Annotated in this window: 66 protein-coding genes, 3 other RNA genes and 16 pseudogenes (2 of these 85 running past the window's edge); 41 read left to right on the forward strand and 44 right to left on the reverse strand. The window is 63.8% G+C overall.

The annotated features are described in order from the left end of the window. The 8 genes and pseudogenes from hsdR to KWO_RS16165 all read left to right on the forward strand — a co-directional run. Positions 1 to 1052 carry the 3' end of a type I restriction-modification system endonuclease gene (hsdR, locus tag KWO_RS16125; protein ID WP_017113666.1) on the forward strand. It extends 2422 nt beyond the left edge of the window, so the window shows 1052 of its 3474 coding nt (coding positions 2423-3474); its start codon lies beyond the left edge, outside the window; its stop codon occupies positions 1050 to 1052. Between the two features lie 88 nt (positions 1053 to 1140). Continuing rightward, positions 1141 to 2343, forward strand: coding sequence for a Fic family protein (locus tag KWO_RS16130; RefSeq protein WP_010376182.1), 1203 nt, complete (start codon positions 1141 to 1143; stop codon positions 2341 to 2343). Then, entirely contained in the window at positions 2340 to 3884 is a 1545-nt protein-coding gene (locus KWO_RS16135; protein WP_010376180.1) for a class I SAM-dependent DNA methyltransferase, read from the forward strand. Before KWO_RS16130 ends, KWO_RS16135 begins: the two co-directional genes overlap by 4 nt. Beyond that, positions 3865 to 5352, forward strand: a complete 1488-nt coding sequence (locus KWO_RS16140; protein WP_010376176.1) for a restriction endonuclease subunit S — start codon at positions 3865 to 3867, stop codon at positions 5350 to 5352. The genes KWO_RS16135 and KWO_RS16140 overlap by 20 nt, the downstream gene beginning before the upstream one ends. Positions 5353 to 5388: 36 nt before the next feature. After that, positions 5389 to 5592, forward strand: coding sequence for a hypothetical protein (locus KWO_RS16145; RefSeq protein ID WP_227479810.1), 204 nt, complete (start codon positions 5389 to 5391; stop codon positions 5590 to 5592). Beyond that, positions 5586 to 5726 (forward strand): annotated as a pseudogene (locus KWO_RS16150) (SDR family oxidoreductase); the annotation flags it as partial. The gene KWO_RS16145 and the pseudogene KWO_RS16150, both read left to right, overlap by 7 nt. 259 nt (positions 5727 to 5985) lie before the next feature. Further along, complete coding sequence (locus KWO_RS16155; protein WP_017113066.1) at positions 5986 to 6849, forward strand: Smlt3025 familytype IV secretion system inhibitor; 864 nt, start codon at positions 5986 to 5988, stop codon at positions 6847 to 6849. A gap of 25 nt (positions 6850 to 6874) precedes the next feature. Further along, positions 6875 to 8200 (forward strand): annotated as a pseudogene (locus KWO_RS16165) (Smlt3024 family type IV secretion system effector). Positions 8201 to 8458: 258 nt separating this feature from the next. On the opposite strand, the gene KWO_RS16170 reads toward KWO_RS16165, so the two are convergent. From KWO_RS16170 to KWO_RS16200, 7 genes and pseudogenes are all read right to left on the reverse strand, one after another. Continuing rightward, positions 8459 to 11128 (reverse strand): M1 family metallopeptidase, encoded by a 2670-nt coding sequence (locus tag KWO_RS16170; RefSeq protein ID WP_010376169.1) that lies wholly within the window; start codon positions 11126 to 11128, stop codon positions 8459 to 8461. A 432-nt stretch (positions 11129 to 11560) separates the two neighbouring features. Further along, positions 11561 to 12852: pseudogene (locus KWO_RS16175) on the reverse strand (adenylosuccinate synthase). A 511-nt stretch (positions 12853 to 13363) separates the two neighbouring features. Further along, the gene (gene hflC, locus KWO_RS16180) at positions 13364 to 14227 is read right to left on the reverse strand and encodes a protease modulator HflC (RefSeq protein WP_010376167.1); all 864 of its coding nucleotides are present in this window, start codon (positions 14225 to 14227) and stop codon (positions 13364 to 13366) included. Further along, a complete protein-coding gene (gene hflK, locus KWO_RS16185; protein ID WP_010376164.1) occupies positions 14227 to 15354 on the reverse strand; it encodes an FtsH protease activity modulator HflK in 1128 nt (375 codons plus the stop codon). The genes hflC and hflK overlap by 1 nt, the downstream gene beginning before the upstream one ends. Positions 15355 to 16223: 869 nt before the next feature. After that, the gene (gene pilH / locus KWO_RS16190) at positions 16224 to 16610 is read right to left on the reverse strand and encodes a twitching motility response regulator PilH (protein WP_010368445.1); all 387 of its coding nucleotides are present in this window, start codon (positions 16608 to 16610) and stop codon (positions 16224 to 16226) included. A gap of 695 nt (positions 16611 to 17305) precedes the next feature. Further along, positions 17306 to 18202, reverse strand: a complete 897-nt coding sequence (locus KWO_RS16195; RefSeq protein ID WP_017113063.1) for a DnaJ C-terminal domain-containing protein — start codon at positions 18200 to 18202, stop codon at positions 17306 to 17308. A gap of 413 nt (positions 18203 to 18615) precedes the next feature. Next, entirely contained in the window at positions 18616 to 19092 is a 477-nt protein-coding gene (locus tag KWO_RS16200; protein ID WP_010368441.1) for an Hsp20/alpha crystallin family protein, read from the reverse strand. 161 nt (positions 19093 to 19253) lie between these two features. Here KWO_RS16200 and KWO_RS16205 point away from each other — a divergent pair, with 161 nt between their 5' ends. Then, entirely contained in the window at positions 19254 to 19736 is a 483-nt protein-coding gene (locus KWO_RS16205) for a peroxiredoxin (RefSeq protein WP_010368440.1), read from the forward strand. A 42-nt stretch (positions 19737 to 19778) separates the two neighbouring features. After that, the gene (locus tag KWO_RS16210; RefSeq protein WP_010368439.1) at positions 19779 to 20339 is read left to right on the forward strand and encodes a ferritin-like domain-containing protein; all 561 of its coding nucleotides are present in this window, start codon (positions 19779 to 19781) and stop codon (positions 20337 to 20339) included. Positions 20340 to 20718: 379 nt separating this feature from the next. Here KWO_RS16210 and pbpC read toward each other — a convergent pair whose 3' ends face one another. The 5 genes from pbpC to KWO_RS16240 all read right to left on the reverse strand — a co-directional run bounded on the left by pbpC (position 20719) and on the right by KWO_RS16240 (position 34018). Then, complete coding sequence (pbpC, locus tag KWO_RS16215) at positions 20719 to 23109, reverse strand: penicillin-binding protein 1C (RefSeq protein WP_026113349.1); 2391 nt, start codon at positions 23107 to 23109, stop codon at positions 20719 to 20721. A gap of 419 nt (positions 23110 to 23528) precedes the next feature. Then, complete coding sequence (locus KWO_RS16225; protein ID WP_017113061.1) at positions 23529 to 24476, reverse strand: glycerophosphodiester phosphodiesterase family protein; 948 nt, start codon at positions 24474 to 24476, stop codon at positions 23529 to 23531. A gap of 147 nt (positions 24477 to 24623) precedes the next feature. Continuing rightward, positions 24624 to 27611, reverse strand: coding sequence for a TonB-dependent receptor (locus KWO_RS16230; RefSeq protein ID WP_017113060.1), 2988 nt, complete (start codon positions 27609 to 27611; stop codon positions 24624 to 24626). A 348-nt stretch (positions 27612 to 27959) separates the two neighbouring features. Next, positions 27960 to 32861, reverse strand: a complete 4902-nt coding sequence (locus tag KWO_RS16235; protein WP_026113159.1) for an alpha-2-macroglobulin family protein — start codon at positions 32859 to 32861, stop codon at positions 27960 to 27962. Positions 32862 to 32915: 54 nt separating this feature from the next. After that, positions 32916 to 34018 (reverse strand): IS3 family transposase gene (locus tag KWO_RS16240; protein ID WP_100243780.1). Its coding sequence is split into 2 segments (ribosomal slippage): positions 32916 to 33760 and positions 33760 to 34018, totalling 1104 coding nucleotides; the frame shifts between segments, so codons are not numbered across the junction. 63 nt (positions 34019 to 34081) lie between these two features. On the opposite strand from KWO_RS16240, the pseudogene KWO_RS16245 reads away from it, so the two are divergent. The 3 genes and pseudogenes from KWO_RS16245 to KWO_RS16255 all read left to right on the forward strand — a co-directional run. Then, positions 34082 to 34282, forward strand: a pseudogene (locus KWO_RS16245) (transposase); the annotation flags it as partial. Between the two features lie 405 nt (positions 34283 to 34687). Continuing rightward, positions 34688 to 37158 (forward strand): annotated as a pseudogene (locus tag KWO_RS16250) (TonB-dependent receptor domain-containing protein). 229 nt (positions 37159 to 37387) lie between these two features. Continuing rightward, positions 37388 to 39544 carry a phosphocholine-specific phospholipase C gene (locus tag KWO_RS16255; protein WP_017112937.1) on the forward strand — a complete coding sequence of 719 codons (2157 nt, stop codon included), beginning with the start codon at positions 37388 to 37390 and terminating at the stop codon, positions 39542 to 39544. A 264-nt stretch (positions 39545 to 39808) separates the two neighbouring features. Here the strand turns inward: KWO_RS16255 and KWO_RS16260 are convergent, their stop codons facing one another. The 3 genes and pseudogenes from KWO_RS16260 to bla all read right to left on the reverse strand — a co-directional run bounded on the left by KWO_RS16260 (position 39809) and on the right by bla (position 43513). Continuing rightward, a complete protein-coding gene (locus tag KWO_RS16260; protein ID WP_010375577.1) occupies positions 39809 to 41365 on the reverse strand; it encodes an ArnT family glycosyltransferase in 1557 nt (518 codons plus the stop codon). Positions 41366 to 41572: 207 nt separating this feature from the next. Beyond that, a pseudogene (locus KWO_RS16265) lies at positions 41573 to 42504 on the reverse strand (alpha/beta hydrolase). A gap of 115 nt (positions 42505 to 42619) precedes the next feature. Then, positions 42620 to 43513 carry a class A beta-lactamase gene (bla, locus tag KWO_RS16270; protein ID WP_010375574.1) on the reverse strand — a complete coding sequence of 298 codons (894 nt, stop codon included), beginning with the start codon at positions 43511 to 43513 and terminating at the stop codon, positions 42620 to 42622. 100 nt (positions 43514 to 43613) lie between these two features. Between bla and ampR the strand changes: the two genes are divergently transcribed. Then, complete coding sequence (gene ampR / locus KWO_RS16275) at positions 43614 to 44489, forward strand: LysR family transcriptional regulator AmpR (RefSeq protein WP_010375572.1); 876 nt, start codon at positions 43614 to 43616, stop codon at positions 44487 to 44489. 86 nt (positions 44490 to 44575) lie between these two features. Continuing rightward, positions 44576 to 44652: non-coding RNA, sX9 sRNA (locus KWO_RS16280), on the forward strand. Positions 44653 to 44656: 4 nt separating this feature from the next. Here KWO_RS16280 and KWO_RS16285 read toward each other — a convergent pair. Next, positions 44657 to 45158, reverse strand: a pseudogene (locus tag KWO_RS16285) (YcxB family protein). A gap of 177 nt (positions 45159 to 45335) precedes the next feature. Continuing rightward, positions 45336 to 47252 (reverse strand): ABC-F family ATP-binding cassette domain-containing protein, encoded by a 1917-nt coding sequence (locus tag KWO_RS16290; RefSeq protein WP_010375570.1) that lies wholly within the window; start codon positions 47250 to 47252, stop codon positions 45336 to 45338. Between the two features lie 180 nt (positions 47253 to 47432). Between KWO_RS16290 and KWO_RS16295 the strand changes: the two genes are divergently transcribed. The 5 genes and pseudogenes from KWO_RS16295 to KWO_RS16315 all read left to right on the forward strand — a co-directional run bounded on the left by KWO_RS16295 (position 47433) and on the right by KWO_RS16315 (position 56091). After that, positions 47433 to 49820 (forward strand): TonB-dependent receptor plug domain-containing protein, encoded by a 2388-nt coding sequence (locus KWO_RS16295; RefSeq protein WP_017112934.1) that lies wholly within the window; start codon positions 47433 to 47435, stop codon positions 49818 to 49820. A 298-nt stretch (positions 49821 to 50118) separates the two neighbouring features. After that, positions 50119 to 50194, forward strand: a non-coding RNA gene (locus tag KWO_RS16300) — sX9 sRNA. Positions 50195 to 50316: 122 nt separating this feature from the next. Further along, positions 50317 to 50701 (forward strand): annotated as a pseudogene (locus tag KWO_RS16305) (VOC family protein). A 272-nt stretch (positions 50702 to 50973) separates the two neighbouring features. Beyond that, positions 50974 to 53362, forward strand: a pseudogene (locus KWO_RS16310) (TonB-dependent receptor plug domain-containing protein). A 329-nt stretch (positions 53363 to 53691) separates the two neighbouring features. Then, positions 53692 to 56091, forward strand: a complete 2400-nt coding sequence (locus KWO_RS16315; RefSeq protein ID WP_010375562.1) for a TonB-dependent receptor plug domain-containing protein — start codon at positions 53692 to 53694, stop codon at positions 56089 to 56091. 578 nt (positions 56092 to 56669) lie between these two features. Here the strand turns inward: KWO_RS16315 and KWO_RS16325 are convergent. Further along, positions 56670 to 57618: pseudogene (locus tag KWO_RS16325) on the reverse strand (IS481 family transposase). A gap of 519 nt (positions 57619 to 58137) precedes the next feature. On the opposite strand from KWO_RS16325, the gene ybaL reads away from it, so the two are divergent. The 8 genes from ybaL (at position 58138) to KWO_RS16365 (ending at position 70569) form a co-directional block, all read left to right on the forward strand. Next, positions 58138 to 59835, forward strand: coding sequence for a YbaL family putative K(+) efflux transporter (gene ybaL, locus KWO_RS16330; protein WP_010366997.1), 1698 nt, complete (start codon positions 58138 to 58140; stop codon positions 59833 to 59835). A gap of 341 nt (positions 59836 to 60176) precedes the next feature. Then, the gene (locus KWO_RS16335) at positions 60177 to 60938 is read left to right on the forward strand and encodes an HpcH/HpaI aldolase family protein (RefSeq protein ID WP_010366995.1); all 762 of its coding nucleotides are present in this window, start codon (positions 60177 to 60179) and stop codon (positions 60936 to 60938) included. After that, positions 60939 to 63080 (forward strand): TonB-dependent receptor family protein, encoded by a 2142-nt coding sequence (locus tag KWO_RS16340; protein ID WP_010375418.1) that lies wholly within the window; start codon positions 60939 to 60941, stop codon positions 63078 to 63080. It begins immediately after the preceding gene. 237 nt (positions 63081 to 63317) lie between these two features. Then, positions 63318 to 64544, forward strand: a complete 1227-nt coding sequence (locus KWO_RS16345) for a siderophore biosynthesis protein PvsA (RefSeq protein ID WP_010375420.1) — start codon at positions 63318 to 63320, stop codon at positions 64542 to 64544. Beyond that, on the forward strand, positions 64541 to 66337 hold the full coding sequence (locus KWO_RS16350) for an IucA/IucC family protein (protein WP_010375422.1): 1797 nt from the start codon (positions 64541 to 64543) through the stop codon (positions 66335 to 66337). Before KWO_RS16345 ends, KWO_RS16350 begins: the two co-directional genes overlap by 4 nt. A gap of 2 nt (positions 66338 to 66339) precedes the next feature. Next, complete coding sequence (locus KWO_RS16355) at positions 66340 to 67536, forward strand: MFS transporter (RefSeq protein ID WP_010375424.1); 1197 nt, start codon at positions 66340 to 66342, stop codon at positions 67534 to 67536. Further along, positions 67514 to 69283, forward strand: coding sequence for an IucA/IucC family protein (locus KWO_RS16360; RefSeq protein ID WP_010375426.1), 1770 nt, complete (start codon positions 67514 to 67516; stop codon positions 69281 to 69283). The genes KWO_RS16355 and KWO_RS16360 overlap by 23 nt, the downstream gene beginning before the upstream one ends. Then, the gene (locus KWO_RS16365) at positions 69280 to 70569 is read left to right on the forward strand and encodes a type III PLP-dependent enzyme (protein WP_010375429.1); all 1290 of its coding nucleotides are present in this window, start codon (positions 69280 to 69282) and stop codon (positions 70567 to 70569) included. The genes KWO_RS16360 and KWO_RS16365 overlap by 4 nt, the downstream gene beginning before the upstream one ends. On the opposite strand, the gene KWO_RS23405 is transcribed toward KWO_RS16365, so the two are convergent. From KWO_RS23405 to KWO_RS16385, 4 genes and pseudogenes are all read right to left on the reverse strand, one after another. Then, positions 70473 to 70793, reverse strand: coding sequence for a GyrI-like domain-containing protein (locus tag KWO_RS23405; RefSeq protein ID WP_227479831.1), 321 nt, complete (start codon positions 70791 to 70793; stop codon positions 70473 to 70475). The genes KWO_RS16365 and KWO_RS23405 overlap by 97 nt on opposite strands. Beyond that, positions 70737 to 70860 (reverse strand): annotated as a pseudogene (locus tag KWO_RS16375) (adenosylcobinamide kinase); the annotation flags it as partial. The pseudogene KWO_RS16375 and the gene KWO_RS23405, both read right to left, overlap by 57 nt. A gap of 70 nt (positions 70861 to 70930) precedes the next feature. Beyond that, positions 70931 to 71553: pseudogene (gene cobO, locus KWO_RS16380) on the reverse strand (cob(I)yrinic acid a,c-diamide adenosyltransferase). Next, positions 71537 to 71918: pseudogene (locus KWO_RS16385) on the reverse strand (hypothetical protein). The pseudogenes cobO and KWO_RS16385 overlap by 17 nt, the downstream one beginning before the upstream one ends. A gap of 116 nt (positions 71919 to 72034) precedes the next feature. Here KWO_RS16385 and KWO_RS16390 point away from each other — a divergent pair. Next, positions 72035 to 72351, forward strand: a pseudogene (locus KWO_RS16390) (transposase); the annotation flags it as partial. Between the two features lie 34 nt (positions 72352 to 72385). Here KWO_RS16390 and KWO_RS16395 read toward each other — a convergent pair. The 9 genes and pseudogenes from KWO_RS16395 to KWO_RS16435 all read right to left on the reverse strand — a co-directional run bounded on the left by KWO_RS16395 (position 72386) and on the right by KWO_RS16435 (position 84904). After that, positions 72386 to 73488 (reverse strand): IS3 family transposase gene (locus KWO_RS16395; protein ID WP_100243780.1). Its coding sequence is split into 2 segments (ribosomal slippage): positions 72386 to 73230 and positions 73230 to 73488, totalling 1104 coding nucleotides; the frame shifts between segments, so codons are not numbered across the junction. 44 nt (positions 73489 to 73532) lie between these two features. Continuing rightward, positions 73533 to 74418 (reverse strand): annotated as a pseudogene (locus KWO_RS16400) (integrase core domain-containing protein). Between the two features lie 152 nt (positions 74419 to 74570). Continuing rightward, positions 74571 to 77156 carry an ATP-dependent chaperone ClpB gene (gene clpB / locus KWO_RS16405; protein WP_010363370.1) on the reverse strand — a complete coding sequence of 862 codons (2586 nt, stop codon included), beginning with the start codon at positions 77154 to 77156 and terminating at the stop codon, positions 74571 to 74573. 273 nt (positions 77157 to 77429) lie between these two features. Then, on the reverse strand, positions 77430 to 78257 hold the full coding sequence (locus tag KWO_RS16410) for an ATP-binding cassette domain-containing protein (protein WP_010363366.1): 828 nt from the start codon (positions 78255 to 78257) through the stop codon (positions 77430 to 77432). After that, complete coding sequence (ssuC, locus tag KWO_RS16415) at positions 78254 to 79048, reverse strand: aliphatic sulfonate ABC transporter permease SsuC (protein ID WP_010375297.1); 795 nt, start codon at positions 79046 to 79048, stop codon at positions 78254 to 78256. Before ssuC ends, KWO_RS16410 begins: the two co-directional genes overlap by 4 nt. 118 nt (positions 79049 to 79166) lie before the next feature. Further along, a complete protein-coding gene (locus KWO_RS16420; RefSeq protein ID WP_010375294.1) occupies positions 79167 to 80279 on the reverse strand; it encodes a sulfonate ABC transporter substrate-binding protein in 1113 nt (370 codons plus the stop codon). Between the two features lie 11 nt (positions 80280 to 80290). After that, on the reverse strand, positions 80291 to 81331 hold the full coding sequence (gene mgrA, locus KWO_RS16425; RefSeq protein WP_010375291.1) for an L-glyceraldehyde 3-phosphate reductase: 1041 nt from the start codon (positions 81329 to 81331) through the stop codon (positions 80291 to 80293). A 17-nt stretch (positions 81332 to 81348) separates the two neighbouring features. Further along, positions 81349 to 82677, reverse strand: a complete 1329-nt coding sequence (locus KWO_RS16430; protein ID WP_017112398.1) for an LLM class flavin-dependent oxidoreductase — start codon at positions 82675 to 82677, stop codon at positions 81349 to 81351. Between the two features lie 67 nt (positions 82678 to 82744). Continuing rightward, positions 82745 to 84904: a TonB-dependent receptor gene (locus tag KWO_RS16435; RefSeq protein WP_010375285.1), complete on the reverse strand. Its 2160-nt coding sequence runs from the start codon at positions 84902 to 84904 to the stop codon at positions 82745 to 82747. Between the two features lie 367 nt (positions 84905 to 85271). On the opposite strand from KWO_RS16435, the gene KWO_RS16440 reads away from it, so the two are divergent. Together KWO_RS16440 and KWO_RS16445 are read left to right on the forward strand one after the other, a co-directional pair. Further along, a complete protein-coding gene (locus KWO_RS16440; protein ID WP_010363352.1) occupies positions 85272 to 85580 on the forward strand; it encodes a GIY-YIG nuclease family protein in 309 nt (102 codons plus the stop codon). 44 nt (positions 85581 to 85624) lie between these two features. Beyond that, on the forward strand, positions 85625 to 86332 hold the full coding sequence (locus tag KWO_RS16445) for a glutathione S-transferase (protein WP_017113437.1): 708 nt from the start codon (positions 85625 to 85627) through the stop codon (positions 86330 to 86332). A gap of 227 nt (positions 86333 to 86559) precedes the next feature. Here KWO_RS16445 and KWO_RS16450 read toward each other — a convergent pair whose 3' ends face one another. Beyond that, complete coding sequence (locus tag KWO_RS16450; protein WP_010363348.1) at positions 86560 to 87378, reverse strand: DUF3014 domain-containing protein; 819 nt, start codon at positions 87376 to 87378, stop codon at positions 86560 to 86562. Between the two features lie 405 nt (positions 87379 to 87783). Here KWO_RS16450 and KWO_RS16455 point away from each other — a divergent pair. Beyond that, positions 87784 to 87859, forward strand: a non-coding RNA gene (locus KWO_RS16455) — sX9 sRNA. A 4-nt stretch (positions 87860 to 87863) separates the two neighbouring features. On the opposite strand, the gene KWO_RS16460 is transcribed toward KWO_RS16455, so the two are convergent. Continuing rightward, positions 87864 to 89030, reverse strand: a complete 1167-nt coding sequence (locus KWO_RS16460) for a lysozyme inhibitor LprI family protein (RefSeq protein ID WP_010375282.1) — start codon at positions 89028 to 89030, stop codon at positions 87864 to 87866. Beyond that, positions 89027 to 90628, reverse strand: a complete 1602-nt coding sequence (locus KWO_RS16465; RefSeq protein WP_026113136.1) for a hypothetical protein — start codon at positions 90626 to 90628, stop codon at positions 89027 to 89029. Before KWO_RS16465 ends, KWO_RS16460 begins: the two co-directional genes overlap by 4 nt. Positions 90629 to 91073: 445 nt before the next feature. On the opposite strand from KWO_RS16465, the gene KWO_RS16470 reads away from it, so the two are divergent. After that, positions 91074 to 92150, forward strand: coding sequence for an aldose 1-epimerase family protein (locus tag KWO_RS16470; protein WP_010375276.1), 1077 nt, complete (start codon positions 91074 to 91076; stop codon positions 92148 to 92150). Between the two features lie 93 nt (positions 92151 to 92243). On the opposite strand, the gene KWO_RS16475 is transcribed toward KWO_RS16470, so the two are convergent. After that, a complete protein-coding gene (locus tag KWO_RS16475; RefSeq protein ID WP_010363341.1) occupies positions 92244 to 92717 on the reverse strand; it encodes a DUF3574 domain-containing protein in 474 nt (157 codons plus the stop codon). A 240-nt stretch (positions 92718 to 92957) separates the two neighbouring features. Between KWO_RS16475 and KWO_RS16480 the strand changes: the two genes are divergently transcribed. From KWO_RS16480 to KWO_RS16510, 7 genes are all read left to right on the forward strand, one after another. Continuing rightward, positions 92958 to 95393 carry a TonB-dependent receptor plug domain-containing protein gene (locus tag KWO_RS16480; RefSeq protein WP_010375268.1) on the forward strand — a complete coding sequence of 812 codons (2436 nt, stop codon included), beginning with the start codon at positions 92958 to 92960 and terminating at the stop codon, positions 95391 to 95393. Between the two features lie 540 nt (positions 95394 to 95933). Beyond that, on the forward strand, positions 95934 to 96479 hold the full coding sequence (gene xopY / locus KWO_RS16485; protein WP_017112396.1) for a type III secretion system effector XopY: 546 nt from the start codon (positions 95934 to 95936) through the stop codon (positions 96477 to 96479). A gap of 225 nt (positions 96480 to 96704) precedes the next feature. Further along, entirely contained in the window at positions 96705 to 97463 is a 759-nt protein-coding gene (otsB, locus tag KWO_RS16490; RefSeq protein ID WP_010375260.1) for a trehalose-phosphatase, read from the forward strand. A gap of 43 nt (positions 97464 to 97506) precedes the next feature. Then, entirely contained in the window at positions 97507 to 99285 is a 1779-nt protein-coding gene (locus KWO_RS16495) for a glycoside hydrolase family 15 protein (protein ID WP_010375257.1), read from the forward strand. Continuing rightward, positions 99282 to 100649: an alpha,alpha-trehalose-phosphate synthase (UDP-forming) gene (gene otsA, locus KWO_RS16500; RefSeq protein WP_010363332.1), complete on the forward strand. Its 1368-nt coding sequence runs from the start codon at positions 99282 to 99284 to the stop codon at positions 100647 to 100649. The genes KWO_RS16495 and otsA overlap by 4 nt, the downstream gene beginning before the upstream one ends. 619 nt (positions 100650 to 101268) lie before the next feature. Then, entirely contained in the window at positions 101269 to 103707 is a 2439-nt protein-coding gene (locus tag KWO_RS16505; protein WP_010375254.1) for a glucose/quinate/shikimate family membrane-bound PQQ-dependent dehydrogenase, read from the forward strand. 701 nt (positions 103708 to 104408) lie between these two features. Next, on the forward strand, positions 104409 to 106277 hold the full coding sequence (locus tag KWO_RS16510) for a methyl-accepting chemotaxis protein (protein WP_010375250.1): 1869 nt from the start codon (positions 104409 to 104411) through the stop codon (positions 106275 to 106277). 372 nt (positions 106278 to 106649) lie between these two features. On the opposite strand, the gene KWO_RS16515 is transcribed toward KWO_RS16510, so the two are convergent. The 4 genes and pseudogenes from KWO_RS16515 to rluD form a co-directional block, all read right to left on the reverse strand. Then, entirely contained in the window at positions 106650 to 107084 is a 435-nt protein-coding gene (locus KWO_RS16515) for a thiol-disulfide oxidoreductase DCC family protein (protein ID WP_026113342.1), read from the reverse strand. After that, positions 107071 to 107576, reverse strand: a pseudogene (locus KWO_RS16520) (DUF4166 domain-containing protein). Before KWO_RS16520 ends, KWO_RS16515 begins: the two are co-directional and overlap by 14 nt. Before the next feature lie 20 nt (positions 107577 to 107596). After that, positions 107597 to 108409: a peptidoglycan editing factor PgeF gene (gene pgeF, locus KWO_RS16525; protein WP_017112393.1), complete on the reverse strand. Its 813-nt coding sequence runs from the start codon at positions 108407 to 108409 to the stop codon at positions 107597 to 107599. A 1-nt stretch (position 108410) separates the two neighbouring features. Continuing rightward, complete coding sequence (gene rluD, locus KWO_RS16530) at positions 108411 to 109406, reverse strand: 23S rRNA pseudouridine(1911/1915/1917) synthase RluD (RefSeq protein ID WP_010375237.1); 996 nt, start codon at positions 109404 to 109406, stop codon at positions 108411 to 108413. A gap of 120 nt (positions 109407 to 109526) precedes the next feature. Between rluD and KWO_RS16535 the strand changes: the two genes are divergently transcribed. After that, entirely contained in the window at positions 109527 to 110408 is an 882-nt protein-coding gene (locus KWO_RS16535) for an outer membrane protein assembly factor BamD (protein ID WP_010375234.1), read from the forward strand. 421 nt (positions 110409 to 110829) lie between these two features. Here the strand turns inward: KWO_RS16535 and KWO_RS16540 are convergent, their stop codons facing one another. The 5 genes from KWO_RS16540 to sucC form a co-directional block, all read right to left on the reverse strand. After that, positions 110830 to 112485 (reverse strand): NAD+ synthase, encoded by a 1656-nt coding sequence (locus KWO_RS16540; protein ID WP_010375231.1) that lies wholly within the window; start codon positions 112483 to 112485, stop codon positions 110830 to 110832. After that, positions 112485 to 112787, reverse strand: a complete 303-nt coding sequence (locus tag KWO_RS16545; RefSeq protein ID WP_010375228.1) for a type II toxin-antitoxin system RelE/ParE family toxin — start codon at positions 112785 to 112787, stop codon at positions 112485 to 112487. The genes KWO_RS16540 and KWO_RS16545 overlap by 1 nt, the downstream gene beginning before the upstream one ends. Positions 112788 to 112790: 3 nt before the next feature. Further along, positions 112791 to 113201: a CopG family ribbon-helix-helix protein gene (locus KWO_RS16550; RefSeq protein ID WP_010375226.1), complete on the reverse strand. Its 411-nt coding sequence runs from the start codon at positions 113199 to 113201 to the stop codon at positions 112791 to 112793. Between the two features lie 102 nt (positions 113202 to 113303). Beyond that, entirely contained in the window at positions 113304 to 114179 is an 876-nt protein-coding gene (gene sucD / locus KWO_RS16555; protein WP_010366205.1) for a succinate--CoA ligase subunit alpha, read from the reverse strand. Between the two features lie 24 nt (positions 114180 to 114203). Continuing rightward, positions 114204 to 115343 carry the 3' portion of an ADP-forming succinate--CoA ligase subunit beta gene (gene sucC / locus KWO_RS16560; protein ID WP_010366204.1) on the reverse strand. 30 nt of this gene lie beyond the right edge of the window, so only the last 1140 of its 1170 coding nucleotides appear in the window; its start codon lies off the right edge, out of view; the stop codon is at positions 114204 to 114206.

The following is a 115343-nucleotide window of genomic DNA, read 5'->3' on the forward strand; positions in this document are numbered from 1 at the left end:
GCTCGCGCATCCTCTACGAACAGATGAAGGGCCGCGCCACCCGCCGCTGCGACGACATCGGCAAGACCGTGTTCCGCATCTTCGATCCGGTCGATCTGTACGCCGCGCTCGAAGACGTCGACACCATGCGCCCGCTGGTCAAGGACCCCAACATCAGCATCGAGCAGCTGGTTCACGAGCTCGGCCAGCAGCGCAGCTTCGATGCCCCCGGCAGCAACGGCGGCAGCCATGCTGACGACGTGCTCGACCAGTTGAGCCAGCGCATCATGCGCCTGCTACGCAAGGCCCAGCATCGCGCCGAGCAGCGCCCGGATCTGCGCGACAGGCTCAGCGCGCTGGAAACCTCCTGGGGCGTGGCGCCCGCCGTGCTGCACACCCATCTGCACAAGCTCGGCGCGCGCAATGCCGCCAGCTTCCTCCGCGAACACCCGCGCCTGGTGGAGCAACTGGCCGAAGTGGGCGTGCTGCTGGGCACGGACCGCTATCCGGTCATTTCCGAACACGCTGACACCCTGCTAGAACGCGCACAGAACTACGGCATAAACAAAGCCCCGGCCGATTACCTGGACAGTTTCAACGCCTTCATCCGCGAGCAGATCAACCAGTCCGCCGCGCTCAGCGTCATCGTCAATCGCCCCCGCGACCTCACCCGCACCCAGCTGCGCGAGGTGCGCCTGCTGCTCGACCAGCACGGCTACAGCGAGGCCCACCTGCGCGGCGCGTGGCGCGACAGCACCCAGCAGGAGGTGGCTGCCAGCATCATCGGCTACATCCGCCGTGCCGCGCTGGGCGAGGCATTGGTGCCGTTCGAGCAGCGCGTCGACAAGGCCATGCAGGGCATCTATGCCCAGCGCAGCTGGACGCCGGTACAGCGGCGCTGGCTCAAGCGGCTGGCCCAGCAGCTGGTGCACGAGGTGGTGATGGACCGCGACACCGTGCAACGCAACTTCAGCGGCGACGGCGGCGCCCTGCAGTTGGACCGCCTGCTCGATGGCCGGCTGGACCAAATCCTGGGCGATCTGGGCGAACATCTGTGGGATCAGACGGGCTGAGTCGCTAGTTCACACTGGCGTATGAGCCGATTAGCCGCGATAATCGGCTCATAAAAAGAGCCAATTAACCCAACCAATCGGCTCACCGATGTCTAACCGAACCACCGAACCCCGCCCCCGCTGGATCTGGCAGCAGTCCGACTGGCCTGGCTTCCACTGGCAGGCCGATGCCCTGGCGGCACTGCTGCGCGATTGCCAGCACGCCCACGGCCAGCTGCTCGGCATGGCCGGTGCGGTCGCCGGCGACCAGCAGGCCGCCGAAGCGCTGGACACCCTGCTTTCCAACATCGTCACCTCCTCGGCCATCGAAGGCGAGCGGCTGGATGTCGGCTCGGTACGCTCCTCGCTGGCCCGCCATCTGGGCCTGGCCGAAGACAGCCCGCGCCGCACCACTGGCCGCAGCGAGGGGCTGGCCGAGCTGATGCTGGATGCTACTGGCCACGCCGACACCCCGCTGGACCTGCCCCGCCTGCTGCAATGGCACCGCTGGCTGTTTGCCGAACAGGACAGCCTGCTGCCCACGCGCATCCGCATCGGCGCGCTGCGTGGCGATGAACCGATGCAGGTCGTCTCCGGCCGGCTCGACCGCCCCACCGTCCACTTCGAAGCCCCGCCGCGCGACGGCCTGGACGCCCAGCTCGCCGCCTTCCTCGACTGGTTCGCCAGCTCGCGCACCGACGCCACGCTGGACCCGCTCTTGCGTGCCGGCATCGCCCATCTGTGGTTCGTCACTCTGCACCCGTTCGACGACGGCAATGGCCGCCTCACCCGCGCACTCACCGATCTTGCCCTGGCCCAGGCGCAACCGCAGGCGATCTGCCTCCACGCACTGTCGGCCAGCATCCTCGCCGACCGCAGCGGCTATTACCGCAGCCTGGAAACTACCCAGAAAGGCCAGCTCGACATCACCGGCTGGCTGCACTGGTTCCTCACCACCCTGCACGACAGCCTGGTGCAGGCACTGCACCGCATCGATCGGGTATTGGCCAAGGCACGCTTCTGGCAGCAGCATCACGCACAGCCGCTGTCGGCCGAACAGGTCAAGGTGCTCAACCGCCTGCTCGATGGCGGCGAGCGCGGCTTCGAACATGGCATCAGTGCCTCGCAATATCAGGCCGTGGCCAAGGTCTCCAAGGCCACCGCCACCCGCCATCTGGCCGACCTGCTGGAAAAGGGCTGCCTGCGCCGCCTGCCCGGCAGCGGCCGCAGCACCCGTTACGCCATCAACGCCCCGGCCTCCAGCATCGCGCTGCCGGCCCGCACTTCATCCCAAGACACCACCACCCCATGACCCATAACGACATCGTCCAGAAACTCTGGAACCTCTGCGACGTCCTGCGCGACGACGGCATCAACTACAGCGATTACGTCACCGAGCTGGTGCTGTTGCTGTTCGTCAAGATGGAATACGAGCAGGTACAGAACAGTCCCAACTTCGAGCACAAGCTGCCTGAAGGAAGCCGCTGGCCGGATCTGAAAAGCAAGTCTGGCCGCAACCTGCTCAACCACTACCAGCAGATGCTTCTGGACTTAGGCCAGAGCAGCGATCCAATGATCGCGGCCATCTACGCCGACGCGCAGACCCGCCTCAAGGAACCGCGCCATCTGGAAACCCTGGTCACCGCACTCGACGGGCTGGACTGGTTCAGCGCGCGCCAGGACGGCCTGGGCGACCTTTACGAAGGCCTATTGCAGAAGAACGCCAACGAGACAAAGTCCGGGGCTGGCCAGTACTTCACCCCACGTGCGCTGATCGATTCGATCATCCGTTGCATCAAGCCGCAGCTTGGCGACGTCATCCAGGATCCCGCCGCGGGCACCGCGGGCTTCCTGATCGCCGCCGATGCCTACATCAAAGCGCAACACGACGATCTGTACGGTCCCGGGGTCACCGCCAAGAAGCGCAGTTTCCAGCGCGAAAAGGCCTTTGTCGGCATGGAGCTCGTCCCCGGGACACGCCGACTCGCGTTGATGAACTGCCTGCTGCACGGCATGAACGGCGAAGGCGCCGGTCCCATCCGCCTGGGCAACAGCCTCGGCGCCGCAGGCAGAGACCTGCCACCGGCCAACATCATCCTGTCCAACCCGCCCTTCGGCACCGCCAAGGGCGGCGGCGGACCCACCCGTGACGACCTCACCTACAAGACCAGCAACAAGCAGCTCGCCTTTTTGCAGCACATCTACCGGGGCCTGAAGCCCGGTGGCCGCGCCGCCGTGGTGCTGCCGGACAACGTGCTGTTCGAGGCCGGCGTCGGTACCGACATCCGCCGCGACCTGATGGACAAGTGCACCCTGCACACCCTACTGCGCCTGCCCACCGGCATCTTCTACGCGCAGGGCGTCAAGACCAATGTGCTGTTCTTCCAGAAAGGCACCGCCACCAACCCGCGCCAGGACACCAGCTGCACCCAGGCGACGTGGGTCTACGACCTGCGCAGCAACATGCCCAGCTTCGGCAAGCGCACCCCGTTCGGGCCGACGCATCTCACACCGTTCGAGGACGCCTACGGCACCGATCCCAACGGCGCCAGCCCACGCACCGATCAAGGCGAGGAAGGCCGCTTCCGCTGCTTCACCCGCGCCCAGATCGCCGAGCGCGGCGACTCGCTGGATATCAGCTGGCTCAAGGACGCCGACAGCGTCGACGCCGACAGCCTGCCCGCGCCCGAAGTGCTGGCCGCCGAAGCGATGGCCGAACTGAGCGAAGCGCTGCGCGAACTCGACGCGCTGATGCAGGCGCTGGGCGCCGGTGATGAGGCGCTGGAACAGAAGCGGCTGCTGGCCGAGGTGATGGGGCTGGAAGTGACCAGCAGTGAGGTGGGCGGTGAGTGAGTTGCCGCAAGGGTGGGCTTTTGCCTCACTTAACGAACTTCAGGCCCAGGGCGGCATTTTTGCTGACGGGGACTGGATTGAAAGTAAGGATCAAGATCCAAACGGGCGTAATCGCTTGCTACAACTCGCAGACATTGGCGACCGGCGCTTTATCGACAAGTCCTCTCGTTACGTCAACGATGAGACATTCGACCGATTGAATTGCACCGCGCTTGAAGAAGGCGACATCTTGCTTGCCCGAATGCCTGACCCTCTTGGACGAGCGTGTCTAATGCCTCGCCTTCCGCAACGGTGCCTGACGGTCGTCGACGTTGCTGTCTTTCGTTCTGGAAGCCGCGATATCAGCCATCGCTGGTTGATGCATACGCTCAACGCTTCGCCTATTCGCGAAGAAATTTCGCGCAACGCTTCCGGGACCACGAGGAAGCGGATTGCGCGCGGGAAGCTGGCCGAACTGAAAGTTCCCGTTCCACCGGCGGCAGAGCAAAAGCGCATAGCGCAGAAGCTGGATGCGCTGCTGGCCCAGGTCGACACCCTCAAGGCCCGCATCGACGCCATCCCGGCTCTCCTCAAGCGCTTCAGACAGTCTGTACTTGAGTCAGCATTCTCTGGGGAGCTAACAGCCGAGTGGCGCCAGTTGCATCCCGATACTAAGGCGGCGTCCATCACGGATGTGCGGCAGGCATGGCGGGATCACTACCAGCGGAGCGGCAGAAAGTTCGCGCCCCCAAATCTGGACCCAACGAACTTAAGAGACGATCTTCCTCCAACCTGGCAAGCCACCCAGATTGGGATCATATTTGACGTGTTCGTCGGCGCAACGCCAGCTAGAGATCGAACCGATTTTTGGAAAGGTTCCATTTCTTGGGTGAGTAGCGCGGAGGTCGCCTTCTGCAGAATTCGCTCGACTAAAGAAAAGATCACCGAAGCCGGCTACAGCGCAACTTCCACGAACTTACACCCTCCTGGGACCGTGATGCTGGCGATGATCGGGCAAGGGAAAACGCGCGGACAGCCTGCAATTCTCGCCATTGACGCATGCCACAACCAGAACACGGCAGCACTGCGAGTGCATGATGAGTACTGTGTTCCGGAGTACCTCTACTACTACCTATGGGGGAAATACGAGGAGACACGACGTTTTGGCGGCGGCAACAACCAACAGGCATTGAACAAAAAAAGCGTGCAGTCCCTTCCGTTTCCACTTGCACCACTTGCCGAGCAAACCGAAATCGTCCGCCGCGTCGAACAGCTCTTCGCCTGCGCTGATCAGCTGGAAGCCAAAGTCGCCGCCGCCCAGCAGCGCATCGACGCGTTGACCCAGAGCCTGCTCGCCAAGGCGTTCCGCGGCGAACTGGTGCAACAGGACCCCAGCGACGAACCGGCCAGCGTGCTGCTGGAACGCATCCGCGCCCAGCGCGCCGCCACGCCCAAACCAAAGCGCGGCCGCAAGGCGGCGACAAGCTGATCTGATCCATCCCATCCATCACAAGGAAGCGAACCCATGACCACATTCGACAGCACCAAACTGCCATTGAAGGACCTGCTCAAGGACGTCGTCCAAGGCAAGATCCAGCTACCGGATTTCCAGCGCGGCTGGCGAACATGTGCGCAGCCTGCTGGTCAGCCTGGGGCGCTCGTTCCCGGTGGGTGCAGTGATGCTGCTGGAAACCGGCGGCGAGGTGCGCTTCCAGGTCCGCAGACCTGATGCACAGCTTCATGGCGATCAAGCGCCACGGTCGCGCCGACGAAGTGGCCGGCATGGTGGCCTGGCTGGCGGGCCCGGAAGCGAGCTTTGTGACCGGGGCGATGCATACGATCGATGGTGCGTTTGGAGCGTGACGCGGCGGCGTCGGCGTCGGCGTTGATTGCACTGCAGCTCGACACATGCGACCGATGGCGGCAAACTCCCTCAGTCAACACACATGGCGAGTTGCCGTTGCACGGCCAGCCTCCTGGTCCGCCTGTATACCTGCCGGCAACGCGTAATCGCATTCCCATGTCATGTGGCGCATGGCACGGGAATCGCAGGCTTGGTCCTTGCTATCGCGCTGAACCCAAGTTGCCTATAGTTGCGACGAACCCTGCAATGGATTGACCAATGCACATCATGTCAACGGGCCGGTGTCTGGCCCTCGCACTCGCCGTCGCTGTGACCGGCAGTGCATGTGCACGGGCGCCACAACCCGAACAAAAAAGGACCTCCCCCATGTCGGATACCGTCACCACCGGCCGCACCATCAACGGGCACACTTACTCGGATGCTCCGGTGGACGTAAAACTGGGGCCGAACACCTTCCGCATCCCCGCCAACTATCTAGACAGCCAGATCGCACCATGGCCGGGCGAAGGCGTGACGCTGGTCATCGAATGGCCGGACATGACCCCTACTCCGCCCGGTGCGCGGGCCAATCCGCGTACGAATGATTTCAGGAAGGAGATCCACGCAGCGATCGACTACGTTGACCGGGTCCCGATTGAGGCATTGCTTGGAAGCTATTCGTCGAACGAAGCACTTACCAAGGCTGATTGGGTCGAACGAGGTAATCCTGCGGAGAGGCTCGATCTACGGATTGCACAGCCTGAAACACTCGGATTGACGCCCTATGCCATCGATGAAGAAAAGATGGCGGTGTACGTTAAAGCGTACGAAGCCCGCTACAGCAAACCTCCGACACGCAATCCTGCGTTTGAGGACGATTGGTATGTTGCGCGCGATTCTGGCGGCAATCTAACCACTTTTATCAAGTGCGATAGCGTCAAGTTTCGTAAAGATGGCATCCGGCTTGAGGGCGACCAAGTCATTGACGAAGAAGAACCAGTTATCGCCGGATGTACGCACTACCTTGTGGATGTCGAGAACAAACTATCCATCACGCTCAACTACCATCGCGCGTTCCTAAGAGACTGGAAACGTATGGAAAAAGCGATTCGGGACGTTTTGGTAAACACCAAAGTTGGATGATCGACACTTTTTCAAGGAGTAAATCATGGGTGGATTAACTCAGCAGAACTTGACGATCCTGCGCAGCTACGCAAAAGCAGGCAATCGTGAGCTGTACTGGAACTACCTCTCGCAACTGCCCGGCGCAGACGGCTACGGAACGCTCGCGCTTGGTGTCGTGCGTAATGACAGTTTGCCGGGGCGCGTTGCGAATCGTTACGCGCAAGATTATGCGAACACGCAGCACTAGAGCGGCTCGCGCTTTGCTAATGCTCAACTGAGCGAACGTCAGTGGGAGAGCTTCGGACAGACGTTGCTGGAGAGGGATTTGGAACTTCGGCAAGCATGGCTCCGTCGAGAACGTCCGGATCTGGCACTGAACCTACCAGGCGCCTCCGTCATGCTCGCGCACGACCGCGCGTTTGAGCAGCACCGGCTCGACCCTAACTGCTGGACACCCCGCGTGCTACTGCAAGCGGCCCTAGAGAAAAGCGGTCCCCAGAAGCTGGAGCAGATCTGGACCAACATGCTCGACAACGGGTACGCCGGCGCCAGCCGCATCGGCAACACGGGTTACGAGACCTTCTCACAGATGGGCATGGCGGCCGGGAGCGAGTACCTGGCCAAGCTCGGCACCACCGAAGCGATCCAGATGCTGGAGGGCCGCTCCGCCGTCGATCCCAACGTCATCGGCAGCAACAGCTTCTATGCGATGTACTTCGAAAAAGAACAGAAGTGGGTGAACGTCAGCGCCAGTGGCGGGCATCTTTCCATGCGCGAAGAAACCAATCCTGCACGTATCGCCGAACTCGACGACGCCCGCGCCGTCCGTCTGGAGCGGCAGCAGAAAGCCACGCAGTTCCACGAAGACGATCCGTACCGCTCCATCACCCGCAGCCCGTTCACCGCATCGGTCGATGGTGCACCCGATCAGACACAGGCGCCGACCAAGCTGGCCGATATCGGCCCGGACCATCGGGACTACAATTTGCTGCAGCAGGTGCGTACGGGCGTGGGTGCGATCGATGCGCAAGCCGGGCGCACGCCGGACGAAAACAGCGAGCGCCTCATCGCCAGCGTGATGCCCCTCGCCCGCCAGAACAACCTGGATCGCGCCGATCATGTTGTGTTGAGCAACCAGACCGCCGAACACCCGGCAGGGCGTACCGTCTTTGTTGTGCAGGGCGAATTGAACAACCCTGCCCATCTGCGTGCTGCAATGTCCACCGATGTGGCGGTACGCACACCGGTTGAGCAATCGCTGCAGCAACTGGAAACGGCCAGCGTGGAGCGGCAACGGGCCCTGATGCAGGGCCAGCAGCAAGACATGGACAATCGGGTGCGCGAGAATATGTCGATGCGCATGGCGTGATGCATGCAGCCAACCGCAGCCAGTCGGCCGGCGCACTGGAGCCAGGTGCTGCGCGCAGCGTTGCAGCACGCAGCACGGCTCAGAATCGCTCGACAACGAAATCGGCAGTTACAACGCGCGCGTTGCACATTTCAGGCATCCACACACCAGATCCATTCTCTGCTGTTCCTGGCCAATCCGCTTCACCTGCAATGGTGGCCACTGCACCAAACAAAAAGCCCGGAAAATACCGGGCTTTTTGTTTCTCTACACTACCCGTCACGCTTTGCGCTTTTTCAACCAGGCCGCAATCTGCGGCACCCGCCGTTCGCGCAACGTCACCCGCGTCTGGATGGTGCTGATGGCGGTTTCTGCATCGCGGCGTGAGGTGGGGGCCAGGTAGGTGTCAGCGTACGCCTTGATCTTGTCGATGGTCTCCAGCTTGCTCGAGCCTGCGGCCAGGTGCGGGTAGTAGCGGGCGCGCGAGGTGGAGTCGATCAGCGTATCCACCTGGGTGCGATGCGCCAAGGCGAAGTCGAATGCCAGCTCCGGATGCTCGCTGGCGACATCGCCGATCATGCTAGCGCCGGTGGTGGCGCCGGGCTCGTCGGTGAGTGCAAGTTCAAGGGCGCGCTGCGCCAACGCCGGATCCTTGCCTTCAGCCAGCAGAGCGTAAAATTGGTCGCGCAGCATCGACGAAGTTTCTGTCTTCGCCGTGGCATGCAATGCGTCCCAGGTGGCGGAGTCGGCGTGGCGGGCGACGATACGCAGCACAGTGCTACGCAGCTCCGACGACAGCGTGCCCGGGTCGGCCTGGAACGCAGCGAAACGACGCTGCGCTTCGGCAATCACCTGTGCATCGTCCAGCGCGCTCAGGCTCTTGAGCAGGCTGGCACGCAGCTGCTTGGTCTGTGCACTGTCGTCCTTGCGCTCGTCCCAGCCGAGCGTGGCGAACTCGGGAGCAAGCCGCGCACGCGCGAAGCGCCGCCAGCTGGCCTGCGCCTTGAGGTCGCCCGCGAACAGGCGATCGATATTGGAATACGTTTCGGACACCACTTTCCACAGATCCGGCGAGCCACCGACCGGCACCTTGGCGGTGAGCTCAAGCAGATCCGCTTCGGGCTGCAGGCCCACCGGTGCCAGCGCAGCGGTATCCATCAGCACGCCCAACTGATCGACCACCGGCAATGCATTGAACCCCTTGGTGAGCGCAGTGAATTGCGCCGGTGCATACAGCGTGCGGAAGTAACCCTTCTGCCCGGCATTGACCACGACAGGCGCATCGCAGCCGGGTAACTGCACCTGCGCGCTGCCATCCACCAATACGCGCACTGGCGTGCCTTTGGCGCCGCGCACCGTGACGGGCACATGCCAGCGCAATGGCTGTTTGTCGGTGCGGTCGACGGTGTATTCGCCTTGTTTCAGCTGCACGGTCGTGGTGCCGGCCGTGCAGCTGGCGCTGACCTGGATCAACGGCACACCCGGCTGCAACGTGAAGTCGTGCGCCACCTGGGTGAACTGCTTGCCCGGTGCCACTGCATCGATCTGCTGCCACAGCGCATCGGTGACGGCGTTGCCGTACTGGTGCTGCTTGAGATAGCTGCGCACACCGCTGCGCCAGTTGTCCGCGCCCACATAGTCTTCGAGCATGGCGATCACCGCTTCGCCCTTGTCGTAGGTGATCTGGTCGAATGCCTGGCTGGCCTGCTCCACCGTGGCGACGTGCTGCACCACCGGGTGGGTGGTGACATACGCATCGCGCTGCATCGCCGCGCGGCTTTTGAACGCCGCGCCGGTGTTATCGATATCCCATTCCGGATGCAGCTTGTGCGTGGTGCGCGCCTCCATCCAGTTGGCGAACCCTTCGTTGAGCCACAGGTCGTCCCACCACGCCATGGTCACCAGGTTGCCGAACCACTGGTGCGCGATCTCGTGCGCGGCAACGGTGAAAACGTCCTGCTTGTCGTTGATGTTGGACGTGGCCGGGTCCAGCAGCAGCGAGTACTCGAAGGTGAAGATCGCCCCCCAGTTTTCCATTGCGCTGAAGAACTGGCTTTGCCCGGGTGCGGCGATGTTGTCCAGCTTCGGCAACGGATATGGAATGCCGAAATACGCGTTGTATTCATGCAGCACGTCGCGCCCGGAATCCAGTGCGAACTGCGCTTGGTCCACCTTGCCCTTCTGCGCGATCACGCCAATCTCGGTGCCATTGTCGGCCTTGCGCGTCGCCCGCTCGAAGTCGCCGACACTCAGAAACAACAGGTACGTGGACATCTTGGGCGTGGTCTGGAAGGCCACGCGCTTCATGCCACCGGCACCATTGCTGGACGAGGCGACCGGCATGTTGCTCACCGCCATCTGCGCGGCCGGCGCAATGACTGCCAGGTCGAACGTGGCCTTGAAATTGGGCTCGTCCCACGACGGAATGAAGCGGCGCGCATCGGAATTTTCGAACTGGGTAAACAACGCGCGGCGCTGGCCTTGTGGAGTGGCGTAATTCAGCGCGAATAAACCGTTGGCCTGCGTATTGATTACACCGCTGTAGTCGATGGACAACACGTAGTTGCCCGGCGCCAGCGGCTTGTTGAAGGCGAACGTGGCGGTCTGCGCCTGATCATCGGTGCTGACCTTGGCAGTCTGCGGCGTGCCGCTCTTGCGCTGCGCCAATGTGCTGCGCGCGAAGCTGAGATTGGCCGCCTGCAACACGATGCGGTCGGTGGCCTGCAGCACGACGATGTCGATGGCGACCTTGCCGTCGAAGGTCATCTTGTCGGCGTGCGGAGTGATCTCCACCGCGTAATGCGTGGGCTTGGCCGTACGCGGCAACTGGCTGGTGACCTGCGTGGCAGATGCGGTGATTGCATCGGATGCAGCAGCAGCGTGAGCCGACGCAACGGCGGAGGTAGTGGCCAGGGCCAGCGCAATAGCAGTCACCAGGATCTGGCGCATGACGTTCCTAAAAAGAGTAATGAGGTAAACGAAGTCGTACAGCGGCCAGCATCATGGCGCCGACACGCAAGGGCTCACACGGCCGAAAGTCATGCGCCCGCCTGCCAGACGCGAAGACACACACGTCAAACAGAAGCCACTGTAACGACGGGGTGTGAGGACATCAGACCAGAGCAAGCAATCCCCACTGGCGGAAGCATGCTACAGGGTGGTGCTGAACACGCCCTCATAGCAGTTGTCAGCTAGGTGCGGGTGGAGCTGAGGAGCGGGAGTCTTCGAGTGGTAGTGCGATCACCAACAGTGCAGACATAAGAATTAGGCCACCGCAGTTGCCGTCGCCCTACCTCGCCCCAAAGCAGCGCTCGACAGCATCACCCAAACAAAAGCCCCGCTTCCGCAGGGCTCTTGTCGTTTCACTCACGCATCAGCCGATCAGGCGAACGGGTCCTGCAGCACCATGGTGTGGTCGCGGTCCGGGCCGGTGGAGACGATCGAGATGGGGCAGCCGGCCAGTTCCTCCAGCGCGCGCAGATAGGCGCGGGCGGAGGCGGCAGGTCATCCCACACGGTGATGCCGTGGGTGTTCTCGCTCCAGCCCGGGAACTCCAGGTACACGGGGGTGCACTCTTCCCAACCCTGCGCGTCCAGCGGCGCGTATTCGGTGCGCTTGCCGCGATATTCGTAAGCGATGCAGACCTTGAGCTTTTCCATGCCATCAAGCACGTCGAGCTTGGTGATGCACAGGCCGGAGATACCGTTGATGGCCACCGCACGCTTGAGGGCAACAATGTCCATCCAGCCGCAACGACGCGGGCGGCCGGTGGAAGCGCCGTACTCGGCACCGCGGTCGCGAATGCCCTGGCCCACTTCGTCGTCCAGCTCGGTCGGGAACGGACCGCCGCCAACGCGGGTGGCGTAGGCCTTGGCGATACCGAGCACGTAGTCGATCGCATCGGCGCCAACGCCGGTGCCGGCCAGTGCGCCGCCCACCGTGGTGTTGGAGCTGGTGACATACGGGTAGGTGCCGTGGTCGATGTCCAGCAATGCGCCCTGCGCGCCTTCAAACAGCACGCGCTTACCCTGCTTGCGCAGGTCGTGCAGGATGCCGGCCACGTCCGACTTCATCGGCTGCACGTAGTTGCCGAACGCCAGCGCCTCGTCGTAGGTCTTCTGGAAATCGACCGCTTCTACGCCCAGGTACTTGGTCAGCACGAAGTTGTGGTAATCCAGCGCGGTGCGCAGCAGCTCTTCCAGCTGCGGCGGGTAATGCAGGTCGGCGATGCGGATACCGCGACGCGCCACCTTGTCTTCATACGCTGGGCCGATACCGCGACCGGTGGTGCCGATGGCCTTGCCGCCGGCTGCCTTTTCGCGCGCCTGATCGAGGGCGATGTGGTACGGCATGATCAACGGCGCGGCCGGGGAAATCTTCAGGCGCGAACGCACTTCCACGCCGGCGTCTTCCAGTTCCCTGATCTCTTTGATCAACGCGGCCGGGGAGATCACCACACCATTGCCGATCAGGCACAGCGCGTCGTCGCGCAGGATGCCGGACGGAATCAGATGCAAGACGGTCTTCTTGCCATTGATGACGAGCGTGTGGCCGGCGTTATGGCCGCCCTGGAATCGGACGACTGCACCGATTTCTTCGGTAAGCAGATCGACGATCTTGCCCTTGCCTTCATCGCCCCACTGGGCACCGAGCACGACAACTGACTGACCCATGACGGGTGAACTCCTAAGTTTTGCTGCGGCCATCGGGGCCGCGGGATGGGACCGACGCAGGGTTAGCGGCGACACCCTGCGCGCAGCTCCATCGGGGAGCATTGCAGTGGCGCGACAGCCCTGACACGGAAAAAGCCGACGGGAGTGCTCTGATTGGAGCGTGCCCGGCCGGCTTTTGTGCATTATCCGGGTTTCCGATGGCCCGCACTACCCCTGGCGGACGGCGGATCGGGGGCTGGTGCGGCTGGCCGCCGGTTGCGCGGTGCTCCGAGCGCTGCCGGCCCCAGCCCGGGAGTATCACCGTAGCGACAATCACAATGGGTCGTAGGCGCGCACCCGGGCGCGACAGGCGTTGCCGGTGAAGCCGTCGCGCCCAGGTGCGCTCCTGCGAGGCAGCATTCATTGCAGGGATCTTGAGTGCAGCGTTGCAGTGGCCCATGCGTGTTGTGCCATGACGGCACATACGAAAACGCCCGCATTACGCGGGCGTTTTCGTTTCAAGGCACAGCGATCAACGATCGCTCTTGAGGTACTGCAGGAACGGATCGTTCTTGTCCAACACGATCACGCCATTGCCGTCGGTCATGGAGCCGCGGTAGGCCTCCAGGCTGCGGTAGAAGGCGTAGAACGAGGGATCCTTGGAACCGGCCTGGCCGTAGATGCGAGCGGCTTCGGCATCGCCTTCGCCGCGCAGCTTCTGCGCATCGCGCTCGGCGTCGGCCACGATCACGGTGGACTCGCGGTCGGCTTGCGCGCGGATGGTCAGGGCCTGCTCTTCGCCTTCGGCGCGCAGCTTGCTGGCTTCCTGCTTGCGTTGGGCGCGCATGCGCTCGTAGACGTCGGTGATCACCTGGCTGTCGGTCGGCAGGTCAATCTGCTTGATGCGCAGGTCGGTGATCTGCATGCCTAAGCCCTTGATCGCGCCGTTGATGCCCTTGAGCTGGCTGGCGATCAGTTCGCTGCGGTCGCCGGAGACCAGCTGCTGCAAGGTGCGCGAGTTGATCTGGTTGCGCAGCGAATCGGTGATGATCGGCGCCAGGCGCGAGTTGGCCACCGACTCTTCACCACCGGTGGCGCGATAGAAGGCCCGCACATCGGAGATGTAACCGATGGCGAAGAAGTCCACGCTCACGTCTTTCTGTTCGGCGGTGAAGTAGCGCGCCGGGGCGGTGTCCAGCACCTGGAAGCGGCGGTCGAACACGCGCACCGATTCCACCACCGGAACCTTGAAGTGCAGGCCGGGCTTGATGTCGGCACGCACCACACGGCCCAGGTTGAGCACCATGGCGGTCTGGTCTTCGCGCACCACGAATACCGAGCCCATCAGGGCCAGCAGCACGGCGACGATCAGGCCGATAACTAGCGAATTCTTCATTATTCGGTCCCCTCACGGCCAGTCGGGCGCGGGCCGCGTTCCGGGTTACGGATGGCCTCGCTGCTGGTGCTTTGCGGCGGATTCAACAGCACGTCCTGCGGCACCATCGACGGCATGCCAGCTTTGCTGCTGGGAGTAGCCGGCTTGCTGGCATCGGCCGGCAGCGGCACGTAGATGAGCTGTCGGCCATCGCTGCCGATCACCTTGCGGTTCTCCGACAACACCTTCTGCACGGTTTCCAGCCACAGACGCTTGCGGGTGACGTCCGGCGCGCCGGCGTACTGCGCCTGCAATAGCGTGAAGCGATCGGCGTCGCCTTCGGCCTTGGAGATGGTGGCCTGCTTGTAGCCTTCGGCACCGGTGCGGGTGCGTGCACCCTGGCCGCGCGCTTCGGGCACCACCTTGGCGGCGTACGCCTGGGCTTCGTTGATCAGGCGCTCGCGCACCTGCTGGGCACCATTGACCTCGTCGAAGGCCGGCTTCACTTCTTCCGGCGGGCGCGCATCCGGCAAGGTCACGCCGGTGACGGCCAGGCCGGTGTTGTAGGCATCCAACGCAGCCTGCAGACGGTCCTTGGAGGCGATCGCCAACGGGCCGCGATTGTTGAGCACGGTATTGAGGTCCGAACGACCGACCTGCTCACGCACGGCACTCTGCGCGGCCTGCTCCAACACCAGATCGGCATTACGCGAGCCGAACAGGTATTTGCGCGGGTCGCTGATCTGGTACTGCACGTTGAGCGAGACATTGACGATGTTCTCGTCGCGCGTCAGCACAGGCACCTGGTTGCTGAAGGTCTTGATCTCGGTGGCATTGACCTTGCGCACCGACTCGATCGGCCAGGGCAGCTTGAAGTTCGGGCCGGGCTGCAGAATGCGCGAGAACTGGCCGAAGCGCAGCACCACGCCACGCTGCTGCTCGCCGATGAGCTGGAAGCTGGAGAAGAGCACAATCAGCACCACCGCGACCAGGATCCAGCGCCCCACGCCGCCATCGAACAGCTCTTTCAACGGGGCGGGCAGATTGCCCCAACCGCCACCGTTGCCACCACCGCGCGGGCCCCAGGACCTGCGACGGTTAGGATCCGGGCCGTCTCCGCCCTTGTTGCCGGGTGTGTTCCAGGCCATGCACGCTCCATGATCGAGGGGCTGTGCGGGCCAGTCCCGCAGTGCCGCCATGTTGTTTGATTCGCCGATTCTACTAGATGGGGCAGACGCACCGTTTTGAAAGGCCCCGTCCAGTGCATCGTTGGTTTAGCCGGCGGGGTGGATTTGGCGGCCTGGAAAACACCGCAGCGGTTTTGAGCAGCGGGGGGAACCACACGCCGGAGTCCCAGCAGCGGTTCTTGGGTCGTTGAACGGCGTTACCGGGAACCAGAGGGTGCGCGTGGCACGCGCCAACTGTTGGCACAGGCGGGTGGTCGCCCGGGCGCTGTGTAGCCGCGTTGTTGGTCGCAGCCGGGCCGCTGATCGGGTCTTGGCCGGGTGGACTCGGCTTGCCGCGTGCGTACCTGATTGGCTGGGCTTAAGTGGCGGTGCGCTGATGCGTGCGGCAAGCGGGCACAGCGCCAGGCGATTGCTTAACTTGGAGCCTGTGACTTCCACCCAACTATTGGTGCCGACGGCAGAGTGGCTGCACCCGTGCCCCCGCTCTGCGCCGCGGTCCGCGCTTGCGACGCTGGCGCTCAAGCGCACGCGCGCGAATGGCGCGTAAGCCATGCCTTCTCGCGCTACGGCAAAGATGGCTGCTGCTTCTCTCTATCGGGACCTTGTTCCCCTTCATGGGGGAAAGGCTCGTGGGCAGCGACGGATGAGGGTACGGCTGCGATGCAATGGCGCGAGGCGACTTCGACGTCAAGTTCGCATCGCTGAGCTACCGAACCTCACCCCAACCTCTCTTCTAGCGCAGTAGAGGGACTTTGTCCTTCTCCCAGATCCACCGTCGCCTACATCCGCCTTTCCCGACATCCGGCTTCGATCACACTATGCCGGCGCATTTACGTTTTCGTTGGTTCGTCTTTCTGATTGAACACGCGCTCCATCACTTCCAGCAGCTCATCTTCCGAAAACGGCTTGGTAATGTAGGCGCGGGCACCTTGGCGCATGCCCCACATGCGGTCGGTATCCTGATCCTTGGTGGTGACCAGAATCACCGGAATGTGCTGGGTGGTGGGCTCGCGCTTGAGCGTGCGCGTGGCCTGGAACCCGTTGAGGTTGGGCATCACCACATCCATCAACACCAGATCCGGCAGCGATTGCTTGGCAGCTTCCACGCCGGCGGCGCCATCGGTGGCGGTGATGGTCTCGTGCCCCAGCTTCTCGACAATGCGCTGAATCCCCAGCAGCTGCGACGGCGAGTCGTCGACGATCAAAATACGTGCCATGTGTTTCCCCTAGTGTGCGCGGCGAGTGTAGTGCCAAGGCTGCGCTTGCGGTAGCTGGGCCAGGCTAACTGCTCATGCTTGGTGCTTGGTGCTTGGTGCTTGGTGCTTGGTGCGGCACGCGATGGACTTACACGCTGTCTTTCTTTGCAGACGAGAAATGGAGTACTACGTCGGACAGGGCACCGTTGGATTCAACGCAGACTCAAGAGCAGCGATTCCCTTCTCCCATCGGGACAATGTCCTCCTTTATGGAGGAGAAGGGGGCGCATAGCGCCGGATGAGGGTGCGGGCGCGATTCGCTGGCACAGATCAACGTCAACTGCCGCATTGCTGGCCCGCCGTACCCTCCACCCCAACCCCTCTCCCGCAGGAGAGGGGCTTGCCCCCTTCTCCCATCGGGACATTGTCCTCCTCCATGGGGAGAAGGTGGCACGTAGCGCCGGATGAGGGTGCGGGAGCGGTTCGCTGGCACAGATCAACGTCGACTGCCGCGTTGCTGGCCCGCCGTACCCTCACCCCACCCCCTCTTCCGCAGGAGAGGGGCTTGCTTCCTTGTCCCATCGGGACATTGTCCTCCTTCATGGGGAGAGGTGGCACGTCGCGCCGGATGAAGGCGCGGGCGCGATGCGTGGGCGCAGATCGAAGAGGGATTGGTCTGGAGAGGGGCTCAATTAGCTCGCGCTGACCAAGCCAATTCATACCGTCTCGCCAAACGCCTTGGCCAGGTTTCGGTATGCCTTTTTCTGGGCATCATCGGTCGGGGCCGGCGCCAAAATTTCCAGTTCCACGATCTGATCGCCCGGGGTGGTACCGGGCAGGCCGCGGCCGCGCAGGCGTAGCTTGCGGCCGGCATCCGAATCTGCCGGCACCTTCAGTTCGACCGAGCCGCCGAGGGTCGGCACGCTGATCGTGGTGCCCAGCGCGGCCTGCCAGGGCATGACCTGCAAGGTGTACAGGATGTTGCGCCCGTCCACCTCGAAGTGCGGGTGCGCCGCGTATTCGATCTCCAGCAACAGGTTGCCGCCGCCATTGCCCTGTCCGCTCAGCCGGATCACCTGGCCGGGCTGCACGCCCTTGGGCACGCGCACGTCCAGCTGCTTGCCATTGATCGTGATGCGCACGCTGTCGCCCGAATGCACCGCCTCCAGCGGTACCGCCAGCTTGGCGCGGGTGTCGCCGCGCGCCTGCGGGCCGGCACCTGCACCAGGCCCGGCGCCCGGGCCGCGAGGACGACCGCCGCGCTGGCCGGCGAACAGGCTCTCGAAGAAATCGCTGAAACCGCCACCGGCACCGCCGTTGCCGAACACCTCTTCGAAATCGAAGCCCTGCCCGCCGCCGTAATTGGGCGGGGCCTGGAACTCGTCGCCCGGCCGGAAACCCTGCGCCTTCAGCTGGTCGTAGGCCTTGCGCTTGGCCGGGTCGCGCAGCGCTTCGTAAGCTTCGTTGATCGCCTTGAACTTCTCTTCGGCGCCGGCTTCCTTGCTGACGTCGGGGTGATATTTGCGCGCGAGCCGGCGGTAGGCGGTCTTGATCTCCGCATCGCCTGCACTGGGCTCCACGCCGAGCGTTGCGTAGTAATCCTTGAATTCCATCTAGTCACCTCTGGAAAAAAAACGGCCCGCAGCCGAGGCCACGAGCCAGTTCGAGCAGCCAGCACTCCGGTAGACGGCGTGTGCGGCGCAGGTGGTGTGCAGACTGCACTGTACGGGCGTACGTGCCGAGTTCGCATACCAGCCGCGCTCGCAACGCGGTCATGCAACGGAGGTGTTGGCCAATCTATTCGCAGCCGGGCGGGCAACCGCGCCTATTCTACGGCGCGGCCGTCGCCGGGGAGCGAAGCCGCTGGCTCCGCCCCAGGTCTAGCGTCTTGCGGCGGGCAGCGCTGGCTGGCAGAGGGTGCCAGCCAGCGCTGCCGCCAATTGATGAGCCAACCTGCACGCCCAGCACAGGCCTACCCAGCAAGACCGCGCGTCAATGAAGCGCGCCGCCGCTACGTCAGCTGCGCTTACTGCACCGTGCTTCCGCTAGTGTCCTGACCGTTGCCGACCTGGATCCGGCGCGGCGTGGCTGCCGGGCGCTTGGGAATCCGGATTTCCAGCACGCCATTGTGGCCCGAGGCGGTGATGCCATCGGCATCGGCACTGTCGGGCAGCGCGAAGCGGCGATGGAAGCTGCCGTAGCGGCGCTCGATGCGCGAGAAGCGCTCGGTTTCGGTGCTGGATTCGCTCTTGCGCTCACCCTTGATCGACAGGATGCCCTTATCCATCTGCACTTCGATCTGGCTCGGATCGATACCCGGCAAATCGGCGTACAGCACAAAGTGATTGGGCTCTTCCTTGATGTCCACGCGCGGCACCCACTGCGCCGTCACCACGGCCGACTCGTCGGTGTCGCTGTTCTGCTCGAAGAAGCGATCGAACACATGCTTGATTTCGTTCTGCAGCGCATGGGTGGGAAATTGGGGATAACGAACGATGTTCATTGCAAGCCTCCAAAAGGGTTGATGAAGGGCCGGCGACCGCGTCGTGCGCAGTTGCGCCGGCCATGTGCGTCAGATAGGCGTCGCCGGGCGGATTTCAAGCGTGTTGACGCGCTTTTCCCCTGCCCTTTTCTAGAATTCGTTCAGCCACAGGAGCCTGCCGCATGACCATCCACGTTGGTGACCGCATTCCCGAAGTCGTGCTCAAGCGCATGCGCGATGGCATTGAGGCAGTCGACACCCACACCTTGTTTGCAGGCCGCAAAGTGCTGCTGTTTGCGGTGCCAGGCGCCTTTACCCCTACCTGCTCGGCCAAGCACCTGCCGGGCTATGTGGAGCACTTCGATGAATTCCGCAAACGCGGGATCGAAGTGCTGTGCACCGCGGTCAATGACCCGTTCGTGATGCAGGCCTGGGGGCGCAGCCAGTTGATCCCCGACGGCCTGCACCTGCTGCCCGACGGCAACGCCGAACTGGCACGCGCCCTGGGCCTTGAAATCGACGCCAGCGGCTCGGGCATGGGCCTGCGCTCGCGCCGTTATGCACTGTATGCGGACGACGCCGTGGTCAAAGCGTTGTTTGTCGAAGAACCCGGCGAATTCAAGGTGTCTGCCGCCGATTACGTGCTGCAGCACCTGCCGGATTGATCCATCGATTCCCCCGTTCACTCAGAAGGAAAACGGCCAGCCATGTCTGATCAGCCAGCCACCGCAACTCCCGCCGGTATCACCGATACCGCCACCCTGCGCGCCCGCGCACGCCAGAGCATCGAAGACGGCGCCATCACCGAGAGCTACCACGCCGATCGCGAGGCAGTGATCGCGCTGCTCAACACCGCACTTGCCACCGAATATGTGTGCACGCTGCGCTATTACCGCCACTACTTCATGGCCAAGGGCATGCTTGCCGACGCAGTGAAAGGCGAGTTTCTGGAGCACGCACAGCAGGAACAGGCGCACGCGCACAAGCTCGCCGAGCGCATCGTGCAGCTGGGTGGCGAACCCGACCTCAACCCGGACACGCTAACCAAGCGCTCGCATGCCGAATACAAGGAAGGCACGGACCTGCGCGACATGGTCAAGGAAAACCTCATCGCCGAACGTATCGCCATCGACAGCTACCGCGAGATGATCGACTTCATCGGCGACAAGGACACCACCACCAAGCGCATTCTCGAAAGCATCCTGGCACAGGAAGAAGAGCATGCAGACGAGTTCGCCGACATGTTGGAAGGCTGGATCGGCGAGTGAGTTGAGATTTAGCAATGTAGTGATGTGGTGCGATCGATGATTGGCATCGGATCGGCATTGACGTTGCGATCGAAGATCGCATCGAGTTGAATCCACGTCGACTCGATGACGACAGACAGGGCGGGCGCCTCGCTCACCCTGTCTGTTTTTTGCCACTGTGTGGCGTCTATACGGTTACGTCCGTGCAAGCAACGACCCACGAGGCGGCTAGCTCCCGACGCGCCGCCACCCTCGCCGCGCATACGTAGGGGCGCACCTGGGCGCGATGAGGCGTTACCGGGAATACTCCATCGCGCCCAGGTGTGCTCCTACGGGTTTGTCGCGAGTAGCAGGTATCCGTCGCTGAGCACGGGGCGGTAGCCCTTCGTTGGCCACACATTCAACGCAACACCCGAAAGCGCACCTGCGTCCATGCACCATCGTTGGCCATGGCGGTGAGCGTGTGTAACCCGACTTCTTCGAAGTCGCGCTGAAATCCCTGTCGCCCATTGGTCTGCGCGATCCAGCGGCCGTCCAGCAGCCAATCGATGCGCGCCTCACTACCCAACGCACGCAGTTGCAACCGTACCGGTCGTGCGGTGTCGTTGGCGCGCGCCAGCGTGGCGCGGTCGCTCAAGCCGTCGATGCGCAGCACCCCGCCACCGGTCATGCGCCCGTCTGGCACGCAATCTGCGGCCAAGGGCGGCAGTTGCGCGGCCGCGCGTTCGGATGTACTGAGCCAAGGCGAAACCAACGCCGGCCAGCGTGCGACAGCGCGTGGCACACGCTCGTGCGCCTGACTGCATTCCTGCGACAAGCGCTGACCGCTGCGTGCATCGATATCGAAGCGTACTTGCCCGCTTTGCCAAAGACGCGCATCGCGCTCGGCGAAGGTGGGCGGCACCGCGCCGTCGAGTACGTAAGCATCGGCACGGCGTGCGCAGAGCGGTGGCGGGCTCTGATTCGCAGCGCCGCCCAGCGGCCAGCAGATGTCGATTGCCTGCACCGTGGCTGGCATCGGCAACGGCGCGCTGTCGCCGGCGCTACGTGGCAACGCATCGATGACTTCGAACATCAACGGCAACGCGGTGACTGCACCGTATTGGCCCGGCAACGGTGTGCCGTCCGGCCGCCCCACCCATACGCCGACGGTGTAACGCCGCGTCCCACCAATGGCCCACGCATCGCGGTAGCCGTAACTGGTGCCGGTCTTCCACGCCACGCCCGGGCGCGCGGTGGTGTCGAACGTACCGCTGCCATATCCGGGGCGAGGATTGCTCTGCAAGATTTCGCGCACGATCCAGGCCGCACCCGGCGACATCAGGCGGCGATCGATGGGCGCGTCGTCCGGCGTGTAGCGCACACGCCCGGCAATACCACCGCGATTGAGCGCGGCGAACGTGCCCACCAGCTCCTGCAACTGTGCGCCGGTGCCGCCCAATATCAACGCCAGCGACGGCGTGCTGCCGGAAGGAAAATGCAGCGCAATGCCTGCATTGGACAGCCGCGCGGCGAACCGCGCCGGGCCGATGCGATCGAGCAGATCCACCGCCGGCACGTTCAACGACAGCCGCAATGCCCTGGCCGCGCTCACCGGGCCGTTGAATGCCGCATCGAAGTTGCCGGGACGGTAATCGCCGAAGCTTTGCGGCGCATCCACCAATAGGCTTCCGGAATGGATCAGGCCATCATCCAGCGCCATGCCATACAGGAACGGTTTGAGCGTGGAGCCGGGCGAGCGCCACGCCTGCACCATGTCGACATGACCCAGGCGCTTGCGGTCGCCGAAACCGGCCGAGCCTACATAGGCGCGCGCTTCCAGCGTGGCGTTGTCCACGACCAATAATGCCGCGGAGGTGCGCTCTGGCAGCTGCGAAAAATACGTGGACACGCGCTCTTCCAGCGTGCGCTGCAATTCCACATCCAGCGTGGTGACGATACGCGCCGCACGCGGTTGCGCGCTGTGCAGGCGCTGCGCCAGCAAGGCCGCAAGTAACGGCGGCTTGAGCGAACGCGTGACCACTGGTTCGATACGCGCATCGTGCACCTGCGCACGCGACCACACACCTAGCTCCACCATGCGATCAAGCACCTTGTCGCGTGCACGCTGCGCAGCTTCGGGATGACGATCCGGACGCAGTCGGCTTGGCGATTGCGGCAGCACCGCCAGCAACGCGGCCTCTGCCTGCGATAAATCGGTGGCCGGCTTGCCCAGATACGCCCAACTGGCCGCCTCCACCCCTTCGATGGTGCCGCCGTAGGGCGCGCGCTCCAGATACAGCATGAGAATCTCGCGCTTGCTCAGGTGCGCTTCCAGCTGCAACGCACGCAACAGCTGCTTGGCCTTGCCCCACGGCGTGCGCGCATGCGGGTCCAGGATGCGCGCTACCTGCATGGTCAGCGTGGAGCCGCCGGACACGATGCGGCCCTGCCTGATCCACTGCCCGCCCGCACGCAGCAGGCCCCACGGATTAACGCCGGGGTGGCGCCAGAACCAGCGGTCTTCGTAATTCAATAGCGCCTGCAGATACAACGGCGACACGCTCTGCGGTGTGGCCGGATACCGCCACACGCCATTGTGGTCGGCGAACGCGCGCAACGGCGTGCCGTCGCGCGCAACCACCAACGTGGAGGTGTCACGCGATTTGGGCAGCGGCAAGGGGAAAGCCAGATCAAGCAGCAGCAAGACACTCAGCAGTGCGGCTATGCCCCAGCGCAGCCATCGCAGCCAGCGGCGTCCGTTTCGGGCCCTGTGTTTCGACGGCGGTGGGCGCGATCGCGTCCAGTCCATCCCTGTGTGCGCCTGCGGTTGTTCGTCCATCGTGCAAAGCATGCAGGGCGAAACGCGTTTCGGCCACTGTTACGCGACTCGAGCCCGGCGTCACGGCAGCGCGATCAGCTGCACGACCAGCAGGACAGGCTACTGGCCCATGGGCCAGGCGCACACCTTGAGCGACATGCGGACCCTTGCGCGCAACCGCCTGATCTACCTGTGGCACCGCGTGCAGGTGCCTGCGATGATCAGGCCACTCACACCGAAGGCGCGGTCGGCGCCCTTCGCCAGCAGCACGCATTGGCGGCAGGCGGTGGCGATGCCCACGAATACAGTTCTGTTAGACGTTATGTCTCGTTCGTTGAGTTGTTTGGTGCACGGCACGTTGTACTAGACACCGTTGCCGCCGTGTGGCACGGCGGCCTAGTCGCCTCCGCTCAGTGCTTTTCCAACGTCGCGCGATAGCGCAACAAGGCCTCCGGCGCATCGGTCTGGATGATCGACACGCCGTCGCGGTACATCCGGCCCCACACCTTGTCCGGGTCGCGTTCGGCGTCGGCGTCGCCGCCGTAGCCTGCGATGAAGCCTTCCCATAGCGAATTGACCATCAGCCGCACGTTGTGTTTCTTGCTCACCGCCGCCAGCGCCGGCAACTGTGTGGCCGCAATCTTGGGCAATTCAAATGCCATCGGGCGTGCATTGCGGGTCTGCGCAGTGGCGATCGCCGCAAGGTCGGCGTTGCCATGTGCGTTGATCAGGATCGGGAAAAAGTACACCGTATCGAAGGGCTTCATCGCTGCCAGTGGTGCGGTGGCGATGCCGGCTTCGGCCTTGACGATCACCTGGTGCTGCATGCCGGCGCGTGCGACCGCATCGACCACCTGCACGTAGATCGCATCCTTGACGTCGAGGTTGAGCAGGATGTGGCCTTTGGCATTGGCAAGCATCTGCTCGAGCGTCACGACGCGCTGGTCGGTCAACGGCGCCTGGGCGCCGCCTTCGTCACTGCGCAGGCGCAATTTCTGCAAATCGGCCAGCGTCAGCTCGGACAGCTTGCCACTGCCATCGGTGGTGCGGTCCACGGTGGCGTCGTGCAGCATCACCAAGGTGCCATCGGCTGCACGCCGCACATCGGTTTCCATCACGTCGGCGCCGATGGCGATGCAACGCTCCAGCGCCAACAGCGAATTTTCCGGTGCGGTCTCGGCAAAGCCATGCTGTGGCGCGGCGGCATGGCAGCCGCGATGCGCCACCACCACGATGCCGCCTTGCGGGTTGGTCAGGCGCGCCTGGATCGCGGCCACGCCGGCAGGCGCTGCGCCCACCGTGGTCGAAATGGCAGCGAATAGCACGGTGACAAGGATGGCAGCGGGACGTGAATTCATCGAACAACTCCAATCAGGTGACTTGCAAAACGACAGTGCGATAAACGTGCATTAACGCGTTTCGTGCTCATTGCTGCAGATGAAACGGGCGAGCGGCAGGCATAGCTTCAGCATGACAAGGCTTCGACATCCCTTGCCCAGCCGCGCTTACAACGTCGGCGTAAACCGCAGGCCCACCCAATACGTTGTAGGCACCGAATAACTGTCCTTGAGCAGATCTTGCCCCGGGCCAGTGACGCTGGTGATGCGGCTATGAGTAATGTTGCTGACCTGGCCGATCACGCTAAGCTGCTTGCTGACTGCATAGGTTGCAGTGAAATCCAGTTGCGAGCGCGGCGACCAGTACAGATCCTGCCAATCGATATTGCTGACGATGGACCGCAGCGCCTTGCCTTGCCGGTTGTAAGCCGCACGTAGCTCCAACCCACCGGTGTTGTAGAACAACGTGGCATTGGAGGTGTAATCCGGCTGGCCAACCAAGTTGTCGAGCTTGCGCTCGCGTTGGCTCAGGTTACTACCGCTGCCGGCGCTGTAAGGCACATTCAGGCTGCCATCGAGCAACGCGACATTGACGCTGAAACCGACGCCGCTCAACCATGGCGCGAGAGGCGCCAGCGTGTTGACGATGCCATTGAATTCCACACCGCGAATACGCGCCTTGGCGGCATTGGCCGGCGTGCTGATTAACGCATTCGCATACGTGGTGCCGTCGAAGGTGAAGCTGTCGGTGCGCGAGAGCGTGAAAATCTCGTCCTGGATATGTTTGTCGAAGACGGCAGCGGAGGCGAATGCATCAAAATCGCCAGGAAGGCGCCATTCCAGCGATAGGTCCAGGTTGTTGGACACGCGCGGTTTGATATCCGGGTTGCCGATGGTGACGGTGACGCCTTGCGCATTCGGGTTGCCGGCGTCTGTTGTGTTGACGAAGCCGATCGAGGTACGCGCAGCATAGGCATCGTAAGGCGGGCGCCCCAAGGTGCGGCTTGCACCCGCACGCAAATCCAGTGCATCGGTCAGGTGATAGGTCATCACCGCCGACGGCAACAGATAGTCGTAATTTGCACTGGTCGGGTTATCGACATACACGTAGTGATTGCTTGCCGTATCCAGCTGCCGCTGGCGGCCTACCGTGTCGAGCTTGGTGCTGTCGAAATGCACGCCGGCTTGCACATTCAAACGATCGCTGCGATAGCTCACCAAGCCATAGCTACCAAACGTTTTTTCGGTATGGGTGAAGTTGTCCTGATTGCTGAAAGCCTGCTGGTCGGTACTGTTGAAAGCACTCAACGGCGTGGCCGCCAGCACGCGGTTGGCCTCGTTCGGGTCGATGCTCAGCAGGTTCAAACCGACATAACGCATCGGCGCCCTACCGGTACCCACCACATCGGCCAGGCCCAATGCAGGCGCCGTTGTATTGGGCTGGTATTCGACGCGATAGATGTCATAGGACGGCTTGTCGGTGGTGTACGAGACGCCTGCGGCAAACCCGATACCTTGATCGCTTTCGCCTTGATTGAAGCCGTAATCGAGCCGGCCGGTGAGAATGCGATCGGCTGCGGTGCGTTTGTAGTCCGGGCGCCAGTACGACAGGCTGTAATTGTCCAGGTTGTTATACGCCTGCGGTGACACAGCGAAACGTTGATCGAAACCGGAAGTGTCGTAATTGAACGCGTAGTTCGGCGTCGCATTGAGGGTCACGCCACTACCGGTCTGGCCCACCGGCACCGGTGCCGGGCGCGTGATGCCGGTGGCGTACTTGATCATGCGGATCGGCTCGTCATAGGTCGCATCCGACCACGCGCCGCGCGCGGAAAACTGCTGTCGATCGGTCGGCCGCCAGATCGAGCCCAGCTGCGCTACCTTGGTGCGCGTGGTGACGATCTGGTTCGAGTAACCCACCTCGATGTCGCCGCCGGGGTAGCTGCCAGAGGTGGCGGTTTGATTGAAGACCTGACCACGGTTGCGCGGGTCGATGATGACCTCGTTGCGCTCCATGTTGTCCTTGAAATAGTAGTAGCCGGCCATGGCATATGCTTCGAGCGCCGCACTGGGCCGCATCTCGAATTTGCCGGTAACGCCATAGCGGTCGCGCTGATCTTGCACGTACCAATATTTATCCTGCTGCGGCACCGCCCAGCCATTGCCTAGATTGGCGCCGCTCTGCAACACACCGCTGTTGTCGTAGAACCCGTAATGCACCGTGTCGGTGGTCATATGGGTTTCGGTGTAGCTGCTCAACGTTTGATAGTTGGCCGAGACGGTGACGCCATATTGCTGCTCGCTGCCGAAGGTGCGGCTGCCAGTGGCATTGATGCGATAACCGGGATCATCCTGATCGCGCGGCTTGCCCACATCGTTGGCGTGACCAAGTGCCGCATCGGCGCTGAAGAACGGCTTGCCGCCGTTTTCGAACGCGCTACGGGTTTTCAGGTTGATCGCACCGCCGGTGGCGTTGGGATCCAGGTCCGGCGTAAAGGTTTTGACGACCTGCAGTTCGCTGACCATCGATGCCGGCAGCAAGTCCAGGCGCACGCCGCGGGTGATCGAACCGAGCGTGCCGTTCGGTGTACCGGGCGAGGCGATGGTGAGCCCGTCGATGGTGACGTTGTTGTACGACGGCCCCAGCCCACGCAACACCGGCGTGGCGGCCTCATCGCGCGGATGCTCGTTATCGGTGGCCGGCAACACCGACAAACCCGGCACGCGGCGCAACGCCTCGACGATGGTGCTGTCGGGCAAGGCGCGCACATCGGTGGCGCTGATCACATCGGTGATATTGGTTGCCGCGCGCTTGCTTTCCACCGCTGCCGCATTGGCGCGACGCACGCCGGTGACCTGCATGGCGTCGAGCGTTTTTACGCCGCCTTTCGCCGCGTCTGTGTCAGGCGCATCGCTGCTTGCTGCGTCGTTGAGCGAAGGTGTGCGTTCGTTGCTTGAGAGTTGCCCCGCCGCCGACGCTGTTTCGGCAGGAGACTGACTTTCGTTGGATGAAGCACTGTCTGGACGCGTTGCCGACGCAACGCGCGCAGAGTCGGATGACGGTCCGACGCTTTGAGCCTGCACTGCAGGCGAGCATGCGGCAATGGCCACGGCGAGAACGGACAAGTGGATACGGTACGAATTGGAGTGCTGCATGGAATCCCGAAAGTCGCGCAGCAATCACGCTGCGCCGATGAGAAAGCACGCCACCGTAGAGCGTGAAAATGACCTTTGCGTGTCGCTAACATTGCACCGAAAAGACAAGGCGCAGCGATGTCGCCGCTTGCGAAGTAAGCACTCAGCGACTAACGAAAAACATCGCGAATGCCCTGCAAAAGCCCCTCTCCCTGCGGGAGAGGGGTTGGGGTGAGGGTACGGGGCGAAGCCACTCATGCCATGCCAACTACACGAGGCTTCGCACGTACCCTCATCCACCCCTTACGGGGCACCTTCTCCCGAGGGGAGAAGGGATGATTTCGGCGGCCTGTCAGGGATAGCGCGGCCTTACGGCTGCACCACCGTCATCGTGGCTGGCGTGCTGCGACCCACGCCGCGCAACTCAGGGCGGTACATGTCTTCCACCAGCGATGGCGGAACCGTATAGGTACCCGGAGCGACTGCACGCACCAGGTAATACACCTGCGCCTTGCTGCCCGAAGACAGCGCCAGCGCGGCCACATAGCGGTCGTCGCGGAACTCTTCGTGCTTGACGTCGGCGGCGCTGGAACGCTCGCTGATGCCGATGCCGTCCACCACCACGTCCGCCCACTGCTTGGCATCGCCGAGATTGAAATTCTCGATCTCCAGGCCGGCCGGCAACAAGTCGGTGAGCAAGGCATCCGGCATGCTGCTGTTGGCCGTAATGGTGACGCGTACGATCAGCGCTTCGCCTTCCTTAAGCGGACGCGGCGTCCACGGCTTGCCGTCGGTGGTGTACCAGCTGCGTTCCACGCTGAGATTGCGCGTGTCCGGCTCCGGTGCACTGCGCGGAATGCCGGCCACTTCCAGGCTGGCGTACATCGGCGCCTCGCCCTGCGGTGCGAACTGCACCCCGCGCGCCAAGGCGGCACTGTCGAAGCTACGCCCGAACACGCGTGCAGGTGCGATCTGCTGCACCTGGTCGCCCACCGTCAAGCTGCCCGATACCTGCTTGCCCTGCCCGACCATCAAGGCCTTGCCCAACCGCGCAAGCGCCACTTGCTCCTGCGTGCTCAGCCACAGCCAACCGGTCGCGCGACGTGCGTCTAGCGCGCGGCCCAGGGCCGCTGTGCGAATGTCGTACTCGGGCTTGGACAAACCGCGTTCGTGCAGCAACGCCATCATCAACGCGTCGTCGCGGATCGCGCTGCCGTAATCGCCGAAGTAAGGCGGACGTTCGCTGCTGTCCTTGGCAAACCCGGCCTTGATCGCCGCATCGCCACGCTTGGTGTCGCCCTGCAGCGACAAGGCGATGCCCAGATGCACCAGCGACAAACCGGTCAGCGCCTTGTCGCGCTGGTTGTCGTACAGCGCGCGCAGCGTGCCCAGCGGGGCGCGGTTGACGCGCGCCAGCACATAGCCCGACCAGGCTTGATTGGCGAACTTCAAGTTGTCGCGGCGATCCTGCCCGTAGAACGCGTTGCCACCGGAGAGCAGATCTTCGCTCAGGCGATTGAGCGCCTTCTGCAGCACGTTGTCGGGCACCGCAAAACCGGCGTCCTTGGCGTCGAGCAGGAACTCGGCGATGTACGGCGTCAGGCCCGGATTGACGTAACCATCGTCGCCCCACATCGAAAAATGTCCGCTGGCAATCTGCATCGATGCAAGCCGGCCGAACGCACCTTCCATACGTTCGCGCCGCTTCGACGCCTCCAAGCCCTGGGTGCCAAGCGCCTTGGCAGTGGCATCGTCGAGCAGCAGTGCTGCATAGCCCTTGCTGGTGGTTTGCTCGGCGCAACCGTACGGATACTCCAACGCGCCCTGCAGCGCGCTGGCAAACGGAATTGGCGGCAGTGCGCTGACCACCATGCGCGCGGTCACCGAGCCGGCCATCAGGCCATCGGCAAAACCGCTGTCCAGAGTGATCGGCGCCAGCGGGTCGAGCACGCGCGTCTGCGCACGCAGCACCTGCGGCCATCCGGCGCGCACCGGCAACTCGTAGCTGCGATCGGCCTTGAACCCATTGCCGTCCACGCGCACGCGCACCTTGGCCACGCTATAGCCTTCGGTGGCGCTCAGCGGGAAGCTCAGCGTCTGCTTTGCATCCACACCAAGCTTCACGCTGCGCGACGCCTCGCCGATGGCGAGTGGGCCAATGCCCTCGACACGCACGTTGAACTCGCCCGGCTTGCCGGTGAAGTTCTGCACATCCAGGGTCACCGTGCTGCGGTCGCCCGGTGCCATCACACGCGGCATGCTGGCTTCGGCCAGGATCGGCGCACGCACGATGGTTTCCATGTCGCGGTTGCCGTAACGCGTGTCCGAATACACCAGCGCCGACACCCGCAAGGTGCCGTTGAAATCCGGCACCGGCAGTTGCACACGCGCATTGCCCTTGGCGTCGAGTTTTACCGAGCCGGAGAACAGGTCAACCGTCTGCACGCGCGCGGTCGGGCGCTTGGCTTGCGGCAAGGCTTCCACTGCCATGTCGCCACCGAACTTGAGCTTGCCGCTGGCGCCTTCGAAACTTTCGATCACCCGGCCATAGATGTCGTAGGAATCAGTCCCCAGACGACGCTGCGCGAAGAACTGCGCGTTGGCATCGGGCACCGGAAAACGGGTGATGTTGAGGATGCCTACATCCACTGCCGAAATGGTCACGTGCGCGGCCTTGCCGGCCAGTTCGGGCACGCTCACCGTCACCGGCAAGGGCTGCTCGGGACGCATCTGCTTGGGTGCAGACAAGCCTACTGCCACGCGCCGCGCCTTGCGGTCCATCGGCACATACGCAACGCCCACCGCGCGCGCCGGGGTGATCTTGCTGGGCGCACTGCCGCCGCGGAAAACCAGTGCGGTGACGTACACATCGTGGCGCTCCCACGCTTCAGTCACTGGAATCTCGAAGCTGCTGCCCGGCTTGACGTCGATGTCCTGTACGTACAGCAGCTTGTCGCTTTCCACCAGCAGCACGCCCTTGCCAGCATGCGGCGGAGTCAGCGTGACCTTGAGCGTGTCGCCGGCGCGGTAGCCGGTCTTGTCCAGCGCCAGCTTGACCTTGTCCGGGCGCGCATCCAGGCCGCGGTTTTCGTCGTTCCAGCTCCAACCTGCACGGAACGGGTAACGCGTGGTCAGCCCGCTTGCCGGGTCGAACACGTCCAGGCGGTACTCGCCCCACTCCACCGGGAACTCGATCTTGGCGTTGACGCTGCCCACATCGAGCGTGCGTGTGTCCTTGTTTTCGAAGCGGCGGGTGAAGTCGTAATCCCAATGGTTGTCGGTGTAGTTCCAGTGGTAATCGCGCAGCTCGCGCACCAGCGTGACCTTCAGGCCCTTGGCCGGCTGCGGCTTGCCGTCGGCATCCACGCGGGTGACTTCGAAGCGCGCCGTCCCGTTCGCATCGGCGCCGTCGGCGTCGTCGAACAACGGACGCACGCCAACCAAGGCCTTGGCCGGCCAAAGCACACGCTTGAGGGTGCGGGTGACGGTGCGCCCGCCGGTTTCGTACACGCTGCCGGAGACCACCGCAGCAATCGTGCTGACCGGCTTGGCCTCGGCCGGCAACGCGATGTCTTCGCGCAGGACGCCGTCGCCGCCGAATTCGGTGTCGATCACGTCCCTGGCTTCGCGCGGCAGCTCCAGCGTGGGGTCGCCGAAGAACCAGCCGGGCAACGATTCGAGTGGATGCTGTTCGACGCCGACCGCCAGCTTGGCGGTAAAACGGTTGCCATCGGCCGGCGCGCCGTACAGATACGCAGCGTTAGCAACCAGCTTGAACGGTTGGCCGGCACTCAAGGTTTTTTGCGTGCTGTCCAGGTCCAGCTTCATGCGCTCGGGCAGGAACTCTTCCACGCGCACGGTCATGCCCTGCACGGCGTCCTTGCTGGCCGGGTCGGTGCGGAATTCCACCTGCCAACGGCCGGTCGGCGCATCGGCCGGAATCTGCTGGGTGAATTCCAAATAGCCCTGTTCGCCTGGCAGCAGTTTGGTCTCGCGGAAGGTCTTGCCGTCCGGTTGTTTCAGACGCAGGAACACCGGCTGTGGCTTGGTCGGCTTGCCGTCGTTGTCGCGCAAGATCGCCGACACCCGCATGGTTTCGCCGGGGCGGTACAGATCGCGACCGGCCCAGGCGAACACGTCGAACCACGCGCCCTGGCGCCCGGCCACGGCGAACTCGCTCAGATCCAATGCGGGCTGGTTGAACGGCAGCAGCGAGATATCGGTCTTGCTACGCGCGGTCAGCACATGGCCGGCATCGAGCGTGTAGTTGAGCAGCGCATTGCCGTTACCATCGGTCGCCCCTTTCAGGAACAACTCGCCCTTGGCATCGAGGATGCGCAGTTCCACGTTCTTGAGCGCCTCGCCACTCTGCAACGAGGCGGTGTGCACGAACAGCTTGTCCTTGTAGGCACGCGTGTGCAGGCCGATGTCGCTGACGGTGAAGAACGCGGTGTCGAATTCGTTTTCGAAACTGCCCGCGCGCTTCATCACCGCGAAGTACAGGCCCGGTTCCTGCAGTTCCTTGATGTCCTGCGTGGGCAGGTAGGTCAGCACGCGCTCGTTCTGCTTGCCGCCAAGAATGAAACGATTGACGTACACCGGGTCGGCAAGTTTCGACAACGGCTGCTTGCCGCTGTATTCGCTCTCCAGATCCCAGCTGCCGCGACGACCGCCGCGCTGAAACTGCTGGAAGAACGCCGGCAGCGACTTCTCGCGCACGCGCAGGAACTCAACGTCCACTTCCGGCACGTTCACCGACACAACCGGCAGACCACGGCTCTCACGCGCCGGCAGCACACTGCCCTGCGAAGCGAACCCGGCCACAGGCTTGAGTTCGCCGGTGTAGACCTTCTGCTTGAGCGGCTTACCCAGGCGGCTGCCGTCGGCAGCCAGCAGGTTGGCGTCGACCAGCACGGTGTAGTCCTTTGCTGCTTCCACATACGGGTAACGCAGCGTCTTGCCGTCTTCGGACAGCGTCCAGCTGCTGTCGCCAGTGCCAACCTTTTCTTCGAAGCGCACCAACGCGTCGAAATCCTGCGTACCGACCAGCGGCCGCGAGAATTCCAGTGCGAGCGACAGCCCGTCGCTGGTCTGGTCGGGATAGGCGCGCGCCAGCGCGAAGCCGGTGATGGCCTGCTTGTCGGCCTTGATCGCCTCGCCGCTGGCGGCAGGCAGTTGGCCGCTTTCGTTGCGCTTGCACGCCACCGCACCGATCGCCACGACCAGCAATACCACCCACAGCAACATCCGCCGCGTGCCCGGCCGCATCATCCGTGATCCCTGGCTGTCCATTCGACGTCCCCCCGCCCTGAGTAGCGGCCGCGTTTAGAGTCCGGGGTTGATGATATCGGTGTTTGCCAGATGTTGGGCATAAGCGGACGGCGTCATGCCGCCAATTGCGTTCTTGGGTCGGTCCTCGTTGTATTCGCGTCGCCAGCGTTCGATCTCATTGCGTGCATGCAGCAGCGTTGGGAACCAGTGTTCGTTGAGGCATTCGTCGCGCAGCCGGCCGTTGAACGATTCGACGTAGGCGTTCTGGTTTGGTTTGCCCGGCTGGATGAGCCGTAGCTGCACACCCCGGTCATGCGCCCAGGCAACCATCGCTTTGCCGCAAAACTCCTTGCCGTTGTCGGTGCGGATCACCTGCGGCAGGCCGCGACTGTGTGCCAACCGATCCAGCACGCGCGCAACGCCGTGCCCGGAGATCGCGCGTTCCACCTCGATGGCGACCGCTTCGTGCGTTGCGTCGTCCACGATCACCAGACACTTGATCACTCGGCCGTCGGCGGAGCGGTCGAACACGAAGTCCATCGACCACACCTGGTTGGCCTGCGCTGGCCGCAGCAGCGGCTGACGCTCGCCAACCGGTACCTTCTTGCGCTTGCGGTGCCGCACTTGTAGCTGCTGCTCGCGATACAACCGCTCCACGCGCTTGTAGTTCACCAGGCGTCCTTCCTGTCGCAGCTTGAGATAGATCATCCCCACGCCGTAGCGGCGATGGCGATGCGCCAACGCAAGAATGCGCTCGCGCAGTTCGCCATTGCGGTCTTGGCGTGGGCAATAGCGCAGCGCGCTGGCGCTCATGCCAATCGCCGCCAAGGCACGACGCTCGCTAGCACCACGCCCGATCCACTCGCGCACCAGCGCACGACGCGCCGGTGCGCTCACCACTTTTTTCGCAACGCATCCTTGATCAGGTCATTCTCGAACAACTGCTCGGCCAGCAACCTCTTTAGCCGCGCGTTCTCGGCCTCAAGGTCCTTGAGCCGCTTGGCGTCGGGCACGCTCATGCCGCCGAACTTGCTGCGCCACAGATAGTACGAGGCCTCACTGAAGCCATGCCGCCGGCATAAGTCCTTGATCGCTATGCCCGCTTCGGCTTCGCGCAGGAAGCCGATGATCTGCTCTTCGGAAAAACGCTTCTTCACGTCCAATCTCCTTGGGGTAGGGAATTGGACTCCAAACTGAGGTGCTACTCAAAATTGGGGGGACGTCGGAAGCACACCAAGGCCAGCCTGCGTGCGAAGGTGGAACACCCGTTTCGGGTGATCAAGCGCCAGTTTGGCTACGCCAAGGTGCGCTATCGCGGTTTGGCGAAGAACACCGCACAGGTGCTGACGCTGTTTGCACTGTCGAATCTGTGGCTGAAGCGGAAGCAGTTGATGCCTGCCGTTGGGAAGGTGTGCCTGTAATCGGGGCAATACCCCGCAAACGTGACGAAAGCGGCAAGAAATCAGGGATTTGAGCGCCATCAGCGCTGTGGATGTGGATTGTTTCGTTTTCCGGCCCCGTTGATCAGACCATCCCTAGTGCGGCGTCCTATCGCTTGCAGGACCGTTGGCGGCATGGATGCCGCCATCGAGCCCCCAGGAATGGTTCACGGCGTGTCCCGCGAGCAGTGAGGGCATCGCGCCATCGGCCGACTCAGCTGTTGACTCAATCCGCTGACCAACCCAAACCCCGCTTCGCCCAAGATCTCGTCAGCTCGGCTGGAAGCATCCAAACGCCGCTAAACACGTCGTCGCTCTGGCTATGAGGCTGCGTATATCCAGCGAGTGATTCGAGCGAGTGATCGCAGCCCCACTTCCAGCGCCGTCATCATCACGCAACGCAAGCGCGGCAGTCTTCCTGGATCGCCTCCCCCGCTGTGGATTTCAATGGATTCGATGTCCTGCCTGCGCGTGCGCCACCCAGCCACGCTCGCATTCCTGCTGGTTCCGCTCGCGCTGCCGGCTTACGCGCAGCAGGTTCCGGATGGCGCAACGTCCGACCCGACCGCGACCGCACCGGCCAGCACTGCCGAACAGGTATCGACGCTGGATCAGGTGCAAGTGGTCGGCCAGGCGATGACGTATTCCAAGGCCACCGTCAGCAAGGAAATGCTGGACCGCCAGTTCGTGCTCGGCAGCGTCAATGACGCACTCAACGAACTGCCCGGCGTGGTGGTGACCGAAGCCGATGCCTTTGGCTCGTCTGACTGGGGCACGCAAATCAGCATGCGCGGCTTTGTCAGCAATCGCGACACGCAGCAAATTGGCACCACCATCGACGGCGTGCCCAATGGCGGCTCGGCATACGGCGGCGGCTCCAAGGCCAACCGCTTTATCGACATGCCGGATCTGGAAACGGTGGAAGTGAGCCAGGGCACTGCCGACATCGCCTCGCGCTCCAACGAAGCCTTGGGTGGCACCTTGAATTACCTGACCGGCGAACCGCTGGAAACGCAGCGTGTGCGCGTGATCGGCGGTATCGGCGACAACCAGGCGCGCAAATATTACGCGCGCTACGACACCGGCCTGATCGGCGGCAATACGCGTGCCTGGGTCAGTGGTTCGTCGGCACGTAACGATGACTGGATCGACGGCAGCGGCCACACCAGTCGCGATCACCTGGCCGGCAAGTTCGTCAGCGTTTTGAATCAGTGGACGCTCAGCGGCTATGCCTCTTACGACGATGCCGACGAATCTGAGTACACCAGCGTGACCCCGGAGCAGTTCGCGCGCGACCCCGAGCACGACCTATTGACCGGCACGCTCACCGGCATTCCGTACCTGGACCAGAACTATCGCTCCGGCTCGCGCGCGCTGCGCAAGAACACGTTCGGCTATCTGCGCGGCGCGTTCGATGGCGGCAGCGGCTTCAAGACCACCCTCACCGGCTATGCGCACCACATGCAGGGGCGCGGCGACTGGATTCCGCCGTATCTGGTAGACGTCACCAACGATGGCGCCGGCGCACCCGAATCGGAGGCGCGCGGCGGCAACACCGTGTATGGCGGCAGCGACCTGGGCAAACTGTATTACCTCACCCCCGGCGGCGCGGCCGCGACCATGCTGACCGGTTGCGCCGGCAGCGACGCGGTGCCGGCCGAATCCAACCCCGCTTGCTATCCGGCAGGCTCGGTGCCGGTGCAATCGTATCGGCATAGCCATTACGACAATCACCGCGCAGGCGCGATGGCCGATGTGGAATGGCGCGCCGACCTCGGTGCCATCGACAACACCGTGCGCGCCGGTGCTTGGCTGGAGCGCGTTGAGCGCAGCGTCACCCGCGACTGGCATCGCCTGCTCAATGTCGGCACCAACATCAGCTTCGATCATCAGCCGTACTGGGTGCAGTTCAAGGACAACTACCAGACCGACGAGCAGATGTATTACGTGGAGGACGTGATGCGTTACGGCGCGTTCGCATGGCGCGTGGGCGTCAAGCAGTTCTTCGTCGATCAAACCCGCGACCGCCGCATCGGCGATGCGCAGCACGTGGAATCGGACTCACATCCGATCCGCTGCTGTCGGCCGGCCTGACCTGGACCACACCGGTGCAGGGACTGGAGGCCTTTGCCGGTTACTCGCAGAATTTCGCCGCGATTCCGTCCGGCGTGCTGGGCGAAACCGATCCGGTCGCGCTGAGCCGGGTGAAACCGGAAACCGCCGACAACATCGAACTCGGCCTGCGTGTCAGCCGCTGGCCGTTGACCGGCAGCGTCACGCTCTACGACATCCGCTTCGACAGCCGCATCGTGTATGTGCCGGCCAACTTCGTCACCGGCATCGACTACCTGGGCGAAACCGATGGCGTGTACGAAAACTTCGGCGGCGTGCATGCGCGCGGCCTGGAAGCAGCGCTGGGCTACGGCTGGGACAACGGCTGGCGCATCAATGGTGCCTACACCTACAACAAGGCAGATTACCTGGGCAGCGGCGATGCCGCGCGCGATACTGCCTTGGAGATCACGCCCGGTGCGCAGGTAATCGGCCAACCGCGCAATACGCTGGTGGTGTCGGCCGACTGGCGCGGCCAGGCATGGCGCTTCGGTGTCTCCGGGCGCTATCTGGGCAAGCGCTACCTGGACGCGTCCAACCGCGCCGTGCTTGATGGCGTGACCACCTTCGATGCCAACCTGGGTGTGGAGCTCTCGCAGCTGAGCTCGCAATTCAAAGGCTTGCAGCTGGCACTCAACGTCAGCAACCTCACCGACAAACGCTATCTGGAGGGCGTGGATGGCAGCGACAGTGCCTTTATCGCCGCGCCGCGCACCGTGGGCCTGACCTTGACGCTGGATCTTTAACCCAGCCGCACGCAGCTCGATCTGCGAAGGCGATTTGCTCCGACATGCGCAAGAGCGGATCGGGGTAAACGTACGATGCCCGATCCACACTGCGGACAACCTTCCTGCGATTGGGAACGGAATTGATCGCCTTTCCTGCGAGCAGCCGAAGAACGCATTACGCAAGCGCGCCGGGTAGGCTCGACGCTCGCCATTGCAGACAGGATTGGAACGCCAACCAGGTGACACGATGATCGATCTCCCCCGCCGCCGCGCACTGCAGACCGGGCTTGCCGGTGCCGCCGCCGCGCTGTTGCCACCCAGCATCGCGCGTGCCGCAGCCATCGCGCCGGACCGTCGCACGGGCACGCTAGAGGACCTGCAACACGTGGTGATCCTGATGCAGGAGAACCGCGCGTTCGATCATTACTTCGGCGCCCTGCCCGGTGTACGCGGGTTCGGCGACCGTTTCCCGATTCCGGCGCCGCCATTGCCCGGCGCACCCGCGCGCACGGTGTGGCTGCAACCCAGCGAAGACGGCCGCCAGTGGCTGACGCCGTTTGCGCTGGACACGGCAGCGAAGTTCGGTTTCATGCGCGTCAAAGGCACCCCGCATAGTTGGCCGGATGCACAGCAGGCCTGGGACCATGGCCGGCTCGGGCATTGGGCCGCCGCCAAGCACAATCATGCGCTGGGCTATTACACGCGTGCTGATCTTCCGTTTCAGTACGCGCTTGCCGATGCGTTTACCGTCTGCGATGCGTACCACGCTGCGATCCAGACCGGCACCCATTCCAACCGTGTGTTTTTGTGGACCGGCAGTAACGATCCGCAGGCCCCCGCGGGCGGCCCGGTGATTGGCAATTCGCACGATAACTTTCCGGAACTGGGTGGGTTTGCCGAGCCGTATCGCTGGGGCACCTATGTCGAAGCGTTGCAGAACGCCGGTGTGTCCTGGCAGATCTATCAGGACATGGCCGACAACTTCACCGACAACCCGCTGGCAGGATTTGCGCCGTTTCGACAGGCGTACAGTGCCGCACACGGACATGATCCAGACCTGCGCGCGCGTGGCGTGAGCACGCGCGGTGTCGCGCAGCTGCGCGAGGACGTGCTGGGCGGGCGCCTGCCCGCGGTGAGTTACATCATTGCCGATGCGGCCGGCAGCGAGCACCCGGATCCGTCCAGCCCGGCCCAGGGCGCGGCTTACACCGCGCGTGTGCTGGATGCGCTCACTGCCGATCCGGCAGTGTGGAGCCGCACCGCCTTGCTGCTGATGTTCGACGAGAACGACGGCTTTTTCGACCATATGCCGCCACCCGCACCACCGTCGCCGGATGCACGTGCGCTTGGCGGGTTTGCCGGTACATCGACGATCGCAACCGACGACGACTACCACCGCCATCCGGCGCCAGGCGAGCAGAAAGTGGATCTGCCTGAATTCCGCGGGCGACCGTACGGGCTGGGCCCGCGTGTGCCGATGTATGTGATCTCGCCATGGAGCTGCGGCGGCTGGGTGGATTCGCAGGTGTACGACCACACCTCGGTGCTGCGCCTGCTGGAACGTCGCTTCGGCGTACCCGCACCGGAGATCACACCGTGGCGGCGCGCGGTGTGTGGCGATCTGACCAACGCCTTCGATTTCCGCACTATTGATACGCGCGCATTCGCCGCAGCGCTGCCCGATGTCAGTGAAGCCGCAGCGCGCGCGTCAGCCTTGCGCGAACACGCACTGCCGCCGTTGCCGGGCACATTGCAGCCGCCAGGACAACCGTTCGGCGTGCGCCGCTCGCGCGCACTGCCGTATCGCCCCAGCGTGGAGCTAGCCCATCTGCCCGAGCGTGGCGAGGTGCAGCTGCGCATGACCAACGCGGGCGCCGCGGTGGTACTACATGTCTACGACCGCTTCGATCTCGCCGCGATTCCGCGCCGCTATACGGTGGGCAACGGCGCCGCAGTGGAAGGAACGTGGACCACCTACGATGGCCGCTACGATCTGTGGCTGCTCGGCCCCAACGGATTTCATCGTCACTATCGTGGCGATCTGAGCGCGGTGTTGCTGGTGGCCGAGATCACGCAGGACGTAAACGATGCGCAGGCGCTGTGCCTGATGTTACGCAATCCCGGCAACCGCCCACTGCACGTCGCGCTGAAACCTGGCGCGTACACGCAAACGCAACCGGGCCAGCACGTCACCGTTGCCGCCGGGGACGAGCACCGTGTGCGCTGGAGCGCTACATCGACCGGCGGCTGGTACGACCTGTGGCTGGTCCAGGACGGGGGGCGCCAGCGCCTTGCCGGACGCGTGGAAACCGGCAAGCCCGCAATCAGCGACCCAGCGCTCGGCGGGCCGGCACGGCTGTATCAGGACGATCCGCCACGCATCGACGGCCCAGGACCTGCGTAACAAGAACGGGATTGGGCAGTGCAGATTCGGCAAGGACAGGACCGGCGTGCGCCGTCATCAGCTCGCACCGCCATGGCGCGGCGCTCTGCGTATTGGTATCGACGGCGGCGTTTTTCAGCGCGGGCGGCAGCAAGGCCTGCTACCGCAGTCACGCACCATGCCTAGCGACAGCAGCCGCCCGGCAAGGAGGGCTATTGGTGCGCAAACCCTGACGGCCTCTGGCCGACGCGTACACCGCGTCGCCGGCCAAGCCGTCGGCTTGCACTACCGATGCAGCCAGTACCGGCAGTCGCCCATCGTCTGCGGCTGCGCGCCCGCGGAATAACGCTGCACGATCGTGGCGTGCCACTGCGCCCGTTGCGGGTTGCTGCCCACCTTGTTGGGGCAATCGACCAACGCCGCCAGCGGCAGGCCACCCAGCGCAGTGTCGGTGCTGGCCAGCGACTGCAAGGCCTGATCGGACGCCCAGTCGGCAATCATCACCGCGCGGCGCCCGGACCGATAGGGCAGTTCGGAAGACCAGTCATCACCAAAGGCCACCACCACGCCCTGCTCGGGGGTCGCGGCACGGATCTGCTCGGCGATCTGCGAGATCGCCGTCGGCTCACGCGCTTGCTTCATGTTCTTCAGCGCACTCACCAGGCCAGAGCCCAGTGACAGCAGGCACAGGAACACCGCCAATGCCACGCCGCGGCCGGGTTTACCGACTTCCTGGCCACGCTGCACAACGTGCCACAGCACCAGGCCGACGATCGAGGTGGCGAACACCATCTGCGCGAACTGGTAATAGGGATGCACCACCTGCAGATTGGTGAAGGCCAGCATCGGCGCCAGGTAGGCGAGCAACAACAAGACCACCGCCGCACGGATCTGGCGGATCGACAAACCGGCGACGAGGATGATCAGGAACACCCAGTTCGAACCCACCGGTCCGGCAAAGCGCTTCTTGAAGATGGTCCCCCACCAGATGGCCGGATCCAGGCGCTGCTGCAGGGTGCCGTAATTGAAGCCCGACAGGCTAGCGGACGTGACCTGTTGGCCCAGTAACGACTGTGCCTTCAAGGCGTCGGCATGTTGCAGCCAAAGCAGCAGGGCCCCCAGCGCCGCCACGGCCGCCACCGCGCCCCAGCCCAGCAGCTTCCAATGCCCGGCCAACCACTGTGGACGCCAGCCATGCTCGCGCAACGCCACCCAGGCCAGCGCCAGGACGGTGAAAACAGCAAAACCGAAGAAGGTGGTGATCTTGATCAAGGCTGCCAGTACCGCGGCAGCAACGGCGACCCCGCCGTGCCAGGCCCGCGGCTGCACGTACAGCCGTGCCATCGCCCAGACAAACACCAGACCGAAGAACACCGCGGTGGATTCCATCATCACCGAGCGGCCCCATAACTGGGCCAGCGGCGACACTGCGAACGCACCGGCGATACACAGTGCCAGCACGCGGTCGGGGCGCAGTACCAGGGTGATGCGATACGTCATCCAGATGCAGCCCACATGGAACAGGGTGGACAGCAAGCGACCGCTATTGTCGGCACTCATGCCGGTGACTTTGGACAGCAACGCAGCCAACCACTGGAACAGCGGCAGCTCGAACGGTATTGACCACGGCGCGCCGAGCACCGGCGTGAGATAGGACAGGAAAGGCCCGCCGCGCAGCATCCAGTCGATCGAGAGCGCGGTCTGCGTCTGCCGGAAACCGGACGCATCGATGGGCGGCATCGACCAGCTGAAAACCAGCATGATCAACAGCGCGATGGCCGAATAGCACAGCAGGATCCGGGCCGGTAGCAGGCCACGGTCGGGGGGCAGTTGCTGGTTCACGCGTTGCGCTCCTGTAGGCGCCGGCCATCAGGCGCAAGGCGGCCGGGCGCGCAGTGTCGGTTCTGCGGGCAGCGAGCGCAAGCCGTCGCTGGCACCAGTAGCTGCCAGGAACCCACCGCATCTACCGATCCAGCAGCGCCGCCACACTGTGATAGCCGTAGCGCTCGCGATGATCGACTTGTCGTCCCCATCAGCAGCGCTGACCCATCAATCCAGTACGCCGATCGTGTGCAGCCAGGTCTCCCCCAACTGCGGCCACTGCGCGATCGGCAGCCCCTTAACGCGCAGACCGAAGCCATGCCCCCCTGCGCGTACACATGCATTTCCACCGGCACGTTGGCGTGGTTGAGCGCGACGTAGTACGCCAGCACCTGCGAAACGCCGTCCACATGATCGTCCTGCGCCTGCAGCAAAAAGGTCGGCGGCGTTTGGGCGGTGACGGTGATGTCTGGCCGTAGCGACAACTGGGTCGGATCGCGCGTGGCACCGTCTTCGTCCTCGTGCGCCCATAGATGGCCCGGGCAGACAGCAATGGCGAAGTCGGGCCGGCAACTCTGTGCATCGGACGCATCCACCGGCGGATACGTGCGCGTTGCAAAATGGGTACTGATCGCGGCCACTCAATGACCTCCGGCGGAGAAACCGAGCACACCGATCTTGTGTGGGTTCACGCCCAACTGCTCCGCCTGCGCGCGCACCATCCCTAACGCTCGTTGGGCGTCCTGCACGGCTGTTTGCACTTTCGGTTAATAGCGGCGGTCGTTGACCCAGGTCGGCCCGAGTTCGGCACGCGGTATTTCAGCAGCACGCAGGTGATGCCGCGTGCGGTCAGCCAGTCGCAGATCTCCCTCCCTTCCAGATCCATGGCCAGGACGTGATAGCCACCACCGGGGAACACCAGCACCGCCGCACCGGTGTTGTGCCCCTTGGGCGCATAGACCGTCATCGTCGGGCGGCTGACATCGCTCACCTTGGTCCATGGGAAGCGCCCCTGGCCGGTACCCACTGATTCGGACTACGGGTGGCGCAGCGCATCAGGCACCGCGCCCGGCCAGAGCGATATCTCGACCTGGCCAGGCGCTGGTTGCCAGCGCTCCGGCCAGTGCAAGCCCATGCACAAGCAGCAGCGCAACTGCCACCTACCAATGACGCAGCCTGATTTGCACGGTTGACCTCGAAAAAGCTGATGGAAAACAGGAAGCACCCTGCGAACTCGTGCGCGGATGAAATGCGCGAAGCACCGCGCCGTTGCACTCAAGCCGCGATGCTGTCGCGTACCGCGACTGCCACCGCTTTCAACGCTGCATCACGTGCAGCGTCTTCGACCTTGGCACCGTTCAAGTACGCCGTCAGCAACAGTGGCGCCCTGCCCTTCGGCGGCCAGAGGATGGCGATGTCGTTGCGGGTATCGATGCCGTTGCTGCCGGTCTTGTCGCCGATCTTCCAGTCGCGCGTGAGCCCCGCGCGCAGGCAATCGTCGCCGGTGCGGTTGTTGATCATCCAGTCGGTCAGCTGCTTGCGCGAGGCCGGCCGCAGCGCATCGCCGAGCAGCAGCGTGCGCAGCGTGTTAGCCATCGCTGCCGGGGTGGTGGTGTCGCGTGGGTCGCCGGCAGCGAATCGGTTCATATCCGGCTCGTGGCGGTCGCTGCAGGTTTGGGCATCGCCAATGCTGCGCAGGAACGCGGTCACGCCGGCCGGGTCGCCCACCAGCGGGAACAACAGGTTGGCGGCTGGGTTGTCGCTATAGATCATCGTGGCCCGGCACAGCTCACCGACACTCAGCGACCCGCCGATATGGCGCTCGGTAACCGGGGCATACTCAAGCATGTCGGAGGCACGGATCTTGACCCGTTGCGCCAGCATCAGCTTGCCCTGGTCCACCCGCTGCAGCACCGCGGCAGCCAATACAAATTTGAAGGTGCTGCACATCGGAAAGCGCTCGTCTTGGCGCTGTCCGAGGTGCCAGCCGGTAGCGCTGTCGAGCAAGCTGATGCCCAGGCGGCCGCCGGTGCCGCGTTCGATCTCCGCCCACTGGGCCCGCAGCATGCCGTCCACGTTCAACGCCGGACTGAGCGCCCATGCGGGTCTGGACGCCGCAATTAGCACGCCCGCGCCGGTTGCGTGCAGGAACTGTCGCCGATTCAACATGCGCTTGCCTCCTTGAGAGAGCCCACAGTATCGGTGCGCGCGGAGTGACTCACCATTGCGAGGTTTCGATCCCAGACATGAATTGAACTAATCTCTGCGCATGCCCCGGCCCCGTCTCCCGCTCAATGCCCTACGCGCTTTCGAGGCCGCCGCACGCCACCAGAATCTGACCCGCGCGGCGGACGAGCTGTGCGTGAGCCAGGCCGCGCTGAGTCACCAGATCAAGGCACTGGAGCAGCAACTGGGCACCAGCTTGTTCCACCGCCTGCCCCGCGGTGTAGCGCTGACCGACGAAGGCGCCGCGCTAGCGCCGGTGCTCGGCGAAGCGTTCGACCGCATTGCCGCCACCCTTGAACGCTTTGCCGATGGCCGTTATCGCGAGGTGCTCAGCGTGGGCGTGGTGGGTACCTTCGCCACCGGCTGGCTGTTGCCGCGACTGGCAGCGTTCCATGCGGCGCATGCGGGTATCGAGCTGCGCCTGTCTACCCACAACAACCGCGTCGATCTAGCCGGTGAAGGCCTGGATCTGGCTATCCGCTTCGGCGATGGCGACTGGCAGGGGCAGGTTGCCGAGGCCGTGATGGAAGCGCCCTTTGCGCCGGTGTGTGCGCCGGCAATGGCGCGCGGCCTGCGCGCCCCAGAGGATCTGGCACGGGTGCCATTACTGCGCTCGTATCGTTCGGATGAGTGGCGGCAGTGGTTTCGCACTGCACGTGTGCCTGAGGTGCCCGCGCGCGGCACGATGTTCGATTCGTCGCTGACCCTGGCCAGCGGAGCGGCAGCCGGCGCCGGCGTGGCGTTGTTGCCGCTGCCGATGTTTCGCCAGGACCTGGATGCCGGGCGCCTGGTCTGCCCGTTCCCCATCACCATCGACGCTGGGCGCTATTGGCTCACGCGGCAACGCTCGCGACCGGAAAGCGACGCCGGGCGACGGCTGCGCGATTGGCTACTGGCCGAACAGCACCTCAGCCGCTGAGCAGCGCTGGCGTACTGCCGCGCTTAGCGGCTAACAAAACGACTGCGCTCATCGCCCAGGCGGGCGCGGCAGATGCTCGGTGCGGCAGGTGCCACTCGAACACTACGGCTCTGAGCGCGCCGTCCACGCCCACCTGACGACTGCTCGCTACGTTTTGGTAGCCGCGCTTAGAGCGCTTTAGATGTCTTGCCCACCGGCAAGGCCAACTGACGAAATGCATCGTACTGGGCCCTGCCGGCGAACCAGTGTGGGCAAAACAGCTCGAACAGGCGATCATTGCGATACAGCAACAGCACCCGCTCGCTTTCGCGAACGCGAAATGTCATCGGACCAGGAGCGGCGGAAATGCCCGTCCGCCCGGACGACTTCCAGCCCGTTCTCGTCCCATGCATAGGTGTAGGCATGCCGCAGGGCGGCCTGCTGCACATGCAGGCGCGTGATCCGCCGTGGCAGACCGCATATGTGCAACAGCGCCAGGCCGATCAAACCGCCGCCACCGTTGCCGATCAGCACCGGGCCGATGATCTGGCCCGCGTCAGTCAGTTGCAACAACACGACCCCGATCAGCAGCAGAACCGCCAGAAATACGATCACGCGTTTGGAAGAACGACGCGCATGCAACCACTGGGCGGCCAGATGGTCTTCCAGGCTGATGGTGGCGGTGATCAGGGGCAACCTCGTTTGACTCCCGGCGCAGCGTAACCCAGGCGTTTTTGTCGTGGCTAACGACACCTAGCGCAGTCGGCAGGCGGTTACGCACCGTGCACAGGAACCGCAATGTCAGCGTGGTCCCTGCCGCAGCGAGCACCGGCAGCGGCCACTGCGCAGTGGTGGTATTAGCCGCTCTTACGCGCCGTCGATCAGCTCCATCCACGCGGCCTCTGCCTCAGCCAGCTGCTGCGCGGTTGCTTCGCGATCACGCCCCAGCACGGCCATTTTCTCGCTGTCGGCGTAGTTGCCGGGGTTAGCCAACTCGCGATCCAGCGCAGCAAGCGCCGCTTCCAGCTCGCCGACGCGCTTTTCGGCGCTGGCCAGCTTGTGCGGGTTGACGGCTTTTTTCGGCGGCAGCGGCTTGGTCGGCGGTGGCGGGGTCGGCGCCACTTCGGCCATCTTCTGCTTGGTACCCTGCGCGGCCGGGCGGCTACGCAACCAGGCGGCGTATTCGTCCAGGTCGCCGCCGAAGGGCTCGACCACGCCATCTGCCACGCGCCAGAAACTGTCGCAGACCAGGCCAATCAGATGGCGATCGTGCGAGACCATCACGATGGCGCCTTCGAAATCGCTCAACGCTTCGGCCAGCGCTTCGCGCATTTCCAGGTCCAAGTGGTTGGTCGGTTCGTCGAGCAGCAACACGTTCGGCTGCTGCCAGGCGATCAACGCCAGCGCCAGGCGCGCGCGCTCGCCGCCGGAGAAACCATCCACCACTTCGAAGGCGCGGTCGCCGGCAAAATTCCATTTACCCAGGAAGTCGCGGAACGCCTGATTGGAGCCATCCGGCGACAAGTCGCGGAAGTGGTCCATCGGCGATTGGCCTTCGTGCAGCGATTCCACCGTGTGCTGTGCGAAGTAACCGATGCGCAAATCCGGATGCGCACTGCGCTCGCCAGACAGCGGCGCCAGTTCGCCCACCAGTGTTTTGACCAGCGTCGACTTACCCGCGCCATTGGGCCCCAGCAAACCAATCCGGTCGCCCGCTTCCAAGCCAAACCCGACATCATGCAAAACGGTAATCGCATCGCCAGACCCACGCTTTTGCGATTCCCCATTCTCCATTCCCGATTCCCGCGGCGCAGCGGCATAGCCGGCTTCCACGTGATTGAGCCGGATCAACGAAAACGGCAGGCGATTGGGCTGCGCAAACTGGATGCGGAATTCGCGCTCGGCGCGCACGGCTTCGGTGCCGGCCATCTTGGCCAGGCGCTTCATGCGGCTCTGCGCCTGGGTGGCCTTGCTGGCCTGCGCCTTGAAGCGGTCGATGAAGCTCTGCAGATGAGCGCGCTCGGCCTGTTCCTTGTCATGCGCGATCTGCTGCTGACGCAGGTGCTCGATGCGCTGGCGTTCGAAATCGGTGTAGCCACCGACATACAGCTTGGCGGTACCGCCATGCAGATGCAGGGTGTGGGTCGCCACGTTGTCGAGAAATTCGCGGTCGTGCGAAATCAGCAACAGCGTGCCAGGGTACTTGAGCAACCACTGCTCCAGCCATAGCACTGCGTCCATGTCCAAGTGGTTGGTCGGTTCGTCGAGCAGCAGCAGGTCGCTGGGCATCATCAGCGCGCGCGCCAGATTCAGACGCACGCGCCAGCCGCCGGAGAACGAGGACACCGCGCGGTGGTGCGTGTTGGCCGGGAAACCCAGGCCATGCAGCAGCTTGCCCGCGCGCGCTTCGGCGTCGTAGGCGCCGAGTTCAGCCATCTTCTGGTGCGCGTTGGCCACCGCCTCCCAGTCTTCGCGTGCGGTGGCTGCGGCTTCTTCCTGCAGCACCGCAGACACCTCGATATCGCCGCCGAGCACGAACGACAGCGCCGGGTCGGGCAAGGACGGGGTTTCCTGCGACACGCTGGCGGTGCGCACCTTGCCGGGCAGATCGACATCGCCCTTGTCGGCCTCCAGCTCGCCCTTCACCGCAGCGAACAGGCTCGACTTGCCGGTGCCGTTACGGCCCACTACCCCGACGCGGTAGCCGGCGTGCATGGTCAGGTCAACGTTGGAGAGCAGCAGACGCTCGCCGCGTCGCATGGAGAAGTTACGCAGGGAAATCATTGATGGACAGTCCGATAGAACGAAAAGGAATGAGCAGATGAGCAGCATTCCTGCGATACCATTCTAGCGTTAACGAATAATTAGCGCCTTCAGCGTGGCCGCCGCAGTCTTCGCACTGCAGCGACCGCCGCCTGCCCAGCCTTGCCTGGTCCTGCCTGGACCCACGTTTTCGGAGTTGTCATGCACATCCCCCTTTCCGCCCTTGCGACCGCTGTGGTCGCTGCACTGCTTGCTTCCCCCGCCCTGGCCCAGACCGCCGCGCCGGCGACCGCCCCGGCCAACACGTTGGATACAGTCATCGTCACCGGCACCCGCGTGTCTGACCGCACCGTGGCCGAGTCGCAATCGCCAATTGACATCATCAGCGCCGAATCGCTGCAGGCCACCGGCACCCCGGAACTGGCCACCGCGCTGGCGCGCGCGCTGCCCTCGCTGAACTTCCCACGCCCCGCGCTGAGCGACGGCACCAGTGCGATCCGCCCCGCGCAGCTGCGTGGCCTGTCGCCGGATCAGGTGCTGGTGCTGGTCAACGGCAAACGCCGCCACACCTCTTCGCTGCTCAACCTCAACGGCACGATTGGTCGGGGCTCGGCGGCGGTGGATCTGAACACCATTCCGGTCGCTGCAATCGCGCGGGTGGAAGTGCTGCGCGACGGCGCTTCCGCGCAGTACGGCTCCGATGCCATCGCCGGTGTGGTCAACATCGTGCTCAAGGGCGCAGAAAAGGGCGGCAGCCTGCAAGCCGGCTTCGGCCAGTATTCGGCCGGCGACGGCAATAACTACGAGCTGTCCGGCGACACCGGCGTGGCCTACGGCGGCGACCGCGGCTGGCTGCACGTGGCCGCCCAGCTCAATCAACAAGACCCCACCGACCGTGCGCGCGCCTACGCCGGCGCGCCCAGCGCCTCGCAGCCGGCAGTCGGCCAGAAGGCGTTCAAGATCGGCGACCCGGAGGTCAATGCGCAGGCGGTCTCGGCCAATACCGAATTCGCCTTCAGCGACAGCATCACCGGCTATGCGTTTGCCACCGCCAGCAACCGCGACATCACCTCGTTCGCGTTTTTCCGCGCGCCGGGCAGCACCTCGCAGAATATCTTGTCGATCTATCCGCAGGGCTTTCTGCCGGAAATCCAGACCTATGCCAAAGACCGCTCGCTGGTCGCCGGTGTGCGCGGTTCCACCGCCAGCGGTTGGGATTGGGACGCCAGCTACAACTACGGCTACAACCGCATCGATTTCCACACCCGCAACACACTCAACGTAAGCCTGGGCCCGACCTCGCCCACGGCGTTCTACGACGGTGCGCTGGAAACTACGCAGAACATCGTCAACCTGGACGTCAAGCGCGGCTTCGACTGGGGCTTGGCGTATCCGGTGACGGTGGCCTTCGGTGCGGAATACCGCAACGAAAAGTGGAACCAGTCGCCAGGCGAAGTGGGTTCGTATTTCCAGAGCGGCACGCTGGCCGCTGGCGCGCAGGGGTTCGGCGGCTTCGCTCCTAGCGTATCGGGCCGGTATTCGCGTGACAGCTACGCGCTGTATGCGGATCTGGAAGCCGACTTCACCGACAAGTTATCTGCCGGTCTGGCTGGGCGCTACGAGGACTACAGCGATTTCGGTAGTCAGGCTTCGGGCAAGTTGTCCGCGCGCTATGCGTTCACCGACAAGATCGCGTTGCGCGGCACGGTGTCGTCGGGCTTCCGCGCGCCGTCGCTGGCGCAGCAATATTTCCAGTCCACCAGCACCACCTTCCTGGCCGGCAACCCGAACCCGTTCGAGATCGGCACTTTCCCCGCCGACAGCACCGTGGCGCGCGCGCTCGGCGCCGAGCGGCTGGACGCGGAAACCTCGCTGTCCTACAGCCTGGGCCTGGTGTTGCAGCCGACCGATGCGCTCTACCTCACCGTGGATGCGTACCAGATCGATGTGGACGACCGCATCGTGCTGTCGTCCAACCTCACCGGGAACGGCGTGCGGAACCTGTTGGAATCGCAGGGCATCTTCGGCATCAACGGCGGGCGTTACTTCACCAACGCCGTGGACACGCGCACGCGTGGCGTGGACGTGGTGGGCAGCTACCGCTGGCAGCTTGCCACCAGCAGCGTGGACCTGACTGCCGGCTACAACTATTCCGAAACCGAAGTGCGCAGCGTAGCCGCCAACCCGGCAGCGCTGTCAGACAACGGGCTGAGCCTGGAGCGCATCGACCGCACCGAGCGTGGCCGCATCGAAGAAGGCTTCCCGCGCGATAAGTTCCTGATCAACGGCAGTTGGAATTTGGAGCACTGGACGCTGGCCCTGGGTGCGACGCGCTACGGCAAGTTCAGCACCCGCCCGGCCGACGCGACCAACGACCAGACCTTCGGCGCCAAGTGGGTGGTGGATGCCTCGGCCAGCTACAAGGTGGACCGCTGGACGCTGACGTTGGGTGCAGACAATGTGCTGGACGAATATCCGGACGAAAACAACTTCGCCAATTCCACCAGCGGGCAATTTCCGTACAGCAATCTGTCGCCGTTCGGTTTCAACGGTGCGTATGTGTACGGGCGCATCAACTACCGCTGGTAAGCACTGCGCTTGAGCGGCGGATGTCGCCGTCGCGATCGTGAGGTGGGCGACGCGATTGGCCATCTTGCGATCAGCATGAGACAGCCGCAGCATTCGCCGTGATTGGGGATGCGCTGTCACTGCACATGCATGGCGTGTCGCAGTGCATCTTCACCATTGATGTTCGACCACACGCCCCGACCAGTTCGGGGCGTGTGCGTATTGGCCGGCGTTACCGCAGCTTTGTAGAGCGGCAAACAAATGACTGCCGAGCCACCAGCGGACGCTGCCGGTGCTCGGTACTTGTGCTTTGTGCGCCATGTCCCACGCGTACACCGCAGTTCGCGTGCGCCGCCTGCGCGTACCTGACGACTGGTCGCTACGCCTTGCTAGCCGCGCTTACGCACCGCATCGCTGCGAAGTGAAGAGCTAGCGGCAGTTGCGGTCGTATCAACAGCGTTCCCGTCGTTGCCGGAGCACGCACCATGGAAAAACATCGCAGCTGTCGCGCGGACGCTTGATCGACTACCTGCACCTGGTGGTGCACCAGCCGGCGCTTCTACAGAGCCGTACTGGACGTTCTTGGCATTCCGCTCGGCGGTAACGGGGACGGATTCTTCTGGGCCGACGAACTGTTTGTCTCCAACCGCGACACGGTGGCACAAGGCATGCTGACCGGCCGCCATCACCTGGCATTTCAGGCGCGCGATGTGGCGATGGTGCATGCCTTTCATCAGGCGGCGCTCGCCCGTGGTGGTCGCGACAATGGTGCACCTGGCTTGCGGCCGTATCACCGGCACTACGACGCTGCGTTCTTGCTCCATCCGGACGGCAAAAATATCGAAGCGGTCTTCCATGGTGTTGCGCAACACAGTGCAGATGCGGTGCAGATCACGTTCTGATGCACAAGTTTTATAACTGGTATTGCCGTCCAACATGGTGCAAGCAAACCCTTGCGCTGGCAGGTGTGGTGCACGCAACGCATCACTTTGGTGCACGATGACAGCGTTGCCAGCAGCACGAGAGATATGACAGTTGCTTGCCAACGTAACCAAAATTTGACATGTGGTTACGCGTGGTTAATGGTTGAGAACGCATCGCAGTTGCCGCGTTAGACGCGGCCCGGGAGGGGGCACCTGCGATGCATCCGTTCCCCACTCGGAGTTGTCACCGCATGAATTGCAAGACCAGTCCACTCGCAGTTGCCGTTGGTTCTTGCACTGTCGTTTTCCGCTTCCACCGCCGTTGCACAGTCGCAGTCGCCGACCCAGAAAACACTCGACACCCTGATCGTGACCGGTACGCGCGTGGCCGATCGCACGGTCGCCGAATCGGCATCGCCGATCGACATTATTTCGCCGCAGGCGTTGGAATCGACCGGCACCACCGAATTGGCGACCGCGCTCTCACGCGCGATTCCCTCGCTCAATTTCCCGCGTCCGGCCATCTCCGACGGTTCTGACGCCGTGCGCCCGGCGCAGCTGCGCGGCCTGTCGCCGGATCAGGTCCTGGTGTTGGTCAACGGCAAGCGCTATCACAGCACCGCATTGATCAATCTCAATGACACGCAAGGGCGCGGCTCCTCGCCGGCAGACCTCAACACCATTCCGATTGCAGCGGTGGAGCGCATCGAAGTATTGCGCGACGGTGCATCCGCGCAATACGGCTCGGATGCCATCGCCGGCGTGATCAACATCGTGCTCAAGGGCAGCGGCGAAGGCGGCAGCGTCAATGGCCGCTACGGCAAGTACAGCGCTGGCGACGGCGAGCAGTATCAGTTGTCCGGCGATGCCGGCTTCAGCTTCGCCGGCACCGGCAAGGTGCACCTGGCCGCGCAGGCCGGACATTCGGATCAGACCAACCGCGCGTTGCCGTTTCAGGGCCGTGTGGAGCAGCGTTACGGCGACCCCGAGATCGACCAGGGCGCCATCTCGTTCAACGGCGAATACAGCCCAACCGATTACCTGACCTTCTACTCGTTCGGCATGGTCAGCCGGCGCGAAGTGTTGTCCAACGGCTATTTCCGTTTTGCAGGCGATAACCGCAATCGACCGGAAATTTATCCGGACGGTTTCCTGCCGCAGATCTACAACGTCAGCAAGGACGTCTCGTGGGTGGGCGGTTTGAAGACTTCCACCGACGGTGGCTTGAACATCGATCTGAGCTACAACTACGGCCAGAACAATCTCACCTTCGATGTGCGCAACAGCTTGAACAACAGCCTGGGCGTGACCAGCCCGACCGACTTCCATGCCGGTACGCTGGAAGTGACGCAGAACGTGCTCAATGCCGATTTCACCAAGACGCTGGATTGGGGCTTGGCGTATCCGCTCACGCTGGCGTTTGGTGCGGAATGGCGCGGCGAGAAGTTCAACGAATCGCCAGGCGATGCGGCCTCGTCGGCCAACGGTGGCATTCCTTCGGCCAACGGATCGTTGATTCCCGGCGCGCAGGTGTTCCCGGGCTTCAAGCCCTCCGATTCCGGTTACTACAATCGCAATAGCCATTCTGCCTATGTCGATCTGGAAGCGGATCTGACCGATAAGTTCTCTGCCGGTCTGGCCGGGCGCTACGAGAAGTACAGCGACTTCGGCGACACCGCTACCGGCAAACTGTCGATGCGCTATGCGTTCACCGACAAGGTGGCGGTGCGTGCCACTGCGTCCACCGGCTTCCGCGCGCCGTCGCTGCAGCAGCAGAATTTCCAGTCGATCGCCACCCAGTTCCTCAACGTGGCGCAGCCCAACGGCACAGTTACTGCGACTCCGTTCGAGATCGGCACCTTCCGTACCGATAACCCGGCCGCGATTGCACTCGGTGCCGAGCCGCTCAAGGCCGAAGAGTCCAAGAATTACGGCCTGGGTGTGGTGCTGCAGCCGGTGGAGAATCTATACATCACCGTCGACGCCTACCGCATCGATATCGACGACCGCATCGTGTTGTCGGAGAACCTCACCTCGACGTCGGCACGCAACTATCTGCAGGCCAATGGTTTCCCGGGCATCGGCGGCGGGCGTTACTTCACCAATGCGGTGGACACCAAGACGCAGGGCGTGGATGCGGTCGGCACCTATCGCTGGAATCTGGATGGCGGCAGCGCAGAGCTGACCTCCGGCTACAACTACAACAAGACCGAAGTGAAACGCATCGCCGACAACCCGGCAGCGCTGATGGCGATCGATCCGAGTGCGGTGCGCATCGGCCGCGCCGAAATTGGTCGCATCACCGAAGGCACGCCGCGCGACAAGTTCTTCCTCGGCGGCACCTGGTCGCCGGGCAACTGGTCGTTCACCGGCACCGCCACGCGCTGGGGTGAGTTCAGCACCTTCGGCACCAACGCTGGCAGCGACCAGACCTACGCGGCCAAGTGGACGCTGGATCTGGCTGCGTCCTACAAGTTGGGCGCATGGAACTTCACTGTTGGTGGCGACAACGTGCTCAACGAATATCCCGACCGCCAGCAAGCGGGTCTGGGCACGCGCACCTACCTGCTCTACAGCAGCGCCTCGCCGTTCGGTTTCAACGGTGCGTTGGTGTACGCAAACGTGAGCTACAAGTGGTAATTCCCAGGTGCCGGTCGGCAACGACCGGCACCTGAGTCGCGCGGCACCGCACGTTTGCGTGCTGCCGACGTCACCGCCACTGGTCACCCTCGCACACGTGAGGGTGACCAGGTTAGACGCTCCGCTGCACGCTGCACCGCTTCAGCAAGGATGCGCACAGCAAAGTGCCTAAGGCGTCACACCGCGCATTGCCGATTGCTGCCATCTTCGCCCGCACGGCTCCGCACTCCGGCAGCACGCGGCGCGCAGGCATGACAGATTACCCGTACGCAGTTGCATTCCCCGGCGCTACGTCGCTACGTCCATCATCTTTTTGAGCCTTGATTCCCATGCACACCTCCAACGCACTCTCGCTGGCGATTTCAGTCTCACTCACCGTCTGTTCCTTCGCTGCAAGTGCGCAGTCGCAATCGCCCCAGCCGCAGAAGACCCTGGATGCCCTGATCGTTACCGGTACACGTGTGAGCGACCGTACCGTGGCCGAATCCGAATCGCCGATCGACATCATCTCCGAGGAGTCGTTGCAGGCCACCGGCGCCACCGACGTCGCCACTGCACTCGGCAAACTATTGCCATCGCTGAATTTCCCGCGGCCGGCCATCGCCGATGGCAACGACGCCGCGCGTCCCGCCACGCTGCGCGGACTGTCGCCGGACAACGTGCTGGTGCTGGTCGACGGCAAGCGTTATCACACCTCCTCGCTGGTGAATTACAACCCCTATGTGGGTCGTGGTTCAGCCCCGGCCGATCTCAACTCGCTGCCGATGTCGGCAATCGCCCGCATCGAGGTGCTGCGCGATGGCGCATCGGCGCAATACGGCTCCGACGCCATTGCCGGTGTGATCAACATCGTGCTCAAGCACGGCGCCGATGCTGGCAGCAACAGCATTTCGGTCAACGGCGGCATCATGGACAAGGGCGACGGCGCGCAGAACGGCATCGACGGCTCGGTCGGTCTGCCGTTCGGCAGCACCACCGGCGATACCGCGCCTGGCTGGGTGCGGCTGTCCTGGAATTATCAGAATTCGATGGACACCAATCGCAGCGAGAACACCAATCGCGCCACCACGATTGCCGGCGCCGCCAATCCCAGTGGGGTGCCTTACCAGCGTCATGGCGATCCAGATGCCAGGTTCTATCAGGGCCTGGCCGCATTCGGCTATAACTTCACGCCCAACGTCGAACTGTATGGTCATCTGAGCGTCAGCCGCCGCGAAGTCACCTCCAACGGCTACTACCGTGCCTACGACAACACCGACCGCAATGTGCAGGCGGTGTATCCCAACGGCTTCCTGCCGCAGATCTACAACCCGATCAATGACCGCTCGGCGGTGCTCGGCGTCAAAGGCACCACTGCAAGCGACTGGCATTGGGACGTGTCGGCCACCTACGGCAAGAACGACATGACCTTCAACATCCTCAACAGCATCAACAGCAATCTGTACTGGAGCACCGGCAGTTCGCCGACCAACTTCAATTCCGGCGGCTTCGAAACCGAGCAAGGCACGCTCAACGCCGACTTCAACAAGTCCTTCGATTGGGGCCTGGCCTATCCGGTCAATCTGGCCTTCGGCGCCGAACACCGGCAGGACCGCTACGAGATCGTCGCCGGCTCGCCAGCGTCGTATTTCTTCGACCCCGACACCATCAACCCGGAGACCGGAAGCTCCTACCCCGGCGGTGCGCAGGTGTTCTCCGGCCTGGAGCCCTCGGTAGCCGGCAAGTTCGGCCGCCACAGCAACGCGGCCTACGCAGCGCTGGAAGCGGATCTGACCGACAAGCTGTCCGGCGGCATCGCCGGACGTTACGAGAACTACAGCGACGCCGGCGCCACCCGCTCGGGCAAGCTTTCGGCGCGCTATGCGTTCACCGATACGTTCTCAATGCGTGCAACGGTCTCCAACGGGTTCCGTGCGCCCTCGCTGGCGCAGCAGAACTATGCGTCGGTGGTGACCCTGCCGCAGGAAGGCCAGCTGATCCAGGTCGGCACCTACCGCACCTCCGACCCGATCGCCGTGCAGTTAGGCGCGCGCCCGCTCAGTCCGGAAAAGTCCACCAACTACGGAATTGGCAGCGTCTGGCAGCCAACCGCCAACTTCACCTCGACGCTGGACGTGTACCAGATCCGCATCTGGGACCAGATCCTGTATTCGGACCAGATCCAGCTCGCCCAGCCGATCGGCCAGGTTGGTGCGGTGCAATTCTTCGTCAACGGCGCCACCAGCCGCACCCGCGGCGTCGACTGGGTCAATAGCTACAAGGCCGATCTTGGCGCCGGCGGCAGCCTCAATCTGAGCGCTAGCGCCAACTACAACAAGACCAAGATCCTGGAACTGTCCAATCCGAACTTCGGACGCGCCAGCCAGGGCTTGTTGACCGAGTCCACGCCACGCACCAAGTACATGTTGGCAGCGGACTGGACCTTGGGCAGCTTCTCGCTCAACGGCAACGCCACCCGCTATGGCGCGATCAAGCGCGTTGCGGATCCGGTCGACGGCAGTCAGGACCAGACCTATTCGGCACGCTGGATTCTCAATCTGGCGGCCAACTACACCTGGCAGGCGCTGACCTTCACCGTGGGCGCCGACAACGTCACCAACCAGTATCCGACCAAGGCACAGTTGACCACCGGGTATGACGACCGTGCCAGCGGTCTGCAGTATTCCTCGCTGTCGCCGTTCGGCTTCAACGGTCGCTACTGGTACGGCCGAGTGACCTATCGCTTCTGAGAAGCTCGTAGCCTTGGAAGGCTACGCGCGGCATGCATCACCGCCGCGCGATAGTTGTTAGCCGTTCCAGACATCTGCGTTGATCGGATTGCGCTCCACGCAGACATCGACAGGCATCACCGATCTTCGGTGGTGCCTGTTTTGTTCTAGGCCTGTATGCAGTGGCGCATGTAGCGAATGCTGCTGGCTGCGCGTTGCAAGAAGTCATGCGCAAAGCTGCTGCATCACCAGGACGCCGGCAAGGCATCCACCTGTTGCGATTGCGTCATCACTCTAGCTCAGCCTGAGGTTGCTCCAGGCGCAGTGCCTGCAACTGCGTGAGCAGCGCGGCAAGCGCTGCTTCCCAGCCCGATCGATACAAGCCGGTTGCGAGGCGATGGGGATTCCGCCACCGCACGATTGCCTAAATTCGCGATCAACTGCGTCGCGAGATTACTGACCACTTGGCGCATCACGTCGATGTGCCGCGCGGCGAAAACGTGACTCATCAGCAGGCGCTCGGCCAGTTCGAGCAGCGGCTGTGCATTGCGTATGTACGTGTTGATCAGGCATGCATCGTGCCGAAAACTGTAGCGTTGCTAGGTGTTCACTCCCGGCATTAGATGGATCGGGTTGACCTTGAACCGCTCGGGTTCGGATGTCCACTGTTCGCAGATAAATTCGTACGGTGTCAGACCTTCCAACGCTGTGAGCCTGCGACCGAAGTTGTAGGCGTCGATGAACATGGTCAGATGCCGTTGCAGTTGCGCCTGGTCCTCGTAGTGAAAGCGTTTGACCGTTGCTTCCTTGATGGTTCGATTCATCCACTCCACCTGTCCGTTGGTCCAGGGGTGCGTGACCTGGGTCAAACGATGGCCGACACCGTGCTCTTCGCAGACGCGAGTGAAGATGTGCCTGAAGGCATGGCGGTCGGTTCGGCGATTGGTGAACTGGATGCCGTTGTCTGTCAGCACCGTGTGCAAAGTGTAGGGCATTGTCTGGATCACATTTTGCAGGAATTGCGCAGCCACCAATGTGTTGGCTGCCGCGTGCAGTTCGGTGAGCACAAACTTGGACGTCCTATCGATGGCCACGAACAAATACAGCTTGCCCTGGGTTGTGTGTACTTCTGCAATGTCGATATGAAAGTAGCCAATCGGATAGCTTTTAAACCGCTTCTACGCGGCCTTGTCACCCGTGATGTCGGGTAGCCGCGAGATGCCATGGCGCTGCAGGCAACGGTGAACGATGAGCGCGTCAGACGGGAATGCTTGGCTGCAGTGCGTAGAGACAGTCGTCCAGCGGCAGCAAGGTGTGCTTGCGGAAAGCGACAATCGCCGCCTCTTCCGTAACGGACAACACTGTGGGCCACGGCTGCGTCGGCCCGGTTGGCACATCGGCAACCGAGGTCCGCTTCTTCCACTTCGCCACCGTCTTTTGATGGATTCCGTAACGCTTGGAAAGCGCTCTCAGGCTCTGTTGACTCTGTTGTATCGCTCGACGGATCGCTTCTGTCGTAGTGGCGCTCCCGTGTAGAACCTGGCCCATAGTGCCTCCTTCCATTCGATGGAAAATGGTGCCCCATCAAATCCTGGGATCAAACACCTGGCTAACCTGCGTGGCAGGAAGCGGTCTGTTGAAGAACGCAGCGTCATCAATAGTGGCGAGCCGCGCTGTTGGAAATCGTCACGCGCACCTTGCGCAGGTGCGAGGCCGTGGCGCCAGACTCGCTGCGTTGGCGGTCGTTGGAATATATGTTGCGACGCAGCTTTCGCAGCAACTGCGCATTGTGCAGTGCATACGCTGCTCAGCGTCCGGCACGTCAAATGACACCGATCAACCCAGCGCGCATACCATCCGCCTTTGCGCGCATGCGCCGCCTGTCGCATCGCGTTAATCATGCGCTGTGTACTATGGGCGTCCGGCCAACCGGACCTGTTGTGCGGTCCTGTTCCCCTCGCCGGGACACCAGCCATCACCACGCAATGCCCGCAGGCGACGCCCGGCGCAGTGCCGTTGGCTTGGATCGACCTCGACGCTCTCCGGACACTCTTACAACGGATTGGAATGCATCACGACACCAGCCTCATCGACATCATCGCCGTCGGCCTCGCGGTCGCCTTCATACTTGGCACGCTCGCGCAAAAGGTGAAGCTCTCGCCGCTGGTCGGCTATCTGCTGGCCGGTGTGTGCGTGGGGCCATTTACGCCAGGCTTCGTGGCCGACCAGACCATCGCCAACCAGCTGTCCGAGCTGGGTGTGATGTTGCTGATGTTCGGGGTGGGACTGCATTTTTCGCTCGACGATTTGATGGAAGTGAAGTGGATCGCGGTGCCCGGTGCGCTGGCGCAGATCGTCGTGGCCACCTTGCTCGGCTGGGCGCTGGCGTGGAGCATGGGCTGGTCGCTGATTCACGGCCTGGTGTTCGGCCTGGCGCTGTCGGTGGCCAGCACCGTGGTGCTGCTGCGTGCGCTGGAAGAACGCCGTTTGCTGGACACCCAGCGCGGCCGCATCGCGGTGGGCTGGCTGATCGTCGAAGACCTGGTGATGGTGCTGGCGTTGGTGTTGTTGCCGGCGCTGGCGGATGTGCTCGGCACCGGCACGCCAACGACAGCGCACGACGCGCAATCGCCGTCGCTGCTGGCCGCGCTCGGCGTGACCTTGCTCAAGATGGTGGCATTTGTCGCGGCGATGCTGGTCATCGGCCGGCGCGTGATTCCGTGGTCGCTGGAAAAAGTAGCGGCAACCGGCTCGCGCGAACTGTTCACCCTGGCCGTGCTCGGGATCGCGCTGGGCGTGGCATTCGTCTCGGCCACGTTGTTTGGTGTGTCGTTCGCGCTGGGCGCCTTCTTCGCCGGCATGCTGCTCAAGGAATCCGAACTCAGCCACAAGGCGGCCAGCGATTCGCTGCCGTTGCGCGATGCGTTTGCAGTGCTGTTCTTCGTCTCGGTCGGTATGTTGTTCGACCCAATGATTCTTGTTGCGCACCCATGGCAGGTGCTGGCTACCTTCCTGACCATCACCGTGGGCAAGTCGCTGGCGGCGTTCCTGATCGTGCGTGCGTTCGGCCACCCCACCGGCACCGCGCTGACCATTTCCACCAGCCTGGCGCAGATCGGCGAGTTCTCTTTCATCCTGGCCGGGCTGGGCGTGCAGCTGGCAATCCTGCCCGAGACCGGGCGCGATCTGATTCTTGCCGGCGCGCTGCTGTCGATTGTGGCCAACCCGTTCCTGTTCTCGTGGCTGGATCGCTGGCAGGCCAAGCAGGCCCAGGACGCTCCGGCCGCCGTAGAGCCGGAACTGCCGCCCGGCCCGCCGCTGCCGGCGGATGGACACGCCATCGTGATCGGCTACGGCCGCGTGGGCAGCTCGTTGGCGCAGTTGCTGCGCAGCCGCGGCGTGCCGGTGCTGGTGATCGACGACAACGGCGACCACGTGGCCAAGGCACATGCCGCCGGTATTCCAGGCATCCGTGGCAGCGCCGCGGCCGACCGCGTGCTGGCCGAGGCGCGCCCGGAGCACGCCAAGATCGCGATCCTGGCCATTCCGCAGCCGCTGGAAGCCGGCGAAGCGCTGGCCAAGCTGCGCGCGATCAACCCCTCGCTGACCTTGCTGGCACGCGCGCACAGCGATGCGGAAGTGAAGCATCTGCTCGACCATGGCGCCGACGGCGCGGTGTTGGCCGAACGCGAACTGGCTTATTCGCTGGCCGAGATGGTGATGTCCACACCGCCGTACCGCGCGTTGAATGTGCCGGCGTCATAGGTACGCATGCATCTGCACGCAAAGGACGCTCTTCCAATGGCCGGTGGGCCTGGACGGCGCTACATCTGCGCACTGGTTGGTTGTAGAGCTGGCGCGCCCGCACGGCCGTAAGCGCTGCCGCTTGCAGCAGCGGCGTCCTCCTAGATATCCAACGAATCGAGCCCGCAGGCGTTCAAGGCCTGCGGGCTTTTTTATTGCGGGCAGTAACTTCAGATTGAAAACATTGACCTGACCACCGGTTACAACGGCGACCAGGATCACAAAGAGCACCCGTCAGACACACTTGATAATCATTCCCATTAAGCGCAGGATGAGCGCCCGTTTCCCTGGCAATCTCTTCCATGACGGTTGCAGTCGGCATCCTCAACGCAGTGCCAAGCGTGCAGCTCTGCGAATTGCTGGGCCGCATTGGCTATGGCTTTGTGGTGCTCGACCTGGAGCATGTGCTGCGCGCGCCCGATGAACTTGAACATGCCATCCGCGCCTGTGAGCTCTCCGGCAGCGAAGCCTGGGTACGCGTGCCGGAGGTGAACGAAAAGCTGATTGGCCGGGTGCTGGATGCCGGCGCGCGCGGGATCGTGATTCCGCGAGCTGAGTCTGCGGCGCAGATCGCCAACGCCGTCGCCGCGGCACGCTTCCCGCCGCTGGGCCGGCGCGGCATCACCGGCGGCCGTGTCACCGGTTTCGGCAATATCGATTTGCCCACCTACATCGCGCAGGCCAATGCCGATATCCGCATCGTGCCGATGATCGAAAGCGCCGCAGGTATTGCCGCACTTGCGGAAATCCTCGCCGTGCCCGGCGTGGCCTTGGTGATGGAAGGCGCGCTGGATCTTGCGCTGGATCTAGGCCTGGGCCCGCAGCCCACGCATCCACAGGTGTGGGAGCTGCTGCTGCAACTGCATGCGCATTGCAGTGCTGCCAACGTGCCGTTTTGCCCCAACCCGCGCACCGATGCGCAACGCGCGCACTGGCTGCAACAGCCCGCGCTGCGCTGGCTGCTCGCCGGCGAAGACCGCGCACTGATTCAACGCGCATTGCGCGGTCAGCTGGCCAGTTTTTCCGTCCCTACTTCACCACCCGCCCGCAGGAGCACGCCGTAGATGTCGACGTTCCGTTTCCACGCGCTGGCCATCGCCATCGCAGCGATCACGCTGATCCTGCCGCAGCTGGCACGCGCTGCCGACACGCCGGCGGCCGATGCGGTTGGTGCCACCGATGGCGACGCGCCGATCCGTGCGCTTGACGCGGTCCAGGTGCAAGGCAGCTTGCTCGGGCGTTCCAAACCCGACGATGTGCAACGTTATGCCGGCAGCCGCCAGGTTATTGATCGTGAGCAGCTGCGCAATGGCGGCAATCGTTCGCTGGACGATGCGTTGCAGCGCGTGCCCGGCATCAAGATCTTCGACGAAACCGGTACCGGCGCACTGCCGCAGATCATGCTGCGCGGCCTGTACGAAAGCCGCAGCGGCCGCGTGCAGGTGCTGGAAGACGGCATTCCGCTGGCATTGGCACCTTATGGGCAGACCAGCCTGTCGCTGTTTCCGGTGGGGTTGAATCAGATCGACCGCATCGACATCGTACGCGGCGGTGCAGCTGTGCAGTACGGGCCGAATAACGTGGGCGGGGTGATCAATCTGGTCAGCAAGGAGATCCCGAGCGCGTGGAGCACCACGCTGGCGCACAAGGTCGCCGCCGGCGGCCAAGGACAGTTCCTGCAGGACAGTGCGCTCAGCAGCGGCGGATACCTCACCGACAATTTCGGCATGCAGGTGGATGCCAATCGCGCCTCTGGTGAGTACTGGCGCGCACATAGCAACACCGACATCAGCAATCTGCGCGTGCGTGCGGAGTGGTGGCTGGACGACACCACGTTACTCAAGGCCAGTGTGCAGCGTTATCTGGTCGACATGGATCTGGCCGGCGCACTCAGTCCGGACGATTACCGGCGCGACCCGCGCCAGTCCACGCGCCCGCTGGACAGCTTCAATGGCCGCACCACGCGTGCGTCGCTGAGCTACGAGCAGTTGCTGGGCGACTGGGGCCTGATGCAGGACGTGCGCCTGGATTGGACCAACTTCAACGCTCGCAGTAGCCGCAATTTCATCGTCGGCATGCGTCAGGCCTCCAGCGAAACCTGGCGCTCGGACCTGCCGCCGCAACTGCGCCAGACCGCGCCACGCGACTTCCGCGTCGTCGGCAGTGAGCCGCGTTTGAGCTGGACCATGGGCGATGCCGGTGGCGTGCGCCAGCAGTGGACAGCCGGTGTGCGTGCGGTGCGCGAGGACATCGATTTCCTGGTTGGCAATCTGCGTCTGCGCGATGGATTATTCACCACTGTGCGCGATTGGCAATTCGAAGACCGCGCGTTGGCCGCGTACGTCAGCAACGCCATCACCCTGCCCGACGCGCGCGTGACGGTTACACCGGGCCTGCGCTACGAGCGCCTGGATTCGCGCTATTTCAATCGCGCCACCGGCGTCAGCACGCTCAACCAGACACGCGATGTCTTGCCTGGCCTGACGTTGGGCTTCCAGGCAGACGAGCAGTGGTTCTTCTATGCCGACGGCCAGCGTTCGATGCGCGCCCCGCAGGTTACCCAGATCATCTTCGGCAACAACCTGGATGCCGAACTGGCATGGAATTACGAAGCCGGCACACGCTATCAGCCCAATGAGCGCACGCGCATCCAACTGGGCGGATACCTCATCGATTTCGATCAGCAGATTCAGCTGGACAACACCACGCGCGTGTTCCGCAACCTGGGCAAGACCCGTCATCAAGGTGGTGAGCTGGAACTGCAATGGAGCCCGGAGCAACTGCGTGCGTTTACCCTCAACGCCAGCTATGCGTATCTGGATGCCAGCCAGGAATCGGGCGAATTCCGCGGCTTCCGCGTGCCTTACACCTCGCGCAACCAGATCACGCTGGGCGGCACCTACGCACTTGGTCACACCACTGTCGCGCTTTCCGGCTATTACTTCAGCAAGGCCTTCAGCGACGCAGCCAACACCGTGCAAGAGAATGCCATCGCCTCGGTCGGCCAATTGCCGTCCTACATGGTGTGGAACACGCAGGTGAGCCATACCCTGTTCGAACGCGATGGACAAAAATTCAGCGCATCGTTGGCGATCAACAATCTGTTCGACCGGCAATACTGGTTCCGTGGCGTCGATACCAGCCCGTGGGGGCGTCAGGCCGCACCGGCACGGACCGTCACCGCCGGGCTGGAATACACGTTTTGAGCCTGCATCACTGAGCAAACGCTGCACCCGACCAACGCACAGGCGCGTTGGTCGCCCCTGAGAGCAACGGCGGTCGCGCTGGCGACTGTCACAGACAACACGGCGTGCATGAGGCACGCATCACTGCCGCAGCACGCGGCATGCGATCGACGTATCGCAGGCCACCCAACGCCACATGGCGCCAGGCAGCCCGTTTCAGTACCGGTTTTTCCACCGTCCTGTTGAACGAGAGCTGCCATGACTGCGACATCCGCTGCACCGTTGGTGATACTCACCCATGTCTGCCATCCGGCCATTACCGAAGGTTTTCTGCCGGCTGCGCACGCGCTCGGCCTGCCGGTGTGGTTGCTCACCGACCACCGACGCGATCACCTGGCCTATTTCCGCGAGCACCCCACGCATGCGCCGCAGCGGGTGATCGAATGCGATGTGTTCAACCCACTCGGCGTGCTGGACGTGCTGCACGATGCCGACATCGTGCCGCGTGCGGTGTTCAGCAATAGCGACCATCTGCAGACCAGCACCGCACTGGTGGCCGCGGCCCTTGGCCTGCCGGGCAAGGATTGGCAAGTGTGTTACGCGGCAAAGAACAAGGCCGCGATGCGCCAACGCTTGCGTGCACAGGGCCTGCCCTGCCCCTGGTTTTGCACACTGTCCCCTGGCGCCGCATTGCCCGCGAAGATACCGTGGCCGGTCGTGGCCAAACCGCGCGAAGGCGTGGCGAGTCTGGACGTGCGCCACTGCGCCGATGCTATGCAATTGCAGGCGTATCTGGACGATCTGTGGCAGCGCCATCCGCAGCGCACCGTGTTGCTGGAACGCATGCTGGAAGGTGCGCTGTTTACGTTGGAGACCCTCGGTGACGGCAACGGCCTGCAGGCCATCGGAGGCTTCAAGGTGCAGCTATCGCCACCGCCACACTTCGTCGAATGCGAAGCGCAGTGGGATGCCGATGTGGATACGCAGGTGATCGCGCAGGCGTTGCAACAACTGCGTGGGTTCGGCGTCGGCTTCGGCCTATGCCATAGCGAATTCATTCTCAGCAGCGACGGGCCGGTGCTGGTGGAGATCAATTACCGCAGCATCGGCGACCGCCGTGAGTTCCTGCTCGACGAGATGTTTTCCAAACAATGGTTCAACGCGGCGCTGGCACCGCATCTGGGCCTGCCGTTGCCGCAACTGCGCAGCGCGCGTGCGCATGCCTTGCTGCGCTACTACGTGGCCGAGCACGACGGCGAATTGGTCACCGCCAGCGAAGACCGCCGCCACCATGATGCGCACTGCGACGTGCAGTACCGGCGCATGCGCACACCCGGCGAGCGCATCCGCCTGAGCCATTCCAACAAGGATTACCTGGGCGTGCTGAGCGCACTGGCCAGCGATGCGCAGGCGCTGCAACACGCCGTGCTGCAGGCCGAAGCCGGCCTGCAATGGCGCATCGATCACGCGGAGCTGCGTGCATGAGCAGCGTGGCCGACCAACGTTACATCGCCACCCGCATCATCGATGCCTGCCTGCGCGAAGACCTGCGTGGGATTGTCAGCCGCGGCAGTGCCGCAATACCGGATGCGGGTTTGCTGGCGCAATGGAACGATCCCAGCCCGGTGGAAGGCTGGTGGCGCATCGCACACTTACCCGGTGGCACGGTGTGGTTGCCGATCCATCGTCAGGGCGCGCTGCAGGACATCGGCGCCCGCGGCGACAGCTGGATCGTGCAGGGAAGCGATTGCGTACATGTCGAACATGGGGCGCAGGCGTGGCTGCAACGCATGAGTGCCGAACTGGATGCCGAAACGCAACAGCTGCATCGCGCCTACGCCGAGGAAGCCGCCTGCGCCGCTGCGCATCGCGGGCTGGCACGGCAAGCCTACCAGGCACAGGTGCCGGCCTTGAGCAATGCGCTACAGCACCCCGATGCCGCCGAGCGTGCATACCGCTGTGATCAGCTAGCCAGCTACCGCGACCATCCGTTTTACCCCACTGCGCGCGCCAAGGCCGGGCTGGATGCAGCAGAACTCCGCCACTACGCGCCGGAATTTGCGCCGACCTTCACACTGCGCTGGCTGACGATTCCGCAGGCGTTGGCGCAATGCACCAGCGCCCCGCCAGCGGAGCTATGGCCGAGTTGTGAAAGCCTGGGACTGCCGCCTGAGCTGGCTGCCACGCATGTCGCCTGGCCGGTGCATCCATTGGTGTGGGAGCGATTGGAGCAGGACGGCTTGGCGCTGCCTGAGGGCGTGCTGCGCGCGCCAAACGCCTGGCTGGACGTGCGCCCGACGCTGTCGGTGCGCACGCTGGTGCCGCTGCAACATCCGCAACTGCATCTCAAACTACCGATCCCGATGCGCACGCTGGGCGCACTCAATCTGCGTCTGATCAAACCCTCCACGCTGTACGACGGGTATTGGCTGGAGCGCGCATTGCGGCGCATCGATGCGCTTGATCCCGCGCTGCAAGGCCGTTGTGTGTTCGTCGACGAATCGCATGGCGGACATGTCGGGCAAACACGGCATCTGGCCTATCTGGTACGGCGTTACCCAGCAAAGGACGATGCCACACTGGTGCCGGTGGCCGCGCTATGCGCCCCCATGCCCGATGGCCGCCCGATGGCGATCCATCTGGCCGAGCGCTTTGCACAGGGCGATGTGCTGCATTGGTGGCGCAACTACACCGAACTACTGCTTGCCGTGCATCTGCGCCTTTGGCTGCGCTACGGCATTGCGTTGGAAGCCAATCAGCAGAACAGCGTGCTGGTGTATGCGGATGGCCAGCCCACGCGTTTGTTGATGAAGGACAACGACGCTGCGCGGATCGCCATGCCGCAACTGCGTGCAGCGCTGCCGGATGTGGATGCATTCGGACCGCTGCAGGATGAAAGGATTGCGGTGGACGATCCACTGGCGTTGGCACAAATGTTCTGCACCATCGTGCTGCAGCTGGATCTGCAGGCGGTGCTGGAAGGCCTGGCCGAATGGCAGCCCGCGCTGCGCACGCCGCTGTACGCGCAGCTGCAGGCGCAATTTGCTGCGACGCTGGCGCAACTGGACGCCGACGACATCGACACTAGCCCTGCGCGCCGCCTCTTGGCCGCGCCAAGGCTGCCGGTGAAATACCTGCTCAGTGCCGGCAGCCTGCTCAGCAAGCAACTCACCGGGGCGACCGACATCAACAAGTTCTACGGTGACAGCGCGCCCAATCCATTCGGCGCTGCGTTCGTTGATGCGCAACACCTGCCGCGCAAGCAAGCGGGCGCGTAGCGATGAGGCGCATTCTGGGTCCGGTGCTGGCTGCGCACTATCTCGCGGCATTCACCGCATTGGGCATGCCGCTGTTTCTGCCGCAGGTCCTGGCCGAACTTGCACCATCGGCCGCAGTGGGCTGGAGCGGCGTGCTGTATGTGTTGCCCACGCTGTGCACCGCGTTGACGGCGAGCACGTGGGGGCGTTTGGCAGACCGCTATGGACGCAAGCGCTCGTTGCTGCGCGCGCAACTGGGGTTGGCGCTGGGCTTTGCGATTGCCGGTTTCGCGCCGTCGCTGACCTGGCTGGTGATCGGCCTGATCGTGCAAGGCACCTGCGGCGGCTCGCTGGCGGCGGCCAATGCGTATCTGGCCAGCCAGTCGCACGCCGGCCCGTTGGCACGCGCGTTGGACTGGACGCAGTACTCGGCGCGTCTTGCCATGGTGAGCGCACCTGCATTGCTGGGCCTGGCAATAGCACTGGGCCCGGCGCAATCGCTGTATCGCGCTCTGGCGTTGCTGCCGTTGATCGCGTTTGCGTTGACCTGGCGGCTGCCGCCGGATCAACCCGCTGCGCGAGCACAAGCTGCCGGCAAACCTTCAACCTCTTCGAAGCACGCAGCTTCATCGCCCGTATCAATGCGAACCATCACAGCGCCACTGTGGCCCGCCTTGCTACTCGCACAGTTTTTGTTCTGTTTCGCGATGGTGGTGACGTTCCCCTACTTCATCCCGTACGCACTCGCGCGCGGCGCCGGCCACGATGCGCTCGCCGGTCTGCTCTACAGCCTGCCGCATCTGGTGTATCTGGTGGTGCTGCCGTGGTGGCGACGCGGCGATGGCGAGGCGTGGCTGGTGCCGGGCCTGGCGTTGTTCGCAGTGGCCTGCGTGTGGCAGGCGTTCTTGCACGATGCCGTCGCGTTGGCGGCGGCGCGGCTGTTGTTCGGCTTCGGCATGTTGTTCGGCCTGCGTGGACTCAACCGCAGCTTGGCGGCCGTTGCCAACGGCCATGGCGCCGGACGCCTGTTCGGTCGCTTCGATGCCTGCGGCAAATGGGCCGGTGTCTTCGCCGGTGCGGCTGCCGGTGCGTTGGCGCAGGCGTCCGGCCCCGCCACCCCTTTCCTGGCTGCCGCGCTGGCTGCGGCCGCTGCTGCGCTCACCGTCCTGGTGCGCTTCCCTTCGAGGAGAACTGCCGATGTCGCCGCACACGATGCATGACCCCTGGTACGACAGCATGGCCGACGCGCAGGCCTGCAGCTGCTGGTTGAACTGCTACCTGCGCGAGTTCGCGATTCCGCAGCACATGGCCGACTTCGACTATCGCGGGCTGGATCGCCCCGGCCCGCGCGTTGCCGAACAACGCTGGCTACGCATCGACCTGGGCGGAGCCGGCGCGCTGTGCGTGCGGATTGCCTATGCCGATCGCCTGGGTCGCTGCCGCTTCGCCTCCACGCCGTTTCTCAAGAGCGCCGGCAAGCCGTGGCATAGCCTGGACGCGGATGCGTTGGCGCGCTGCCTGTTGCAGACCTTGGGCAGCGCAAAGTCCGTCAACCCCGAACTGCTTGCGCAAAGCGCGAATAGCGTGGCGATCACCGCTGCGTTATTGCGACAGGCGCGAGGCATAGCAGACACCGGCGAAGCCATGATCGACGCCGAACAATCGATGCTGTGGGGGCACGCATTGCACCCGACGCCGAAGAGCCGCGAAGGCGTGGATCTGGATCAGGTGCTGGCCTGCGCGCCGGAAGCACGTGCCTCGTTCCAGCTGTTCTGGTTCCGCATCGACCCACGCCTGTTGCGCACGCAGGGGCGCGATGTGCGCGCCACGCTGAAGCAGCTAAGCGGCAGCCACGATCTCTACCCCTGCCATCCCTGGGAAGCGCAGCGGCTGCTCGACGACCCATTGCTGCGCACCCTGCAGGCGCGCGGCCTGATCACGCCGGTCGGCCCGTTGGGCGATGCCGTGCGGCCGACCTCGTCGGTACGCACGCTATATCACCCGGAACTTGCGTATTTCTTCAAATGCTCGGTGCATGTGCGGCTCACCAACTGCGTGCGCAAAAACGCGTGGTACGAATTGGAAAGTGCGGTTGCGCTCACCGAACTGTTGGCACCGAGCTGGCGTGCCCTAACCACGCAGGTGCCGGGCTTCGATGTGATGCTGGAGCCGGCGGCCACCTCGCTGGAGGTCGCGCAGGTCGACCCCGCATTGCACGCTGCCGACCCGCTAGCGGCGCGGGCGCTGTCGGAGAGCTTCGGCATTCTGTATCGGCAAACCATTCCTGCCGCGCAACGTGCACGTTGGCAACCGCAGGTGGCTGCGGCCTTGTTCACCTGCGATGCGCAGGGCAACAGCGTGTGCGCCGCACGCTTGCAGGCGCTTGCCAACGCGCACATCGACCGGCAGACGGCCACAGTGCTGTGGTTCCGCGCCTACGCCGGACTGCTGCTGGACGGCGTATGGAGCGCGCTGTTCCAGCACGGCATCGCGCTGGAACCGCATCTGCAGAACACGGTGATCGGTTTCGCCGACGGCTGGCCGACACGTGTGTGGATTCGCGACCTGGAAGGCACCAAGCTGCTTGCGCATCACTGGCCCGCCGCACACCTGCACGGCGTGGGTGAGCGCGCGCGGCAATCGCTGTATTACACGCCCGAACAGGGCTGGAACCGCGTTGCGTATTGCGCGTTGGTCAACAACCTGGCCGAAGCGATCTTTCACCTCACCGAAGGTGATGCCGTGTTGGAAGCGCGCCTGTGGCAATGCGTGGGCGAGATGGCGGCACGCTGGCAGCAACGCCATGGCGCGCAAGCCGCGTTGCAGGGTCTGATCAACGGCGCACCACTGCCCGGCAAAAACAATCTGGGCACACGTGTGTGGCAGCGCGCCGACCGCCAATCCGATTACACCGCGCTGCCCAATCCCATCCCACGTATCACGGCGGCGCGGCGGGTGGCGGCATGATCCTGCACATCGATACCGTTGCGGTGCTTGCTGCCTTGCCGCAGGTGCGCGAGCGCTGCGAGGGCCCGATCTGCGCGTACGTCTACGACTTGGCGGCACTGGACGCGCATGCGGCATGGATGCGTGCGCAGCTGCCGCCGCAGTGCGAGTTGTTTTATGCAGCAAAAGCCAATGCCGAGCCGCCGGTTCTGCGTACGCTGGCAGCGCATGTGGATGGCTTCGAAGCTGCATCCGGTGGCGAACTCGCTTGGCTGCATGCACAGCAACCGCAAGCTGCGTTGTTGTTCGGCGGTCCGGGGAAACTTGATACCGAGCTCGTCCAGGCAGCCGCCCTGCCCGACTGCACCGTGCATGTGGAAAGCCTGAGCGAGCTCGAACGCCTGGCGGCAATCGCAGCGCATGCCGGTCGCTGCGTGTCGGTGTTTCTGCGCATGAACATCGCAGTGCCCGGTGCGCAGAGCACGCGCTTGATGATGGGCGGGCATCCCTCACCGTTCGGCCTGGATCCGTGCGATCTGGATACAGCGATGCAGTTGCTGCAGGCAAGCCCATCGCTGCGCCTGGAAGGCTTCCACTTTCATCTGATGTCGCATCAGCGCGATGCCGCCGCACAACTGCATCTGATCGCCGCTTACCTGCGCACCGTGCAGCAATGGCGGCACACCTATGCCCTAGGCCCACTGCGGGTGAATGCCGGTGGCGGCTTCGGTGTGGACTATCTGGCGCCGGAATTGTCGTTCGACTGGGCCGGCTTCTGCGCCGGGCTGCCTGCCTTGCTGCACGAACATGGCACTGACCTGCACCTGCGCCTGGAACCGGGCCGCTATGTCAGCGCAAGCTGTGGTTGGTACTTGATGGAAGTGCTCGATCTCAAACGCAGCCACGGCGCCTGGTTTGCGGTTGCCCGCGGCGGCACCCATCACTTCCGCACGCCGGCCGCGCAGGCGCACGATCATCCGTTCCGTGTGTTGCGTGGCGCGCGCGCGCCCGTGTTGCGCGACACCCCGGTGACCCTGGTAGGCCAGCTATGCACGCCCAAGGATGTGCTGGCACGCGACCAGCATGTCGCCGTACTGGCACCGGGCGATTGCTTGGCCTTTCCGCTGGCCGGCGCGTATGCGTGGAATATTTCGCACCAGCACTTTCTGATGCATCCGGCGCCGCAGATGGTGTTTTTGCCGACGACGCATTACATGGGTGATGCGGCCTTGCCAGATAACTGCACCGGCACCCGCATATCTGCACGCAACTGCGCTTCGGCGACGATTTGTGGGTCGTCGAGATAGAGGTAATGCAGCGGTGCTTCGCGCAGTGCATAACCGCTGTTCGGTAACCACCCTGCGAGCCATTGGTCGAGCACGTCTTCCAGTCCCGCGTAATCCCCACGTGACGCAGCACCGCGTGCGTACCAGCGGTGAGTTGGCGCAGCTGCATGGGCAATGGTGGTGTTGTTCGCGGTGCAGGCGCGCTTCGATGCGCTGCGCCCAGGTACCGAACAGCACCAGCGGATGCGCGCGCCGCGGCTCACCGAGCAGCAGGTCCAGGAGCACGGCAGCGGCGGCAATCACCAGCAACATGGCGTGCAGCCCTGCGCCATGGCAGTCAACATGCCCAGCACTGCAACGCGTGGCACGCGCTCAGCCACGGCTACAGCTCGATGCCAAGCTGCGCCTTGATGCCGGTACTGACGGCATGCGTGATCAGACGCATTTCGGTGACAGTGTCGGCGGCCTCAATTAATCCGGGCGGCGCACCGCGCCCGGCGATCACCACAGGCTGGCCCGGGGGTCGCGCGGCCACGGCGGCAAGCACCTCATCCAGCGCGCTGTCGTCTTTGACCAATGCGATGTTGAGTTCGTCTAGCAGCACGAAGTCGTAGCGCGCATCGGCCAGCATGCCGCGCGCGACCTGCCAGGCCGCCTGCGCGGCAGCGATGTCGAGTGCACGGTCCTGGGTTTCCCAGGTGAAGCCGTCGCCCATCACGTGGTCATCGAACAATCTGGAAAACGGCGGAAAAACGCTTCTTCGCCAGTCGAAAACGGGCCCTTGATGAAGTGCACCACACCGCAGTACAACCCATACCCAAGCGAGCGCGCCAGCATGCCAACGCCGGACGAACTCTTGCCCTTGCCATTGCCGGTGTTGACCAGCAGCACACCGCGATCGATCACCGCGCGGGCAATGCGCCTGTTGACCACCTCCTTCTTGCGCTGCGCACGTTCGCGGTAATGCGTGTCATCTTGCCCGGGGTCCTCATGCGCGTGCTCCATTGGGTGAACATGTGCCGGCGGCGCGTGGTGCGGCCAGCAGCGCGAAGGCCAGACCGACGTAACCGGCCAAGGTGCCGAGCGCGCGTAAATAATCTGCCGGCACGCGCACAAAAAATCGGCCAGCGTGGCATGCGGGTAGTGACCGGACAGAAAATAAGAACCGCCTTTGGAGAGTAGATAAGCAGCGCTGCACTCCCGAACAGCAGCGGCAACATCCACGGCGGGCGCAGCAACGCACCGGCCAGAAAAAACACGGCCCATGAGGCGCTGGGCAAGGCGCCCACGCTCGCAACGTGTTCGCCACGCGTGCAGACCATCACCGCTGCAAGTGCGATGCCGCAGGCCCGGGCTGTTTCACCGTGCAACGGCAGCAGCGACGCGCGGCGCCACTATCACGACAAGTCCAGATGTCGACTCCCCGTAAAATTGATCCATCCATAGTTAGAGGTCTCCGGCACACTAGCCACCAAGGAGACCAACGATGCGCAAGAGCAAGTTCACCGAGAGCCAGATTGTCGCCACGCTGAAGCAGGTGGAGGGCGGCCGCCAGGTCAAGGATGTGTGCCGAGAGCTGGGTATTTCCGATGCGACGTATTACGTCTGGAAGTCCAAGTACGGTGGCATGGAGGCCGCTGATGTGCAGCGCCTTCGCGACCTGGAGACCGAGCACAGCAAGCTCAAGCGCATGTATGCCGAGCTCGCGATGGAAAACCATGCACTGAAGGATGTCATCGCAAAAAAGCTGTAGACCCGGCGCACAAGCGCCCGCTTCTTGCCTGGCTCGTCGAGCAGCATGGCTGCGACGTCCCCCCGCCCTGAGTAGCGGCCGCGTTTAGAGTCCGGGGTTGATGATATCGGTGTTTGCCAGATGTTGGGCATAAGCGGACGGCGTCATGCCGCCAATTGCGTTCTTGGGTCGGTCCTCGTTGTATTCGCGTCGCCAGCGTTCGATCTCATTGCGTGCATGCAGCAGCGTTGGGAACCAGTGTTCGTTGAGGCATTCGTCGCGCAGCCGGCCGTTGAACGATTCGACGTAGGCGTTCTGGTTTGGTTTGCCCGGCTGGATGAGCCGTAGCTGCACACCCCGGTCATGCGCCCAGGCAACCATCGCTTTGCCGCAAAACTCCTTGCCGTTGTCGGTGCGGATCACCTGCGGCAGGCCGCGACTGTGTGCCAACCGATCCAGCACGCGCGCAACGCCGTGCCCGGAGATCGCGCGTTCCACCTCGATGGCGACCGCTTCGTGCGTTGCGTCGTCCACGATCACCAGACACTTGATCACTCGGCCGTCGGCGGAGCGGTCGAACACGAAGTCCATCGACCACACCTGGTTGGCCTGCGCTGGCCGCAGCAGCGGCTGACGCTCGCCAACCGGTACCTTCTTGCGCTTGCGGTGCCGCACTTGTAGCTGCTGCTCGCGATACAACCGCTCCACGCGCTTGTAGTTCACCAGGCGTCCTTCCTGTCGCAGCTTGAGATAGATCATCCCCACGCCGTAGCGGCGATGGCGATGCGCCAACGCAAGAATGCGCTCGCGCAGTTCGCCATTGCGGTCTTGGCGTGGGCAATAGCGCAGCGCGCTGGCGCTCATGCCAATCGCCGCCAAGGCACGACGCTCGCTAGCACCACGCCCGATCCACTCGCGCACCAGCGCACGACGCGCCGGTGCGCTCACCACTTTTTTCGCAACGCATCCTTGATCAGGTCATTCTCGAACAACTGCTCGGCCAGCAACCTCTTTAGCCGCGCGTTCTCGGCCTCAAGGTCCTTGAGCCGCTTGGCGTCGGGCACGCTCATGCCGCCGAACTTGCTGCGCCACAGATAGTACGAGGCCTCACTGAAGCCATGCCGCCGGCATAAGTCCTTGATCGCTATGCCCGCTTCGGCTTCGCGCAGGAAGCCGATGATCTGCTCTTCGGAAAAACGCTTCTTCACGTCCAATCTCCTTGGGGTAGGGAATTGGACTCCAAACTGAGGTGCTACTCAAAATTGGGGGGACGTCGGACCTTGAACCGCTCGGGTTCGGATGCCCACTGCTTGCAGATGAATTCGTACGGTGTCAGACCCTGCAGCGCTTTGAGCCTGCGGCCGTAGTTGTAGGCGTCGATGAAGTTGGCCAAATGCTGTTGCAGTTGTGCATGATCGTCGTCGTGGAAGCGTTTGACAGTCGCTTCTTTGATGGTCCGATTCATCCGCTCGACCTGTCCGTTGGTCCAGGGATGCTTGACCTTGGTCAAGCGGTGTTCGATGCCGTGCTCCTCGCATACGCGAGTGAAAATATGTGCAAAGGCATAGTGATCGGTGCTGCGGTTGGTGAACTGGATGCGGTTATCCGTCAGAACCGTATGCCATCTTGTTGGCCGAGACGTGGAGTTCGGTGAACGCAAACTTGGACGTCCTGTCGATGGCCACGAACAAATACAGCTTGCCCTCGGCTGTCTGCACCTCTGCAATGTCGATGTGGTAGCCAATCGGATAGCTTTTAAACCGCTTCTTGGCAGGTTTTTCTGCCGTGATATCGGGCAGCCGCGAGATGCCATGCCGTTTCAGACAGCGGTGCAGTGATGAGCGCGTCAGATGCGGGATGCTCGGCTGCAATGCGTAGAGACAGTCATCCAACGGCAGCAAGGTGTGCTGGCGCAAAGCAACGATCGCAGCTTCATCCTCAACGGATAACACGGTGGAACACGGCTGCGTCGGCCCTGTCGGCAGATCGGACACCGAGGTCCGTTTCTTCCACTTGGCCACCGTCTTTTGATTGATGCCGTAGCGCTTGGAAAGCGCTCTCAGGCTCTCTTGACTCTGCTGTATCGCTCGACGGATCGCCTCTGTCGTCGTGGCGCTCCCGTGTAAAACCTGGCCCATAGTGCTTCCTTCCATTCAAGGGAAAAGAGTGCACCATCAAAATCTGGGATCAAACATCTAAGAGGTATGGTGAGTTCTTCAGACCTTCGTGTTAACGGACCCCACTTTCTTCAACTTCCTGCAGCCACGCGGTACACAAGCGGCGCCGCGTCTCATCCCTTCGTAAATGCCAGCCGCCCGCCTTCGCTGCGCACCCGCACGGTCTCGCCGCTGGCGTATTGGCCCGACAGGATCTGCTGGGCCAACGGGTTTTCCACCTGCGACTGGATCGCGCGCTTGAGCGGGCGTGCGCCGTAAACCGGGTCGAAGCCGACATTGCCCAACAATTCCAGCGCGGCATCGTCCAGGTCCAGCTTGAGGCCGCGCTCGGCCAGGCGCTTCTCCAGGCCATGCAGCTGGATGCGCGCAATTGATTTGATCTGCGCCTTGTTCAGCGGATGGAACACCACGATGTCGTCGAGCCGGTTGATGAACTCCGGGCGGAAGTGGGCCTGCACCACGCCCATCACCGCTGCCTTCATCTGCGTGTAGGCCTCGGCGCTGCCATCGCCGGACAACTCCTGGATCTGGTGCGAACCCAGGTTGGAGGTCATCACGATGACGGTGTTGCGGAAGTCCACGGTGCGGCCCTGGCCATCGGTGAGACGGCCATCGTCGAGCACCTGCAGCAGAATGTTGAAGACGTCGGCATGCGCCTTTTCCACTTCGTCCAGCAGGATCAATGAATACGGGCGACGACGCACTGCCTCGGTGAGATAGCCGCCCTCTTCATAGCCCACGTAACCCGGAGGCGCACCGATCAGGCGCGACACCGAATGCTTCTCCATGAACTCGCTCATGTCGATGCGAATCATCGCTTCGGTGCTGTCGAACAGGAAATCCGCCAGTGCCTTGCACAGCTCGGTCTTGCCCACACCGGTCGGGCCCAGGAACAGGAACGAACCGCTCGGGCGATTGGGATCAGACAGGCCGGCACGCGAGCGGCGCACCGCATCGGAGACCACCTTGATGGCCTCGTTTTGCCCAACCACGCGGTGATGCAACTCGTCTTCCATGCGCAACAACTTGTCGCGCTCGCCTTCGAGCATCTTGTTGACCGGAATGCCGGTCCAGCGCGACACCACTTCGGCAATTTCTTCGGCGGTCACGCGGTCCTGCACCAGCTTGAAGTCGTGGTGTTCCACTTCGTTGGCGAGCAGCATCTGCTTTTCCAGTTGCGGCAACACGCCGTACTGGATCTCGCTCATCTTTGCGTAGTCCTGGCGGCGCTGTGCGGCCTCCAGCTCCAGCTTGGCGTGCTCAATCTGCTCCTTGATTTTGGTAGTACCCTGCAACGCAGCCTTCTCCGATTTCCACACCTCGTTGAGGTCGGAGAATTCGCGTTCGAGCTTATCGATATCGCTCTCCAGATCGGCCAAGCGCTGACGTGAGGCCTCATCCTTTTCCTTCTTCAACATTTCGCGCTGGATCTTGAGCTGGATCAGGCGGCGCTCCAGGCGGTCGAGCTCCTCCGGCTTGGAGTCGATCTCCATGCGGATGCGCGATGCGGCTTCGTCCATCAAATCGATGGCCTTGTCCGGCAATTGGCGATCGGTGATGTAGCGATTGGAGAGCGTGGCAGCGGCGACGATTGCCGGGTCGGTGATCTCCACGCCGTGATGCACGGCGTAACGTTCCTTCAGCCCACGCAGGATCGCGATGGTGTCTTCCACCGTCGGCTCGCCCACGAACACTTTCTGGAAGCGGCGCTCCAGCGCGGCGTCTTTTTCGATGTATTTGCGGTATTCGTCCAGCGTGGTGGCGCCGATGCAATGTAACTCGCCGCGCGCCAGCGCTGGCTTCAGCATGTTGCCGGCATCCATCGCGCCATCGGCCTTGCCTGCACCGACCATGGTGTGCAGCTCATCGATGAACAGGATGATCTGGCCTTCGTTCTTGGACAGGTCGCTGAGCACCGCCTTCAAACGCTCTTCGAATTCGCCGCGGAATTTGGCACCGGCAATCAGCGCGCCCATGTCCAGCGACAACACGCGCTTGCCGCGCAGGCCTTCGGGCACTTCGCCGTTGATGATGCGCTGGGCCAGGCCTTCGACAATGGCGGTTTTGCCCACGCCAGGCTCGCCGATCAGCACCGGGTTGTTCTTGGTGCGACGCTGCAAAACCTGGATGGTGCGGCGAATTTCTTCATCGCGGCCGATCACCGGATCGAGCTTGCCGCTCTCGGCACGCGCGGTCAGGTCGATGGTGTATTTCTCCAGCGCCTGGCGCTGCTCTTCGGCATTTTCAGACTGCACGGTTTCGCCGCCACGCAGCTTGTCGATGGCCGCCTCGATCTTCTTCTTGTCACCGCCGGCCGCGCGCAACGCCACGCCCAGCGGGCTGGCATCGTCAGCGGCAGCCAGCACGAACCATTCGCTGGCGATGAAGGCGTCGCCATGTTGCTGGGCGAGCTTGTCGGTCTGGTTGAGCAGGCGGTTGAGATCGTTACCGATCGACAGATTGCCTTCCTGCCCGGACACCTTGGGCAGCGTGTCCAGCGCCTCGCCCAGCCGCTCGCGCAGCAGCGGCACGTTGACGCCGGCCTGCGACAGCAATGGGCGCGTGCTGCCGCCGCTTTGGTCGAGTAGCGCGGCCAGCACGTGCACCGGCTCGATGATGTTGTGGTCGCGGCCAACGGCCAGCGACTGCGCGTCGGCCAGCGCCTGCTGGAACCGCGAGGTGAGCTTGTCCATCCGCATGGGGAAATCCTCTGAACTGGTGGCCGGCAACGCCGGCGATACCGTGCAGATGCGGTTGCCGAGCGAGGTTTCAAGGTTTGCCGGTGCTGGAGGCGCGCATCAGATAGGGCCAGTACCGCCCACGGGCGGGCTTGCGAAGGCAGTGCACGCAGGCGGCTTGCTGTCGCAATGACGCCGCGGTCTGTGCTGCAACGTCGCAGCTACTGGCTGTGGCTGGATGCGTGGCGCAGGCGCAGGCCAAGGCCTCGCAGGGTCAGACCCCGACGCCCGGCGCTAGGCGATCGGCTGCAGTGGCGGCTCACCGTGCGCCGCCTCACGCGTTGTGCCTCGCCGCGCCTCAGCCTTGGCTGTAGTACCCGGCTCCGGCAGCTGCGCCGTTCCCAACAGACGCGACAACACCTGCGCCTGCAGCGTTGCCAGCGCCGGCAGCCCGGGCGCACGTGGGTGCGGCACCGGCACGGCCAGATCCAGGCCAACCTTGCCGTGTTCGATCACCACGATGCGATCGGCCAGCGCGCTCGCCTCGGTCACATCGTGGGTGACCAGCACCAGGGTGAAACCACGCTGCCGCCACAACTGCACGATGAGCTGCTGCATCTCGATACGCGTCAACGCATCCAGCGCTCCCAGCGGTTCGTCCAGCAGCAATAGCCGCGGCCGATGGACCAGTGCGCGCGCCAACGCTACGCGCTGACGCTGACCGCCGGACAACGCCGCCGGCCACTCATTGCCGCGCGTGCCCAGGCCGACCGCGTCCAGCGCTTGCTGCGCCTGCGCACGACCGGCCCGGCCCAGGCCAAGCGCCACGTTGTCGATCACCCGCTTCCACGGCAGCAAGCGCGCATCCTGAAACATCAGCCGCACCGCATCGCGTTGCACTGCCAATGGCGCGCGCCCGCTGTCGACCGTGCCGGTATCGGCGGCGTCCAGCCCTGCAATCACGCGCAGCAGCGTGCTCTTGCCGCAGCCGCTACGCCCCACGATCGCCACGCATGCACCGGGCGCGATCTCCAGGTCGATGCCGCGCAACACCTCACTGTCGCCATAGCGTTTCGCGATGCCACGCACCCGCAACGGCAACCCGGCAGTCGCAGCGCTCATCGGCGTAGCTCCGCACGTTGCTGTTGCGCCGGATGCCAGCCCAGCCACCAGGCTTCCAGCCCGCGCGCGGCAAGATCGGCCAGCTTGCCGAGCAGCGCGTACAGCACGATGGCAACCACCACGATATCGGTCTGCAGGAACTCGCGTGCATTCGTCGCCAGATAGCCGATGCCGGAACTGGCGGAGATGGTCTCGGCCACGATCAGGGTCAGCCACATCAACCCTAACCCAAACCGTAAGCCCACCAGAATCGACGGCAATGCACCGGGCAACAGCACATCCCAAAACAACTGCGGGCCACGCAAGCCGTAATTGCGCGCCATCTCGATCAAGGCCGGGTCCACGCTGCGGACGCCGTGATAGGTATTGAGATAGATCGGGAAAAAGGTGCCCAAGGCAACCAGAAACAGCTTGGCGCCCTCATCGATACCGAACCAAAGAATCACCAACGGAATCAGCGCCAGATGCGGCACGTTGCGCAGCATCTGCAGAGCGCTGTCGAGCAGGCGCTCGGCCACGCGCGACACGCCGGTCAACAGGCCGAGCGCAAATCCAATGCTGCCGCCAATTGCCAGACCGACCGCCGCGCGCCAGCTGCTGATCGCCAGGTGTTGCCATAACTCGCCGCTGCGCACCAGCGTGGCTGCCGCACGTAGCACTGCATCCGGCGCAGGAAGAATGCGCTGCGGCAACCAACCGCTGGAGGCTGCAATTTGCCAGGCCAGTAGCAAGGCCAAGGGCAGTAGCCACGGCACCAGCGCGTTGCCCAAACGGCGCGAGGTGGCGCTCATCGCGGCACCTCGGTGGTGTCGCGCTGCATCGCGCCCTGTCGCATTGAAATGCCAGCGCACACTTGCACGCTTGTGACGTCGTGGCCCTGCGTCCTGCGACTGTGTGGAATCGAACGCATCACTTACCTGCCTGCCGCGCAGCGGTAGCGGCAGGCGCACGCCATACCGCAGGTGCCACCAGAACACGCTTGGGCAACAAACGCTGCGCATAGAACAGATCGGCGGTGGCCTGCTGGGCCTTGATAACCTGCGCGCTCAGCGGTTGCACGCTGGCTGGTGGGCGGTGCGTCAGCGTGCGTTCGACCACTGCAGGTGACAGCCCACTCACCTGCGCCAGTATCTTGATGCTGCCGGCGCGGTCGCGCTCCAGCAGGCCATCGGCCTGGTTGAGCGTGCCCATCACCTGCTGCACGAACGGGCCCCATGCGGTGGCATAGCGCCGCGACGACAGGAAGAAGCCGCCGGTCAGTCCCAGTCCCTCGCCGTTGGCAAGCAGGCGTGCGCTGCCATCCAGCGTCAACGCCGAATACCACGGGTCCCAGATTGCCCATGCGTCCACCTGCCCGGCCGCGAACGCTGCACGCGCATTGGCCGGCGACAGATACAGCGGCGTGATATCGCGCATGCTCAGGCCTGATTTGGCCAGCAGCCGCAGCAGCAGGTTGTGCGCACTGGAGCCTTTCTGAAAGGCGACACGCTTGCCCTTGAGGTCGGCCACCGTGCGCAACGCGCTTTTGCTCGGCACCAGAATGGTTTCGGCTTTCGGCGTGGGCGGCACCCAGCCCACGTAGAGCAAATCGGCACCGGCGGCCTGCGCAAACAACGGCGGAATATCGCCGGCGCCGCCCAGGTCGATACTGCCCACGTTCAAGGCTTCCAGCAGCTGCGGGCCAGCCGGAAATTCCACCCAGGTGATCTTGGTCTGCGGAAAGCGCTGCTCCAGCAACCGGTGCTGCTTGGCCAGCACCAGGCTGGACACCGCCTTTTGATAACCGATCCGCAACTGCGCCGGCTCGGCCGCCAGCGCAGGCTGCGCCCACACCAGACTTGCCAACAGCAGCCCACACACCAACACGGCGCACCAGACAGCACGTGCGGCCGCCAGCGAGCAACGCAACGCACGCAGCCAACCCGTTGCTCGCATCGCAGCTGCTGGTTGCATGCCACGGCCGCGCCAGCCCAGTGGCCGCAAAGCCGCTTCGATGGTAGTTGCGGGGATGCGGTAATGCATCAGCAAATTCCTCAGTGCCAATCGGTGGAGGGTTTTTCCCAGAGGTTGATGCCGCCTTCGACCGCATGACGATCGATCTCGACCAACTCCTCTGCACTGAACGGCGCCGCCTGCAAAGCCGCCACGTTTTCGACCAATTGCTCCGGGCGGCTGGCGCCCAGCAGCGCCGAGCTCACGCGTGGGTCGCGCAGCACCCAGGCCAATGCCAGCTGCGCCAGACTCTGCCCACGCTTGCGCGCAATCGCCTCCAGCCCACGTGCGCGTTGCAGGTTGTCGTCGGAGAGATGTTCCGGCCGCAGCGAGTGACCACCGGGACGGTTGACGCGCGCATCGCTGGGCACGCCATTGAGATATTTGCTGGTCAACAAGCCCTGCGCGAGCGGCGTGAATGCGATCACACCAGCGCCAACCTCCGCAGTGGCATCGAACAGCTCATGTTCGGCCCAACGATTGAACAGGTTGTAGGCCGGCTGATGAATCAGAAGCGGTACCTTCCACTCACGCAGCAATGCGGCGATCTCGCGTGTACGCGCAGCCGAATACGACGATATGCCCACATACAGCGCCTTGCCCTGCTGCACCGCGCTGGCCAATGCACCGGCAGTCTCTTCCAGCGGCGTCTCCGCATCGAAGCGGTGCGAGTAGAAGATGTCCACGTAGTCCACGCCCAGGCGTTGCAGGCTCTGATCCAGGCTGGACTGCAGGTATTTGCGCGAACTACCGCCCTGCCCGTACGGGCCCGGCCACATGTCCCAGCCAGCCTTGGTGGAGATGATCAACTCGTCGCGATACGGCTTGAAATCTTCACGCAGCAGGCGGCTGAAATTGATCTCGGCGCTGCCATACGGCGGGCCGTAATTGTTGGCCAGATCGAAATGGGTGATGCCCAGATCGAAGGCGGTGCGCAGCAGTGCGCGTTGCGTCTCGATCGGCGTGCTGTCGCCGAAGTTGTGCCACAGGCCCAGCGATAACGCAGGCAACACAAGGCCGCTGCGGCCAACGCGGCGGTAGGCGATACGGTCGTAACGATCGGGATGTGCGAGGTAGCTCATGGGGTATGTCCGGTTGATCAGCATGCGCTGAAGCGATTGACGGGGCGTTGCAGCCCCAGATGATCGCGCAGCGTGTGCCCGGCATATTCACGCCGGAACAATCCACGTCGCTGCAGTTCCGGCACGACATACGTGGCCACGTCGGCCAGGCCACCGGGCAGATGCGGCACCAGCACGTTGAAGCCATCGGCAGCGCCTTGTTCGAACCACGCCTGCAGCTCATCGGCAATCTGCGTGGGGGTGCCGATCAAGCTGTAATGGCCGCGCCCGCCAGCGATGCGCCGGCCGAGCTGAGCGATGCTCAACTGCTCCTGCCCCGCCAGTTCGGTGAATAACTGCTGGCGGCTGCGCTGGCCGGTTTCGGTCAGCGGCAACTCCGGCAGCGGGCCATCCGGCGAATACCCCGACAGGTCGAAATTGCCCAGCATGCGCGACAGCAACGCGATGCCCACCTCCGGTTCGACCAGCTCCTGAAACTGCTCGAATTTCTCCTGCGCTTGGGCCTGGCTTTTGCCAACCACGATAAAGACGCCGGGCAACACCTTCAATGCATCGCGCGCGCGGCCAAACTGTTCCAGCCGGCCCTTGATATCGGCGTAGAACGCCTGCGCCTTGGCCAGCGACGATTGCGCGGTGAACACCACCTCGGCCGTCTCGGCCGCCAGCGCACGCCCAGGCTCGGACGAACCGGCCTGCACAAGCACCGGGTGACCCTGCGGCGCGCGCGCAATATTCAGCGGGCCACGCACCTGAAAATGCGTGCCACGGTGATCCAGCACATGCGCCCGCGCCGGGTCGTGATGCAGGCCGGCAGCAGTGTCGGCAATGAAGGCATCGTCGTCCCAACTGTCCCACAGCCCGGCGACTACCTGCTGAAATTCGCGCGCACGCGCATAGCGCTCGGCGTGCACGTAATGCGCATCGCGATTGAAATTCAGCGCTTCATCGGCGGCATCGGAGGTCACCAGATTCCAGCCGGCACGTCCACCGGAGAGATGATCCAGCGAGGCGAATTTGCGTGCCACGTGATACGGCTCGTTGTAGCTGGTGGTCATGGTGGCGATCAGGCCGATGCGCTCGCTCACCACCGCCAACGCACTGAGCAGCGTGAGCGGCTCGAACAAGCTGGAACGCGCCATGCGCGAGGCCAATGGGCCGCCAGCTGCAGCCAGGCTGTCGGCGACGAACACCGTGTCGAACTTGGCGGCTTCGGCAATGCGCACCATCTCGCGGTAGTGATCGAACACCAGCGTGTCGGCACTGGCCTGCGGATGCCGCCACGCCGCCACATGGTGGCCGGTGGCCATCAGGAAGGCGCCGAGCGACAGCTGACGTGGCGCACTCATCGCAGCGCACCGTAGAAGGCAGCGATGCCACTACCCACAGCAACATCAAGAAACATCACAACCATCGTCAAAAATCCTTATGCAATTGCAGGCCCACATAACGCTGATCGTCGCGCGGCACCAGGCGAAACACATTGCCGGTGGCATTGGCCAACAGCGGCGCATACGAGCGGTCGCCGAGATTGCGACCCAGCACTGCCACCCGCCAGCCATGCAGATCGTCGGCCAGCGCGATGCTGGCATTCCAGATTGCGTAAGGGCCCTGAATGGTTTGCGCGGTCTGGCTAAGGTCGTACTGCACGCTGTCCTGCCAGCTCACATCGCCGTTAAATTCCAGCGCCAGACTGCCGCGCAACGGCACGCGATAGCCCGCACGCAGATTGCCCTTCCAGTCCGGCGAAAATGGCAGCGGTTTGCCATCCACATTGCAGTTGGCCGCCGCCGCTGCCGGACAGGCGAAGCGCTGGATGCGCGCCTGCGTATAGGCCAACGATGCGGCCAGGCTAAGCCGCTGGGTAGGGCGGTAATCCAGATCCAGTTCCAGGCCCTGCGTGCGCACCTGCCCGGCATTGATCAAGCGCGTCACCACCTGCTCGGCCACGGTGTCGAAGAAATTGGCTTGGTAGTTGGCATATTCGGTATGGAACAGCGCAAGGTTCGCGCTCAGGCGGTCGTCGAGTGCGCGCGTCTTCAACCCCAGCTCCCACGCATTTGAGGTTTCCGGCTTCAGCGCCGGCGTATCGCGCGGCTGCATGTTGAAGAACACGTTGTAGGCCGGGCCCTTGTAGCCGCGCGAATAGGTGAGATAGCCGGTGGTCTGCGCATCGACGTCGTACTGCAGACCGGTGCGGCCGGAGACACCGTCTTCTGCGGTGCTGCCGCTGCTGGCGGTGGCCGGCAGGATGCCGGTGACTGCGGTTGCGGAGGTGGACACGCGCTGGTGTTGATAGTCGAGCGTGTCGCGAGTGAAGCGCGCGCCCAGCACGGCGCGCAGATCCGGGTGCCAATGCCAGGTCGCCTCGCCGAACACTGCATAGGTCTGCGTGCGGGTGTCGTAATCGGCCACGCCCAGGTTGCTGGCGGTAGGCGAGATCACCGTGCGTTGGTAGGTTTCGTTGCTGCGCGCGTGCAGGTGATACAGCCCGGCGACCGCTTCCACCGCACGGTCGCGCGGCGTCTGGATGCGCACTTCCTGCGAATATTGCATGTAGCCAAGATCGCCACGGTCGTGCGAGGACGGAAACGCCGCGCTGCGTTGCGCAGTGCGGTCGCCATCCTGCAACTGGGTGTTTTCCCACTGCCGCCACGCGCTGATCGAGGTCAGCAGCGCATCCCCGAGTTGCTGATCCAGTTGCAGCGAGGCGCCTTTGTTGGTGTCTTCCAGATGCGTGCGGTAATCACTGTTGATCAGGCGGTTGTCGGCACGCGCGATCACCGGCGCAAGCGCAGCGGCAAAATCCGCACGCGTGCTGGCCACTACCACACCGCTGGGCGCATCGCTGCGCGAGCGCAGGTCATCGGCCAGCAGCGTTGCGTTCAAGCTTGGGTCCGGGGTCAGATCCAACCGCAGCCGCGCGCCGGAACGTTGGTAACCGTTGACCGTCTGGCCATCGGCCACATTGCGCACGTTGCCGCCGTATTCGGCCCACAACGCCGAGACGCTGGCCTTGAGTACCTCCGGCACCAGCGCGCCGCCAGCGCTGGCACGCACGCGGTCTTCGTCGCCGCCACCGAAATGCGAATAATCCACATAGCCACCGAACACCTCCGGCGCCGGCTTGCTGATGATGTTGAGCACGCCGGCCGAGGCGTTCTTGCCGAACAAGGTGCCCTGCGGCCCGCGCAATACTTCGATGCGTTCGATATCGAGCAGATCCAGCGTGGCTTGGCCCGGCCGGCCGAGCACCACGCCATCGATCACCGTGGCCACACTGGGTTCGACGCCTGGCGAAGTCGAAATGGTGCCCACGCCGCGCATGAACAGCGAGGTGTCCTTGTTGGAAGCACCGGTGCGGAAGGTCAGGCTGGGCACCAGCGCCGGCAGGTCGGCCACACTATTCCGGTTCTCGCGCTCCAGCGTTTCGCCCTGCACCACGGACACCGCCACCGGCACTTGTTGCAAGGTGGTTTCGCGACGCGTTGCGGTGACGGTCACCGCCCCCAGGGTCTGCGCTGTGCGCTCCGGCGCTGCGGCGGCATCGCCTACTTCGTCGGCAACCGCCGGCATGCAGGCGCACGCCAGACTCCATGCAAGCAACTGCGGTATCCCCAACCATCTGGAAGCAGAAACAATGCCCGCGGGGCTCCAGTGTCGCGCAATCATTGACATCCTTTTGTATGGGCTGGTAGGTGCGCTGCGATGCTGCAGCCGGCATGCGCCGCAAGGGCGCCGCGCCGCGTGATTGACGTGCCACCAGCAAAGCCGCCGCGACCGCGCATGCGATACGGCATGCTGTTTGCCCGCGTGGCGAGCGTCAAATAACCAATGTTTAGGTGGTTATTCACTCCAGCGGCAGATCACACGTGACAGTCGGCTGGTTGGCCTGTTGCGCACCCACGCTGCGCAAGCACACGCGAGTGGCGATAATGTGCGGATGGATGCACCCAAACCCTGGCACCTCTACCTGCTGCTGTGTCGTAACGGCAGCTATTACGCCGGCATTACCAACGATCTGGAGCGACGCTTCCAGGCCCATCTGCGCGGCACCGGTGCGCACTACACGCGCGCCAATCCGCCCGTGCAGGTGCTCGCCAGTCGCACCTATCCGGATCGCGCCAGCGCCTCCCGCGCGGAATGCGTACTCAAACGTCTGCCGCGTGCGCGCAAACTTGCCTGGCTGCAGGCGCAGCCGCACAGCGCCCACAAGTCACAACCTGCTGACGTGTCGATCACGCGCGCCTAGCCGTGGTTTTTCTAAGCTGCATGCACTCGATCGCGGAGCCGCGCATGCACTATCAACTGTATTACTGGACCGGCCTGCAGGGCCGCGGCGAGTTCGTGCGATTGGCCTTGGAAGATGCCGGCGCTGCCTATACCGATGTGGCGCGGACGCACGGCGATGAGGTCATGACTGAATTTATGGAAGGCGGGCACGTGGGTGCGCAGCCGTTCGCACCGCCATTTCTCAAGGCCGGTGACATCGTGGTGGCGCAGGTTGCAGCGATCCTGCACTTCATCGGCCCGCAGTTGCAGTTGGTAACCGATTCGGAGCCGCAACGTCTGCAGGCATTGCAATTACAGATGACCATTGCCGACTTGGTGGCGGAAGTGCACGACACCCATCACCCGATCGCCACTGATCTGTATTACGAAGACCAACAGGCCGAAGCCGCCAAGCGCGCCCAAGACCTACGCGAGAATCGCCTCCCTAAATTTCTGGGGTATTTCGAGCAGGTGCTGCAACAGTCCGGCGGCATGCACGTGCTGGGCACGCATTCGTACGTGGATCTGTCGCTGTTTCAGCTGATCAGTGGCCTGGAGTACATGTTCCCCAAGCGCATGACGACGCTAGCGACAGACTTACCAGGGTTGATGGCGCTGCAACAGCGTGTAGCCAAGCGACCGCGTATTGCGGCGTATCTGGCATCCGAACGACGTGTGGCCTTCAACACCAATGGCATCTTCCGGCACTACCCGGAGCTGGATGCAGCCTAGGCGCCGGGGCACCGCGCGCGGATTGCAGCAAGCTCGTGCGGCATGCTGCGGTGTTTCTGGACTGTGGATGTGTCGCTGAGTGCTGTCATCGATCACACAGCGTGTCAGGCGTATGGACGTTGAGCGGCGCGTGTCGCACCGCTGCGTGTACGTGCGCCATTGCGTGAACCCACAGGGCTGCATGAATGCGGCCTTTTAAAAATTGCACGGTTTGGATGCAACCGGCCTCAGCGCCCCTGCAACAGCGCCGCGCGGATCCGCTGCAACTGCGCCTTCACTGCAGTCGCTTGTGTCGGCCCCAGACGCAGCAGCGCCTTCTGCCCCACCGACAAAGACTCCAGCGCCGGGGTGACGAAGCGATACCGGCCACGCTCATCGCGTTGTACACCGATCGGTTGCGCCGGATCCGGCGTGCGCAGCAGGTGATCGATCACATCGATCATGCGGTCGTTGAAGTAGCGATCTGGCGCGCCCAAGTCCGCATATGCCTGCTGAAACAGCGGATAGAAGCGCACATAGCTACGCGCCAAGGCCTGCGCATCCACGCTGGTGAATGCAGCGACGTAAGGCCCATAGCGCGCCGCATTGGCCTGATCGATCACCTGGTGCGTGTCTGGACCGGAGACCTGCAACTCGCCCGACACCGGCTGCAGCACCAAGGCACGGCGGCTGATGCTGGGTTGGGTGAGATTGTCGATCATCACCACGACGCGTTCGATCAGGTGCTTGCGCAGCACGATCGACAATGCCGTATCGTCCTGCACCAACGCCAGCAGCGCTTCCCAGGCGGCATCGTCGCTTTGCGCCAATGGCGGAATTGCCGCATCGGCGGCGTCGGCCGAGGGCGCCTGTACCGGATGACGTGGTTCGTTGCTCGCCGGGGCGGGCTGCGGGTTGACTGCAGCGGCCACTGCGCTGGCGGTGCGAGTGATCGGTGCGGGCAAGGTGGACTCAGTGCCAGCGGGGCCGCCAAACAACCACCAAGCGGCGCCGGCGATCAGCGGGACCGCCAACAACCACGGCCAGCGCGAAGATTTGGTTTGCATCGTGGAACTCCTGACATCGACAACATCCAAGGTGTGACCGTGGGATATCGCGGTGGTTCCATCGATCTGCAATCTGGAGTGCGCGGTGCCCTCACCAGACAGTTGGCTGGTGGTTTTCTAAAGAATGCGAGGACTGCGCCTGTGGTCTGCTGGTTGCTTGTTGAAAACGTTGCAAACCGACCAACTCAACGGGTCCTTGCCGGCTCACCGTCGCGGGACCCTTGGCGGCATGAATGCCGCCAAGGAGCTTACAGGGACGTACTTGCAGCGTGTCCTGCGATGGTGGGCGGGCAAGGCCAAGCAGCAAACCGGCAGAACCTTCGCTCTGCAATTCACTCACTTTAGAGCGGCTAGCAAAGCCACTGCGCCGTCGCCAAGTGGGCGCGGCCGGTGCTCGGAATCGGCATGTACCACCCGTACACTCCGGTTCTAAGCGCGACGCGCAGACCACCTGACGGCTGCTCGCTACCTTTTGTTAGCCACTCTTAGCCCGCGAAGTCCAGCCGCGCATTCACCCAAGCCGCGACGATGGCGGCGGCGACCTGATCGGCCTGCTTTGCCGGCATGCGCTTCTCGCCCACCAGCCAGGCGGTGTCGGCGCGCACCTTGGGCAATAGCGCGCGTACGGCCTTGCGCTCGGCTGCCGGCCAATCGCTGTCTTCGCCACTCCAGGCAGAAATCGCCTGATCCGGATCATTGCCGTAGCGCTTACGCAGATCCGGCTGCAGATACAGTAAGGGCGCTACCGCTGCGCGCAGCGCAATGATTCGCCACTCAGCGTAGCTGGCGTAGCGGATGGTGCCGGCATCCTTGCTCATGGCTTCGATCAATCCGGCGAAACCGGCCTCCAGTTGCTTCCAACTGGACAAAGCGAACAGCCCTCCTGGCGGCTTGCAGATCGGCGCGAAGCTGTCGCGTGTCGAACCATACAAAGGTCCGAACGCATCGTAGGCAGGCTCGCCCACTGCGGCGAAGATGAAGCAATGCACGTATGGGCGCTGCGTACTGTCGTCGCGTTCGATCCACATGCGCAGCAGCGTCAACACGCGCTCTTGCTGTTGCATGGCCGGTGCCCCCTCCACATCGTCGAGCAAGGACGCGGCAAATTTATCGGTCTTCCGCAACGCACTGCGTGCGCTGTCGAAACGCGCCTTCGCCAATGCCGCGTCGACGCCTGCGGCAGGCACGAATTGGTGCAGATATGCCAGCCATGCCGATGCCAGCGGCGCATCGTAGCCCTGCAACTGGCGCGCTGCGTCGGCAGGCGCTGTCGGAATGCTGGCGATGATGCGATCCAGCGTTTGTTGCTGGGTGGTGAGCGCCTTGCCTAGTACATCGACCCTGGCCTTCAGGCTGCGCTGCAGGCAGTCATCCAGCTTGGCGTCCTGCGCGCAGGCATTGCGCTGGCGCAACCACGTGCGCTGCTGATCGCGCACCGCGGCAATCGAGGCGCGCGGTGTAGCTTCCAGCACGCCGCGGTACGCCTCATCCAGCTGATCGTCGAGATTGCCGAGCGCAGGCACCGCACACAGCCGCTTTTCCACCGGCGTACTCACCTGTTTGCAGTCGAACGACGCCGACCATGCTGCGCTGGCGCTCAGCAGCAAGGCGCTGCCAACGATGCACTGCGCAACGCGCCAACGATCTGTCATTGCACTGCCTGCTTACGTTCCGGCAATAGCGACAGCAGCAGCAAGGTCACCGCCAGCGCAACGTAGGCACCGACGAACTGCCAGCTGATCACGCGCGCCAGGCCTTGCAGCGACCACGGCAGATAGATGCCGCCACGCGGGTCCACCGAATGGATCAAACCGAACAGGGTCAGCCCCGCAGCCACCAGCAAGAACACTGCACCGCGCCGCAGCCGGCCATCGATCATCGCCGCCACCGTGGCGATCCACAGCATTGCGGTAATGATGAAGCCATTGCCCAGCGCGAAGATCACTGCCAGCTCCGGCAGCCCGTGGCCATCGACCTTGGTGGTCAGCGCCACCAATTGATCCGGCGCGATCCAGCCTGGCGCCTTGATGGTCAACAGGTACGCCACCGGAGGCAGAAAGCCCAGCACCATCGCACCGGCATGATGCTTGGGCGTGGCCTGGAATGCCTGCGTGGTGATGTCGATGGAGACGTACACGATGATCGGCGCCAGCACGGCCAACGGTAGCCATTGCACCAGCCCGCTGATCACCCCGAGCATGCCGCCGATACCGATGAACAGCCCGGTCAGCAGCGTGTAGCCCGAGCGCGCACCCATGTGTTTGTACGCAGGCTGGCCGATGTAAGGCGTGGTCTGCGCCACACCACCGCAGACGCCCGCCACCAGCGTGGCCAAGGCTTCCACCAGCAGGATGTCGCGGGTGCGGTAATCGTCGCCCGCGGCGCGCGCGCTCTCACTGACGTTGATGCCACCCACCACCATCAATAAGCCGAACGGCAGCAGCAACGGAAAGTACGCCACCGTGGCCGGCAAGCCTTCAATAAAGCCCAGGTTGGGCAACGGCAGCACGATCTGCGGCGGATTCCACGCCGGCACGGCAAAACCGGGCGCACCCAATCCGGCCAGGCCGAGCCCGTAATACAGCGCGGTGCCCATCAAAAACGCCACCAACACGCCGGGCAACTTGGTCGGCAAGCGGCCCTTGGCCAGCAGCACATACAGCAGCAGGCCCAGGGTAACGAAACCGGCGACAGGCGAGCGCAGTGTTTCCAGCAGCGGCAACAGGCCCATCAGCACCAATGCGATGCCGGCGATGGAACCGAGCAAGGCTGCACGCGGCAGCGCGCGCGTCACCGCTTCGCCCACGAACGACAGCATCAGCTTGAGCAGGCCCATCACCACCAACGCGGCCATGCCGAGTTTCCAGGTGGCGATCGCGGCGGCCTGCGGGTCCAGTCCCTGCGCTTTGAAGCCGGCAAATGCCGGGCCGAGCACCAGCAGCGCCATGCCGATGCTGGTGGGCGCATCCAGGCCCAGCGGCATGGCGGTGACATCGTCGCGCCCGGTGCGTGCGGCCAGCCGCCGCGCCATCAAGGTGTACAGCAGATTGCCCACCAGCACCCCGAATGCGGTGCCGGGGAACATGCGCTGGAACACGACGTCGGCCGGGAACTGGAAGATGCCGACCAAGGCCATCGCAATGAAACCAAGGATGGACAGATTGTCGACCACCAGGCCGAAGAAACCATTGAGATCGCCAGCGACGAACCAGCGCGGCGCAGCCGCAGGACGCGAAGAAGGGGACGACATGAGAACCAGCAAGCGTGGGGGTCGGCTGATGGTAGCTGCTGCACCGCAGCAGCGACAGCGGCGCGACCGGTCATACAGCGACGCAACTCCTAGACGCCGGAACTGTATTGCCCCAGCAAGAATGGCGGCGTCCACTGTCAACGTACTCTCGGTGCGATGGCAGAGCAAAAGTGACGCACGTTCTTCAGCATACGAAAGCAACGCTCCATCAGCGTAGCAATGCGCCTAAGCGCAGTAAGCGCAATCCCGACATCTGTACTCTGGCGATATTGAGGTGTTTTCCGCTCTTATCCATCCTGTATCAGGAGTTAACGTGTTAAGTGTACGCCTGCTTGTCGCCTGCGCTGCCACCGCAGCTGCGCTGCCTGCCCATGCCGTGGAGTTCACCCTCATCTCTCCGGACACGCCAGCTCGCGACTGGAGCATAGACAGTACACAGCTGAACATGCGCGACGGTCCGCCCTTCAAGGTGCGGATGCACCGGCTCAGCGGCGGCCGACAGGAGGGCAGCGTGCTCGTCGAAATCGATACCGGCGCCATGCAACTGACCGTTGTGCCAACCCGCGGTATGAACGTGCTGCGCGCCCAGGCAGGCAGCGTCCGGCTGGGTTGGGATTCTCCGGTGAGCGAGGTCGTCAATCCTGCCTTCGTCAACTTGGAAAGCCGCAGCGGACTGGGCTGGCTGGAAGGATTCAACGAGTTCGTGGCGCGCTGCGGGTTCGCGTGGGTCGGCCACCCTGGCAAAGACCGTGGCGAACTACTCACCCTGCATGGGCGAGCGTCCTATCTGCCCGCCCGCACCGTGGTGCTCAGCATTGATGATCGCTCGCCGCACCGGATCACCCTCACAGGCATGCTGAGCGAGGCCGCCTTCAAGAAGGTCGACTTCCGGATCGACACGGCGCTGACCACCGAACCCGGCGCCACCGCATTCACCCTGCACGATCGCCTGACCAATCAGGGGGACCAACCCATGGAATACCAGGCGCTCTACCACAGCAACGTCGGTTCAACGCTGCTCGAACAAGGTGCACGCGTGACGCTACCGGTACGCGAGGTCTCGCCATTCAATGCGCGAGCGCAGCAGGAATTGCAGGATTGGCAGACCTTTCGTGGCCCGACTTCCGGATATGGCGAGACGGTCTACAACATCTACCCCATCGGCGATGGCAAGGGGCAGAGCCTCGCAGTGCTGCATGACGCAGGCGCTCGGCACGGCATAGAGTTGGACTTCAACCTCACCCAATTGCCAGTGTTCTCGCTCTGGAAGAACACCGATAGCCGCACCACGGGCTACGTCGCGGGCTTGGAACCAGGCACTAGTTTTTCCTACAACCGCAGTCTGCAGCGCGACCTTGGCCTGGTCCCCACCATCGAAGCGGGCGGCACGCGCGACTTCGTCCTCCAGTATCGTCTGCTTGCCACACCCGCCGCCGTACAGACGGCGCTGAAGAAGGTTCAGACACTGCAAGCTCGCCAGTTGCCCAAGGTCCGGCAGACTCCGCTGGCGGATGAGCCCTGACCCGGCATGTAGCGCTCGCTCCAAGTGTCAATGGATCCGCGTAGTACGCGACAAGCACGGCGCGGGGTCGCCTGCAACTGTGCCGAGTCGCACTCAGAACGACACCTCCACCGCCTGCCGCGACCACAACACCGACTGGTGCCCGGTGGCCTGCTTCCAGGCCAGCCGGATCGCCTCGATGTCGTTGCGCCGTTGCGGGGTGTCTTCGTGCAGGATCACCAGCACCTTGGTGCCCAGGCGGTTCGGCTCCTTGGCGCCGCGGAACAACCATTGGCCGTAGGCGTCGACCACGGTCAGACCATCCGGAAAGCGCGGGGTCACTTCCTTGTCCAGAAACGCGCGCCACTGGGTTTCGTCGATGGTGCGGGTCTGCGGGCGGTCGGCCGGGCCGGATTCTTCGCCCACGCCGAAATACAACTCGCTGCGCACCCAACCGCGCGCCACCGCCGGCCGCGCGGCGTCGCCCTGCAGGCTGGCGGTGGTCGTGCTCGGCGTACCGCCGGGGGTGGTGGCGCAGGCGGACAGCGCCAACATGGCGGCAAGCAGGCAAGAGGGCAACAACTTCATCGACTTCTCCACGACAGGTCTGGGGGGCAGGAATCAGGACTCGAGGGCAGGCTCATGCAAAGCGAATATCAGCTCATGCAGGCGCACACGCACTGTGCCATCTCGCACCGGGCTGAACAACACGATAATCTCTCTGCCATCCGGATGAATGTGGAAAAAATCCGTCCCCTTGCGCCCAGCCCGGCCGGATGCCGACCCCTTGGCGCGTTTCGTTCGCACTTGCAAGAGAGAGAGAACAGCATGACCCGCCCCACCCTTTCGATGATTGGCCTGGCCGTCGCCGCCGCGCTCAGCGCCAACGCGCAAGCCCAACAGGCCGATACCGGCTCCAACACCCTGGACACCGTGATCGTCACCGGCACCCGTGCCAGCGGCCGCACCGTGCTGGAATCGACCGTGCCGGTGGACGTGCTCACCGCCGAAGACATCCGCAAGGCCGGTGTCGTCAACGGTGAGCTTGGCAGCGCGCTGCAGGCGCTGCTGCCGTCGTTCAACTTCCCGCGGCAGTCCAACTCCGGCGGCGCTGACCATATCCGCGCCGCGCAGCTACGCGGGCTCTCGCCCGATCAAGTGCTGGTGCTGGTCAACGGCAAGCGCCGGCATACCTCGGCGCTGGTCAATACCGACAGCAAGATCGGCAAGGGCACCACGCCGGTGGATTTCAATTCCATCCCGATCAACGCAATCAAGCGCATCGAAGTGCTGCGCGACGGTGCCGGCGCGCAATACGGCTCGGATGCGATTGCCGGCGTCATCAACGTGATCCTGGACGACAACCCCGAGAGTGGCGAACTGGAAGCCAGCTTCGGCGCTTACAACACCGACGTCGAGCCGATCAATCGCCGCGTCACCGATGGCCAGACCAGCTACGCCAGCGCCAAGGTCGGCACGCTGCTGGGCGATGACGGCGGCTTCTTCAGGGTCGGCCTGGAACTGAAGAATCGCGAGGCCACCAACCGCGCCGGCTTCGACCAGATTCCGCCGTTCGAAGAACAGACCCCGGCCAATCTGGCGCTCAAGGGCCAGCGCAATTACGTGCTTGGCGATGGCGCCACCAAGGGCCTGAATGCCTGGCTCAACACCAAGATTCCCTTCAGCCCCAGCGGCGAGTTCTATGCGTTCGGCACCTACAACCAGCGCGATACCGAAGGCGCCAATTATTTCCGTTACCCGGACAGCAGCGCCAACTGGCGCGAGATCTACCCCAACGGCTACCGCCCGATTTCCGAAGGCGAAAATCGCGACCTGCAGATCGTGGCCGGCGCGCGCGGGCAATGGGGCGATTGGGACTACGACGCCAGCCTCAACTATGGCCGCAACGACTTCACCTACAGGCTGCGCAACTCGCTCAATGCATCGCTGGGCCCAGGCAGTACCACGCGCTTCAAGACCGGCGATTTCGCCTTCGCGCAGACCGTGGGCAATTTCGATCTGACCCGCGTGTTCGACGCTGCCGGTGCCACCCACACCTTCGGCACCGGTGCCGAATTGCGCCGCGAGCAATACCGCACCCACGCCGGCGACCCGGCCAGCTACGCGGCCGGCCCGTTTACCGATCGCCCCACCGGCTCGCAGGCCGGCGGCGGGCTCACCCCGCAGGACGAAGCCGACCTGTCGCGAAACGTGGCCAGCGCCTATGCCAACCTATCAAGCCAGTTCGGCGATAAGTTCTCCACCGATCTGGCCGGCCGCTACGAGCATTACCAGGATTTCGGCAGCCAGTGGACCGGCAAGCTGGCCGCACGGTATGCGTTCGACCCGGCCTTTGCGCTGCGCGGCGCCATCTCCAATAACGTGCGTGCGCCCTCGCTCAGCCAGATCGGTTACGAAGCCACCTCCACCGGTTACGATGCCGCCGGCCGCCTGACCCAGGGCCGCTTACTGTCGGTCAACAACCCCATCGCGCGCGGACTGGGCGCCACCGATCTGAAGCCGGAAACGTCGGTCAATTACAGCCTGGGCTTCACCAGCAAGCTGGGCGATCACTTCGACGTGTCGCTGGACTTTTTCCAGATCGATATCGACGACCGCATTGCGCTGTCCGAAGACATCACTGGCGATGCGCTGACCAGCTTCGTGCAGCAGAACTACGGCGTCACCGGCGTGCAGAGCGCCAGCTATTTCCTCAACGCCGCCGACACCCGCACCCGCGGCGCCGAGCTGGTCGCCAACTGGCGCCAGTACGCCTTTGGCGGCGATTTGTTGCTGACTGGCACCTACAGTTATGCCAAGACCGAACTGAAAAACATCATCGCCACCCCGGCGCAGTTGCTCGCGTTGAACCCCGATTACGTGCTGTTCGGCGTGGAAGAAAGCAACACGCTCACCGACGCGGCACCGCGCACGCGCGCCGCGCTCGCCGCCAACTGGAGCAACGAGCACTGGAACCTGCAGACACGCGTCAACCGCTACGGCAGCGCCACCCGCGTGTTCGATTTCGGCGGCGGCTTCGCCCCGCGCCAGACCTACGGCGCCGAATGGCAACTGGACCTGGAAGCCGAATACCACCTGGACACGCAATGGACGCTGGCCATCGGCGGGCAGAACATCCTGGATAACTACTCGGACCGCTCCATCGACGACATCGCCTACTTCGGCAACCTGCCCTACGACGTGCTTTCGCCGATCGGTAGTAATGGCGCGTATTGGTATGGGCGTGTGCGGTATAGCTTCTGATCGCACGCCGACGCGGCGACACCTGTAGCGCCGAACGCGTCAGCAGCGATGCAGGGCGAAGCGACTGGCGAACGAGCGTAACCAAGGTAAGGCGCGGTGGTGGCACGATGCCGGCACCACCGCGCTGTCGAAAGACCAGAGCACTTTCAGCCGATGTCCGGTTTTCGCCTATTGCGCGGAACGTTCGCAAAACGCACCCTCCCGCCTTAGGCAACGCGACATCCTTTTCGCCCTGAAGCTCATGGAGTGGCTATGCGCCCTGCCCAACTCAATCCCGCCTCGTCGCGCGTATTGCACACGGACGAGGCGACGCCCCACGCAGTGTCGCCAGCGTCCGAGGAATGCCGCACCACCTCGAAGCCACCCCTTGGCCGCGCACCATCCCGACCTGCCGCGATCAATCTGCCCGGGAGTTTGCAGCGCCACCGCCGCCCGCAACGCCCGGGACTGTCGCCGCTGTCGCTGAGGGAGCACTATGGGGATGACACGCAAGGCCACGATGGCGACAGCAGCGTGTTGCCCAGGCCCACTGCCGCAGAGATGCTTCGCAGGATCCCGCAGATGGATCGGCACGGAAGCAATCTGGGCGAACTGTTCCAATTCGTCGAGCACCTTACGCTTGTGCCATCCCACGACGGAACCACCTTGGATTGCGATCCGACCACGGCACCGCCTTCCTGCACGGCGGAGGCACTGCGCCTGTTCGATTTGAACAGCATATATCCGGTCCCCTTGGACACACTGGGGATGCTGGTGGAGGGCTTCGGTTTCGGCAGACCGAACGAACGCTCGCAGGCCGCACCTGCAGCACCGTCGGAGAACTCGGACACGTTGCGCCTGCTCCGGGCGATCCGCGAGAAAGACCCGCTACTGGGGGAACGCTTGACAGCCCTTATGGAGACAGTAAAAGAGACACCGCCCCCCCCCATGACGGCCGCACCGGACAATCCGGATATTGCGACCATGCTCCGGCTTATTCGCGAAAGAAATCCGCAATTGGGCGCCAAGCTGGCTGCGCTATGCGAGCCGGAGACGGCGAGCGCAACAACAACCCAGCCCACTGGCCGTCGGTCTTCCGGCGGCTGAGCTAACGCGCCCCCGGATGCCCCCTCTGGCGGGCCGCACTGCTCCAAGACGCAGCGATCTGCGAACGCGCCGCCGCGTCATCACGCACGCCCACTGGCCAGCTCCGGGTGGCTTTTCATTGGTGCGCGCATAGCGCAGATGTCGTTGATTGGCATTGCGCCTACAGCCAAACGCTGCGCTAGCCGCTCCACCTGCCGCTAACGGCCCCTGCGTCACCATGTGCCCATGGCAGACGCCCCCCCACCCCTTCCGTCGCCACCATTGCTGGACGATGCCTGCGCATTGTTTCTGGACGTGGATGGCACCCTCATCGACTTTGCCGACAGCCCCGAGGCAGTGCGGCTACTGCCCGAGGTGCGCGAGGCCATCGGCCTGCTGAGCGAGCGCCTCAACGGCGCCGTCGCACTGGTCAGCGGCCGGCCACTTGCCCAATTGGATGCCTTGTTCGCGCCGTTGCTGCTACCGGCCGCCGGCCTGCACGGGCATGAACTGCGCAGCGCTGTCGCTGCACGCGCGGCCATGCCGCAAGACACCTCCGAGTGGCTGCATGGTCTGCACCAACGTGCTGCCGCGCTCACGCGTCGACATCCCGGTGTGCTGGTCGAAGACAAAGGCGTCAGCGTGGCGCTGCACTGGCGCGCGCGGCCGCAGGCCGGCCCCGACGTGCTCGCGTTCGCGCAGCAGGAAATCGCACAGCTTTCTGGTTATCGGCTACAGCCTGGCGATCACGTGGTCGAATTCGTTCCCGAGGGCAGCAACAAGGGCCTGGCGGTCGAACAACTGATGCAGCACGGCGTTTTTGCCGGCCGTACGCCGGTGTTCGTCGGCGACGATCTCACCGACGAATTCGGTTTCGACGCCGCAAACCGGCTCGGCGGCTGGAGCGTGCTGGTAGGCAATCGCGCACAGACCAGCGCGCGCTTTCGCGTTGATGGCACCGCCGATGTCCACGCGTGGCTGCAGCACAACGCATGCCGCCGCTGAGCACAGCGCACCTTCTCTCACTTCAAAGGATCGTTTGTACTCCATGACCGAGCCAAACCTGGATCTGGGCGTCATCGGCAACTGTAGTTTTGGTGCATTGGTCGATCGGCAGGCACGTGTGGTGTGGAGTTGCCTGCCGGCATTCGACGGCGACCCGGCCTTTTGCACGCTGCTCTCGCCCAAGACCGAAGGCGGCGACTTCGCCGTGGAACTGGAAGATTTCGCCAGCAGCGAGCAGCACTATCTGCCCAATACCGCTGTGTTGCGTACGGTGTTGCGCGATAGCAACGGCGGCGAAATCGAGGTCATCGACTTTGCGCCGCGCTGGCGCAACAACGGGCGTTTCTATCGGCCAGTGAGCATCATTCGCCAGATCCGTCCGCTGAGCGGCAACCCGCGCATCATCGTACGCGCCCGCCCGCTGGCAGACTGGGGTGGCCGCACGCCGGACACCACCTGGGGCAGCAATCACATTCGTTGGATGTTGCCGGAATTCACGCTGCGCCTGACCACCGATGTGCCGGTGCGTTTTGTGCGCAATGGGTTGCCGTTTGTGCTCAGTCACCCAGTCAGCCTGGTACTGGGCGTGGACGAATCACTAACCCGCTCGCTCACCGGCTACGTGCAGGAAGCACAGGAACGCACCGAAGAATATTGGCGTGAATGGGTGCGTTACCTGTGCATTCCGCTGGACTGGCAAGAAGCAGTGATCCGCAGTGCGATCACGCTGAAGTTGTGCCAGTACGAAGACAGCGGCGCGATCATCGCCGCGATGACCACCTCGATCCCGGAAGCGCCGAATACACCACGCAACTGGGATTACCGCTATTGCTGGCTGCGCGACGCGGCATTCGTGGTGCGTGCGCTCAACCGGCTTGGCGCGACCCGCACGATGGAGCAGTTCATCGGCTACATCTTCAACATCGCCACAGCCGACGGCACCATGCAGCCGCTGTACGGCATCGGCTTCGAATCGCAACTGGAAGAGCACGAAGTCGACACCATGGAGGGCTACCGCGGCATGGGCCCGGTGCGACGCGGCAACCTTGCGTGGATCCAGCAGCAGCACGATGTCTACGGCAGCGTGGTACTGGCGTCCACACAGCTGTTCTTCGACCTGCGTCTGAAGGATCAGGGCGATGCGGATACCTTCCGCCGTCTTGAGCCGCTGGGTGAGCGCGCCTATGCATTACACAACGTCCCCGATGCCGGCCTGTGGGAATTCCGCGGCCGCGCCGAAGTGCACACCTACACCGCCGCAATGTGCTGGGCGGCTTGCGATCGCTTGTCCAAGATCGCCGACAGGCTGGCGTTGCCAGAGCGCATCACCTACTGGCGCGAGCGTGCCGACAGCATCCGCGAGCGCGTGTTGAACGAGGCCTGGAGCGACGAACACGGCCATTTCACCGACACACTCGGTGGCCATCGGCTGGATGCGTCGCTGTTGCTGCTGGCCGACATTGGCATCGTGGCCAACGACGACAGCCGCTTCGTGCGCACGGTCGAAGCAGTCGGTCGCGTGCTCAAGCATGGCGATGCGCTGTACCGCTACATCGCACCGGATGACTTCGGTGAGCCGGAGACCAGCTTCACCATCTGCACCTTCTGGTACATCGATGCGCTGGCGGCGATCGGGCGCAAGGACGAGGCACGTGAATTGTTCGAGCGCATCCTATCGCGCCGCAATCACCTCGGCTTGCTATCGGAAGATCTATCGTTTGAAGACGGCGAAGCCTGGGGCAATTTCCCTCAGACCTATTCGCATGTTGGCTTGATCATCGCAGCGATGCGCTTGTCGCGGAGCTGGCAGGAGGCTTCATGAGTCGTTTGGTAGTGGTATCCAACCGCGTTGCAGTGCCCGGCGAAAATCGCGCTGGCGGCTTGGCGGTTGGCTTGTTGGCGGCGCTTAAAGAGCGCGGTGGCATGTGGTTCGGCTGGAGCGGCAAGACTGTGCGCGGCGACAGCGGCGGCATGCACGAACAGACCGAAGGTGACATCACCTTCGTCACCATGGACCTCAACAAGCGCGACATCGATTCGTACTACAACGGCTTTGCCAACCGCACATTGTGGCCGTTGCTGCACTTCCGCCTTGACCTGGTCGATTACGATCGCGCCACCCGCGAAGGCTATATGCGCGTCAATCGGCTGTTTGCCGAAAAGCTTGCGCCGCTACTGAAAGACAGCGACACCTTGTGGATCCACGATTACCACATGATTCCGCTCGGCGCGATGCTGCGTGAGTTGGGTGTGGGCTGCAAGATGGGCTTCTTCCTGCACGTGCCGATGCCGTCGGCCGATCTGGTGCAGGCAATGCCCGATCACGCGCGTTTGTTCAGTACGTTCTATGCGTACGACCTGGTGGGCTTCCAGACCCAGCGCGATGCCGAGCGTTTCAAAGCGTATGTGCGCCTGTTTGGTGGTGGCCGCATTCTGGAAGGCGATCTGGTGGAAGGCCCGGGTGGGCGCCGCTTCACCGCATCGTCGTTCCCGATTGGCATCGATACCGATTTGATCGCCAATCAGGCCAAGGCATCGGTCGGCAAGCAGGCCGTGCGCGATTTGCGCGAAAGTTTGCGCGGCCGTCAGTTGGCCATCGGTGTGGACCGCCTGGATTATTCCAAAGGATTGCCGGAACGCTTCCAAGGCTTCGAGCGCTATCTGGAGCGCTATCCGGATCAATCCGGCAGCCTCACATATCTGCAAATTGCGCCGGTCTCGCGCGGCGATGTCACCGAATACCGCCAATTGCGCAGCCAGCTCGAACAGATCGCCGGCCATATCAACGGCGGGCACGCGGAACCGGATTGGACACCGCTGCGCTACGTCAACCAAAACTTCAGCCACGCCACCCTGACCGGCTTTTATCGCGCAGCTTCTGTGTGTTTGGTTACTCCATTGCGCGATGGCATGAACCTGGTTGCCAAGGAGTTCGTGGCAGCGCAAGACCCGGAAAATCCGGGGGTGCTGGTATTGTCATTGTTTGCAGGCGCAGCCGACGAAATGAAGGAAGCGCTGCTGGTCAATCCGCACGATCTGGATGGCGTGGCCGATGCGATTGCCACGGCAGCAAGCATGCCGCTGGCAAGCCGCATCGAACGCTGGCACGCGATGATGGATCACCTGCGCAAGAACAACATCAACCACTGGCGCCAGCGCTATCTGCAAGCGCTCTCCGAGGTCTAGATAGCTCTCCTTCTTCCGCCGGGGCATTGTCCTCGGGGAACGTGGGCGGATGCGGGTGCGCCCACAAGTGGCCTATCACGCTGCGCGCTTTCTACCGCAGAGCGCGCCTCACGCTAACGCAGCAAGCGGTTGCCAACTCCGATCGAAACGGCCGTGCCTGCGAAGGCGTGAGCGCGTCGGAGGTCGGCAGCGTTCACTCGATACGGCAGTAGCTGAGCCACACAACCTGAGCCGTGCCCCCTGCCCTTTAATCGCCGGCGCGATCACCGGCAGCGAATGTCCAACCCGGGCCTAGCAACACCTGGCACCACAATGTTGCAATGCGTTCAACATCCGCATGTTTCCGGTGTGCCAGACGTGCAGGCTGGAACGCTGGTTCCTATTCCGTCACGGACAGAGGGCGCCCGAGGGGTCTAAAATATTTACATGATTAGCGCTGAGGACCCTGGGAGGGGCCGCGCGTTCATAGCGTTCGATGTTCGTATTTAGATCCGGGCCGCGTCTTTGCCACCTGCGATCTGTCTCCCTCCACGACTTGCCACCGCTCGCTGGTGTCTGAGTCCTTCCTGACATCTTAAAAATGACTGATCAATCCTCAAAACGTGGGCTAGGCACCTGGTTGCTGGTGGCCTATGCGGTGGTGATCGCCGTGCTTGGTGCGGTGCTGGCCTTCGAAGGCGGCCGCCTGGTAGCCGTCGGTGGCTCCTGGTATTACCTGATCGCGGGTATTGCCCTGTTCCTGGCGGGCGTGTTGCTCGCGCTGGGCAAGCGTGCCGGCCTGTGGCTGTTTGGCGCGACCTTGGCCGGCACCATTGCCTGGGCGCTGTGGGAAGTGGGCCTGGATGGCTGGGGCCTGGTGCCGCGTCTGGCGATGATCTCGGTGCTGGGCTTGCTGCTGCTGCCATTCTGGGGCGTAGCGCGTCGGCGCATGTCGCCGCTATCGGGCGCCGGCTATGCGCTAGTGACCGGTGTGCTGCCGATCCTGGGTGCTGCGCTGATCCTGTGGCCGCTGCTGATGCCGCGCAATGTCGAGCTGGCCGATGCCTCCAAGTTGCCGGCCGACAGCGCAACGGCCTTCAGCCGCGGCACCGTGCCCAGCCCCGACGGCAACGTCGCGGCTAATCACGACGCCAGCAACTGGACCTCCTATGCGGGCTCCAACCTCTCCAACCATTACACACCCGGTGCGCAGATCACCCCGGACAACGTGAAGAATCTCAAGGTGGCTTGGGAATTCCACACCGGCGATCTGAAGCCCAAGGATTCCAAGCTGGGCTATGCCTTCCAGAACACCCCGCTCAAGGTCGGCGACCTGCTCTACATCTGCACGCCCACCCAGAAGGTGATTGCGGTGGAAGCGGCCAACGGTAAAGAGCGCTGGCGCTTCGATCCGCAGACCAACCCCAAGGCGATGGCGGGCGTTGCTGCCACCACCTGCCGTGGCGTGTCCTACTACCAGGCGCCGGAAGGCACCGCCGAATGCGCGACCCGGATCTTCTGGCCGATGGTCGATGGCCGCCTCGGCGCGCTGGATGCGCAGACCGGCAAGCTCTGCACCAGCTTCGGCAACAACGGCTACGTCGATCTGAATGCCGGTACCGGCAACACCAAGCCGGGCTTCGTTGGCCCGACCTCGCCGCCGGTGGTGATGCGCGGTGTGGTGATCCAGCCGACCGGCCAGGTCCGCGATGGTCAGGAAGGCGATGCGCCGTCCGGCGTGGTGCGCGGCTTCGATGCGCTCACCGGCCAGCTGCGTTGGGCCTGGGACCTTGGCAACCCGGCGATCACTGCCGAGCCGCCGGCCGGCCAGACCTACACCCGCTCGACTCCGAACGTGTGGTCGCTGATGTCCGCTGACGATGAGCTCGGCTTGGTCTATCTGCCCACCGGCAACGCCTCCGGCGACTTCTTCGGCAAGGGCCGCACCCCACAGGACGAGGAATACACCGCCTCGCTGGTGGCCGTGGATGCTGCTACCGGCAAGGAACGCTGGCACTTCCGTACCGTCAACCACGACCTGTGGGATTACGACATTGGCCCGCAGCCGAACCTGGTCGACTGGCCGGTTGCTGGCGGCGGTACGCGTCCGGCAGTGATCCAGGCCACCAAGTCCGGTCAGGTGTTCGTGCTGGACCGTGCCACCGGCGAGCCGATCATGCCGGTCAAGCAGATCGCTGTGCCGCAGGGTACCGATCACGGCGACTGGACCGCTGCCACGCAGCCGATCTCGCCGGGCATGCCCAACACCGTAGGCGCGCCGAGCCGTGAGTACGAGACCATCATTGAATCCGATGCCTGGGGCATGACCCCGTTCGACCAGCTGGCCTGCCGCATCCAGTTCAAGCAGCTGCGTTACGAAGGCATGTTCACCCCGCCGACCTTGCAGGGCTCGCTGGCCTTTACCGGCAACCACGGCGGCATCAACTGGGGCGGCGTCTCGGTGGATCTGCAGCGCGGCATCATGGTGATGAACAGCAACCGCCTGCCCTACACCTTGCAGGTGTATACCCGCGAAAAAATGAATGAGCTGGGCGTGGTCTCGGTGTTCGACGGCAAGAGCAAGACGCCCGGCTATATGGCGCAGAAGGGCCTGGCCTATGGCGCGCGCAAGGAGCCGTGGATGTCGCCACTCAACACGCCGTGCGTGGCACCGCCGTGGGGCTACATCGCCGGCGTGGACCTGCGCACGCAGCAGGTGATCTGGCGCCGTCCGCTGGGTACCGGTTACGACCAGGGTCCAATGGGCATTCCGTCCAAGACCAAGTTCGAGATCGGCACGCCTAACAACAGCGGCTCGCTGGCCACCGCTGGCGGCGTGACCTTCATCGGCGCGACCCTGGACGACTTCATGCGCGGCTTCGACACCCGCACCGGCAAGCAGGTGTGGGAGACCCGCGTCCCCGCGGGCCCGCAGGCAGCACCGATGAGCTACACCATCAATGGCAAGCAATACATCGTGGCTGCCGTGGGTGGACATGACCGCATGGAAACCAAGTCGGGCGACAGCGTGATTGCCTGGGCCTTGCCTGACGATGCGCAGGCCGCGCCTGCCAAGTAATGGCGGCGCTTGAAGCGTCATCCGGCTAGGCGGTGTACCGGTGCGCAGAACCGCACGCACTCTGCACTGCGTCGGCCACTGCCCATCACACGCCTAGCGGCGGTCTGACGCTCAGCTAGCGCGCCGTCGGCCTTGGCTGACGGATGCAGTCGATAGAACCGGTCGTCGCGAGACGGCCGGTTTTTTTGTGGGCGGGTTTCATAGCGCGATTGAGCAGGCGATGCAAAGCCGATGACGCTGTGCAGGCGTCTGAGGCGCGGCCATGGCACTTTCGCTGCAGGCCTGAACATAAGCGCCTCCCTCTAGGAAACCATCCAGCCGGCGATCCCATGCGGCGGAGCGGGTGTCGGACGGCATCGCACACGTCGTTGATGACCCCGCCAGCCCCCCTCGCAGGCGCTGGTCCACGTCAGACGACACGTCGCCCGAGGCGCCGGGCGTTCTCCTAGACGCGTCTATTTTTCACACGGAATTTACAGCTAAATTGGCGTTCAAGCCCGCTTGATCATTTCCGGCGCGCTTACCAATCAGTGAAATCCCTTCCACATCAATGACATCAAGGCTTTTCAGGACCCAGTTTTCATATCCCGACGAACGGCGCCTTCACACCTTCATTATTCGGATCCAGCCGCCGATACCACACTGCAGCCCACAGACTGCCGGATACCGCTCCCACATCAGATCACCCAGTCGGACAGCCTATGTTGCACTCACACGATGCCGCCCCCGTCGCCTACCCGCCTGTTGGTGGGCACGTTGCGCGCACTACCTGGACTGCATGGCTGCCGGCCGCTGCACACATCGGGCTGCTGGCCTTGCTTGCCTGCTACGCCGCCACGCTGGTGCCCGGCGGCTTTTTAAGCGGGCTCGGACGCCTGCTTCCCGTCCTGCTGGTGCTGGGCGCGGCAAGCGCCGGCCTGGGGTGGTGGGCGCGCCGGCGTCACGCTGCGCAGCTGCAGCAAGCCGTGAGCGCAGCGATGGCGATCGGCGAAGGGCGCTTCCAGCGTCTGGACCTGCGCAACGCCTCCGGCGAACTCGCACCATTGCTGCATGCCTTGCAGGATGCTCAGGACAAGCTCGCCATCCGCATCGATGTAATGGAGCAATCCCTGCGCCATGGCCAGTTCGTGATCAAGGCGCTCGACGATCTGGACACCATGATCCGCATCGCCGACGACGATGGCCAGGTGTTGTTCGCCAACCGCAAACTGCTCGCCATGCTCAAGCTGATCGAGCCGGATGTGCAGAGCTTCCATCCCAGCTTCCACGCCGAAGGCTTCGTCGGCGGCAGCATCGGCGACATCTATCCGGACAGCCAGGCTGCGATCGATCGCATGCGTGCATTGAACGCCTCCAAGGCCGTGCGTGCGCCGTTCTTTGGCCGCCAGATCGACTTCGTCTACAGCCCGATCATCGCCGCCGACGGCACCAAGCTGGGCACCATCGCGCAGTGGGTGGACGTCACCGCGCAGGTCAACGCCGAGCAGACGCTGATCCAGATCATCGACGCCGCCTCCGCCGGCGACTTCAGCCATCGCATGCAGATCGACGGCATGGATGGCGTGCTGCTGACCCTGGCGCAAGGCATCAATCGCATCTACGACTCGGTGGAAATCCACCTGGACGCGTTGGCCCGCGTGATCGCTGCGCTGGCCGAAGGCGACCTCACCCAACGCGTGGATGGCGATGCGCATGGCATCTTCGCGCGCTTGCGCGACGACACCAACCAGACCGTCGCCCGCCTGACCGAAATCATCGGCGGTATCCAGACCGCATCGGACACCATTCGCCAGGCCGCGGTGGAAATCGCCGCCGGCAACACGGATCTTTCCGAACGCACCGAGCAGCAGGCCGCCAAACTGGAAGAAACCGCAAGCTTGATGGAAGAACTCACCTCCACCGTGAAGCAAAACGCCGAGAGCGCACTGCAGGCCAATCGCCTGGTGGTGGGCACCGGCGAAGTGGCACAGAGCGGCGGCCAGGTGATGGACGACGTGGTCGCCACCATGAGTCAGATCAGCGCGGCCTCGCGCAAGATCGGCGAGATCATCGGCGTCATCGACGGCATCGCGTTCCAGACCAATATCCTGGCGCTCAACGCTGCGGTGGAAGCCGCACGTGCCGGCGAACAGGGCCGCGGTTTTGCCGTGGTGGCTTCGGAAGTGCGTGCGTTGGCGCGGCGCTCGGCCGATGCCGCCAAGGAAATCAAGACGCTGATCGCCGACTCCACCGACAAGGTGGAACTGGGTTCGGGCCTGGTGCACCGCGCCGGCGCGACCATGCGCGAGATCGTCGGCTCGGTCAAACACGTCACCGACATCATGAGCGAGATCACCTCGGCCAGTGCCGAGCAATCCAGCGGCATCGAGCAGGTCAACCGCACGGTCGCGCAGCTGGACGAAGTGACCCAACGCAACGCCGCGCTGGTGGAAGAAGCTACCGCCGCCGCGCGCAGCCTGGAAGAACAGGCTGTGGAACTGGCCGATGCGGTGTCGATCTTCCGCCTGCAGTCCGACACCCGCCCAAGTGCCTCCCACGCCGTACGCGCCAGCTTCCACAACGCGGCATAAGCTCGCCATGTATGGCGTTTCCTAGGAGCGCACCCGGGGCCTCCAGCAACGCCCGCCGCGCTCAGGCGCGCTGCGACGAACCGTTGCTCTGGAGCGCCGGCGCGAGCAATCGCTGCGCATCACGCGAACACCCCGAACGCTGTGGCTGGCTGTCTCGAAACGCGCCGCAGCCGCCGAACACCCGTGCCCGCATCAGCCGGGTATTGCATCCCTAGCATCTGCCTAGGAGCGCACCCAGGCGCGATCAGGCTTTCCCGGAAATGCCCGCGCCAACAGGCACGCGCCCGAGAACGGCCGAGCGATGCGCCGGATCGTCTCGTCCTGGCATCGCATCGTTCCTCAGGCCAGTTCACCCGCGCCGCCCACAGTGCGTCAGTCCAGAAACCGCGCATGCTGCTCGGGCGTCGGCAACATGCAGTGGTCGCTGCGACCGAACCAGCGGTAGCGATTGCGTGCGATCAGCCGGTAGCCGATATCGCGCACGCTGCGCGGCACGACACGCAGCACACCGGCCAGCCGCCAAAAACCACCCAATCCTGCAAGCACGCGCACAATCGCATCGCTGTCGGTCCAGGCACCGGTGGCGTCCACCAGCAGAAATGACAACGGGTCGTCCGGGTCCAGACCGTGCTGCCGCAACAGCGCGCGCCCGGCCTGGCCCTGCATGGCCGCAAAGCGATAGCGCGCACGCTGATCGTGGCGCAGCAGAAACTTGACCCAGCTATTGCACAGCAGGCACACGCCATCGAAGACGATGGTGGCGGGCGCCGCAGGCAGCGCAACAAACGATTGATCAGCGCGGTTCAAGCCAGTCTCATAGCGAATGAACGGCCCTGCCAGCGGCAAGTGCACGTCGACCCGAAACCCGTAACGGCCACTATCGGCATGCTCGCGGCAACGCACCTGCCGCAACCAGCGCGCAGGCTACGGAATCCATCCGAACGCCCACACACGTGTGGCCTGCCAGTACAGCGATTGCGCATCGGCCTGCAACGAAAATTCGAAACGCACCGCGCCCAGGTGTTCGCGCAGGCTGTTGCCATGGCGCCATAGCCGCGAATGCATCGGCAAACCGCCAAAACGCCGATGCCAGCGCTCGCCGTGCGCGTCGGCAAGAAATTTCACTTTCACCTCGACGTCGCCGCTGCGCGGCAAACGGCTCTGCAGCGCCAGCAACGGCACCAACGTATGCGCAACACGCTGAATCTGCGCGCGCCCGGCGAAGATCTGCCGCTGCTGCACCGAGTGCAATGCGCGCACCGGCGCGGGCAACTGCGCAAATGCGTCCTGCCCCAGCACCTGGGCGAACAGCGGCGTGCTCAGGGTGCGATCCACGCCAGCGTAGCCATGCGTCCGCTGCGGCGGTCGCGCCGGTGCGAGAAAAAGCGCTGCGGATCGGAAATGGTGCACAACCCGCCGCCATACACCGCATCGGCCGGCACACCCGCCTGCTGCAGCCGCTGGCGAGCCAGCGCATACAGATCCACCCGCCAGTACCCTGGACGCGTGGCGACAAACGCCTGTTGCGCCTGTGCATCGTGCGCAACGAAGGCATCGAAGACGTCTTGGCCAATTTCATACACCTGCGGCCCCGCCGCCGGACCCAGCCAGGCGACCAGCTGCTGCGGTGGCGTTCGCATCGCGGCCATGCTGCGCTCCAGCACGCCGTCGGCCAGCCCGCGCCAACCGGCATGCGCAGCAGCAACTTCGTTGCCATCCACGGCAGCGAACACGACCGGCAGACAATCGGCGGTGAGGATCGCCAGCACCACGCCAGGGACCGACGTCACCGCAGCATCGGCCACCGGTTCTTGCGCGCCTGGTAGCTCATTCGCTGCGCCGTCCGTTGATCCAGGCGCAGCGGGCGGTGCGTCTACCCGCACCACGCCCACGCCGTGCACCTGTCGCAGCCAGTGCGGCGTGCTCGGCAACGCCAAGGCCTCGGCCAGTAGCGCCCGATTGCGCTCCACCTGCGCGGGCACATCGCCTTCGGCGCTATTGCGATTGCCCAGGTTGAGCGTGTCGAACGGCGCCAGCGAGCCGCCCAGACCATGACGCAGCGTGGTCAGCGCGCGGATGCGCGGCGGCGCTGGCCAGTCCGCCGGCAGGATGAAGGGCGCGGCCACGGCCACCTCAGCGGCGTGCCATCTCGGCGGCGCGTGCGCTGTCTTCGCGCAGCGCGGTCATCAAGCGCTGCAGATCGGCCGGCACCGGCGCGCTGGCACGGACCGGCTCGCCGCTGACCGGATGCCGGAATTCCAGGGTTTCGGCATGCAGCGCCTGGCGCTTGAAGGTGCGCAGTTCGTGCACCAGTTCGTCGGTGGCGCCCTTGGGCAGCTTGAGCGCCCCGCCGTACAGCGGGTCGCCGACGATCGGCGATTTCAGGTGGGCCATGTGCACACGGATCTGATGGGTACGCCCGGTTTCCAGACGGCATTCCAGTGCGGTATGTGCGCGGAAGCGCTCGCGCAGGCGGTAATGCGTGACCGCATCGCGACCGTCGTCGCGCACCGCCATCTTCAGGCGGTCGCGCGGGTGGCGGTCGATTGGTGCATTGGCGGTGCCGCCGGAGACCAGTGCGCCGACCACCACCGCCAGATACTGGCGATGCACATCGCGCGCGGACAGTTGCTCCACCAGCGCGGTCTGCGCCTGTACGGTGCGCGCCACTACCATCACGCCGCTGGTGTCCTTGTCCAGGCGATGCACTACGCCAGCGCGCGGCACCGAGGCCAGCGCCGGGTCGCGGAACAGCAGCGCGTTGACCAAGGTGCCGTCGGGATTACCGGCGCCCGGATGCACCACCAGACCGGCCGGCTTGTCGATCACCAGCACCTGCTCGTCTTCGTACAGCACGCTCAGCGGGATGTCCTGCGGCGCGGCGTGGGTCTGGGTTTCCAGCACCACCTGCACCTGCACGCTCTCGCCGCCGCGCAAGGTGTCGCGCGGGCGTGCCATGGCGCCGTCCAGCAGCGCGTCGCCGGACTTGATCCATTCCGACAGCCGCGAGCGTGAGAATTCGGGGAACAACTCGGCCAGCACTGCGTCGAAACGGCGTCCGGCGGCGTTGTCGGGCACGATCGCCTGGCGGATGGACGGTTCGAGAGCTTCGGCAGATGGGTCGGACATGGACACGGGCACTCAGGAAAAATCGGGAATTTGGGGGTCCGGGCGGCAAGAGTCAGTCGCCGGACAGGCCACTAGGCTATCATCGCGCTCTCGTTTTCCTGATGCGTCCTGCCCAGACCCATGATCCGACGGTCCACGTTTTCCGCGCCTGCGCGCCTGATTGCTCTCATGCTGGTCATGGCGTTCGTCGTCACCGGCTGCCACCGCGGTGCCAAGGACAAAAATCCCGACGAGGGCATGCCGGTCGAACAGCTCTACGGCAAGGGCCACGATCTGATGGAGAAAGGCAACTGGGCCGGCGCCGAGGCCAGCTACAAGCGCCTGATCGCCCAGTACCCGTATGGCCCATACACCGAGCAGGCGATGATCGAAAGCGCCTACGCCCAGTACAAGGCCGGCAAGCACGACGATACGGTGTCCAGCGTCGACCGCTTCATCCGTACCTACCCGACCCACCGCAACATCTCGTATCTGTACTACCTGCGCGGGCTGGCCAACAGCAACCGCGACACAGTGTTCCTGCGCCGCGTGTGGTCGCTGGACCCGAGCCGTCGCGACCTGTCTTCGCCGCAGCAGGCCTACAACGACTTCAATACCGTCACCGACCGCTACCCGAACAGCCGCTACGCCGCCGATGCGCGCAAGCGTATGATCGAGTTGCGCGACGTGTTCGCCCAGCACGAGCTGGACAATGCGCTGTACTACCTGCGCCGCGATGCCTGGGTGTCTGCTGCCGGCCGCGCCAATTACCTGTTGGAAACCTATCCGCAGAGCGCCTATCAATACGACGCCGTCGCGATGCTGGCCGAGGCCTACACGCACTTGGGCAACAAGACCCTGGCGGCCGACGCACGCCGCGTGCTGGAGCTCAACGACCCGCAGCACCCGTGGCTGACCGGTAACTGGCCGAAGTATCCCTGGGCCATCCGCAAGCTCAACCCGTTTGCTGGCGAAAAGTCAGCAGCGACCGGGCAAAAGAATGCCCAGATGAGTCGCGACTGAGACATCTGGCGCAGCGCATCATCTAAAAGAGGCCGCAAGGCCTCTTTTAGATGATGCGGCGATGGCGAAGGCTGCGCGGTGCGTGCAGCGACGATGCCAAGACGACTGCAATTGGCACTGCTGACGAGCCTGCACCTGGCAGCGTGCATCAACTACCTGCAGACGCATCGCCGGACTCGGCGCGCGCATCCAGTCACCCGCGCTAGGTCACTGAATGCTGGAGCCCCCCTGCCTGCACTGACCGCAAACCAGATCTAACTTCCTGCGAGCACCCACCATCCAGGGCGCAGAGGGCCACTTTGGCCTGATGTCGACCTCCCGGCCAAAAACCGACCCTGGACCTGCTCAGCCAATTCGCCCAATCACCGACCACCGCAGCAGCCACGGTGTGCCAAGCCACTGACCATATGGGCAATTCAGGCTACTGGCCGCGATACCCATTGGTGATTGGATAGCGACGTTCGCGCCCGAATGCACGCCGAGACACCTTGGGCCCCGGCGCGGACTGGTGGCGCTTCCACTCGTTGAGCCGCACCAGGCGCAGCACATGCTCGACGGTATCGGCGGCGTAGCCGGCGGCGACGATGTCGTCGCGCGACTGTTCCTGATCGACGTAGCGATACAGGATGCCGTCGAGCACATCGTAGGGCGGCAGCGAATCCTGGTCGGTCTGGTTGTCGCGCAACTCGGCTGACGGCGGGCGCGAGATCACCGCCGGCGGGATCACCGGCGCGCCACCCACGGTGTTGCGCCACTTCGCCAAGCCAAATACTTCTGTCTTGTATAGATCCTTGAGTGGCGCATAACCACCGCACATGTCGCCGTAGATGGTGGCGTAACCCACCGCGTATTCGCTCTTGTTGCCGGTGGTCAGCACCAGACCGCCGAACTTGTTCGACAGCGCCATCAGGATCACGCCACGGCTGCGCGACTGCAGGTTTTCTTCGGTGATGTCCGGCTGGGTGCCTTCGAACATCGGCCCCAGCGCACCGAGCAAACCCTCAAAGGCCGGCTCAATCGCGATGGTTTCCAGCTTGACGCCCAGCGCGCGGCATTGCTCGTCGGCCAGATCATTGGACAGGTTCGCGGTATAGCGCGACGGCAGGCGCACGGCGGTGACGTTATCGCCGCCCAGCGCATCCACTGCGATCGCCAGCACCAGCGCCGAGTCGATGCCGCCAGACAGGCCCAGCCAAACTTTGCTGAAGCCGTTCTTGCGGCAGTAGTCCTGCAGCCCGCGCACAACCGCGCGCCACGCCAGCGCGTCCATACTCTCGTCGCCATCGTCCACCCACACCACCGGGGTGAAGCTGCGCTCGCCGGCGGCGTAGTCCACCACCAGCCACTGGTCCACGAACGCGGCAGCAGCGGGATGCACGGTGCCGTCGCCATCGGCCACCACCGAGGCGCCATCGAACACCAGCGCGTCCTGCCCGCCAACGACGTTGAGATAGGCAATGGCCGCCCCGCTCTCGCGTGTGCGCTCGGCCAGCAACGCATCGCGCTGCGCATGCTTGCCGCGCTCGTAGGGCGAGGCGTTGGGCACCAGCACCAACTCAGCGCGAGCCTTGACGGTGTTGGCCAGCGGCTCTGCAAACCAAAGGTCTTCGCAGATCACCACGCCCACCTGCACGCCCTTGACGGTAAACACGCAGTTGTCGCCATCCGGGTCCACGTCGAAATAGCGGCGCTCGTCGAACACCGCGTAGTTGGGCAATTCGCGCTTGCGGTAGGTTGCCTCGATCCGCCCGTCGCGCAACACGCTAGCGGCGTTGTAGACCACGCTGCCAGCGCTTTGCGGCCAACCGACCACCGCCACGATGCCGCGCGTGGCAGCCGCAATGCGCCCCAACGCTTCTTCGCAATGGGCGAGAAAACCGGGCCGCAGCAGCAGATCTTCCGGCGGATAACCGCTGATCGCCAGCTCGGGAAACAGCACGATATCGGCCTCGAACTCGTCGCGCGCTGCGGCGATGTGCTCGATGATGCGATCGGTGTTCTGCGCCACGGCACCGACCGGGAAGTCGAACTGGGCCATGGCGATGCGAAGGGTGTGTGCTGTCACTGCTGACTCCATCAAAACAGGCTTTCAAGGTAACCCGCTTCGCGCTGCGAACGGATCGCCAGCACATACACGGTGTCGTCCAAAGGTGCGTAACGATAGAGCGCCAGATAACCGCTGGCATCGCGACCAATGACCAGCTCGCGAAATCCGCCATGCACTGCGTGCCCTATCAGCGGATTGTCCGCCAATGCATCGATGGCCTGGAAGACGCCAGCGAGCTTTAGCTGCACATTTGCTGCATCGTGCTCCTGCAGATAGGCGACCAGACGTCGCGCATCGTCGGCGACGCGCGCGGCAAGCGCGATGCTGGACATCTGTCAGCGCTCGACGGTGCTGGCGACCGGTGGCGCGGGGTTCTCTCCGTCGGCAAGCTGCTGCATGTACTGGCGTACGTCCGCCCAGGACAGGGTGTTTTCGCCACCTTCGATGGCAGCCCAGCGTTGCTGCGCTTCGGCATGAAATGCGTTGCGGCGCTCGTGCGCTTCGATTTTCTCCGCAATGGCATCGACGATGAAGCCGTGCGCCGTAGTTCCGGCATCTTTCGCCGCCCTGGCGACACGCGCTTTCAGTTCGTCAGGCAAACGGATTGTGGTCGTGGACATGGCAACCTTGGAAAACCGTATGGCAGCCCCACCGTAGCACACTTGTGACACACCTTGCATGACGCGCTCCTTGTGCGATTCAGGGCTCAGCACCGCTGCAAGCAGCGAGCCGGGCAGTCGGCCCAACGCGCGCGCGGCAGTCAGCGATTCCTGCCATCTGCGTAAGCCGTCTCTATAACGCAGAAAGCCGCCCGAAGGCGGCTTTCCACGACACCACACTGGCGAGACTTACTTCACCAGTGCAGCGATCGCCGCACCCAGATCGCCCGGCGAACGGACGGTCTTGACGCCAGCGGCTTCCATCGCCGCGAACTTGCCTTCGGCCGTGCCCTTGCCGCCCGATGCGATCGCACCGGCGTGGCCCATGCGCTTGCCGGCCGGAGCAGAAGCACCGGCGATGAAGCCGACGACCGGCTTCTTGACGTACTGCTTGATGTACTCGGCACCGGCTTCCTCGGCGTCGCCGCCGATTTCGCCGACCATGATGATGCCTTCAGTCTGCGGGTCTTCGTTGAACAGCTTGAGGCAGTCGACGAAGTTCAGGCCATTGATCGGGTCGCCGCCGATGCCGATGCAGGTACTCTGGCCCAGGCCCACTTCGGTGGTCTGCTTGACCGCTTCATAGGTCAGGGTGCCCGAACGCGACACGATGCCGATCTTGCCCGGCTTGTGGATGTGGCCCGGCATGATGCCGATCTTGCACTCGCCCGGGGTGATCACGCCGGGGCAGTTCGGCCCGATCAGCACGGTGTCCGGATGCGAACGGGTCAGCACGTTCTTGACGCGCAGCATGTCCAGCACCGGGATACCTTCGGTGATGCACACGATGACCTTGATGCCGGCCGCAGCCGCCTCCAGGATCGCATCGGCCGCATACGGCGGCGGCACGTAGATCACCGATGCGTCTGCACCGGTGGCCTTGACTGCATCGGCGACGGTGTTGAACACCGGCAGATCGATATGCGTGGTGCCGCCCTTGCCGGGCGTGACGCCGCCGACGACCTGGGTGCCGTACTCGACCATCTGAGTGGCGTGGAAGGTGCCCTGCTGGCCGGTAAAGCCCTGCACGATCACCTTGGTGTTCTTGTTAATCAAAACGGACATGGATAGTTCCTTCGGTGTCGTGGATCAGGCGGCGTTCTTGACAGCTTCAACGACTTTCTTGGCGCCGTCGTTGATGTTGTCGGCCGGGATGATGGCCATGCCGCTATCGCGCAGCAGCTGCTTGCCTTCTTCCACGTTGGTGCCTTCCAGGCGCACCACGACCGGAACCTTGACGCCCACTTCCTTGACCGCGGCGATGATGCCTTCGGCAATCATGTCGCAGCGGACGATACCGCCGAAGATGTTGACGAAGATGCCTTCGACCTTGTCCGAAGACAGGATCAGCTTGAACGCTTCGATGACGCGCTGCTTGTTCGCACCGCCGCCCACGTCCAGGAAGTTCGCCGGCTCGCCGCCGTTGAGCTTGATGACGTCCATAGTGGCCATGGCCAGACCTGCACCGTTGACCATGCAACCGATATTGCCGTCCATGGTGACGTAGTTGATGTCCAACTCCGACGCGGTCACTTCGGTTTCGTCTTCCTGCGTCTTGTCGCGCATGGCGATCAACTGCTTCTGACGGAACGCGGCGTTGTCGTCGCTGTCGAACTTGCCGTCCAGCGCGTACAGGTTGCCGTCGTCCAGGATCGCCAGCGGGTTGATTTCAACCAGCGCCAGATCCTTTTCGTTGAACAGCTTGTACAAGTTCACCATGATGCTGGCGAACTGGCCGGCCTGCTTGGCATTGAGGCCGAGCTTGAAGCCGAAATCGCGGCCGTGATAGCCCTGCACGCCTTCAACGAAATCGACGTTGAGCGCGTGGATCAGTTCCGGCGTTTCGGCCGCAACCTGCTCGATCTCCACGCCACCCTCGCTCGAGGCGATATAGGTGATGGTCTTGGTGCCGCGGTCGACCAGGATCGACAGGTACAGCTCCTTGACGATCTCACCGGCGGTGGTCACCAACACCAGATTGATCGGCAGCTCGACGCCGGCGGTCTGGTAGGTGGACATCTTTGTGCCGAGCATCTTGGCTGCTGCGGCCTTCACGTCGTCGGTGGTCTTGCAGAACTTGACGCCGCCAGCCTTACCGCGGCCACCCGCGTGGATCTGCGCTTTCACCATCCAAGGGCCCTTGCCCAGGGAATTGGCGACTTCAACCGCTTCGTCCGGGGTCGCCGCGACCTTGCCGGCCGGGACGGGGATGCCGTACTCGGCAAGCAG

The organism is Xanthomonas vasicola pv. musacearum NCPPB 4379 (assembly GCF_000277895.2).
GTDB classification, from domain to species: domain Bacteria; phylum Pseudomonadota; class Gammaproteobacteria; order Xanthomonadales; family Xanthomonadaceae; genus Xanthomonas; species Xanthomonas vasicola.

Coding starts and splice junctions, on each gene's coding strand:
- clpB (WP_010363370.1), bottom strand. CDS start 77,156: ATGCGGATGGACAAGCTCACCTCGCGGTTCCAGCAGGCGCTGGCCGAC.
- KWO_RS16510 (WP_010375250.1), top strand. CDS start 104,409: ATGTTGCACTCACACGATGCCGCCCCCGTCGCCTACCCGCCTGTTGGT.
- KWO_RS16135 (WP_010376180.1), top strand. CDS start 2,340: ATGACCCATAACGACATCGTCCAGAAACTCTGGAACCTCTGCGACGTC.
- KWO_RS16235 (WP_026113159.1), bottom strand. CDS start 32,861: ATGATGCGGCCGGGCACGCGGCGGATGTTGCTGTGGGTGGTATTGCTG.
- otsB (WP_010375260.1), top strand. CDS start 96,705: ATGGCAGACGCCCCCCCACCCCTTCCGTCGCCACCATTGCTGGACGAT.
- KWO_RS16230 (WP_017113060.1), bottom strand. CDS start 27,611: ATGCAGCACTCCAATTCGTACCGTATCCACTTGTCCGTTCTCGCCGTG.
- KWO_RS16540 (WP_010375231.1), bottom strand. CDS start 112,485: ATGGAGTCAGCAGTGACAGCACACACCCTTCGCATCGCCATGGCCCAG.
- hflC (WP_010376167.1), bottom strand. CDS start 14,227: ATGAAGAATTCGCTAGTTATCGGCCTGATCGTCGCCGTGCTGCTGGCC.
- KWO_RS16480 (WP_010375268.1), top strand. CDS start 92,958: ATGACCCGCCCCACCCTTTCGATGATTGGCCTGGCCGTCGCCGCCGCG.
- KWO_RS16195 (WP_017113063.1), bottom strand. CDS start 18,202: ATGGAATTCAAGGATTACTACGCAACGCTCGGCGTGGAGCCCAGTGCA.
- mgrA (WP_010375291.1), bottom strand. CDS start 81,331: ATGAGCTACCTCGCACATCCCGATCGTTACGACCGTATCGCCTACCGC.
- ybaL (WP_010366997.1), top strand. CDS start 58,138: ATGCATCACGACACCAGCCTCATCGACATCATCGCCGTCGGCCTCGCG.
- KWO_RS16460 (WP_010375282.1), bottom strand. CDS start 89,030: ATGACAGATCGTTGGCGCGTTGCGCAGTGCATCGTTGGCAGCGCCTTG.
- hflK (WP_010376164.1), bottom strand. CDS start 15,354: ATGGCCTGGAACACACCCGGCAACAAGGGCGGAGACGGCCCGGATCCT.
- KWO_RS16420 (WP_010375294.1), bottom strand. CDS start 80,279: ATGCATTACCGCATCCCCGCAACTACCATCGAAGCGGCTTTGCGGCCA.
- KWO_RS16365 (WP_010375429.1), top strand. CDS start 69,280: ATGATCCTGCACATCGATACCGTTGCGGTGCTTGCTGCCTTGCCGCAG.
- KWO_RS16295 (WP_017112934.1), top strand. CDS start 47,433: ATGCACATCCCCCTTTCCGCCCTTGCGACCGCTGTGGTCGCTGCACTG.
- KWO_RS16340 (WP_010375418.1), top strand. CDS start 60,939: ATGTCGACGTTCCGTTTCCACGCGCTGGCCATCGCCATCGCAGCGATC.
- KWO_RS16465 (WP_026113136.1), bottom strand. CDS start 90,628: ATGTCGTCCCCTTCTTCGCGTCCTGCGGCTGCGCCGCGCTGGTTCGTC.
- otsA (WP_010363332.1), top strand. CDS start 99,282: ATGAGTCGTTTGGTAGTGGTATCCAACCGCGTTGCAGTGCCCGGCGAA.
- KWO_RS16205 (WP_010368440.1), top strand. CDS start 19,254: ATGACCATCCACGTTGGTGACCGCATTCCCGAAGTCGTGCTCAAGCGC.
- bla (WP_010375574.1), bottom strand. CDS start 43,513: ATGTTGAATCGGCGACAGTTCCTGCACGCAACCGGCGCGGGCGTGCTA.
- pbpC (WP_026113349.1), bottom strand. CDS start 23,109: ATGGACTGGACGCGATCGCGCCCACCGCCGTCGAAACACAGGGCCCGA.
- KWO_RS16360 (WP_010375426.1), top strand. CDS start 67,514: ATGTCGCCGCACACGATGCATGACCCCTGGTACGACAGCATGGCCGAC.
- KWO_RS16130 (WP_010376182.1), top strand. CDS start 1,141: ATGTCTAACCGAACCACCGAACCCCGCCCCCGCTGGATCTGGCAGCAG.
- KWO_RS16225 (WP_017113061.1), bottom strand. CDS start 24,476: ATGAATTCACGTCCCGCTGCCATCCTTGTCACCGTGCTATTCGCTGCC.
- KWO_RS16155 (WP_017113066.1), top strand. CDS start 5,986: ATGCACATCATGTCAACGGGCCGGTGTCTGGCCCTCGCACTCGCCGTC.
- KWO_RS16475 (WP_010363341.1), bottom strand. CDS start 92,717: ATGAAGTTGTTGCCCTCTTGCCTGCTTGCCGCCATGTTGGCGCTGTCC.
- KWO_RS16315 (WP_010375562.1), top strand. CDS start 53,692: ATGCACACCTCCAACGCACTCTCGCTGGCGATTTCAGTCTCACTCACC.
- KWO_RS16450 (WP_010363348.1), bottom strand. CDS start 87,378: ATGCAAACCAAATCTTCGCGCTGGCCGTGGTTGTTGGCGGTCCCGCTG.
- KWO_RS16350 (WP_010375422.1), top strand. CDS start 64,541: ATGAGCAGCGTGGCCGACCAACGTTACATCGCCACCCGCATCATCGAT.
- KWO_RS16145 (WP_227479810.1), top strand. CDS start 5,389: ATGACCACATTCGACAGCACCAAACTGCCATTGAAGGACCTGCTCAAG.
- KWO_RS16255 (WP_017112937.1), top strand. CDS start 37,388: ATGATCGATCTCCCCCGCCGCCGCGCACTGCAGACCGGGCTTGCCGGT.
- KWO_RS16200 (WP_010368441.1), bottom strand. CDS start 19,092: ATGAACATCGTTCGTTATCCCCAATTTCCCACCCATGCGCTGCAGAAC.
- ssuC (WP_010375297.1), bottom strand. CDS start 79,048: ATGAGCGCCACCTCGCGCCGTTTGGGCAACGCGCTGGTGCCGTGGCTA.
- xopY (WP_017112396.1), top strand. CDS start 95,934: ATGCTTCGCAGGATCCCGCAGATGGATCGGCACGGAAGCAATCTGGGC.
- KWO_RS16440 (WP_010363352.1), top strand. CDS start 85,272: ATGGATGCACCCAAACCCTGGCACCTCTACCTGCTGCTGTGTCGTAAC.
- ampR (WP_010375572.1), top strand. CDS start 43,614: ATGCCCCGGCCCCGTCTCCCGCTCAATGCCCTACGCGCTTTCGAGGCC.
- KWO_RS16545 (WP_010375228.1), bottom strand. CDS start 112,787: ATGTCCAGCATCGCGCTTGCCGCGCGCGTCGCCGACGATGCGCGACGT.
- sucD (WP_010366205.1), bottom strand. CDS start 114,179: ATGTCCGTTTTGATTAACAAGAACACCAAGGTGATCGTGCAGGGCTTT.
- KWO_RS16430 (WP_017112398.1), bottom strand. CDS start 82,677: ATGAGTGCGCCACGTCAGCTGTCGCTCGGCGCCTTCCTGATGGCCACC.
- rluD (WP_010375237.1), bottom strand. CDS start 109,406: ATGTCCGACCCATCTGCCGAAGCTCTCGAACCGTCCATCCGCCAGGCG.
- KWO_RS16470 (WP_010375276.1), top strand. CDS start 91,074: ATGCGCGACGGTCCGCCCTTCAAGGTGCGGATGCACCGGCTCAGCGGC.
- KWO_RS16170 (WP_010376169.1), bottom strand. CDS start 11,128: ATGCGCCAGATCCTGGTGACTGCTATTGCGCTGGCCCTGGCCACTACC.
- KWO_RS16335 (WP_010366995.1), top strand. CDS start 60,177: ATGACGGTTGCAGTCGGCATCCTCAACGCAGTGCCAAGCGTGCAGCTC.
- pilH (WP_010368445.1), bottom strand. CDS start 16,610: ATGGCACGTATTTTGATCGTCGACGACTCGCCGTCGCAGCTGCTGGGG.
- KWO_RS16445 (WP_017113437.1), top strand. CDS start 85,625: ATGCACTATCAACTGTATTACTGGACCGGCCTGCAGGGCCGCGGCGAG.
- KWO_RS16345 (WP_010375420.1), top strand. CDS start 63,318: ATGACTGCGACATCCGCTGCACCGTTGGTGATACTCACCCATGTCTGC.
- KWO_RS16290 (WP_010375570.1), bottom strand. CDS start 47,252: ATGATTTCCCTGCGTAACTTCTCCATGCGACGCGGCGAGCGTCTGCTG.
- KWO_RS16435 (WP_010375285.1), bottom strand. CDS start 84,904: ATGCCGGCGGTTGCCGACGAAGTAGGCGATGCCGCCGCAGCGCCGGAG.
- KWO_RS16495 (WP_010375257.1), top strand. CDS start 97,507: ATGACCGAGCCAAACCTGGATCTGGGCGTCATCGGCAACTGTAGTTTT.
- KWO_RS16535 (WP_010375234.1), top strand. CDS start 109,527: ATGATCCGACGGTCCACGTTTTCCGCGCCTGCGCGCCTGATTGCTCTC.
- KWO_RS16210 (WP_010368439.1), top strand. CDS start 19,779: ATGTCTGATCAGCCAGCCACCGCAACTCCCGCCGGTATCACCGATACC.
- KWO_RS16410 (WP_010363366.1), bottom strand. CDS start 78,257: ATGAGCGCTGCGACTGCCGGGTTGCCGTTGCGGGTGCGTGGCATCGCG.
- KWO_RS16355 (WP_010375424.1), top strand. CDS start 66,340: ATGAGGCGCATTCTGGGTCCGGTGCTGGCTGCGCACTATCTCGCGGCA.